This window comes from Serratia sp. LTN-2 (genome assembly GCF_059740205.1).
Genome location: NZ_JCAXDO010000002.1, coordinates 70,281 through 185,623, shown reverse-complemented (window position 1 = coordinate 185,623; position 115,343 = coordinate 70,281). Strand labels below are relative to the sequence as shown.

At 59.6% G+C, this 115,343-nt stretch carries 95 protein-coding genes and 1 pseudogene (1 of these 96 only partly in view); 49 read left to right on the top strand and 47 right to left on the bottom strand.

Features of this window, described 5'->3' with window-relative positions:
• The 3 genes from potI to rlmC form a co-directional block, all read left to right on the top strand.
• On the top strand, positions 1-263 hold the 3' end of the coding sequence (gene potI / locus AC6BYQ_RS04610) for a putrescine ABC transporter permease PotI (RefSeq protein ID WP_019454580.1). Its footprint begins 583 nt before the window's first position; the window shows 263 of its 846 coding nt (coding positions 584-846); the start codon falls outside the window, past its left edge; it ends in the stop codon at positions 261-263.
• Positions 264-367: 104 nt separating this feature from the next.
• A complete protein-coding gene (locus tag AC6BYQ_RS04605) occupies positions 368-847 on the top strand; it encodes a YbjO family protein (protein WP_025159686.1) in 480 nt (159 codons plus the stop codon).
• Between the two features lie 69 nt (positions 848-916).
• Entirely contained in the window at positions 917-2,044 is a 1,128-nt protein-coding gene (gene rlmC / locus AC6BYQ_RS04600) for a 23S rRNA (uracil(747)-C(5))-methyltransferase RlmC (RefSeq protein ID WP_074054624.1), read from the top strand.
• Between the two features lie 7 nt (positions 2,045-2,051).
• Here the strand turns inward: rlmC and AC6BYQ_RS04595 are convergent.
• From AC6BYQ_RS04595 to AC6BYQ_RS04560, 8 genes and pseudogenes are all read right to left on the bottom strand, one after another.
• Positions 2,052-2,324: pseudogene (locus AC6BYQ_RS04595) on the bottom strand (type II toxin-antitoxin system RelE family toxin); the annotation flags it as partial.
• Complete coding sequence (locus AC6BYQ_RS04590; protein ID WP_498056369.1) at positions 2,314-2,565, bottom strand: type II toxin-antitoxin system Phd/YefM family antitoxin; 252 nt, start codon at positions 2,563-2,565, stop codon at positions 2,314-2,316. The gene AC6BYQ_RS04590 and the pseudogene AC6BYQ_RS04595, both read right to left, overlap by 11 nt.
• Before the next feature lie 104 nt (positions 2,566-2,669).
• Positions 2,670-3,404, bottom strand: coding sequence for an arginine ABC transporter substrate-binding protein (gene artJ / locus AC6BYQ_RS04585; protein WP_015377297.1), 735 nt, complete (start codon positions 3,402-3,404; stop codon positions 2,670-2,672).
• A gap of 198 nt (positions 3,405-3,602) precedes the next feature.
• Positions 3,603-4,271, bottom strand: coding sequence for an arginine ABC transporter permease ArtM (gene artM / locus AC6BYQ_RS04580; RefSeq protein WP_019454577.1), 669 nt, complete (start codon positions 4,269-4,271; stop codon positions 3,603-3,605).
• A complete protein-coding gene (artQ, locus tag AC6BYQ_RS04575) occupies positions 4,271-4,987 on the bottom strand; it encodes an arginine ABC transporter permease ArtQ (RefSeq protein ID WP_025159684.1) in 717 nt (238 codons plus the stop codon). The genes artM and artQ overlap by 1 nt, the downstream gene beginning before the upstream one ends.
• Before the next feature lie 9 nt (positions 4,988-4,996).
• On the bottom strand, positions 4,997-5,728 hold the full coding sequence (artJ, locus tag AC6BYQ_RS04570; RefSeq protein ID WP_004928409.1) for an arginine ABC transporter substrate-binding protein: 732 nt from the start codon (positions 5,726-5,728) through the stop codon (positions 4,997-4,999).
• Between the two features lie 32 nt (positions 5,729-5,760).
• The gene (gene artP / locus AC6BYQ_RS04565; RefSeq protein WP_139285539.1) at positions 5,761-6,489 is read right to left on the bottom strand and encodes an arginine ABC transporter ATP-binding protein ArtP; all 729 of its coding nucleotides are present in this window, start codon (positions 6,487-6,489) and stop codon (positions 5,761-5,763) included.
• Positions 6,490-6,752: 263 nt separating this feature from the next.
• Positions 6,753-7,295 carry a lipoprotein gene (locus tag AC6BYQ_RS04560; protein ID WP_019454574.1) on the bottom strand — a complete coding sequence of 181 codons (543 nt, stop codon included), beginning with the start codon at positions 7,293-7,295 and terminating at the stop codon, positions 6,753-6,755.
• Between the two features lie 159 nt (positions 7,296-7,454).
• On the opposite strand from AC6BYQ_RS04560, the gene AC6BYQ_RS04555 reads away from it, so the two are divergent.
• A complete protein-coding gene (locus AC6BYQ_RS04555) occupies positions 7,455-7,778 on the top strand; it encodes a heavy metal-binding domain-containing protein (protein ID WP_004928400.1) in 324 nt (107 codons plus the stop codon).
• Positions 7,779-7,827: 49 nt separating this feature from the next.
• On the opposite strand, the gene AC6BYQ_RS04550 is transcribed toward AC6BYQ_RS04555, so the two are convergent.
• Entirely contained in the window at positions 7,828-9,354 is a 1,527-nt protein-coding gene (locus tag AC6BYQ_RS04550) for a DUF3300 domain-containing protein (protein ID WP_063919111.1), read from the bottom strand.
• 187 nt (positions 9,355-9,541) lie between these two features.
• Here AC6BYQ_RS04550 and AC6BYQ_RS04545 point away from each other — a divergent pair, with 187 nt between their 5' ends.
• The gene (locus tag AC6BYQ_RS04545) at positions 9,542-10,378 is read left to right on the top strand and encodes an N-acetylmuramoyl-L-alanine amidase (RefSeq protein ID WP_019454572.1); all 837 of its coding nucleotides are present in this window, start codon (positions 9,542-9,544) and stop codon (positions 10,376-10,378) included.
• On the opposite strand, the gene AC6BYQ_RS04540 is transcribed toward AC6BYQ_RS04545, so the two are convergent.
• Both AC6BYQ_RS04540 and AC6BYQ_RS04535 read right to left on the bottom strand, forming a co-directional pair.
• On the bottom strand, positions 10,379-11,389 hold the full coding sequence (locus AC6BYQ_RS04540) for a 3-beta-hydroxysteroid dehydrogenase (RefSeq protein WP_004928393.1): 1,011 nt from the start codon (positions 11,387-11,389) through the stop codon (positions 10,379-10,381).
• Between the two features lie 158 nt (positions 11,390-11,547).
• Complete coding sequence (locus AC6BYQ_RS04535) at positions 11,548-12,987, bottom strand: DUF2867 domain-containing protein (RefSeq protein WP_498056368.1); 1,440 nt, start codon at positions 12,985-12,987, stop codon at positions 11,548-11,550.
• 150 nt (positions 12,988-13,137) lie between these two features.
• Between AC6BYQ_RS04535 and AC6BYQ_RS04530 the strand changes: the two genes are divergently transcribed.
• Positions 13,138-13,485, top strand: a complete 348-nt coding sequence (locus tag AC6BYQ_RS04530; protein WP_498056367.1) for a DUF1294 domain-containing protein — start codon at positions 13,138-13,140, stop codon at positions 13,483-13,485.
• Between the two features lie 28 nt (positions 13,486-13,513).
• On the opposite strand, the gene ltaE is transcribed toward AC6BYQ_RS04530, so the two are convergent.
• From ltaE to AC6BYQ_RS04505, 5 genes are all read right to left on the bottom strand, one after another.
• The gene (ltaE, locus tag AC6BYQ_RS04525; RefSeq protein ID WP_498056366.1) at positions 13,514-14,530 is read right to left on the bottom strand and encodes a low-specificity L-threonine aldolase; all 1,017 of its coding nucleotides are present in this window, start codon (positions 14,528-14,530) and stop codon (positions 13,514-13,516) included.
• A 75-nt stretch (positions 14,531-14,605) separates the two neighbouring features.
• Positions 14,606-16,327: a ubiquinone-dependent pyruvate dehydrogenase gene (poxB, locus tag AC6BYQ_RS04520; RefSeq protein WP_198635483.1), complete on the bottom strand. Its 1,722-nt coding sequence runs from the start codon at positions 16,325-16,327 to the stop codon at positions 14,606-14,608.
• 199 nt (positions 16,328-16,526) lie between these two features.
• Positions 16,527-17,528 (bottom strand): NADH oxidoreductase, encoded by a 1,002-nt coding sequence (gene hcr, locus AC6BYQ_RS04515; protein ID WP_498056365.1) that lies wholly within the window; start codon positions 17,526-17,528, stop codon positions 16,527-16,529.
• A gap of 55 nt (positions 17,529-17,583) precedes the next feature.
• Positions 17,584-19,233, bottom strand: coding sequence for a hydroxylamine reductase (gene hcp, locus AC6BYQ_RS04510; protein WP_197667423.1), 1,650 nt, complete (start codon positions 19,231-19,233; stop codon positions 17,584-17,586).
• A gap of 180 nt (positions 19,234-19,413) precedes the next feature.
• Entirely contained in the window at positions 19,414-20,310 is an 897-nt protein-coding gene (locus AC6BYQ_RS04505) for a LysO family transporter (protein WP_498056364.1), read from the bottom strand.
• 187 nt (positions 20,311-20,497) lie between these two features.
• On the opposite strand from AC6BYQ_RS04505, the gene AC6BYQ_RS04500 reads away from it, so the two are divergent.
• A complete protein-coding gene (locus tag AC6BYQ_RS04500; protein ID WP_033642546.1) occupies positions 20,498-22,156 on the top strand; it encodes an ATP-dependent endonuclease in 1,659 nt (552 codons plus the stop codon).
• 13 nt (positions 22,157-22,169) lie between these two features.
• Here AC6BYQ_RS04500 and AC6BYQ_RS04495 read toward each other — a convergent pair whose 3' ends face one another.
• Positions 22,170-23,123, bottom strand: a complete 954-nt coding sequence (locus AC6BYQ_RS04495) for a VirK/YbjX family protein (RefSeq protein ID WP_498056363.1) — start codon at positions 23,121-23,123, stop codon at positions 22,170-22,172.
• A gap of 194 nt (positions 23,124-23,317) precedes the next feature.
• Between AC6BYQ_RS04495 and macA the strand changes: the two genes are divergently transcribed.
• Both macA and macB read left to right on the top strand, forming a co-directional pair.
• Positions 23,318-24,433, top strand: coding sequence for a macrolide transporter subunit MacA (macA, locus tag AC6BYQ_RS04490; protein ID WP_019454562.1), 1,116 nt, complete (start codon positions 23,318-23,320; stop codon positions 24,431-24,433).
• Positions 24,433-26,379, top strand: a complete 1,947-nt coding sequence (macB, locus tag AC6BYQ_RS04485) for a macrolide ABC transporter ATP-binding protein/permease MacB (RefSeq protein ID WP_063919118.1) — start codon at positions 24,433-24,435, stop codon at positions 26,377-26,379. Before macA ends, macB begins: the two co-directional genes overlap by 1 nt.
• Before the next feature lie 87 nt (positions 26,380-26,466).
• Here macB and cspD read toward each other — a convergent pair whose 3' ends face one another.
• Positions 26,467-26,688 carry a cold shock-like protein CspD gene (cspD, locus tag AC6BYQ_RS04480; RefSeq protein WP_004928349.1) on the bottom strand — a complete coding sequence of 74 codons (222 nt, stop codon included), beginning with the start codon at positions 26,686-26,688 and terminating at the stop codon, positions 26,467-26,469.
• A 355-nt stretch (positions 26,689-27,043) separates the two neighbouring features.
• Between cspD and clpS the strand changes: the two genes are divergently transcribed.
• Together clpS and clpA are read left to right on the top strand one after the other, a co-directional pair.
• Positions 27,044-27,364, top strand: a complete 321-nt coding sequence (gene clpS, locus AC6BYQ_RS04475) for an ATP-dependent Clp protease adapter ClpS (RefSeq protein WP_004928347.1) — start codon at positions 27,044-27,046, stop codon at positions 27,362-27,364.
• A gap of 27 nt (positions 27,365-27,391) precedes the next feature.
• A complete protein-coding gene (clpA, locus tag AC6BYQ_RS04470; protein WP_004928343.1) occupies positions 27,392-29,671 on the top strand; it encodes an ATP-dependent Clp protease ATP-binding subunit ClpA in 2,280 nt (759 codons plus the stop codon).
• 205 nt (positions 29,672-29,876) lie between these two features.
• Here clpA and infA read toward each other — a convergent pair whose 3' ends face one another.
• The 6 genes from infA to AC6BYQ_RS04440 all read right to left on the bottom strand — a co-directional run bounded on the left by infA (position 29,877) and on the right by AC6BYQ_RS04440 (position 36,107).
• Positions 29,877-30,095, bottom strand: a complete 219-nt coding sequence (gene infA, locus AC6BYQ_RS04465) for a translation initiation factor IF-1 (RefSeq protein WP_002211347.1) — start codon at positions 30,093-30,095, stop codon at positions 29,877-29,879.
• 105 nt (positions 30,096-30,200) lie between these two features.
• Positions 30,201-30,926 carry a leucyl/phenylalanyl-tRNA--protein transferase gene (aat, locus tag AC6BYQ_RS04460; protein WP_498056362.1) on the bottom strand — a complete coding sequence of 242 codons (726 nt, stop codon included), beginning with the start codon at positions 30,924-30,926 and terminating at the stop codon, positions 30,201-30,203.
• A gap of 29 nt (positions 30,927-30,955) precedes the next feature.
• Positions 30,956-32,695 (bottom strand): heme ABC transporter ATP-binding protein/permease CydC, encoded by a 1,740-nt coding sequence (gene cydC, locus AC6BYQ_RS04455; RefSeq protein WP_019454559.1) that lies wholly within the window; start codon positions 32,693-32,695, stop codon positions 30,956-30,958.
• 2 nt (positions 32,696-32,697) lie between these two features.
• Positions 32,698-34,464: a heme ABC transporter permease/ATP-binding protein CydD gene (cydD, locus tag AC6BYQ_RS04450; RefSeq protein ID WP_498056361.1), complete on the bottom strand. Its 1,767-nt coding sequence runs from the start codon at positions 34,462-34,464 to the stop codon at positions 32,698-32,700.
• A 240-nt stretch (positions 34,465-34,704) separates the two neighbouring features.
• Positions 34,705-35,676 carry a thioredoxin-disulfide reductase gene (trxB, locus tag AC6BYQ_RS04445; RefSeq protein ID WP_019454557.1) on the bottom strand — a complete coding sequence of 324 codons (972 nt, stop codon included), beginning with the start codon at positions 35,674-35,676 and terminating at the stop codon, positions 34,705-34,707.
• A 158-nt stretch (positions 35,677-35,834) separates the two neighbouring features.
• The gene (locus AC6BYQ_RS04440) at positions 35,835-36,107 is read right to left on the bottom strand and encodes a hypothetical protein (RefSeq protein WP_157783378.1); all 273 of its coding nucleotides are present in this window, start codon (positions 36,105-36,107) and stop codon (positions 35,835-35,837) included.
• A gap of 223 nt (positions 36,108-36,330) precedes the next feature.
• Here AC6BYQ_RS04440 and lrp point away from each other — a divergent pair, with 223 nt between their 5' ends.
• From lrp to serS, 5 genes are all read left to right on the top strand, one after another.
• Positions 36,331-36,825 carry a leucine-responsive transcriptional regulator Lrp gene (gene lrp, locus AC6BYQ_RS04435; RefSeq protein WP_004928318.1) on the top strand — a complete coding sequence of 165 codons (495 nt, stop codon included), beginning with the start codon at positions 36,331-36,333 and terminating at the stop codon, positions 36,823-36,825.
• Positions 36,826-36,945: 120 nt separating this feature from the next.
• The gene (locus tag AC6BYQ_RS04430; RefSeq protein WP_498056360.1) at positions 36,946-40,596 is read left to right on the top strand and encodes a DNA translocase FtsK 4TM domain-containing protein; all 3,651 of its coding nucleotides are present in this window, start codon (positions 36,946-36,948) and stop codon (positions 40,594-40,596) included.
• Positions 40,597-40,791: 195 nt separating this feature from the next.
• Positions 40,792-41,403 carry an outer membrane lipoprotein periplasmic chaperone LolA gene (gene lolA / locus AC6BYQ_RS04425; protein WP_019454555.1) on the top strand — a complete coding sequence of 204 codons (612 nt, stop codon included), beginning with the start codon at positions 40,792-40,794 and terminating at the stop codon, positions 41,401-41,403.
• Between the two features lie 67 nt (positions 41,404-41,470).
• A complete protein-coding gene (locus tag AC6BYQ_RS04420; protein WP_050439750.1) occupies positions 41,471-42,757 on the top strand; it encodes a replication-associated recombination protein A in 1,287 nt (428 codons plus the stop codon).
• Between the two features lie 109 nt (positions 42,758-42,866).
• The gene (gene serS, locus AC6BYQ_RS04415) at positions 42,867-44,159 is read left to right on the top strand and encodes a serine--tRNA ligase (protein ID WP_019454553.1); all 1,293 of its coding nucleotides are present in this window, start codon (positions 42,867-42,869) and stop codon (positions 44,157-44,159) included.
• 52 nt (positions 44,160-44,211) lie between these two features.
• On the opposite strand, the gene AC6BYQ_RS04410 is transcribed toward serS, so the two are convergent.
• Entirely contained in the window at positions 44,212-44,577 is a 366-nt protein-coding gene (locus AC6BYQ_RS04410; protein ID WP_154746865.1) for a DUF1801 domain-containing protein, read from the bottom strand.
• Positions 44,578-44,740: 163 nt separating this feature from the next.
• On the opposite strand from AC6BYQ_RS04410, the gene AC6BYQ_RS04405 reads away from it, so the two are divergent.
• The gene (locus AC6BYQ_RS04405; RefSeq protein WP_025159681.1) at positions 44,741-45,892 is read left to right on the top strand and encodes an MFS transporter; all 1,152 of its coding nucleotides are present in this window, start codon (positions 44,741-44,743) and stop codon (positions 45,890-45,892) included.
• 49 nt (positions 45,893-45,941) lie between these two features.
• Here the strand turns inward: AC6BYQ_RS04405 and pflA are convergent, their stop codons facing one another.
• From pflA to ycaO, 4 genes are all read right to left on the bottom strand, one after another.
• Positions 45,942-46,682 carry a pyruvate formate lyase 1-activating protein gene (gene pflA / locus AC6BYQ_RS04400; protein WP_015377324.1) on the bottom strand — a complete coding sequence of 247 codons (741 nt, stop codon included), beginning with the start codon at positions 46,680-46,682 and terminating at the stop codon, positions 45,942-45,944.
• 280 nt (positions 46,683-46,962) lie between these two features.
• The gene (gene pflB, locus AC6BYQ_RS04395; RefSeq protein WP_019454549.1) at positions 46,963-49,245 is read right to left on the bottom strand and encodes a formate C-acetyltransferase; all 2,283 of its coding nucleotides are present in this window, start codon (positions 49,243-49,245) and stop codon (positions 46,963-46,965) included.
• A 54-nt stretch (positions 49,246-49,299) separates the two neighbouring features.
• A complete protein-coding gene (gene focA / locus AC6BYQ_RS04390) occupies positions 49,300-50,160 on the bottom strand; it encodes a formate transporter FocA (RefSeq protein WP_019454548.1) in 861 nt (286 codons plus the stop codon).
• 457 nt (positions 50,161-50,617) lie between these two features.
• On the bottom strand, positions 50,618-52,381 hold the full coding sequence (gene ycaO, locus AC6BYQ_RS04385; protein ID WP_498056359.1) for a 30S ribosomal protein S12 methylthiotransferase accessory factor YcaO: 1,764 nt from the start codon (positions 52,379-52,381) through the stop codon (positions 50,618-50,620).
• 148 nt (positions 52,382-52,529) lie between these two features.
• On the opposite strand from ycaO, the gene ansB reads away from it, so the two are divergent.
• The 9 genes from ansB to lpxK all read left to right on the top strand — a co-directional run bounded on the left by ansB (position 52,530) and on the right by lpxK (position 64,836).
• Positions 52,530-53,576 (top strand): L-asparaginase 2, encoded by a 1,047-nt coding sequence (gene ansB / locus AC6BYQ_RS04380; RefSeq protein ID WP_498056358.1) that lies wholly within the window; start codon positions 52,530-52,532, stop codon positions 53,574-53,576.
• Between the two features lie 302 nt (positions 53,577-53,878).
• Positions 53,879-54,964 (top strand): 3-phosphoserine/phosphohydroxythreonine transaminase, encoded by a 1,086-nt coding sequence (serC, locus tag AC6BYQ_RS04375; protein WP_025159680.1) that lies wholly within the window; start codon positions 53,879-53,881, stop codon positions 54,962-54,964.
• 113 nt (positions 54,965-55,077) lie between these two features.
• Complete coding sequence (gene aroA, locus AC6BYQ_RS04370) at positions 55,078-56,364, top strand: 3-phosphoshikimate 1-carboxyvinyltransferase (protein ID WP_063919128.1); 1,287 nt, start codon at positions 55,078-55,080, stop codon at positions 56,362-56,364.
• Between the two features lie 266 nt (positions 56,365-56,630).
• Positions 56,631-57,320, top strand: coding sequence for a (d)CMP kinase (cmk, locus tag AC6BYQ_RS04365; RefSeq protein ID WP_025159679.1), 690 nt, complete (start codon positions 56,631-56,633; stop codon positions 57,318-57,320).
• A gap of 184 nt (positions 57,321-57,504) precedes the next feature.
• Positions 57,505-59,178, top strand: a complete 1,674-nt coding sequence (rpsA, locus tag AC6BYQ_RS04360) for a 30S ribosomal protein S1 (RefSeq protein WP_004928267.1) — start codon at positions 57,505-57,507, stop codon at positions 59,176-59,178.
• Between the two features lie 62 nt (positions 59,179-59,240).
• Positions 59,241-59,525: an integration host factor subunit beta gene (gene ihfB / locus AC6BYQ_RS04355; protein ID WP_004928264.1), complete on the top strand. Its 285-nt coding sequence runs from the start codon at positions 59,241-59,243 to the stop codon at positions 59,523-59,525.
• 270 nt (positions 59,526-59,795) lie between these two features.
• Positions 59,796-62,072 carry a ComEC family protein gene (locus AC6BYQ_RS04350; RefSeq protein WP_498056593.1) on the top strand — a complete coding sequence of 759 codons (2,277 nt, stop codon included), beginning with the start codon at positions 59,796-59,798 and terminating at the stop codon, positions 62,070-62,072.
• 35 nt (positions 62,073-62,107) lie between these two features.
• Positions 62,108-63,856 (top strand): lipid A ABC transporter ATP-binding protein/permease MsbA, encoded by a 1,749-nt coding sequence (msbA, locus tag AC6BYQ_RS04345; RefSeq protein ID WP_025159678.1) that lies wholly within the window; start codon positions 62,108-62,110, stop codon positions 63,854-63,856.
• A complete protein-coding gene (lpxK, locus tag AC6BYQ_RS04340; RefSeq protein WP_498056357.1) occupies positions 63,856-64,836 on the top strand; it encodes a tetraacyldisaccharide 4'-kinase in 981 nt (326 codons plus the stop codon). The genes msbA and lpxK overlap by 1 nt, the downstream gene beginning before the upstream one ends.
• Positions 64,837-64,838: 2 nt before the next feature.
• Here lpxK and hglS read toward each other — a convergent pair whose 3' ends face one another.
• Positions 64,839-66,245, bottom strand: coding sequence for a 2-oxoadipate dioxygenase/decarboxylase HglS (hglS, locus tag AC6BYQ_RS04335; RefSeq protein WP_019454538.1), 1,407 nt, complete (start codon positions 66,243-66,245; stop codon positions 64,839-64,841).
• A gap of 525 nt (positions 66,246-66,770) precedes the next feature.
• On the opposite strand from hglS, the gene cspE reads away from it, so the two are divergent.
• From cspE to AC6BYQ_RS04305, 6 genes are all read left to right on the top strand, one after another.
• Positions 66,771-66,980, top strand: a complete 210-nt coding sequence (cspE, locus tag AC6BYQ_RS04330) for a transcription antiterminator/RNA stability regulator CspE (protein WP_019454537.1) — start codon at positions 66,771-66,773, stop codon at positions 66,978-66,980.
• A gap of 222 nt (positions 66,981-67,202) precedes the next feature.
• Positions 67,203-67,424, top strand: coding sequence for a cold-shock protein (locus AC6BYQ_RS04325; protein WP_004928241.1), 222 nt, complete (start codon positions 67,203-67,205; stop codon positions 67,422-67,424).
• A 113-nt stretch (positions 67,425-67,537) separates the two neighbouring features.
• Positions 67,538-68,764 (top strand): winged helix-turn-helix domain-containing protein, encoded by a 1,227-nt coding sequence (locus AC6BYQ_RS04320; RefSeq protein WP_498056356.1) that lies wholly within the window; start codon positions 67,538-67,540, stop codon positions 68,762-68,764.
• A gap of 296 nt (positions 68,765-69,060) precedes the next feature.
• On the top strand, positions 69,061-69,243 hold the full coding sequence (locus AC6BYQ_RS04315; protein WP_004928237.1) for a Trm112 family protein: 183 nt from the start codon (positions 69,061-69,063) through the stop codon (positions 69,241-69,243).
• The gene (kdsB, locus tag AC6BYQ_RS04310; RefSeq protein ID WP_019454535.1) at positions 69,240-69,989 is read left to right on the top strand and encodes a 3-deoxy-manno-octulosonate cytidylyltransferase; all 750 of its coding nucleotides are present in this window, start codon (positions 69,240-69,242) and stop codon (positions 69,987-69,989) included. Before AC6BYQ_RS04315 ends, kdsB begins: the two co-directional genes overlap by 4 nt.
• 148 nt (positions 69,990-70,137) lie before the next feature.
• Positions 70,138-71,034, top strand: a complete 897-nt coding sequence (locus AC6BYQ_RS04305) for a YcbJ family phosphotransferase (protein WP_019454534.1) — start codon at positions 70,138-70,140, stop codon at positions 71,032-71,034.
• Positions 71,035-71,041: 7 nt separating this feature from the next.
• Here AC6BYQ_RS04305 and elyC read toward each other — a convergent pair whose 3' ends face one another.
• Positions 71,042-71,815, bottom strand: a complete 774-nt coding sequence (gene elyC / locus AC6BYQ_RS04300; RefSeq protein ID WP_019454533.1) for an envelope biogenesis factor ElyC — start codon at positions 71,813-71,815, stop codon at positions 71,042-71,044.
• 152 nt (positions 71,816-71,967) lie between these two features.
• Here elyC and cmoM point away from each other — a divergent pair, with 152 nt between their 5' ends.
• The 7 genes from cmoM (at position 71,968) to AC6BYQ_RS04265 (ending at position 82,696) form a co-directional block, all read left to right on the top strand.
• Positions 71,968-72,753, top strand: coding sequence for a tRNA uridine 5-oxyacetic acid(34) methyltransferase CmoM (cmoM, locus tag AC6BYQ_RS04295; protein WP_019454532.1), 786 nt, complete (start codon positions 71,968-71,970; stop codon positions 72,751-72,753).
• Complete coding sequence (gene mukF, locus AC6BYQ_RS04290; RefSeq protein WP_004928228.1) at positions 72,750-74,072, top strand: chromosome partition protein MukF; 1,323 nt, start codon at positions 72,750-72,752, stop codon at positions 74,070-74,072. Before cmoM ends, mukF begins: the two co-directional genes overlap by 4 nt.
• Positions 74,053-74,781 (top strand): chromosome partition protein MukE, encoded by a 729-nt coding sequence (gene mukE, locus AC6BYQ_RS04285; RefSeq protein WP_025159676.1) that lies wholly within the window; start codon positions 74,053-74,055, stop codon positions 74,779-74,781. Before mukF ends, mukE begins: the two co-directional genes overlap by 20 nt.
• On the top strand, positions 74,778-79,226 hold the full coding sequence (mukB, locus tag AC6BYQ_RS04280) for a chromosome partition protein MukB (protein WP_019454530.1): 4,449 nt from the start codon (positions 74,778-74,780) through the stop codon (positions 79,224-79,226). The genes mukE and mukB overlap by 4 nt, the downstream gene beginning before the upstream one ends.
• Before the next feature lie 220 nt (positions 79,227-79,446).
• On the top strand, positions 79,447-81,255 hold the full coding sequence (gene ldtD, locus AC6BYQ_RS04275; protein ID WP_498056355.1) for a L,D-transpeptidase: 1,809 nt from the start codon (positions 79,447-79,449) through the stop codon (positions 81,253-81,255).
• Between the two features lie 180 nt (positions 81,256-81,435).
• Entirely contained in the window at positions 81,436-81,984 is a 549-nt protein-coding gene (gene mepK / locus AC6BYQ_RS04270; protein WP_025159674.1) for a peptidoglycan L,D-endopeptidase MepK, read from the top strand.
• Between the two features lie 64 nt (positions 81,985-82,048).
• Positions 82,049-82,696 carry an MBL fold metallo-hydrolase gene (locus AC6BYQ_RS04265; RefSeq protein ID WP_019454527.1) on the top strand — a complete coding sequence of 216 codons (648 nt, stop codon included), beginning with the start codon at positions 82,049-82,051 and terminating at the stop codon, positions 82,694-82,696.
• A 79-nt stretch (positions 82,697-82,775) separates the two neighbouring features.
• Here AC6BYQ_RS04265 and AC6BYQ_RS04260 read toward each other — a convergent pair whose 3' ends face one another.
• The 5 genes from AC6BYQ_RS04260 to AC6BYQ_RS04240 form a co-directional block, all read right to left on the bottom strand.
• Positions 82,776-83,966 (bottom strand): amino acid aminotransferase, encoded by a 1,191-nt coding sequence (locus tag AC6BYQ_RS04260; protein WP_154746875.1) that lies wholly within the window; start codon positions 83,964-83,966, stop codon positions 82,776-82,778.
• Between the two features lie 244 nt (positions 83,967-84,210).
• On the bottom strand, positions 84,211-85,335 hold the full coding sequence (gene ompC / locus AC6BYQ_RS04255) for a porin OmpC (protein ID WP_060421783.1): 1,125 nt from the start codon (positions 85,333-85,335) through the stop codon (positions 84,211-84,213).
• A 301-nt stretch (positions 85,336-85,636) separates the two neighbouring features.
• Complete coding sequence (asnS, locus tag AC6BYQ_RS04250; RefSeq protein WP_033642576.1) at positions 85,637-87,037, bottom strand: asparagine--tRNA ligase; 1,401 nt, start codon at positions 87,035-87,037, stop codon at positions 85,637-85,639.
• A 212-nt stretch (positions 87,038-87,249) separates the two neighbouring features.
• The gene (gene pncB, locus AC6BYQ_RS04245) at positions 87,250-88,455 is read right to left on the bottom strand and encodes a nicotinate phosphoribosyltransferase (protein WP_025159673.1); all 1,206 of its coding nucleotides are present in this window, start codon (positions 88,453-88,455) and stop codon (positions 87,250-87,252) included.
• Positions 88,456-88,710: 255 nt separating this feature from the next.
• Positions 88,711-90,411, bottom strand: coding sequence for a GGDEF domain-containing protein (locus tag AC6BYQ_RS04240; protein WP_154746877.1), 1,701 nt, complete (start codon positions 90,409-90,411; stop codon positions 88,711-88,713).
• A 336-nt stretch (positions 90,412-90,747) separates the two neighbouring features.
• Between AC6BYQ_RS04240 and pepN the strand changes: the two genes are divergently transcribed.
• A complete protein-coding gene (gene pepN / locus AC6BYQ_RS04235; protein WP_019454522.1) occupies positions 90,748-93,366 on the top strand; it encodes an aminopeptidase N in 2,619 nt (872 codons plus the stop codon).
• A 55-nt stretch (positions 93,367-93,421) separates the two neighbouring features.
• Here pepN and ssuB read toward each other — a convergent pair whose 3' ends face one another.
• The 5 genes from ssuB to ssuE are packed head-to-tail and all read right to left on the bottom strand — an operon-like array spanning position 93,422 to position 97,738.
• Entirely contained in the window at positions 93,422-94,195 is a 774-nt protein-coding gene (ssuB, locus tag AC6BYQ_RS04230; RefSeq protein WP_019454521.1) for an aliphatic sulfonates ABC transporter ATP-binding protein, read from the bottom strand.
• The gene (gene ssuC, locus AC6BYQ_RS04225; RefSeq protein ID WP_019454520.1) at positions 94,192-94,986 is read right to left on the bottom strand and encodes an aliphatic sulfonate ABC transporter permease SsuC; all 795 of its coding nucleotides are present in this window, start codon (positions 94,984-94,986) and stop codon (positions 94,192-94,194) included. Before ssuC ends, ssuB begins: the two co-directional genes overlap by 4 nt.
• Before the next feature lie 11 nt (positions 94,987-94,997).
• On the bottom strand, positions 94,998-96,146 hold the full coding sequence (gene ssuD / locus AC6BYQ_RS04220) for an FMNH2-dependent alkanesulfonate monooxygenase (RefSeq protein ID WP_063919138.1): 1,149 nt from the start codon (positions 96,144-96,146) through the stop codon (positions 94,998-95,000).
• Positions 96,147-96,166: 20 nt separating this feature from the next.
• Positions 96,167-97,135, bottom strand: a complete 969-nt coding sequence (locus AC6BYQ_RS04215; protein ID WP_498056354.1) for a sulfonate ABC transporter substrate-binding protein — start codon at positions 97,133-97,135, stop codon at positions 96,167-96,169.
• A gap of 24 nt (positions 97,136-97,159) precedes the next feature.
• A complete protein-coding gene (gene ssuE / locus AC6BYQ_RS04210) occupies positions 97,160-97,738 on the bottom strand; it encodes an NADPH-dependent FMN reductase (protein ID WP_019454517.1) in 579 nt (192 codons plus the stop codon).
• 258 nt (positions 97,739-97,996) lie between these two features.
• Between ssuE and pyrD the strand changes: the two genes are divergently transcribed.
• Both pyrD and AC6BYQ_RS04200 read left to right on the top strand, forming a co-directional pair.
• The gene (gene pyrD, locus AC6BYQ_RS04205) at positions 97,997-99,007 is read left to right on the top strand and encodes a quinone-dependent dihydroorotate dehydrogenase (protein ID WP_019454516.1); all 1,011 of its coding nucleotides are present in this window, start codon (positions 97,997-97,999) and stop codon (positions 99,005-99,007) included.
• A gap of 176 nt (positions 99,008-99,183) precedes the next feature.
• Positions 99,184-99,732: a cell division protein ZapC gene (locus AC6BYQ_RS04200; RefSeq protein ID WP_004928171.1), complete on the top strand. Its 549-nt coding sequence runs from the start codon at positions 99,184-99,186 to the stop codon at positions 99,730-99,732.
• Positions 99,733-99,738: 6 nt separating this feature from the next.
• Here the strand turns inward: AC6BYQ_RS04200 and AC6BYQ_RS04195 are convergent, their stop codons facing one another.
• The gene (locus AC6BYQ_RS04195) at positions 99,739-100,842 is read right to left on the bottom strand and encodes a YcbX family protein (protein WP_025159671.1); all 1,104 of its coding nucleotides are present in this window, start codon (positions 100,840-100,842) and stop codon (positions 99,739-99,741) included.
• Positions 100,843-100,945: 103 nt separating this feature from the next.
• Here AC6BYQ_RS04195 and rlmKL point away from each other — a divergent pair, with 103 nt between their 5' ends.
• The 6 genes from rlmKL to rmf all read left to right on the top strand — a co-directional run bounded on the left by rlmKL (position 100,946) and on the right by rmf (position 109,003).
• The gene (gene rlmKL / locus AC6BYQ_RS04190) at positions 100,946-103,072 is read left to right on the top strand and encodes a bifunctional 23S rRNA (guanine(2069)-N(7))-methyltransferase RlmK/23S rRNA (guanine(2445)-N(2))-methyltransferase RlmL (protein ID WP_197667436.1); all 2,127 of its coding nucleotides are present in this window, start codon (positions 100,946-100,948) and stop codon (positions 103,070-103,072) included.
• A gap of 5 nt (positions 103,073-103,077) precedes the next feature.
• Positions 103,078-104,982 carry an ABC transporter ATP-binding protein gene (locus AC6BYQ_RS04185; protein ID WP_498056353.1) on the top strand — a complete coding sequence of 635 codons (1,905 nt, stop codon included), beginning with the start codon at positions 103,078-103,080 and terminating at the stop codon, positions 104,980-104,982.
• A 73-nt stretch (positions 104,983-105,055) separates the two neighbouring features.
• Positions 105,056-106,372 (top strand): membrane integrity-associated transporter subunit PqiA, encoded by a 1,317-nt coding sequence (gene pqiA, locus AC6BYQ_RS04180; protein ID WP_019454512.1) that lies wholly within the window; start codon positions 105,056-105,058, stop codon positions 106,370-106,372.
• The gene (pqiB, locus tag AC6BYQ_RS04175; protein ID WP_019454511.1) at positions 106,359-108,005 is read left to right on the top strand and encodes an intermembrane transport protein PqiB; all 1,647 of its coding nucleotides are present in this window, start codon (positions 106,359-106,361) and stop codon (positions 108,003-108,005) included. Before pqiA ends, pqiB begins: the two co-directional genes overlap by 14 nt.
• Positions 108,002-108,562, top strand: a complete 561-nt coding sequence (gene pqiC / locus AC6BYQ_RS04170; RefSeq protein ID WP_019454510.1) for a membrane integrity-associated transporter subunit PqiC — start codon at positions 108,002-108,004, stop codon at positions 108,560-108,562. Before pqiB ends, pqiC begins: the two co-directional genes overlap by 4 nt.
• 270 nt (positions 108,563-108,832) lie before the next feature.
• A complete protein-coding gene (gene rmf / locus AC6BYQ_RS04165) occupies positions 108,833-109,003 on the top strand; it encodes a ribosome modulation factor (RefSeq protein WP_004928150.1) in 171 nt (56 codons plus the stop codon).
• A 63-nt stretch (positions 109,004-109,066) separates the two neighbouring features.
• Here rmf and fabF read toward each other — a convergent pair whose 3' ends face one another.
• The 4 genes from fabF to AC6BYQ_RS04145 all read right to left on the bottom strand — a co-directional run bounded on the left by fabF (position 109,067) and on the right by AC6BYQ_RS04145 (position 113,489).
• Positions 109,067-110,344 (bottom strand): beta-ketoacyl-ACP synthase II, encoded by a 1,278-nt coding sequence (gene fabF, locus AC6BYQ_RS04160; protein WP_019454509.1) that lies wholly within the window; start codon positions 110,342-110,344, stop codon positions 109,067-109,069.
• Positions 110,341-110,868, bottom strand: a complete 528-nt coding sequence (locus AC6BYQ_RS04155) for a winged helix-turn-helix transcriptional regulator (protein ID WP_154746882.1) — start codon at positions 110,866-110,868, stop codon at positions 110,341-110,343. Before AC6BYQ_RS04155 ends, fabF begins: the two co-directional genes overlap by 4 nt.
• Before the next feature lie 285 nt (positions 110,869-111,153).
• On the bottom strand, positions 111,154-111,672 hold the full coding sequence (gene fabA, locus AC6BYQ_RS04150) for a bifunctional 3-hydroxydecanoyl-ACP dehydratase/trans-2-decenoyl-ACP isomerase (RefSeq protein WP_019454507.1): 519 nt from the start codon (positions 111,670-111,672) through the stop codon (positions 111,154-111,156).
• 68 nt (positions 111,673-111,740) lie between these two features.
• Positions 111,741-113,489 carry an AAA family ATPase gene (locus tag AC6BYQ_RS04145; protein ID WP_025159668.1) on the bottom strand — a complete coding sequence of 583 codons (1,749 nt, stop codon included), beginning with the start codon at positions 113,487-113,489 and terminating at the stop codon, positions 111,741-111,743.
• A 210-nt stretch (positions 113,490-113,699) separates the two neighbouring features.
• On the opposite strand from AC6BYQ_RS04145, the gene matP reads away from it, so the two are divergent.
• On the top strand, positions 113,700-114,158 hold the full coding sequence (gene matP / locus AC6BYQ_RS04140) for a macrodomain Ter protein MatP (protein ID WP_019454505.1): 459 nt from the start codon (positions 113,700-113,702) through the stop codon (positions 114,156-114,158).
• 106 nt (positions 114,159-114,264) lie between these two features.
• Here the strand turns inward: matP and ompA are convergent, their stop codons facing one another.
• A complete protein-coding gene (gene ompA / locus AC6BYQ_RS04135; RefSeq protein ID WP_498056592.1) occupies positions 114,265-115,329 on the bottom strand; it encodes a porin OmpA in 1,065 nt (354 codons plus the stop codon).
• Positions 115,330-115,343: the final 14 nt, after the last annotated feature.

The following is a 115,343-nucleotide window of genomic DNA, read 5'->3' as shown; positions in this document are numbered from 1 at the left end:
CGGCGCTGATCTCCGGCTGGATGCTGGCGTTCACCCTGTCGCTGGATGACCTGGTGATCGCCAGCTTCGTCTCCGGCCCGGGCGCCACCACGCTGCCGATGCTGGTGTTCTCCAGCGTGCGCATGGGGGTGAACCCGGAAATTAACGCGTTGGCCAGTTTGATCCTGCTGGTGGTGGGCATTATCGGCCTGATCGCCTGGTGGTTTATGGCGCGCTCGGAAAAACAACGATCGCGCGAATTGCAGCGGGCGGCCCGTAGCTGAATCGTAACAAACCTGCTATTTTTGCAATCAATAAGTATTGCAACTAACTACCTGACTTTACATGCGCCACCTGTATTGGTGGCGCGTCGTAGCGGAACACGGATATGTCAGACATGCTGAAAAGCGGGCAGGGAATGAGATCGACTGCAGATGCGCCGGTGCCGGTGATGGTGGCGGGTACCGCCATGGTCGCGATCAAGTGCATCAGCGTGGTGCTGTTGTTGGGCGAACTGGGTGTCGATGGCGCGCAGGAGTTCGTCAACACCAGCGCGCAGGCGTGGGATTCCACCTTTATCTTTCTGGCCGGCCTGATGCTGCTGTGCCTGCAAATCAGCTGCGGTTTTGCGGTGATGCGCGGTCGCAACTGGGGGCGCTGGGCTTATGTGGCCTGCCAGTGCATCGTGGTGCTTTACCTGTTGTTGGCCACCATCGGCAGCGTCTTCCCCGAGGTATTCACCGTGGAAGGGGAAACCAGCGGCCAAATCCTGCACGTTCTGATCCTGCAAAAAATCCCCGACGTGGTGATCCTGGCGCTGCTGTTCGTTCCTGCCGCCAGCCGCCGCTTCTTCGCCGCGCGCAAGTGAGATTTTAGGCGCGCGGAGTGGTAAACTCTGCGCCCTTAATTCGTCATCCTGAACTTCACGGTAACCTTCATGCATTGCGCTTTGTATACGGCGGGCACCTGCCGTTCCTGTCAGTGGCTGGAAAAGCCCTATCCGCAGCAACTGGCCGACAAACAGCATCACCTGCAATCGCTGCTGGCCGGGCGCGACGTCGCGCAGTGGCTGCAGCCGGCGGCGGGGGAGCTGAGCGCATTTCGCAATAAGGCCAAGATGGTGGTCAGCGGCAGCGTAGAGCGCCCGCTGCTCGGCATGCTGCACCGCGACGGCACGCCGGTCGATCTGAGCGACTGCCCGCTGTACCCCGCCGGCTTTGCGCCGATGTTTGCGGTACTGAAAAGCTTTATCGCCCGGGCGGGCCTGACGCCGTATAACGTGGCGCGTAAACGCGGCGAGCTGAAATACCTGTTGTTGACCGAAAGCACGTTAGACGGCGGCGTGATGCTGCGCTTCGTGTTGCGCTCGGAAACCAAACTGGCGCAGCTGCGCGCCGCGCTGCCGTGGCTGCAGCAGCAGTTGCCGCAGCTCAAGGTGATCTCCGCCAATATTCAGCCGGTGCATATGGCGATCATGGAAGGGGAGCGTGAGATTGCGCTGACCGAACAGCAGGCGCTGGAGGAACAGTTCAATCAAGTGCCGCTGTTCATCCGTCCGCAAAGTTTCTTCCAGACCAACCCGCAGGTGGCCGCCGAGCTCTATGCCACCGCCCGCGACTGGGTGCGCGCGCTGGGTATCGACAGCATGTGGGATCTGTTTTGCGGCGTCGGCGGTTTCGGCTTGCACTGCGCGCAGCCGCAAACGCGCCTGACCGGCATCGAAATCAGCGCGGAAGCGATCGCCTGCGCGCGCCAATCGGCGCAGCGGTTGGGGTTGCAGCACGTTGATTTTCAGGCCCTCGATTCCACCCGCTTCGCCACCGCCGAAGGTCAGGTGCCGCAGCTGGTGCTGGTCAACCCGCCGCGGCGCGGCATCGGCCAGGCACTGTGCGATTATTTGAGCCGGATGGCGCCGGAATATATTCTCTATTCCAGCTGCAACGCCGAGAGCATGGCGAAAGATATCGAGATGTTGCCGGGCTACCGCATCGAACGGGTGCAACTGTTCGACATGTTCCCGCATACCGCGCACTACGAAGTGCTGACGTTGCTGGTGCGGCGTTAAAGGCGCTTTTGGCAGAGGTGTAAGCCGCTGAACGTTCGCGTTTGCCTACAGAAAGGACCAGAACCACGATCTCCGTCTCTATGACGCGATAGACCAAACGAAAGCCTGAGGCTCTGAGTTTGATTTTGTAGCAATCGGGCAAACCGGCGAGTTTGTTGGCTGGGATGTGGGGATTAACCAGCACCGATGCCAGCTTTTTTTTGAACTGTTCCCGGATCACCGGGGACAGTTTTTTGAATTCCTTCAGTGCATGTTCTTCGAATTCAAGCTTATAAGTCATCCAAATTGACCTTAACGCGTTTGCCGTTCATCCGTGAACGAACGATTTCAGCGAGTTCGATATCTTCAAGGTATTCCGCGATCGCCTCCCAGGTTTCCGGTGAGACGTAATATCCCGAAATTTTACCGTTGGTCAGGACGGCGACCGGTTGTCCGTGCGCTTCTTTTAGGGCGGCATTGGGCGATTTTTTAAAATCGCTGATGCTGACCGCGGAATTGGCGAGAATAGGCTGAACCGTCATGATGTTATCCTTGATGCTAAATTTAGTGTCAAATTTAGCACTAACTGGATGGTGTAGCAATCAGAGGGAGCCGCCCGCCAAAGGAAGGCGGCTCCACGCGAGACTTACTGCGGGAACCACTTGTCGTTGATGGCCTTATAGGTGCCGTCGGCCTTGATGGCGTCCAGCGCGGCGTTCAGCTTGGCCAGCAGCGCCTGGTTGTCCGGGCGCACCGCGATGCCAAGACCGGTGCCGAAGTACTGCGCATCGGTGATGTGTTCGCCGACCGGCGCCAGCTGCGGATTGGTTTTCAGCCACTCGTTCACCACGGCGGTGTCGCCGAACACGCCGTCGATGCGGCCGTTTTTCAGCTCCAGAATGGCGTTCTGGTAGCTGTCGTAAGAGACGGTGTTAATCTCCGGGTGCTTGTCCTGCATGTATTTCTGGTGGGTGGTGCCGTTTTCCATGCCGAGCTTTTTGCCTTTCAGATCCGCCAGCGAGCTGAACTTGCCTTTTTGCGCGATCACGATCGCCGAGTTGGCGTAGTAAGGCTGGGTGAAGGCGACCTGTTTGCTGCGCTCTGGCGTGATATCCATGCCGGAAATCACCGCATCGTATTTCTTGAATTTCAGCGCGGCGATCAGGCTGTCGAACGCCTGGTTGGTGAAAGTGCACTGCGCCTGCATCTGCTTGCACAACGCGTTGGCCAGATCGATATCGAAACCGACGATCTGGTTGTTGGCGTCCAGCGATTCGAACGGCGGGTAGGTGGCGGAGGCGGCGAAGCGGATGGTTTCGGCTGCGGTGGCGTTAAAGGTCATCCCGGCCAACATCGTCGCGGCAAGCAGCAGTTTTTTCATGCGTAGAGCTCCTGTCTGGATCCTGAAAGTGATTATTCGCTATCGTTTGTTTTTACTGGTAATCGCCAGAGGTTTTTACGTGTGCGTCTGCTGATAACCCTGCCATTGAGTGAATTAAAATGCAATATAAATGATTAAATATTGCTATGGGGATAAAAAAAGCCCCGCTCAGTGGCGGGGCTTAGGAGGGAGGTGGCCTCAGTTACGGCGCTCAAACGCCAGCGCGCGGCGTTCCACCAGGCGCATCAGCAGCGTCAGCAGGCCGTTGACGCACAGGTACACCAGGCCGGCGGCGCCGAACACCATCACGTCGTAGGTGCGGCCGTACATCAGCTGACTGTAGCCCATCACTTCCATCAGCGTGATGGTGTAAGCCAGCGAGGTGCTTTTGAACACCAGCACCACTTCGTTGGAGTAAGACGACAGCGCGCGTTTGAAGGCGAACGGCAACAGAATGCGCAAGGTCTGCCGGCGCGACATGCCCAGCGCCTCGCACGACTGCCACTGCCCGGCGGGAATGGCGCGCACCGCGCCGTAGAACAGCTGCGTGGTATAGGCCGCGCTATTCAGCGCCAGCGCAATCATCGCGCACAGCCAGGGCTGCGACAGCAAGTTCCACAGCCACGGGTAGTCGCGGATCGCCGGAAACTGCCCGGGGCCGTAGTAGATCAGGAAGATCTGCACCAGCAGCGGCGTGCCGGTGAACAGCGTTACATAGGCTTTGACCAGCGGCGTCAGGATCGGCGTTTTCAGCGTCAGGATCACCGTCAGCAGCAGCGACAGCGCCAGCGCGACGATCAACGCGGCGACGGTCAGCGTCAGGCTGGTGTGCAACCCCTTGAGGATTTCCGGCAAGTATTCAAACATCAGACCGGCCCCCGCTCAAAGCGCGTGGCGCGCAGCTCAATGCGTTTGATGACGTATTGGCTGAACAGCGTCACCAGCAGGTAGATGGCCGCCGCGATCACATACCAGGTAAAAGGCTCCTGGGTGCGGGTGGCGATGCTCTTGGTTTGCAGCATCAGATCGTTCACGCTGATCAGTGACACCAGCGCGGTGTCTTTCAGCAGCACCAGCCACTGATTGCCGAGGCCGGGCAGGGCGTGGCGCCACATCTGCGGCATGATCAGGCGGAAGAAGATCGCCGCCTTGCCGAGCCCCAGCGCCTGGCCGGATTCCCATTGCCCCTGCGGTACCGCTTTGAGCGCGCCGCGCAGCGTCTGCGAGGCGTAGGCGGAATAGAGCAGGGCCAGAGCGATCACCCCGCACAGGAACGGGCTGACTTCGAAATTGTCGATCGCCAACTGAATCGGCAGCTGGAACAGACCGAGGTTGAGGGTAAAGCCGTCGGAGAGCATCAGCAGCAGCTGCGACGAGCCGAAATAGATAAACAGCACCACCAGGATTTCCGGCAGGCCGCGCAACACGGTCACCCAGGCGGTGCCGAGCCAGCTGACCGCTTTCCAGCGGGACGATTCCCATACGGCGAACAGCATCGCCAGAATCAGCCCGAGGATCAGGGCGCAAACGGCAAGGCCGACGGTCATGCCGGCGGCGCTTGCTAAAGGTTGTAATTCATTCATTTGGGCGTATTACTGCTGGAACCATTTTTTGTAGATGGTTTCATAGGTCCCATCCTGCTTGATCTTGTCCAGAGCGGCGTTGAACTTGCCCTGCAGATCGGTGTTCTTCTGGCGCACCGCGATGCCAAGGCCGGTGCCGAAGTAATCTTTGTCGGTCACTTTAGCGCCCACTGCCGCCAGCGCGTCATTCTGCTTCAGCCACTCGTTGACCACTGCCGTATCGCCGAACACCGCATCAACGCGGCCGTTCTTCAGATCCAAAATGGCGTTCTGATAGCTGTCGTAAGGCACGGTGGTGATTTCCGGGTGCTTGTCGGTCAGGTATTTCTGGTGGGTGGTGCCGTTTTGCACGCCCACTTTTTTGCCTTTCAGCGCCGCCACGTCGGCGATTTTGCCTTTCTGCGCGATGAACAGCGCCGAGTTATCGTAGTAAGGCTTGGTGAACAGCACCTGCTTCTCGCGCTCCGGCGTAATGTCCATACCGGCCATCACCGCATCGAAACGCTTGAACTTCAGGCTCGGGATCAGGCTGTCGAACGCCTGGTTGGTGAAGGTGCACTCGGCCTGCATTTCTTTGCACAGCGCGTTGGCCAGATCGACATCAAAACCCTGAATCTTGTTGCCGGCGTCAATAAATTCAAACGGAGGATAGGAGGCTTCGGTAGCGAAACGGATAGTTTCGGCTGCGGAGGCGGAAACGCTGATGCCAGCCAGAACGGCGGCGATTATTAGTTTTTTCATCGCAAACTCCCCAAATTACAGCAAGTTAATTGTTAGTGTGATAAGTAATTAGCAAACTCGGTGGTCCGCGGCTGCGTGAAGTGGCTGCTGTCGCCTTGCTCCACTACGTGGCCGTTTTCCATGTACACCACGCGGCTGGCGGTTTTGCGCGCCACTTCCACTTCGTGGGTGACGATCACCTGAGTGATGCCGGTGCCGGCCAGTTCGCGAATGATGCTGACGATCTGGGCGGTGATTTCCGGATCCAGCGCCGCGGTCGGTTCATCGAACAGCAGCACCTGCGGTTCCATCATCAGGGCGCGGGCGATCGCCACGCGCTGCTGCTGGCCGCCGGAAAGGTGCAGCGGGAAGCGATCGGCGAAGTCGGTCAGGCGCAGACGCTTGAGCAGCTTGTCGGCACGCTCCATCGCCTGAGCCTTGGTCAGCCCCAGCACGCGGCAAGGTGCTTCGATCAGGTTCTGCACCACGGTGAGGTGAGGCCACAGGTTGTATTGCTGGAACACCATGCCGACATTTTGACGCAGTTCGCGAATGGCTTTCTCGCCCGGCGCCTGCCTGAAGTCGAATTGGTTGCCGGCGATCTGCAATTGGCCCGAACGCGGCATTTCCAGCAGGTTCAGCACCCGCAGCAATGAACTTTTCCCGGCGCCGCTTGGGCCAAGCAGCACCAGGGTTTCCCCGGCTGGACAATCCAGCGTGATGTCAAACAGCGCCTGGTGAGCGCCGTAATAGCAATTGATACCGTTAAGTTGAATACTCATGCGCCAGAATTGAATAGACATTGATGCCGCAAATGTTAACTTCCACAGAATACTTATGCAATCTTTGTGCGTTAAAATTTATGAGTGTGCGGCGGGACAGTAAAAGATTAGCACAAGATACCGCGACTCAAGCCGAGGGAGGGGATTTGTGGCGCAGGCTGTGAGATCGGTAGCGAAATTTTTTCTCTTGGACGAAATTTGAGCGGAAGACAAGGGGGCCGGGTGACCGACGCGGCAAGCCCGCGTCGGCCGGGGAAGGCGGGTTACTGGTTTTCCAGCACCTGACGCACGCTGCCGTTGGTGGCGTGCGCTGGAACATTCAGGTAGCGAATATCATCAACCACCCAGCAGGTGCCTTCGCGCACCATCAGTACTTCGTCTTGCCAGTTCACGGTGCTGTTGGCGTCTTTCTGGTAGCTCAGGTCAACGCGCAGCGGGATGTTCTTCGCATCGGTGTTAGGAATGGTCGAGGCGCTGGCGACGGATGCGCTGCTCGGCCCCTGTGCATTGCCGGAGAATAGATCGCCGGTTATCTGATGTTTACCCGGATTCTGGCCGGCGCTGACCAAATCCTGATACAGCACTTTGCTCAGATAAGGTTGCAGCTGCGCCAGGCGGTTGCTGTCCGGCAGGCCGGTGCCCTGCTGGATGCGCAGGTCATAGAACTTTTGTGCGACCGTATCCGGGCCGCCTTCCACACAGCTGCCGCTGCGGGTGCCGATATCCTTGTATGCCGGTTCCACCGTGGTACAGGCACTCAGCAACAGCGCTAAGGGTAAAACAGCCGCAATCGTTTTTGTTTTCATCTTATTACCTTATGTGAAAGTCTCTACCATGAAGACCGATAGCTTACAGTATAAATGCGTTTTTTGGCCTTGCATTCGTACTGCGTGCCATTGATTAAGCGAACATAACGCCAATCTTCTGGTCATAGATACGTTGAATTAATCAAACAAGGAATTCTGATGCAGCTTTCAACTACCCCGACCCTGGAAGGGTTCACCATTACCGAATACTGCGGCGTCGTCACCGGTGAAGCGATTCTCGGCGCCAACATTTTCCGTGATTTTTTCGCCGGCGTGCGCGACATCGTCGGCGGCCGTTCGGGCGCGTATGAGAAAGAGCTGCGCAAGGCGCGCCTGATCGCGTTCGAAGAGCTGGAAGATCAGGCGAAAGAGCTGGGCGCCAACGCGGTGGTGGGTATTGATATCGATTATGAAACCGTTGGCAAAGACGGCAGCATGCTGATGGTGACCGTCAGCGGCACCGCGGTGAAAGTCAGCCGCTAACGCCATTCTCCGCGCCCCGGCCGTTGCGCCGGGGCGACATCCCGTTGGTTTATCCCTCTTTATGCGGCGGCTCGACGATCGGGCGGTGTTCCTGCGGCTTGACCGGTGCAGATTCCTGGCGATGCGGCATCTGTTGAACGGTCGGCTGATGAACCTGCGGCGCCGGTGCCGGATGCGGCATGACGCGCTCTTGCGGCACCGGCGCTGGGCGAACCACCGCCGGATGCAGCGTTGCGGCCGGCTCACGCACTACCGGCTGCACGACGTGCGGCGCCGCCTGAACCTGTGGCCGCACGGTGGATTGATGCACTGGCGCGGCGGTCTGCATCGGATGCGTCTGTACCGGCGCTGAATGCACGGCCATCGGTTGCTGCGCGTGAGGCGCTGCCGGCGCGGCATGCGTGAACGTCGGCATGCTCATCGGTTGCTGCACATGGGGCGCGTTGACCGGTTGTTGCACGTGTGGGGCGGCAGCCACCGGCTGAGTATGCGCAAAGTTCGGCATGGTCATCGGCGCGTGGGCCGCAGGCGCGACGCGCGGCTGTTGCGGCGCAGCGTTAGGCACCGGTTGGCTGAAACGCGGCGTCGGCGCGGCGGTGGTATTGTAGTTGTTCACCGTGCTGGTGGTGCTGCGATTCACATTGTTCACGTTGTTATATTGGTTGATGTTGGTGACGCGATTCACCACGGTGGTGGAATGCGACACGTAGGGCGCATTGCGGTAGACCACCGGCTGGCGCCGATCGTCCCAGCGCATATCCCAGTTGTGCCAGCCGCTATTGTGTTGGTTGAGCAAAGAGGCGACCGCGATGCCAACGCCGAAGCTGATCACGCCGGCTGCCAGCATATCGCCGCCGCTGTAACCTGAAGGCTGATATTGATAGCTTGGATAAGCTTGGATCGGCGTGCCGTAGGCCTCCCAGGGATCGTAATGCGGAACGTAAACCGTATCCGGTTGGCTGGGCTCGATGACGATGGTTTCGCCCGGCGCCGCCACCACGCTCTGGCGATAGGACTGCTGCTCAACGTAACGGGTCGTCGGCGCTACGACGATGCGCTGCTGTGGGGTGTTTTTCAACGTGCCCTGGCTGGCCGCTCGTTGACGCATTACCTGAATGGCGTTCATCACGTCCGTAGGATCGTTGAGGTAGGCGCTGCCCAGAGCGGTGGTCCAGGGGATGTTTTTCGCCATCTGATCGAGCACGTCGGGGAATTGCACCAGGCCGCGCACGCTGGGATCCCAGGGTTGAGCATCCGCCGCCGAGCTGAGCGCCGCCGGTTGCAGCCCGCGGTTTTGCGCAAGCCAGGCATCCGCAGCGCTGATTTGGTCAGGATAGCCCGCGCCGGCCAACACTTGCGCCAGCAGCTTGTCGGGGAACAGCGCCACCGGGCTGACCAACTGGTACAGCTGGTCTGCGGTCAGTGGCGTATAGGCCGGCGCACTGGCACTGGCGGCGGGAGCGGCAGGGGGCGGAGTGCCCCCACCCATCGCGCCGGCGACTTTTTGCTGATCGCAGCCGCTGAGCGGCAGCATGGCGGCACAGAGCAACCAGGACAGATAGCGTGGTGTGAACATGTTCGACTCCGCTCTTTCAGCGTAGATGATACTTTGAGACTATCATGGGCGTGAGAGCTCGCCAGTTGGGAGAAACACTCGCTTGCACATCGGCGCTTTCTGTCATTATTTCTCGATTAGCGTGATGATTGGATACAGGTTAATCGCGTCGCGTTACACCTTTCACGGACACAAATCAGGAGGATAAGTGAAAATTTGGCCAGGGATCATCGCCGCCGCGCTGTTGGCGGGGTGCCAAAATCCGCAGCAGGACACGCTCGTCGATCGCGGCGCTTACCAACTCGAGACGCTGCACCAGGCGCAGGGCGCCGATCAGCGCATTCGTTTTTTGGTGATGCACTACACGGCGGAAGACTTCCATTCATCGCTGAAAACGCTGACCGACGAACACGTCAGCGCGCACTACCTGTTGCCGGCGCATCCGCAGCGTGAACACGGCAAACCGACGGTGTATCGGCTGGTGCCGGAAGCGATGCGCGCCTGGCATGCCGGCGCCAGCGCCTGGCGCGGCCGCAGCAGCCTCAACGACACCTCGATCGGCATCGAAATCGTCAACAAGGGGTTCACCCGCAGCATGCTGTTCACCCATTGGCAGCCTTATACGGCGGAGCAGATCGCCGTGCTGATCCCGCTGAGCCGCGACATCATCCAACGCTATGGCATCCAGCCGCAGGACGTGGTGGGGCACAGCGACATCGCACCGCAGCGCAAACAGGATCCCGGCCCGCTGTTCCCTTGGCGACAGCTGGCGCAGGCCGGCATCGGCGCTTGGCCGGACGAACGAGACGTGCAGCGTTTGCTGGCGGGGCGCGATCGCCATGCGCCGGTGCCGATGGCGCCGCTGCTCGATAGGTTGGCGCGTTACGGCTACGCGGTTGATTCGTCATGGGATGCGCGGCAGCAGCGCAATGTGTTGGCGGCGTTTCAGATGCATTTCCGGCCCGACGATGTTCGCGGTGAGCCGGATGCAGAGAGTGAAGCGATTATCGATGCGCTGCTGTTGAAGTATGGCGCGTGGCGTTGATTACAGGCCGTGCAGTTTGCCGTGATCTTTCAGCCAGCGGGCGGTGCGCGCGATGCCCTCTTCCAGCGAGACGATCGGCTGATAGCCCAGCTCTTGTTGCGCACGGGTGGTATCGAGCGTGAGGTCGAAGTTGAGTTTGGCGACGCCGTAGTGGGTCAGCACCGGCTCCTTTTCGCTTTTGCTGCCCAGACGCTCCATGCCGCGCGCCATCATGTCGAGCATCGGATAGGGCACGGAGCGAATGCGGCATTTCATGCCAAGATCGTCGATCAGCTGCTGCACCACGGTGCGCAGCGGGCGCGGCTGCTGGTTGGTGATGTTGTAGGCGCGGCCGGACGGCGTATCTTCTTTTAACGTCGCCAGCCACATGGCGTGCACCGCATTCTCCAGATAGGTCATGTCCACCATCGCCGCGCCGCCGCGCGGCAGCAGCAGGTTGCCGTAGCGTTTGATCATCTGCAGCAGCCGCGGCAACATCACCTTGTCGTGCGGCCCGAACAACCCCTGCGGGCGCAGAATGGTGAAATGGGTCTGTGGATTGGACAGCGCCAGTTGCTGGATCACCTGCTCGCCGGCGGCCTTGCTGCGCGCGAACTCATTGGCGTAGCGCTGCGGGCGGAAATCTTCGGTCACGTTGCGGTGATGGTGGTAATCGAAATAGATCGCCGGGGAAGAGATGTGAATGAACTGCGCTACGCCGTAGGCTGCCGCCCATTCACCAAGGCGGCGAGTGGCGCGCACGTTGGCCAGTTCGAAGGCTTCTTCGGTGCCCCAGGGCGAGGTAAAGCTGGAGCAGTGCCACAGCACGTCGACGTCCGCCAGCATCGCCTTGGCCTGCGAAGAGATCAGGTTGGTGAGATCGGCATGAATGAACTCCGCGCCCATTTTTTCCAGCAGGCCGCCCATCGCCTGGTTGCGACCGGTGGCGCGCACTTTGATGCCCTGGCGGCGCAGATATTCAACGGCGTTACGGCCTAATCCACTGGTTGCACCGGTGACCAATACCTTCATAACGGACTCTATTCTCACCCAAAATCGGAAGACCGGCGGGCGCTTGCGGCGCTCCCAGCAAATAAGATGCCATTCTTCCGTGATTTCGTGCGCTATGCAATCGGAAAGCCCCGAAGCACAGCGGCAAACTGTGCGGTTGATCGACAAATGAGCGCCGTTTAGCGGCGTTGGCGGTCCAGGCCCTCGGCAAGCTCGGCGATGCGTTTCGCCATGCCGCGAAAAATAAACAGATGCGCGGGCATCATGGCGAACCAATACAGCAGCCCGCTGAAGCCGGCCGGGTGCCACCAGGCACGCACGTCCAGCGTGCGGCGATCGCCGTGATCGGTGATGGTGAAGCTTAGCCGCCCCAGGCCGGGCGCCTTCATGCCAAACAGCAGCGCCAGCTGCCGCAGCGGCTTCAGGGTAATCACTTTCCAGCCGTTGATTTCGTCGCCCAGCGCCAGGGCCGCGCGCGCCGGGCGGCCATAGACCACGCCGTTGCCGATCATGTCGTCCATGCGCGCGCGGATCCGCCACAGGATATTGGCGTAGAAATAGCCTTCTTCTCCTCCCAGCTGCTGCACCGTTTGCCACAGGGCCTGGCTGGAGGCGGCGGTATCCAGCGAGCAACCGGCCTGTTTGGGGTAGTAGCCGTAGCCGGGGCGCCAGCGCGCCTGCGCCGCTGGATCGTAGCCCCAGTCGGCGGAGTCGACCACTTCCAGCTCGCGCTGCAGCGTGGTGGTGACCGCCTGATCAAAGGTGTGCAGCCGTTGTGGGATCAGGGCCTGCAATGGCCGGCCATCGGCGGGCAGATCGTGCTTCAGTCCCTGGATCAGCGCGCGGGCGATCGGCGTCGGCACCGAGGTGATCAGGCTAATGAACCACACCGAAATCAGCCGCGTCGGCAAGGGGATCGGGATCAGCCAGCGCCGTTTGCCGCTGATGGCGATAAAGCGTTTGAACATGTCCTGATAGCTGAGGTATTCCGGCCCGGCGACGTCGAAGATGCGGTGTTCCTGCGCCGGATGCGCCAGCAGATCGGCCAGATAAACCAGCAGGTTCTCCAGCGCCACCGGCGACGATTTCGAACGCACCCAGCGCGGCGGCGTCAGCACCGGCAGGTTATAGACCATATCGCGCATCACTTCGAACGCCGCCGAGCCGGGGCCAACGATGATGCCGGCGCGCAGCTCGGTGACCGGTACGCCGCTTTGGCGCAGGATCTCGCCGGTCAGGCGGCGTGCCGCCAGGTGCGGCGAACTGTCGTCGTTCGGCTGCAGCGCGCCAAGGAAGATCACCTGCTTGACGCAGGCATTGCGCAGTGCGTCGCGCAGATTTTCCGCCGCCTGGCGTTCCTTTTCGATAAAGTCGTCGCCGTCGCCCATCGCGTGCACCAGATAGTACAGCGTATCTATCTCCCACAGCGCCGCGCTCAGGGTTTCCGGGCGGTACAGATCGGCATACAGGCAGTTGACCTGTGGCCAGTTCTGCTCCTGCAGCCACTCGATGCGCCGCGCGGCGGCGGTAATCTGGTGCCCTTGTTCGATAAGGTGCGGGATCAGGTTCTGGCCTATATAGCCACTGGCTCCAAGAACCAGTACGCGTTGGGGTGTCATCGTGCCGCCTTGTGCGGTGAAAGAGTCGCAGAACGACAGGATGCCAAATTCAGGGTTTAAATGCACTTTCTGTATGGGTATAAGCCGGTTGCATCCGCCGTAGCGCAGGTTCACACTACGCGCCCCTTATCGAATGAAAAACCGGATGCCATGAAACTCAATGTGATTTGTTACGCCCTGCTGGGCCTGGCGCTGATCGCCAGCCTGTTCTCGCCGCATCCGGTGTGGATGTGGCTGCTGTCGGCCAATCTGCTGACGTTTCTGATCTATGGCGGCGATAAGCTGGCGGCGCGCAAGGGGTGGCGGCGGGTGCCGGAGGCGACGCTGTTGCAGTTCGGCGCGCTGGGCGGGTGGTTGGGTGCACTGGCGGCGCAGCAGCTGTTTCGCCACAAGACCCAGAAACAGCCGTTTAAAACCTGGTTTATTCTCAGCGTGGCGCTCAACCTGGCGGCGGTGCTGGGGCTGTGGTACTGGGTTTACGGCCGCTGGATTTTCTGATGCGGGGCGCGCCGTGCGCCCCGAAGGATCAGGCGTGCTGCTGCAGGAACTCCCGCCACAGCTCGACCACCCGCTGCAGGTCCTGGCGGCTGACGTCGAGGTGGGTCAGAATGCGCGTCAGCGGGCCGCTGCTGATCAGCACGCCGCGTTCGCGCATCCACGGGCCGAATTTGGCCGCCAGCTCAGGGGATTGGCGCAGATACAGCACGTTGGTCTGCGCGCCGGGTTCGGCGATCTCCACGCCGATCTGCCGCAGCTGTTGCTCCAGCCAGGTCGCGTTGTCATGGTCTTCGCGCAGCCGCGCGACGTTATGCTCCAAAGCGTAAAGACCGGCCGCCGCCAGAATGCCGGCCTGACGCAGCCCGCCGCCGGTCATTTTGCGCCAGCGCAGCGCGCGCTGAATGAAGGCTTCGCTGCCGCACAGCAGCGATCCGACCGGCGCGCCTAATCCCTTCGACAGGCAAATGGTGAAGGTGTCGCAGTATTGCACGATCTCTTTCAGCGGCAGGTTCAGCGCCACGGCGGCGTTGAAGATGCGCGCGCCGTCGATATGCAGCGCCAGCTGGCGCTCGCGGGTAAACTGCCACGCCTGCTGCAGGTAGGCCTGCGGCAAGACTCTGCCGCTGATGGTGTTTTCCAGGCTCAGCAGCCGGGTGCGGGCGAAGTGGATGTCGTCGGGTTTAATGGCGGCGGCGAGCTTGTCCAGCGGCAGCGTGCCGTCCGCGTCGGCCTCGATCGGCTGCGGCTGGATGCTGCCCAGCACCGCCGCGCCGCCGGCTTCGTATTTATAGTTGTGCGCCTGTTGGCCGACCAGATACTCGTCGCCGCGCTGGCAGTGGCTCAGCAGCGCCACCAGGTTGGCCTGGGTGCCGCTGGGCAAAAACAGCGCCGCTTCTTTGCCCGACAGGCGCACCGCCTCGGCCTCCAGCGCGTTGACCGTCGGGTCATCGCCGTAGACGTCGTCGCCGACCTCTGCCTGAGCCATCGCCTGGCGCATGGCGGCGCTGGGGCGGGTAACGGTGTCGCTGCGTAGATCGATAAGCATAGGGTTCCTGGAATGTAAGGGAGAGGAAAAGGGTACATGGCATCATATACCCTTTATTTTACCGGGGCAGCTTGCTTAACGCAGCCAGTTGGTTTTCGCCAGCTCGACCACTTCATCGCCGCGGCCGTTGATGATGGCGCGCAGCATGTACAGGCTGAAGCCTTTCGCCTGTTCGAACTTGATCTGCGGCGGCATCGCCAACTCTTGCTTGGCGGTGACCACGTCCAGCAGCGCCGGGCCGGGATGCGCCAACATCTCCTGCAGCGCGCCATCCAGTTCCGAGGCTTTTTCCACGCGGATGCCCTTGATGCCGGCGGCGTTGGCGATTGCCGCAAAGTCCGGGTTATGCAGATCGGTGCCATCGGTCAGGTAGCCGCCGGCCTTCATCTCCATCGCCACGAACCCCAGCACGCTGTTGTTGAACACCACGATCTTCACCGGCAGCTTGAGCTGCGCCAGCGACAGGAAGTCCCCCATCAGCATGGTGAAACCGCCGTCGCCGCACATGGCGATCACCTGCTTATCCGGTGCGGTGGCCTGGGCGCCGATCGCCTGCGGCATGGCGTTGGCCATCGAACCGTGGTTGAACGAACCGAGCAGGCGACGCTTGCCGTTCATTTTCACGTAGCGCGCGGCCCATACCGTCGGTGTGCCGACGTCGCAGGTGAAGATGGCGTCCTCGCTGGCGTAGTGGCTGAGCTGCTGCGCCAGATACTGCGGGTGGATCGGTTGGTCGTCGTTGGCGGTCGCCAGCCCGTCGAGATCCTGGCGCGCGTTGCGGTAATGCTCCAGCGCCTTGTCGAGGAACGCCCGGTCGCGCTTCGGCTCCAGCTGCGGCAGCAGGGCGGTGAGCGTGGTGTGGATGTCGCCCACCAGCGCCATATTGACCGGGCAGTGCGCGCCGATGCTGCCGGGATTGATGTCGATCTGAATGATGTTGGCGTTGGTGGGGTAGAACGCGCGATAGGGGAACTGGGTGCCGAGCAGCACCAGCGTGTCGGCGTTCATCATGGCGTGGTAGCCGGAGGAAAAGCCGATCAGCCCGGTCATGCCGACGCTGTAGGGGTTATCCCATTCGATATGTTCTTTGCCGCGCAGCGCATGCACTACCGGCGCCTGCAGCAGTTCGGCCAGCTTAACCACTTCATCGTGCGCACCGGCACAGCCGCTGCCGCACATCAGGGTGATGTTCTTCGCCTTATTCAGCGTTTCCGCCAGCTTGTTCAGCTCGCTCATCGGCGGCTGCACCAGCGGCAGCGCCGGGGTATGCCAGGTCAGGGTCGCGTCTTCCGGCGCCATGCGCAGCGCCACGTCGCCCGGCAAGACCACCACCGAGACGCCGCGGTTGAGGATCGCCTTGCGCATGGCGATCTCCAGCACGCGCGGCAGCTGTTCCGGGTTGGAAACCAGTTCGCAATAGTGGCTGCATTCGCGGAACAGCTCCTGCGGATGCGTTTCCTGGAAGTAGCCGCTGCCGATTTCGCTGGAAGGGATATGCGCGGCGATAGCCAGCACCGGCACATGGTTGCGGTGGCAGTCGAACAGGCCGTTGATCAGGTGCAGGTTGCCGGGGCCGCAGGAACCGGCGCACACCGCCAACTGGCCGGTGAGCTGGGCTTCGGCGCCGGCGGCGAAGGCGGCCACCTCTTCATGGCGGGTGCCCAGCCATTCGATGGTGCCCATGCGATGCAGGCTGTCGCTAAGGCCGTTGAGCGAATCGCCGGTCACGCCCCAAATGCGTTTTACGCCGGCTTGGTCCAGCGTTTTGGCGATCAGTGTGGCTACGGTTTGCTTCATGGTTCCCCCAAACATGGTTTGAAAAACAATGTGTACTCGATCCGGTGAGTGTCAGCAGAACAACTGCAAGCATAGCTTACCGGCGTTGGACGAGATGCGGTCAGGAAGGGTAAAGAGCGTAGGACGGAGGAAAGTGTAACCGGGCGGGGATGGGGGAACTTGCCGATAAATGCCCCATCGCGGCGATGGGGCCAGGGGATCACGCCAGCATGACGTCGCCCTGCAGCTGGCAACTGCAGGCCAGCACGTAGCCCTGCGCTACCTCTTCCGCGCTCAGCGTCATGGTGCTGGTGGTGGTGTAGTCGCCCTCGAGGATACGGGTTTTGCACGAGCCGCACACCCCGGCGCGGCAGGCGGCGTTGACCGGCAGGGCGTTGGCCTCCATCGCCGCCAGCAGCGTGCTGCCGACCGGCACGCGGAACTCGCGCAGCGGGCGGGCGGCGCGCAGCGTCAGCCCTTCAGCCGCGTCGCTCTGCGCCGCCGGCGTGTGGAACTGCTCTTTATGGAAGCGCTCGGCCGGCACGCCGAGCTGACGGCACAGCTGCTCCACCTGGTCCATATAGGGCGCGGGGCCGCAGGTCATCACCGTGCGTTCGGCGATATCCGGCGCCGCCTGCCGCAGCGCCTGTTCATTGATGCGGCCGCTGAGGTAGCCGGGTTGCAGATCCTGCTCGGCCATCAGCGTCAGGCGCAGCTGCGGATGGGCGGCGCACAGCGCGCGCCATTGATCGGCGAAGATCGTGTCGGCGGGAGTGCGCACGTTAAAGATCACGGCGATATCGCAGGCCGGGCGGTTAGCGGTCAGCCAGCGGCACATCGAGACGATCGGCGTCACGCCGCAGCCGGCGGCCAGCATCAGGTAACGATCGGCCGGGTGGCGTTCGCAGCTGAATTCGCCCTGCGCGTCGGACAGCCACAGGGTGTTGCCGGGCTTGACCTCTTGCGTCAGCCAGCGCGATCCGACGCCGTCCGGCAGGCAGCGCACGCTGATACTGAGAAAGCGGCTCTGGCCGGGCGAGGAGGAGAGCGTATAAGCGCGCAGCGTCTCCTCGCTGTTACGGATGCTGACCAGCGCAAACTGGCCGGCCTGGTAAGGGTAGAAAACGTCGCAGATCAGGTTCAGCGTCCAGACGTCGGCGGTTTCACGCTGGATGGAATGCACCTGCATGCGGTTCGGGCAAAGCGGAGTGGGTTGAGTCATCGGGCACCTCAAAAAGCAAAGGGGCCGGCGCAAGCGGCCCCATAACGTAACGGCATCAGGCGAGCAGCGCGGCGATATCCTGCTCGACGGTGGTGATCGGACGCAGGCCGAATTTCTCGTTGAGGATCGCCATCAGGTTATCGGTCAGGAAGCCCGGCGCGGTCGGGCCGGTGACGATGTTTTTCACCCCCAGCGACAGCAGCGTCAGCAGAATGACGATCGCCTTCTGTTCAAACCACGACAGCACCAGGCTGAGCGGCAGCTCGTTGACGCTGCAGCCGAGGGTGTCGGCCAGCTTGACCGCTAGCATGATGGCGGAGTAAGCGTCGTTGCACTGGCCGACGTCCAGCAGGCGCGGCAACCCCTCCAGCGTGCCGAAGTCCAGCTTGTTGAAGCGGTACTTGCCGCAGGCCAGTGTCATGATCAGGCAGTCTTGCGGCACGCTGCGGGCGAAGTCGGTGAAGTAGCTGCGTTCGTCGCGGCTGCCGTCGCAGCCGCCGACCAGGAAGACGTGGCGCAGTTTCTTTTGCGACACCAGGTCAATTACCGTGTCGGCGGCGTTAAGCAGTGTCTGGCGACCGAAGCCGACGGTGATCAGATGCTCAATCTCGGTATAAGGGAAGCCGTTCATGCCTTGCGCCTGGCGGATCACGGCGCCGAAGTCATCGCCTTCCAGATGGTTGACGCCCGGCCAGCCGACGATGCTGCGGGTCCAGATGCGGTCGCCGTAATTGCCGACGTTAGGATCGATGATGCAGTTGGAGGTCATCACGATCGGGCCGGGGAATTTGGCGAACTCGGTCTGCTGGTTCTGCCAGCCGCTGCCGTAGTTGCCCACCAGGTGCTTGAATTTTTTCAGTTCCGGATAGCCGTGCGCCGGCAGCATTTCACCGTGGGTGTAGACGTTGACGTTTTGCCCTTCAGTTTGCTCGAGCAGCATGCGCAGATCTTTCAGATCGTGGCCGGAAATCAGAATGGCTTTCCCGGCTACCGGGCGCACGTTGACCGCGCTAGGCTGCGGATCGCCGTAGGCCTGGGTTTCACCGCGATCGAGGATCGCCATCACGTTGAAGTTCATCTTGCCGATGCCCATGGCGTTGTTCAGCAGGGTGTCGACGTCGCGCGGCCGGGTGCCGAGCCAGGCCATAAAGGCGTGGTAGTCGGCATAGAGTTGCTCGTCGAACTGGCCAAGCACGTGCGCGTGTTCCATATAGGCCGCTGCGCCTTTCAGGCCATACAGGCAAAGCATGCGCAAGCCGTGTACGTCGTCGCCCACCTCGGCTTTGTCGTCGTTGAGGGCAAACTGCGCCGCCTGTTGCAGCAGCGCAGGCATATCGTCACCGGCCAGCTGCAGCGCCGCCATCGGATGCTCGACGCGCACGCCGGCGTCCAGCAGCCGGCAACGGGCGGCCAGCGAGTCGCGCAGCAGCAGGGTTTCCCGCGCGTAGCCGATGATGCGCTGGGAGTCGAAGTTGACGTTGGTCAGAGTGGAGAAGAAGGCGCGCGGGGCGAAGCTGTCGATCTCGTGGTCGACGATGCCCAGAGAACGCGCCTGCAGCGCCCAGGCGGAGAGACCCTGCAGCGCCGCCACCAGCAGATCCTGCAGATCGGAGGTTTCCGCCGTTTTGCCGCACATGCCCTGAGCATACGAGCAGCCGTTGCCTGCCGGGGTACGGATGGTTTGTTCACATTGCACACAGAACATAGTCGCTTCCTTTTATTTTTAAAGTTGCATTTATAATGCTTGTTTAAAAGCATAGATCGGCGATTGGGGTTGCAAAAGGCTTTTGTGCGACTAGTGCGGGCAAGTTTGATTTAGCGCAATTTTGCCGTGCGGATGGGAATTATTACCTATTGGGGGCCGGTCGGCCCCCCGGGGAAAGGATCAGGAGAACAGAGCGATCAGCACCGGCGCCAGCAGGCTCAGCAGGAAGCCGTGCACGATGGCGGGCGGCACCATGTCCAGCCCGCCGCTGCGCTGCAGCACCGGCAGGGTGAAGTCCATCGAGGTGGCGCCGCACAGGCCGAGGGCGGTGGAGCGGCTGCGGCGCACCAGCGTCGGGATCAGCATGATCGCCACCAGCTCGCGCGCCAGATCGTTGAAGAACGCGGCGCTGCCCATCACCGGGCCGTAGGCGTCTGTGATCAGAATGCCGGACAGCGAGTACCAGCCGAAGCCGGAGGCCATCGCCAGCCCGGCCTTCACCGGTAACCCCAGCAGCTGAGCCGCCAGTGCGCCGCCGGCCAGCGACGCAACGGCCACCACCAGCGCCACCAGCGTGCCGCGGCGGTTGAGTATGATCTGGCGCAGCGTCATGCCGCTGTTGCGCAGCTGGATGCCAACCAATAGAAGCAGGAAGATCAGCGCATATTCGCTGCCTTTATGGGCGAACTGCAGCCATGGCCACTGCGTCAGGCCGAGCAGGAAGCCGCCGAGCACCACGCCGCACAGCTTGAGCGACTCCAGCGCCATGTGCACGCGCGAAGGCAGTTTTTCCTGTTTATGGCTACTGCGCCACGGCATGCGCCGCTCCAGCAGCGCCAGCAGCAGCAGGTTGGCGCAGAGAATGCAGAAGAAGAACACCGCGCTGTACTGGAAGATCAACACCAGGTTGCTACTGAGGTTTTCCATAAACGCCAGGCTGATGCCCATGAAAAACAGGATCACGTACACCATCCAGCTCAGCAGCCGGTTGATCAGCACCAGCAGCGGACGATGGCGCAAAGGTATGAGGTAACCGACAATCAGCGGTAACAGAATAATCAGCAGTCCTGAGTACATGGTGCAGCTTGTGTCCTTGAGTATTGAAGCGCGCCGAATGGCGGCGAGGAGCACACGCTAACCAAAAGCCCGGCCGGAGTAAAGCGGCAGATTTGACGTTGGTCGCTTGACCTGCAAGGGGTTTTTTGACCATGCTCTGTGAAAGTCACCTCATTGAAGAGCTGGCGACACGCACGGGAGGCGGCGGATGTTCTTGGAGCGTATCGAAATTGTAGGTTTTCGTGGCATTAATCGGCTGTCGCTGATGCTGGACGACAACACGCTGTTGCTTGGCGAAAACGCCTGGGGTAAATCCAGCCTGCTGGATGCGCTGACGCTGTTGCTGGCGCCGGAGCAGAAACTGTATCGTTTTGAAGCGCACGACTTCCATTTCCCGCCGGGTGAAGAGGCGGCCAAAGAGCGCCATCTGCAGGTGGTGTTCACCTTTTGCGAGAAAGACATCGGCCATGCGCACCTGCCGCGCTATCGCCATCTGACGCCGCTGTGGGTCAAGGGCGAAGATGGCCTGAGCCGTATTCATTACCGCTGCGAGGGCGAGCTGGCCGACGACGGCACGGTGTGCACCTGGCGCGGTTTTCTCGACGCCGACGGCAACGCCTTTCAACTGCACCATATTGAACAGCTGGCCCACGCCATCATCCGCATCCACCCGGTACTGCGCCTGCGCGACGCGCGTTTTATTCGCCGCTTGCGCCCCAGCAGCCTCGGCGATGAACGCAAACCCGATACGCAGGCGCTGGCGCAGCAGCTGGATCAGCTGACGCGCGAGCTGGTGCGTAATCCGCAGAAGCTGACCAACGGCGAGCTGCGTCAGGGGCTGGCGGCCATGCAGCAGCTGCTGGAGCACTATTTCGCCGAGCAGAGTTCGCAGGTGGCGCGGCCGCGCCGTCGCGGCGGCGAACCGGAGCAGGACGCCTGGCGCGCGCTGGACGGCATCAACCGTATGGTGGCCGAACCGAACAGCCGCAGCATGCGCCTGATCCTGCTGGGGATGTTTTCCACCCTGCTGCAGGCCAAGGGCGACGTCAAGCTGGACCCGCACGCCCGGCCGCTGCTGCTGGTGGAGGACCCGGAAACTCGTCTGCATCCGATTATGCTGTCGGTGGCCTGGGGGCTGCTCAATCAGCTGCCGTTGCAGCGCATCACCACCACCAACTCCAGCGAACTGGTGTCGCTGGTGCCGGTGGAACACGTATGCCGGCTGGTGCGCGAGTCGGGGCGGGTCGCGACCTATCGTCTCGGGCCGCGCGGGCTCAGCGCCGAAGACGGGCGGCGCATCGCGTTTCACATCCGTTTCAATCGGCCGTCGTCGCTGTTCGCCCGCTGCTGGCTGCTGGTGGAGGGCGAGACCGAAGTGTGGCTGCTGAACGAGCTGGCGCGCCAGTGCGGCTACCATTTCGAGGCGGAAGGGGTGAGGGTCATCGAATTCGCCCAGTGCGGCCTGAAGCCGCTGCTGCGCTTCGCCCGCCGCATGGGCATCGAATGGCATGCGCTGGTGGACGGCGACGAGGCGGGTAAAAAGTACGCCAACACCGTGCGCAGCCTGCTGGACAATCATGAAGACAACGAGCGCGATCGGCTGACCGCGCTGCCGGCGCCGGACATGGAGCACTTTATGTTCCGCGAAGGGTTCGGCCCGGTCTATCACCGGATGGCGTCGGTGCCGCTCAACGCGCAGATGCCGGTGCGCAAGGTGATCCTGAAAGCGGTCCATCACTCCTCGAAGCCGGATCTGGCGATCGAGGTTGCGATGCAGGCCGGCGAATGGGGCACCGATTCGGTGCCGCCGCTGCTGAAGAAAATGTTCTCACGGGTGATCTGGCTGGCGCGCGGCCGGGCGGACTAACGGCCGCCGGGCGTTATCGGGCGCAGAAATGCGCCGCCAATCCCTGTTCCAGCTCGTCCAGCAACTGATAGCGGCGGCGATATTCGGCGCGTTTTTTGCTGGCAATCTCTTCGACCGGTTTGCGGGCAATGCGCTCGGGCAGCAGGAAATAGCCGCTATCGAGCGGTTTGGCACCCATCGATAGCCAAAACTGATCGTAATCGGCGTGCAGTTTGTCTTTCTTCTTACTTTGGTAACGCCAGTTTTGATAGATATGGGTGGCGTTGCCGACCGCCACGATCTGGCGGATGCCGAGGTGCCGCGCCAGCGTGCAGATGCCTTCCAGCACCAGCCGTTTGGGGAACAGGCCATGGCACTCTTTGGTGGTGTGCTGGATCTCGGCGTGAGGCACGTCATGGTTCGCGCCCTGCAGGCCGCCGATGAACAGCGTCGGCTGCTGCTGATAATGCATCAGCGCGAAGGTGATCTCCGCCAGCATCACGCCGTTGGCGTTGCGCAGCAGCAGCGTGGCTTCCCCTTCCTTATTCAGCTTGTCGATCGCCGCCAGCTCCAGCGTGATCGGCACTTCGTTCTTGCCCATCGCGCTGGCCAGCACGAAAGGCTGTAGGCTGAGGTGGCCGAGACGCATCTTCAGCGGCATGCGCTGTACGATGAGATCGTAGTGATCGCGCAGGGCGAACAGACATTCGATCTTGCTCATGTTGGCCGCCAGGTACGGGCGATGCAGTTTGCACGGCAGGTTCGGCTGCGCGCTCAGGATCTCTTCCAGCAGCGGGTTGCTGGCCAGAGTGCTGAGCAGGCCGCTGGTGGTGCGCCAGTTGAGCAGCGAACGGCCGAGAAACTTCAGGCGAAACGAGGTTTTTTTCCAGGCATTGCTCGGCGCCTTCTCGCCATTGATCAGCGCCGTCATCAGTTGCCAGCCGTTAAGCGGCTGGGCGGAGGCGAGTGGGTAGCTGAGCTGTGACATGATGAAATCCTTGGCTGTGTTGAATGGCGCTATTTCATCAAGGCTTCACTAAACGGGAGTTCAATGCCGAACTGTAACCAAGCGTGTCTCCACATTGTGTTGAGCTAAGGTTTAGTTATTCCCTGCGGCGCATGCTAATTTAGCTCCGCCGCCGCAGTGGGCGGTCGATATTCACAAGCACAGGCAGGTCAATTTTGACAGGGTTTAAAGGACATAAACGCCGCTGGATACTTGCTCTGGCGGCGATCGCGGCGATTGCCGCGGCGGCCGTTTGGCACTTCCGCCATCCGGCGCCAATCGATTTCAAAACGGTGAAAGCCACTCAGCGCGATCTACAGCAGAATGTGTTGGCGACCGGTCAACTGGACGCGGTGCGCAAGGTTGATGTCGGCGCGCAGGTTAGCGGCCAGTTGGAAAAGCTGTATGTCGAGATCGGCGACAAGGTGAAGAAAGGCCAGTTGCTGGGGGTCATCGATCCGCAACAGGCGCAGAACAGCATTCGCGAAGGGGAAGCGACGCTGCGCGAACTGCATGCCCAACTGTTGCAGGCGCAGGCCGAGCAGCAGCTGGCGGCGGTCACGCTGCAACGCAACCAGGCGCTGGCCAAGCTGCAGGCGGTATCGCGCCAGGATCTGGATCAGGCGGCGACGCAGCTGGCGGTGAAGAAAGCGCAGGTGGGCACCATCAATGCGCAGATCGCCCGCAACCAGGCCAGCCTGGATACCGCCAAGATCAACCTCGCCTACACCCGCATCGAAGCGCCGATGGATGGCGACGTGGTGCAGATCACCACGCTGCAGGGCCAGACGGTGATCGCGGCGCAGCAGGCGCCGAATATTCTGACGCTGGCGGATCTCGGCACCATGCTGGTGAAAGCGCAGGTATCGGAGGCCGACGTCATTAACCTCAAGCCGGGCCAGCAGGCCTGGTTCACGGTGCTTGGCGATCCGACCCGGCGCTTCGACGGCGTGCTGAAAGACATTCAGCCGACGCCGGAAAAGGTCAACAACGCCATCTTCTATTATGCGCGTTTCGAAGTGCCCAACCCTGAGAGGCTGTTGCGCTTGCAAATGACGGCGCAGGTGCATATTCAACTGGCCGGCGTCAAACAGGCGTTGGTGATCCCACTGGCTGCGCTGGGCGATCAGATCGCCGACAATCGCTACCACGTCTCGGTGCTGAAACAGGGCAAGGAAGAGAAGCGCGAAGTGGCCATCGGCCTGCGCAACAATATCGACGTGCAGATCCTCAGCGGGCTCGAGGCGGGTGATGAGGTGATCGTCAGCCGTGGCGGCGTGGAGGCCGGCTGATGGCGGCGCTGTTGCAGCTGAACGGCATTCGCCGTAGCTACCGTTCCGGCGAGCAGACGGTGGAGGTGCTGAAGGGGATCAGCCTGAGCATCGACGCCGGTGAAATGGTGGCGATCATGGGGGCCTCCGGCTCCGGAAAATCGACGCTGATGAACATTCTCGGCTGTCTGGACAAGCCGAGCGCCGGCGTGTATCGGGTAGCCGGGCAGGATGTGGCGACGCTGAGCGACGATGCGCTGGCGCAGCTGCGGCGCGAGCATTTCGGCTTTATCTTTCAGCGCTATCATCTGCTGCCGCACCTGAGCGCGGCGCACAACGTCGAAGTGCCGGCGGTGTACGCCGGGCTGGGCAAAGCGGCGCGGCGCGAAAGGGCGGTAGCGCTGTTGCGGCGTCTGGGGCTGGGGGAGCGCGTCAACTATCGGCCGAGCCAGCTTTCCGGCGGCCAGCAGCAGCGCGTCAGCATCGCCCGCGCGCTGATGAACGGCGGGCAGGTGATCCTGGCGGATGAGCCGACCGGCGCGCTCGACAGCCATTCCGGCGAAGAGGTGATGGCGATCCTCAAGCAGCTGTGCGCCCAGGGCCACACGGTGATCCTGGTGACTCACGATCCGGCGGTGGCGCGCCAGGCTGAACGGATCATCGAAATCCGTGACGGCGAGATCATTGCCGATTCGCGGCCGGCACCGCAGGAGAATGCGCAGGCCAAGCCGCTGGCGCTGGCCGCCGCGGCGCCTTCCTGGCGGCAGATGGGCGGCCGCTTCCGCGAAGCGCTGGTCATGGCCTGGCGCGCGATGGCGGCCAACAAGATGCGCACCGCGCTGACCATGCTCGGCATCATTATCGGTATCGCCTCGGTGGTCTCAATCCTGGTCATCGGCGACGCCGCCAAGCAGATGGTGCTGGCGGACATCAAATCGATCGGCACCAACACCGTCGACATATACCCCGGCAAGGATTTCGGCGACGACGATCCGACCTACCGGCAATCGTTGAAATACGGCGATCTCGATGCGCTGCGCGAGCAGCCTTACATCAGCGCGCTGTCGCCGAGCATCAGCAGCAGCATGCGGCTGCGGCTGGGCAACGTCGACGCGGCGGCCAACGTCAACGGCGTCAGCGAGCAGTTCTTCCGCGTGTACGGCATGAGTTTTACCCAGGGCGTCGGCATCGATCCGATGCAGGTGCAATCGCAGGCGCAGACGGTGGTGATCGACGCCAATACCCAACGGCGGCTGTTCCCGCACCAGAAGAACGTGGTGGGTGAGGTGATCCTGGTCGGCAACATGCCGGCGACGGTGGTCGGCGTGGCGAAGGAGAAGCAGTCGATGTTCGGCAGCAGCAAAACGCTGAACGTATGGGTGCCTTACAGCACCATGGCCAACCGGCTGATGGGCAACAGCTATTTCGATTCGATCACCGTGCGCATCCGCGACGGTTACGACAGCAAGGAAGCGGAGCAACAGCTGTCGCGTCTGTTGACGCTGCGCCACGGAAAGAAGGATTTCTTTACCTATAACATGGACAGCCTGGTGCAAACCGCAGAGAAAACCACCCGCACGCTGCAGCTGTTCCTGACGCTGGTGGCGGTGATTTCGCTGGTGGTCGGTGGCATCGGCGTGATGAACATCATGCTGGTGTCGGTGACCGAGCGCACGCGCGAGATCGGCATCCGCATGGCGGTGGGCGCCCGTTCCGGCGACGTGCTGCAGCAGTTCCTGATCGAGGCGGTCTTGGTCTGCCTGGTGGGGGGCGCGTTGGGGATTACGCTGTCGTTCGCCATCGGTCTGGCGGTGCAGTTGGTGCTGCCGGGTTGGCAGATCAGCTTCCCGCCGGCGGCGTTGCTGAGCGCCTTCCTCTGCTCCACCGGCATCGGCGTGGTGTTCGGTTATCTGCCGGCGCGCAACGCCGCGCGGCTGAATCCTATCGATGCGCTGGCGCGCGAATAAGTAAAGGGCATAAAAAATGCCAGTCACACGGCGGCTGGCATTTTTATCGCAGTCACGGTCAGTGCAGCGCGACGCTGCAGGAAGCGTTTAGGACAGCGCCTCGCTTTCCACCGGCACAATAAGACTGGCATGGTTGCCTTTGGGCCCTTGATGCACGTCGAAGCTGACCTGCTGGCCCGCCTTCAACGTTCTGTAACCATCCATCTTGATTGTGGAATAATGCGCGAAAATATCTTCGCCACCGCCGGCTGGGCAGATGAAGCCAAAACCTTTGGCGTTGTTAAACCATTTAACAGTACCCGTCTCCATGCTTTTACATCCCTCGCAACGCTATTTTAAGTGAGATGAATAACTGATTTCGCACTCGCCATGGGCGAGTAGCAGCGTGGACAAGGGGTGGTTAAAAGACCACCAGCCACGAATTTACACTCTAGAGCAAATGATCGGGGCGTCAAGCGATCGGCTTTTGTCGGCGGGGAGCAGTTCACCAAAGTTTGAAGCAGGTAACGCTATTGCCACGATTCAGTCACAATTGGCCCGTTTTTTTGCGCACGTTACAGTGCGGCGGGACGATGCCGAAGATGATAAAATAGTAACTATCCCCACTTTGAATAACCGAAACCTGTCCCCATATCAGAGGACAGAGCAGAGAAGATGAGCAGCGATGGGCAATAACAACGATTGGCTAAATTTTGAACATTTGGCCGAAGAAAAACAAATCGATGCGGTAAAACCGCCGTCTATGTATAAAGTTATACTTAACAACGACGATTACACACCGATGGAATTTGTGATTGACGTTCTGCAAAAGTTCTTTTCTTATGATATTGAACGCGCAACGCAACTGATGCTCACGGTCCACTATCAAGGCAAGGCGATCTGTGGTGTTTTTACCGCCGAGGTGGCGGAAACCAAAGTCGTCCATGTGAACCGGTACGCAAGGGAGAACGAGCATCCGTTGCTTTGTACGCTGGAAAAAGCCTGAATAAGGCAATCTATTGGGGAGGTGCTTATGCTCAATCAAGAACTGGAACTCAGTCTCAACATGGCTTTCGCCAGGGCGCGTGAGCACAGACACGAGTTTATGACCGTGGAGCACCTGTTGCTGGCGTTGCTGAGCAACCCTGCCGCGCGAGAAGCGCTTGAGGCATGTACGGTGGATCTGGCCGCGTTGCGCCAGGAGCTGGAAGCCTTCATCGAACAAACCACACCGACGCTGCCCGCCGGCGAAGAGGAGCGCGACACTCAGCCGACGCTCAGCTTCCAGCGCGTGCTGCAGCGCGCGGTCTTCCATGTGCAATCTTCCGGCCGCAGCGAAGTCTCCGGCGCCAACGTGTTGGTGGCCATCTTCAGCGAGCAGGAGTCGCAGGCGGCTTATCTGCTGCGCAAGCACGACGTCAGCCGTCTCGACGTGGTGAACTTCATTTCACATGGCACGCGTAAAGACGAGCCGGGCCAAGCGCCGAATGCGGAAAACCCGGTGAACGAAGAGCAGTCCGGAGGGGAAGACCGTATGGAAAACTTCACCACCAACCTCAATCAGTTGGCCCGTGTGGGTGGCATCGATCCGTTGATCGGCCGCGATCGTGAGCTGGAGCGCGCGATTCAGGTGCTGTGCCGCCGTCGTAAAAACAACCCGCTGCTGGTCGGCGAATCCGGCGTCGGCAAGACCGCCATCGCCGAAGGCCTGGCCTGGCGCATCGTGCAGGGCGACGTGCCGGAAGTGATGGCGGACTGCACGCTGTATTCGCTGGATATCGGTTCACTGCTGGCCGGCACCAAATATCGCGGCGACTTCGAGAAGCGCTTCAAGGCGCTGCTCAAGCAGCTGGAGCAGGATCAGAACAGCATCCTGTTCATCGATGAAATTCACACCATCATCGGCGCCGGTGCGGCTTCCGGTGGGCAGGTGGATGCCGCCAACCTGATCAAACCGCTGCTGTCGAGCGGCAAGATCCGGGTGATCGGCTCGACGACCTACCAGGAGTTCAGCAACATCTTCGAAAAGGATCGCGCTCTGGCGCGCCGCTTCCAGAAGATCGACATCACCGAGCCGACGGCGGAAGAGACCGTTCAGATCATCAACGGCCTGAAGGCCAAGTATGAAGCGCACCATGACGTGCGTTATACCGCCAAGGCGATCCGCGCCGCGGTGGAGCTGTCGGTGAAATACATCAACGATCGTCATCTGCCGGACAAGGCGATCGACGTGATCGACGAGGCGGGCGCCCGCAGCCGGTTGATGCCGGCCAGCAAGCGCAAGAAAACCGTCAACGTGGCCGATATCGAATCCGTGGTGGCGCGCATCGCCCGCATCCCGGAGAAAACCGTGTCGGCCAGCGATCGCGACGTGCTGAGAAACCTGGGCGATCGCTTGAAGATGCTGGTATTCGGTCAGGATCAGGCGATCGAAGCGCTGACCGAAGCGATCAAGATGAGCCGCGCCGGTCTGGGCCACGAGCGCAAGCCGGTCGGTTCCTTCCTGTTCGCCGGGCCGACCGGGGTCGGGAAAACCGAGGTCACCGTGCAGCTGGCCAAGGCGATGGATATCGAGCTGCTGCGTTTCGACATGTCCGAGTACATGGAGCGGCATACCGTCAGCCGTCTGATCGGCGCGCCTCCGGGCTACGTCGGTTACGATCAGGGCGGGCTGCTGACCGATGCGGTGATCAAGCATCCGCATGCGGTGGTGCTGCTCGATGAGATCGAGAAGGCGCACCCGGACGTGTTCAACCTGCTGCTGCAGGTGATGGACAACGGTACGCTGACCGATAACAACGGCCGCAAGGCGGACTTCCGCAACGTGATCCTGGTGATGACCACCAACGCCGGGGTGCGGGAAACCGAACGCAAGTCGATCGGTCTGGTGCAGCAGGACAACAGCACCGACGCGATGGAAGAGATCAAGAAGGTGTTTACGCCAGAGTTCCGCAACCGTCTGGACAACATCATCTGGTTCAACCATCTGTCTACCGAGGTGATCCAGCAGGTGGTCGACAAGTTTATCGTCGAACTGCAGGCGCAGCTGGATGCGAAGGGCGTCTCGCTGGAAGTGAGCGACGAAGCGCGCGATTGGCTGTCGGTGAAGGGTTACGACCGTGCGATGGGCGCTCGTCCGATGGCGCGCGTCATGCAGGAAAACCTGAAGAAACCGTTGGCCAACGAGTTGCTGTTCGGTTCGCTGGTGGACGGCGGTTCCGTGAAGGTCGAGCTGGACAAGGACAAGAAACAGCTGACCTACCACTTCCTCAGCGCCGCCAAGCGCAAGGCGGACGAGGGGGCGGTGCACTAAGGCCGCCTTCAGGCAAAGAAAAAGCGATGCTTTGGCATCGCTTTTTTTATGGGTGAGATTCACCGTACAACAGAAACGAGTGAGCCCTCTCAGTTTACCTGCGCACCTGCAACCCGTTGTTTAACGTCGCTGCGGGGGTAAACGGAAAGGGCTCCCGAGGGATTACATCCTCGATGCCGCCAGCGTGTGGCGCGCGGTGAGCCGATTAACGGCTACGGAAGACAATGCGGCCTTTGCTCAGGTCGTACGGGGTCAGCTCTACAGTGACTTTGTCGCCCGTCAGGATGCGGATATAGTTTTTACGCATTTTACCGGAGATGTGTGCGGTTACCACGTGCCCGTTTTCCAATTCAACGCGGAACATGGTGTTCGGCAGCGTATCAAGAACGGTGCCCTGCATTTCAATATTGTCTTCTTTGGCCATCGAATCCTCTAGGTTTAACTACCTTAGTTTTTAACCGGCAAGATAATGCCGAAAAACCCCCATTATGTAAAGATGTGTCGGTGAACATTGCACCGTTTCCACCAATTAGTTTGCTGGGGAGGGCGGTTCAACCGGCTGTGGGGATATGACTTGCGCCTCCCAGCACGCCGGCGCCAGGGGCCGCCGTTGAAGGGTGCTGAGCTGCTGCAAAAATTGACGGCGCGGAATTTCACGCGCGCCAAGGCGGGCAGTGTGAGCGTTCAGCACCTGGCAGTCAATCAATTCCCCGCCATAAGCGGCAAAATGGCGGCAAAAGGCCATTAATGCGCATTTGGAGGCGTTAGTGACGCGGCTGAACATCGATTCGCCGCAGAACAACGCGCCCTGCGCCACGCCGTACATGCCGCCAACCAATTGATCATCCTGCCATACCTCCACCGAGTGGGCGTAGCCGAGACGATGCAGGTGCAGATAGGCGCGCTGCACCTCCGGGCCGATCCAGGTGCCTTCGTCCGGGCGATGGGCGCAGGCGGCGATCACTGCGGCGAAGTCGTGATTGAGCGTGATGCGAAACGGGTCGTGGCGCAGAAAGCGTTTCAGGCTGCGGTTGAGATGAAACTCGGCCGGGAACAGCACCGCGCGCGGATCGGGCGACCACCACAATATCGCTTCCCCCGGCGAGTACCAGGGGAAGATGCCGCGCTCGTAGGCCGCCAGCAGCCGCGGCGCCGTGAGGTCGCCGCCGATCGCCAGCAGGCCGTTAGGATCGCGTAGGGCGACCTCAGGCGAGGGAAACGCCAGCGACTGCGGGGAGAGCTTAACGATGCGCATACAGGGCCTCTGCGTCCTCTACGGGCCGATTACGGCGCCAGGTTGCTGATACGGTTGCGAAAGCGGGCATAGCGGCCCTGCTGGCTCATCAGGGTGGCGTGATCGCCCTGTTCGACAATCTGGCCGTCGTCCATCACGCAAATGCGATCGAGATGCTCCAGACCATACAGGCGGTGCGTCACCAGAATCAGCGTCTTGCCCTGACAATGCTGGCGCAGCAGCGCCAGAATCTGCTGCTCGGTCTCGGCGTCCAACCCTTCGGTGGGTTCGTCAAGCAGTAGCAGCGGGGCTGGGTGCAGCAGCGCGCGGGCGATGCCCAAACGGCGCTGTTCACCGCCGGACAACTGGCGGCCGCCTTCGCCCAGCCAGGCGTTCAGCCCGCCGTCACTGTCCAGCAGTTTGCCCAGCCCCACCTGCTGCAACACCTCGCTCAGGCGAGCGTCGTCGGCATCCGGTGCGGCTAGCCGCAGGTTTTCCCGCAGCGTATCGCTGAAGATGTGCACCCGCTGGCTGACGACCGTGGTCATCCGGCGCAGCGTGGTTTCATCATAATCCTCCAGCGGTTCGCCGTTGAGCAGAATTTTTCCGCCGTCGGTGCGCCATGCGCGGGTCAGCAACTGCAGCAGGGTGGACTTGCCGCAGCCGGTGCGGCCGAGTAAGGCGATGTGTTCGCCGGCTGCGACTTCGAGCGTAACGTCGCGCAGCACCGGCTGCGGCTGATCGGGGTAGGTGAAGCTCAACTGCTGCAGGCTGAGCTGCGCCCGATCGGCGGCGGCCGGACCGGCGGCCGGGAAGGTCACTTCCGGCTGGCGATCGATAATCTGTTTGACCCGCGTGGCGGAGGCGATCACCTGGCCGAGGTGCTGGAAGGCGCCGGCGACCGGCATCAGCGCTTCGAACGACGCCAGCGCGGCGAAGACAAACAGCGCGATCAGCGCGCCGGGCTCGGCATCGCCGCCGATGCCGGCGGCGGTCAGCCACAGCAGCAGCGTCACCGTCAGCCCGCTGGCGAGGATCATCAGCGCCTGCGCCTTGCCGCTCAGCGAGGCCTGCTGCCACTGGCGGCGTTGCCACAGCTGCTCGGTGGCGTTCAGCGTCTGGCGGAAGTCGTTGACGGCGCCGAACACCACCAGCTCCGCCTGCCCCTGTAGCCAGGCGGTCAGATCGGTGCGGTATTGGCCGCGCAGGGCGGTGAGTTGGCCACCGATCGGTTTGCCGGCGCGATAGAATACCGGCGGCACCAGCAGCAACAGCAGCAACAGAATGCCGCCCAGCGTCAGGGCGAGCGCGGGATCCAGCCAGCTCAGGCCGTAGGTGACCACCAGGATCACCGCCGCCGCACCTACCAGCGGTGAAATCACCCGCAGATAAAGGTGATCCAGCGTGTCCACGTCCGCCACCAGGCGGTTGAGCAGGTCGGCCTGGCGGAAGCGGGCGATGCCGCCCGGCGTCAGCGGCAGGATCTTGCTGAAGGTGAACACCCGCAGATGCGACAGCACGCGGAAGGTGGCGTCGTGGCTGACCACGCGCTCGGCGTAGCGCCCGGCGGTGCGGAAGATCGCCGCGCCGCGCACGCCGGCGGCCGGCAGCATGTAGTTGAAGGTCAGCAGACCCGCCAATCCGGCCAGCGAAGACGCGGCCAGGAACCAGCCGGAGAGCGCCAGCAGGCCGATGCTGGCCAGCAGGGTGACGATCGCTAAAAGGATGCCCAGGCTAATCAGCAGGCTATGGCGGCGATACAACGCCAAAAACGGCAGCAAAACGCGCATGATTAAAGCTCCCCGCGGCGATGGGCGATCAGACTGGCGAACAGGCCCGGTTGGGCGCTGAGGGTGGCGTAATCGCCCTGTTGCGCGATACGCCCATTATCCATCACCCAAATCTGGTCGTAGTCTTCGGTATCTTCCAACTGATGCGTCACCAGCAGGGTGGTTTGCTGATGCGAAGCGGCGTTCAGCGCCTGCATTACCCGCTGTTCGCTATGGGCATCGAGGCTGGCGGCCGGTTCATCCAGCAGCAGCAGGCGGCGCGGGCCGATCAGCGCCCGGGCGACCGCCACGCGCTGCGCCTGGCCGACCGACAGGCGGGCGGCGTTGTCGCCCACTTCGGTGTCGAGCCCCTGCGGCAGATAGGGCAGCAGTTCGCTGACGTAGGCGTGTTCCACCGCCTGCTGCAGCTGCGCTTCGTCGGCCTGTGGGCAGCCCAACAGGATATTGGCGCGCAGGGTTTGCGCCGGCAAATACGGGTTTTGCCCGACCCAACTGAGCTGTTGACGCCAGTTTTCTGCGGACAGCTCACGCAGCTCGACGCCGTTGACGGTCAACGACCCACGGTAGGGCAGGAAGCCGAGCAGCAGGTTGAGCAGCGAGCTTTTACCGGCGCCGCTCAGCCCGACCAATGCTACGCGCTGTCGCGGCTGCAGAGTGAAATTGAGCGGCCCGGCCAGTAGCACGCCGTTCGGCGACAGGATTTCCAACTCGTTCGCCTGCAGCGTCAGCGGCTGATCGGCTGGCAGCTGCCGCGTGCCGTTCCCCATCTGCTCGCCTTCGGCGCTGAGGAAGGTTTCCAGCGCTTCCGCCGCGCCGACCGCCTGCGCCTTGGCATGGTAAAAGGCACCGAGATCGCGCAGCGGCTGGAAGAACTCCGGCGCCAGAATCAGCACCAGAAAACCGGAAAATAGCGTTACGCCGAGGCCGTAGCTGCCGAAGTTGAGTTCGCCGAGGTAGGAAAAACCGAAATACACCGCCACTACGGCGATGGAAATCGAGGCGAAGAACTCCAGCACGCCGGAAGAGAGGAAGGCCATGCGCAGCACTTCCATGGTGCGGCTGCGGAAGTCTTCGGAGGATTTGGCGATCTGCGCGGTTTCGGCCTGTGCGCGATCGAACAGCCGCAGGGTGTCCAGGCCGCGCAGGCGGTCGAGGAAGTTGCCGCTCAATCGCGCCAGCGCCACGAAGTTGCGGCGGTTGGCGTCGGCGGCCCCCATGCCGACCAGCGCCATGAACAGCGGAATGAGCGGCGCGGTCGCCAGCAGAATGATGCCTGCGGCCCAGTTGATCGGGAAGACGGCGATCAGGATAAGCAATGGGATGAACACCGCCAGATACATTTGCGGCAGATAGCGCGAGTAATAGTCCTGCATATCCTCGATCTGCTCGACGATGATGCTGGCCCAGCTGCCTGCCGGTTTGCCTTGGATCCACGCGGGGCCGAGCTGCTGGAGTTTATCCAGCACCTGCTGACGCATGCGCTGACGGATCACCTGACCACATAGGAAACCGACCCGCTCCCGCAGCCAGCTCAACAGCGCCCGCAGCGCAAACGCGACGATCAGCCAGATAAACGAAGGGATCAGCTGTTCGCGCGGGGTGTGCTCGATGATCAGGGCGTGCAGCAGGCTGGCCAGCAGCCAGGCCTGCGCCACGATCAGCAGGCCGCTGAATAGCCCCAACAGCATGGAAAGGCGCAGCCAACGCTGCGCTAACGAACTCTGGGTTTTAAGCCAACGGGTTAACTGTTGCTGTCTGGTTTTTTTCATCAGATATGCGTCTGCGTCGCCGGCGCCCGTTTGTTACGGGCTGGGTTAACGTACTGTTAAATAATAGTGTTTGGCGCAATCGGCGACAAACAAGCGAGGGCTCATGTTACCTCGTCACCCGGCAGACTGAAAAGAATAAAGCGGGCGAAAGTGGCTATAACAGATGGGAGAGGGCGATTGCAGAACGCAGAAACAAAAAAAGCGGCTCGAGAGCCGCTTTTTGCTGATGACGAGAACGTCTTAGCAGACTTCGGCGCCGGCGATGCCGTCCAGGTAACGCTCTGCATCCAGCGCCGCCATGCAGCCGGTGCCGGCTGAGGTGATCGCCTGGCGATAGATGTGATCCATCACGTCGCCTGCAGCGAAGACGCCGGGGATAGTGGTTTGGGTCGCATTGCCGTGAATGCCGGACTGCACCTTGATGTAGCCGTTTTCCAGCTCCAGCTGGCCACCGAAGATGCCGGTGTTCGGGCTGTGGCCGATGGCGATGAACACGCCGGCCAGCTCCAGTTCACGGGTTTCGTTTTCCGCTTTGGTGCTGCGGATGCGCACGCCGGTCACGCCCATTTCATCGCCCAGCACTTCGTCCAGCGTGTGGTCGGTGTGCAGCACGATATTGCCGCTTTTCACTTTTTCCATCAGCCGGTCGATCAGGATTTTCTCCGAGCGGAAGCTGTCACGGCGGTGGATCAGATGAACCTCGGCGGCGATGTTGGACAGGTACAACGCTTCTTCAACGGCGGTGTTGCCGCCGCCGACCACCGCGACTTTCTGGTTGCGGTAGAAGAAACCGTCGCAGGTCGCACAGGCGGAAACGCCTTTGCCCTTGAACGCGTCTTCGGAAGGCAGACCAAGATAGCGGGCGGAAGCGCCGGTCGCGATGATCAGCGCGTCGCAGCTGTATTCGCCGCTGTCGCCGAACAGGCGGAACGGACGCTGCTGCAGATCGACGCTGTTGATGTGGTCGAAGACGATTTCCGTCTGGAACTTCTCTGCGTGCTCGCGCATGCGTTCCATCAACGCCGGGCCGGTCAGGCCTTCGGCATCGCCCGGCCAGTTTTCCACTTCGGTGGTGGTGGTCAGCTGGCCGCCCTGTTCCAGACCGGTAATCAGCACCGGGTTCAGGTTGGCGCGCGCCGCGTAGACGGCGGCGGTGTAACCGGCCGGGCCGGAGCCCAGAATCAGTAATTTGCTATGTTTAGCCGTGCCCATGAATAACCTCTTTATTCCACAATGGCGGACAATGAAGCCGATTGTAGGGAAAATGACGCAGTAAAAAAAGCGCCGGGCGACGTTGTTAACGATTTGTATGATAGTTGTCGCCTATTAATGCGTCCATTGTCGGCAAATCGTACGCCGAACGCAGAAATTTAACTTATCAAAGCCGCCGTCCGCCAGCGAATCATCCACCGCGCAAAAACGGCGCATTCTGCGAGTTCAGCCGCTTCCGCCCGGGGTTTATCTGCCAGCGATTCATAACCAAAAATGGGATGCAGACTTTTCATGACGGTACGTTGTTCTGATTTTGCTTCTTTTACTTTGACAATCCGCTGCGCATTTGCGAAAACATCATAGGAAGAAGAAATTATCCCCGTAACACCAGCAAATCGTACGTATTTACGCCGTAAGGCGGCAATACGCACCAGGTGTGCGGAGCAGGGCGCGCAAGCGTTTGCTGATTTTTTCTCGACCGAAACGTCGTTACCGGCGCTGCGCGGGGTTGGACAGACAGGCTGCGCGGCGTGGAATGATGGTAGTGAAGAAGCATATGACAGGCATCGGGTCTTCGCTTGGAACGAACCCTTACACATTGACGTTGGCTAGGGTGTGGCAAGTGCACGGAAGAAAATAAGAGAGACAATAATAATGGCAGACAACAAGAAACGCCCGGGTAAAGATCTTGACCGTATCGACCGCAACATCCTGAATGAGCTGCAGAAGGATGGGCGTATTTCGAACGTCGAGCTTTCGAAGCGCGTGGGGTTATCCCCGACACCATGTTTAGAACGCGTGCGCCGTCTCGAGCGTCAGGGTTTCATTCATGGCTATACCGCATTGCTCAACCCGCATTATCTGGATGCGTCCCTGCTGGTTTTCGTGGAGATCACGCTGAACCGCGGCGCGCCGGATGTGTTTGAGCAATTCAACTCGGCAGTGCAGAAGCTTGAAGAGATTCAGGAGTGTCATCTGGTTTCCGGCGATTTCGACTACCTGTTGAAAACCCGCGTACCGGACATGTCGGCTTACCGCAAACTGCTGGGCGAAACCTTGCTGCGTTTGCCGGGGGTTAACGACACCCGTACCTACGTAGTGATGGAAGAAGTGAAACAGAGTAACCGTCTGGTTATCAAAACACGGTAAGGTGCAGGTGCAAAACCTGATTAAATTGGTTACACTCCTGTTTATTCATACAGTTTCGGCGCCGGGGAAGCTTCTCGGCGCTGTTGCTATGTCAGCTAACAGGAACCTGGAGAGCCTTTCTTGAGCCAGGAATATACAGAAGATAAAGAAGTTACCCTGAAAAGACTCAGCAGTGGCCGGCGTTTGCTGGAAGCTGTGTTGATCGTGGTAGCGATTTTTGCCGTTTACCTCATGGCCGCGTTGGTCAGCTTCAATCCGTCTGACCCAAGCTGGTCGCAGACCGCGTGGCATGAGCCGATTCACAATCTGGGCGGCGGTGTTGGGGCCTGGTTGGCCGACACGCTGTTCTTCACCTTCGGGGTGCTCGCCTACGCGATACCGCCGATCATGCTGGTTCTGTGCTGGGCGGCCTACCGCCAACGCGGCAACCGAGACTACGTGGACTATTTCGCGCTCTCACTGCGCCTTATCGGCACTCTGGCGCTGGTGCTCACCTCCTGTGGGCTGGCGGCGCTGAACGTTGACGATCTTTATTACTTCGCTTCCGGCGGCGTGATCGGCAGCCTGCTGAGCAACGCCATGTTGCCGTGGTTCAACGGCATCGGCGCCACGCTGGCGCTGCTGTGCGTGTGGGCCGCAGGCCTGACGTTGTTTACCGGCTGGTCCTGGCTGGTGATCGCCGAGAAGATCGGCGGTGCGGTGCTGGGCGTCGCGACGGTGATGACCAATCGCTCACGCCGCGAAGAACGCTATTTCGAGGATGACGAGCGTTACGTTGACGACGAGCCTGAGCAGGCAGGGAAGGGCGCCGCCGCAGCGGTTGCCGCGACCGCCGCCGGAGCCGCGGCCGCCGATGACGACGTGCTGTTCTCCGCGCCTTCGGTCACCGAAAGCGCCAAAGCGGCGGCGGAAGACGCTGCCGATCCGTTGCTCAGCGGCCTGCGCGCCGACGATGACGAAGTCGACGCTGAAGCGGCGCCAATCGCGCCGGCGGCTCCGCCTGCACCGGCGGTAACGGCGGCGGTCCACGAGCCCGTTGCTGCACCGGTTGGCGTTCAGGCGCCGTCGGTGACGGTGGCACCGGCCGCCCCGGCCTCGGTCAACCAGCACCCGGTAAGCGCCCCGCCACAAGACGCTACGCCGCCGCTATATTCCTTCGAGATCCCGGAAGAAACGCCGGCGCCGAAGGCGACGCGTCCGGTCGATCCTTATCAGGATGACGATGAGCCGCGCCTTGGCAACTGGCAAGAGCCGGCTGCGCCGCAACCGCAGGCGCATTCTCCCTTTGATTTTAGCGCTGCGCAGCGCGACAGCGTCGACCTCGGCGGTTCGGGCGGTTTCAGCGCCACCGGCGCCAGGCCGCAGCTGGACACGGCGGCGGCCACTGCCGCGGCGGGTGCAGCAGCAGCCACCTTCATGCCTGCTTTCACGGCGACCAGCGACGGCAATCCGCAGGTTAAACAGGGTATCGGCCCTGAGTTGCCGCGGCCGAATCCGGTGCGTATCCCGACCCGTCGTGAGCTGGCTTCTTACGGCATCAAGCTGCCTTCGCAGCGTGCGGCCGAACAGGAGCTGCGCCAGGCCGAGGCGGAGCCTCAACAACCGGCGGCGGTGAACCCGCAGGAAGAAGAGGCGCTGCAAGAAGCCGCGCTGCGTCAGGCGTTTGCCGAACAGCAAAGCCAGCGCTACGGCGAAAGCTACGCGCCGGAGCAAGATGACGAGAGTGCATTGCAGGAAGCCGAGCTGAGCAAGGCGTTTGCCGAACAGCAGAGCCAACGTTACGGCGAAGAGTATCAACAGGACGACGAAGAGGCGCGGCAAGAAGCGGTGCTGCGTCAGGCGTTCGCCGAGCAGCAGCAGGCGCGCTACGGCCAGCAGGAGTCTGCCCCGCAGGCACCGGCCGCCAGTGCGGTCGATACCCGCAATGCTTTCAGCTTCTCGCCGATGGCGGATTTGGTGGACGATGGCCCTAGCGAGCCGATGTTCACGCTGTCGCCGCAGCTTGAAGAGCGCATTGAACTGCAGAGCGAGCAAGAGGACGATGTGCCGTTCGGCCAGTTTGAGCCTGCGGAGCCGGCTGCCCAGCCTCAGCAACCGTACCAGCAGCCTCAACAGTACCAACAGCAGCAGCAGCAGCCGTATCAACCGTCGCCGCAGCAGCAATATCAGCAGCCGCAGCAGGCACCGCAACAGTCTCAGCAACCGCAGGCCGAGCAGCATCCGGCGATGGACAGCTTGATTCACCCGTTCCTGATGCGCAACGATCAGCCGCTGCAGAAGCCGACCACGCCGCTGCCGACGCTGGATCTGCTGACCGAAGCGCCGAAAGAGGTGGAGCCGGTCGATTCCTTCGCGCTGGAACAGAAGGCACGCCTGGTAGAGGCCAGCCTGGCCGATTACCGCGTGAAAGCCGACGTGGTAGACATCCTGCCGGGGCCGGTGATCACCCGCTTCGAGTTGGATCTGGCGCCGGGGGTTAAAGCGGCGCGCATTTCCAACCTGTCGCGCGATCTGGCGCGCTCGCTGTCGACTTCGGCGGTGCGCGTGGTGGAAGTGATCCCTGGTAAGCCTTACGTCGGTCTGGAGCTGCCGAACACCAAACGTCAGACGGTGTATCTGCGCGAAGTGCTGGATTGCCCGGCTTTCCGCGACAACCCGTCGCCGCTGTCCATCGTGTTGGGTAAGGACATCTCCGGCGAACCGGTGGTGGCGGATCTGGGTAAGATGCCGCACTTGCTGGTTGCCGGTACCACCGGTTCCGGTAAATCGGTCGGGGTCAACGCCATGATCCTGAGCATTTTGTATAAGGCCACGCCGAAAGAAGTGCGCTTTATCATGATCGACCCGAAAATGCTGGAGCTGTCGGTTTACGAAGGCATCCCGCATCTGTTGACCGACGTGGTCACCGACATGAAAGACGCGGCCAACGCGCTGCGCTGGTGCGTGGGCGAAATGGAACGCCGCTACAAGCTGATGTCAGCCCTGGGTGTACGTAACCTGGCCGGATACAACGAGCGTGTCGATCAGGCCGAAGCGATGGGGCGTCCGATCCCGGATCCGTTCTGGAAGCCGACCGACAGCATGGACATCACGCCGCCGGTGCTGGAGAAAGAGCCGTACATCGTGGTGATGGTCGACGAATTCGCCGACCTGATCATGACGGTGGGCAAGAAGGTTGAAGAGCTGATTGCTCGCCTGGCGCAGAAAGCACGTGCGGCGGGCATCCACCTGGTGCTGGCGACCCAGCGTCCGTCGGTGGATGTGATCACCGGCCTGATCAAGGCCAACATTCCGACGCGTATCGCCTTTACCGTGTCGAGCAAGATCGACTCCCGCACCATCCTCGATCAGGGCGGCGCCGAGTCCTTGCTGGGGATGGGCGACATGCTCTATCTGGCGCCGAACTCCTCGATTCCGGTGCGTGTACATGGCGCATTCGTGCGCGATCAGGAAGTGCACGCGGTGGTCAAGGATTGGAAAGCGCGCGAGCGGCCCCAATATAAAGAGGGCATTCTCAGCGGCGGCGAAGACGGCGAGGGCGGAGCCGGCGGTGGGATGGACGGTGACGAAGAGCTGGATCCGCTGTTTGACCAGGCGGTGGATTTCGTGGTGGATAAACGCCGCGCCTCCATCTCTGGCGTACAGCGCCAGTTCCGCATCGGCTATAACCGCGCCGCGCGCATCATCGAACAGATGGAAGCGCAAGGCATCGTCAGTGAGCAGGGGCACAACGGCAACCGCGAGGTGCTGGCGCCGCCGCGGCATGACTGATGCTTTAGCCATTGCAATTCAATAAGAAAGGGCCGCTTAAGCGGCCCTTGTGCAAAGAAGCGTAAACCCGTTTCTTCTCGGAACATTGGCCTACCGACCGGCCGCCGGCTTCGGGTAAAGTAACGGGGTAAAGGGTTGATTTGACCCGCACGGCGTCGCCCTGCGGTTAACGCATTTCATAAGGTATCTGGAATAATGAAAAAACTGTTAGTTGCCTGCTGTCTGCTTTCGGGATTCGCTTCTACCTCCGTGCTGGCCGACGCCGCACAGGATCTGCAAAGTCGCCTGGCGAAGGTGAACAGTTTCCACGCCAGCTTCTCGCAAACCGTAACCAGCGCCGACGGCGCCGCGGTGCAGCAGGGGGAAGGCGAGCTGTGGGTGAAGCGGCCGAACCTGTTCAACTGGCACATGACGTCGCCTGATGAGAGCGTGCTGGTCTCCGATGGCCAGACCCTTTGGTTCTACAACCCGTTCGTTGAGCAGGTGACGGCGACCTGGCTGAAAAACGCCACCGGCAATACGCCGTTCATGCTGATCACCCGTAATAATGCCAGCGACTGGAAACAGTACAACGTGAAGCAAAAGGGCGATGACTTCGAACTGACGCCGAAATCCGCCAGCGGCAATCTGAAGCAGTTCGCCATCAGCGTGACCAACAGCGGTACCATCCGTAGCTTCGCCGCGGTGGAGCAGGACGGTCAGCGCAGTTCCTACACGCTGAAAAGCCAGCAGAACGTCGCCGCCGATCCGGCCAAATTCAAATTTACCCCACCGAAGGGGGTGACGCTGGACGACCAGCGCCAGTGAGGTGCAAGTGAGTAATAATCTGTCGCTCGACTTTTCCCAGAACGAGTTCCAGCCGTTGGCCGCGCGCATGCGGCCGACCACGCTGGCGCAATACATCGGCCAGCAGCATCTGCTGGCCGCCGGCAAACCGCTGCCGCGCGCCATTGAGGCCGGGCAGCTGCACTCGATGATTTTATGGGGGCCGCCGGGCACCGGGAAGACGACGCTGGCAGAGCTGATCGGCCGCTACGGTCAGGCGGATGTCGAACGAATTTCTGCCGTGACCTCCGGCATCAAGGAGATCCGCGAGGCGATCGAACGGGCGCGGCAAAACCGCGACGCCGGCCGCCGTACCATCCTGTTCGTCGACGAGGTGCACCGCTTCAACAAAAGCCAGCAGGACGCTTTCCTGCCGCACATTGAAGACGGCACCATCACCTTTATCGGTGCCACCACCGAGAATCCGTCGTTCGAGCTGAACTCGGCGCTGCTGTCCCGCGCCCGAGTCTATCTGTTGAAGGCGCTGACCGCCGAAGATATCGGCCAGGTGCTGGATCAGGCCATGAATGACAAGACGCGCGGCTTTGGCGGCCAGAATGTCGAGCTGCCGGCGGAAACGCGTCGCCTGCTGTCGGAGTTGGTGGGCGGCGATGCGCGCCGGGCGCTGAACAGCCTGGAAATGATGGCGGACATGGCGGAGTTAGACGCCAAGGGCGTGCGGGTGCTGACGCCGGAACTGCTGAAAGAGGTGTCGGGCGAGCGCAGCGCGCGCTTCGACAATAAGGGCGACCGTTATTACGATCTGATTTCCGCGCTGCATAAATCGGTGCGCGGTTCGGCGCCGGACGCCGCGCTGTATTGGTATGCGCGCATTATTACCGCTGGCGGCGACCCGCTTTACGTGGCGCGCCGTCTGTTGGCGATCGCCTCTGAAGACGTGGGCAACGCCGATCCGCGCGGCATGCAGGTGGCGATCGCCGCCTGGGATTGTTTTACCCGCGTGGGGCCGGCGGAGGGCGAGCGCGCCATCGCGCAGGCGATCGTCTATCTGGCCTGCGCACCGAAGAGCAACGCGGTTTACACCGCGTTCAAAGCCGCCATGCGCGATGCCAAAGAGCAGGCCGATTATGACGTGCCGGAACACCTGCGCAACGCGCCGACCAAGCTGATGAAGGAGATGGGGCTGGGGGCGGAATACCGTTACGCCCACGACGAACCCAACGCCTACGCCGCCGGCGAGAACTATTTCCCGCCTGAAATGGCCAAGACGCGCTACTATCAACCGACCTCGCGCGGGCTGGAAGGGAAAATCGGCGAAAAGTTGGCATGGCTGGCTGAGCAGGATCAAAATAGCCCGACAAAACGCTACCGCTAGCCTGGCCGTTGCGGTAAGGTTAGCGGGTATCACTCTTCTTTTATGCGGCTATAAATCAGCCGCATAGAACAACAACACTTCTTTCAATAACAACAAGCACAGGATTAGCATGCTCGATCCCAATCTGCTGCGTAATGAGCTAGACGCAGTCGCCGTCAAACTGGCTCGCCGAGGCTTTAAACTCGATCTGGATCTGCTGCGTTCGCAGGAAGAACGCCGCAAAGTTCTGCAGGTAGAAACTGAAACGCTGCAAGCGGAACGCAACTCCCGATCGAAATCCATCGGCGCGGCCAAAGCGCGTGGGGAAGACATCGAGCCGCTGCGTCGCGAAGTGAACGAGCTGGGTGACAAGCTGGATGCCGCCAAGGCGGAGCTGGATGCACTGCAAAGCGAGATCCGCGATTACGCCCTGACGTTGCCTAACCTGCCGGACGACGCCGTGCCGGATGGTAAAGACGACAGCGAAAACCTGGAGGTCACCCGCTGGGGTGAACCGCGCCAGTACGACTTCGCGGTGCGCGATCACGTCGACCTGGGCGAAATGGCCGGCGGGCTGGATTTTGCCGCCGCGGTCAAGCTCACCGGTTCGCGCTTCGTGGTGATGAAGGGGCAAATCGCCCGCATGCACCGTGCGCTGTCCCAGTTCATGCTGGATCTGCACACCGAGCAGCACGGCTACCTGGAGGCCTACGTGCCTTACCTGGTTAACCACGCCACGCTGTACGGCACCGGCCAGCTGCCGAAGTTCGGCGAAGATCTGTTCCATACCCGTCCGCTGGAAGAAGAGGCTGACAGCAGCAACTACGCGCTGATCCCAACGGCGGAAGTGCCGCTGACCAACCTGGTGCGCGACGAGATCGTGGAAGAGGAGTCTCTGCCGCTGAAGATGACCGCGCACACGCCATGCTTCCGTGCAGAAGCCGGTTCTTACGGCCGCGACACCCGCGGTTTGATCCGCATGCACCAGTTCGACAAGGTCGAGATGGTGCAGATCGTTCGTCCGGAAGATTCGATGGACGCCCTGGAAGAGCTGACCGGCCACGCGGAAAAAGTGCTGCAACTGCTGAACCTGCCTTATCGTAAGGTACTGCTGTGCACCGGCGACATGGGCTTCGGCGCGTGCAAGACCTACGATCTGGAAGTGTGGCTGCCGGCGCAGGATACCTACCGCGAGATCTCGTCCTGCTCCAACATGTGGGACTTCCAGGCGCGTCGCATGCAGGCGCGCTGCCGCAGCAAAGCCGACAAGAAACCGCGTCTGGTCCACACGCTGAACGGTTCCGGCCTGGCGGTTGGCCGTACCCTGGTGGCGGTGCTGGAGAACTACCAGCAGGCCGACGGCCGTATTCAGGTGCCTGAAGTGCTGCGCCCTTATATGGGTGGCCTGGAATATATCGGCTGAACAGCCAATCACTAGAAAAAGCGCCTGCGGGCGCTTTTTTTATGTCGAGAATTCAGTCTGCCGCCAGCGCGTAAGCCTGTTTAATGTAGTCGGCCAGATGTTTGCTTTTCACCTCGGCGGGTGAGTGGAGCTTGATGTGCCGCCGATACTGACCGCTGCCTTCAAGTTGGTGATGGCGATCTGTCAATCGGTAGCCGTGGCCGAATTCCACCGTAACGTGGTTGCGATAGGCGAAAACGCCGCAGAAAAATTGGCGATGCGAGAACATGATGCCACCGTATTTGACCGATTCGGTGACGCCATCGCCGCTCGCGGCAGCGGCCCGGCGAACCTGTTGCACTATCTCCAGCAGCTCGCCGTGCGTGCTGCCGATGTCCGCCAGCAGGGCTGCAACCGCCGCATCATTTGCCTGACTCATCCTGTTTCCTTATCGTCAAATACGCACTGCGCTGAGCATAGCGCTTTTTCAGTCGGTTAGCCGGAAACAAATCGTGCGGTGGAATGATAAGAGGCGATTGACTTTTTTATCGCCAGTGGCATGATGCGCGCACTCTCATTGCGCGTTCGGTCACAATTTCACTATGTCCGCATACTCCCGCCCGGTGCTGTTATTGCTCTGCGGCCTCTTGCTGCTCACGGTATCCATTGCCGTTTTGAATACGCTCGTGCCCCTTTGGTTAACCCATGCTCAGCTGTCGACCTGGCAAGTGGGAATGGTCAGCTCTTCTTATTTCAGCGGCAACCTGTTGGGCACGCTGGTGGCGGGCAAACTGATCCAACGCGTCGGCTTCACCCGCAGCTATCACCTTTCTTGTCTGGTATTCGCCGCCGCGACCGCCGGTATGGTGCTGTCGATCGATTTCTGGAGTTGGCTGGGTTGGCGCTTCTTCGCCGGCGTCGGCTGCGCCTGGATTTGGGTGATCGTAGAGAGCGCGCTGTTGCGCAGCGGCAACCTAAGCAACCGCGGCCAGCTGCTGGCGGCCTATATGATCGTCTATTACCTCGGGACGGTGACCGGCCAATTGCTGTTGAGCATGACCTCGACCGAATTGCTGCACGTGGTGCCGTGGGTAACCGCCATTGTGATCAGCGCCATGCTGCCGATGCTGTTCGCGCGGGTCAACCGTCATGAAGATGAGCCGCAGCAGGCGGCGGTGTGGTCGATGCTGAGACGCCGCAGCGCGCGCCTTGGCATCAACGGCTGCATCATCTCCGGCATTGTGCTCGGTTCGCTGTACGGCCTGATGCCGCTGTACCTCTCTCATCAGGGCATGAGCGACGCCAACGTCGGCTACTGGATGGCGCTGCTGGTCAGCTCCGGCATCGTCGGCCAATGGCCGGTTGGACGCCTGGCCGATCGTTACGGGCGTCTGCTGGTGCTGCGCATTCAGGTGTTCGTGGTGATCCTCGCCAGCGTGGCGATGCTCGGCAACTATGCCATGGCGCCTTCGCTGTTCATCCTCGGTTGCGCCGGCTTTACCCTGTATCCGGTAGCGATGTCCTGGGCCTGTGAGAAGGCGATGCCACACGAGCTGGTGGCGATGAACCAGGCGCTGTTGATGAGCTACACCATCGGCAGCCTGCTGGGCCCATCGATGACGGCGCTGCTGATGCAAAACTACTCCGACCGCGTGCTGTTTGTGATGATTGCCGCCGTGGCGCTGGTTTATCTGCTGATGCTGCTGAAAAAGCAGAAACCGGATCACCACCACACGCCGTTCGCCGCCGCCTGAGCATAAAAAAACCGGCCATGAGCCGGTTTTTTCTTGTGGTGCGCGCCAATCAGTAGATCACTTTGTGGCCGTAGCTTTCCAGGATGCCTTTGACGCGATCCATGGTCTCGGCTTTCGGCGGATGCACGCCGTCCAGCTTATACTCTTCCCCCATCGCCACCCATTTGTGCTTGCCCAGCTCGTGGTAGGGCAGCAGCTCGATTTTCTCGATGTTGGTCATGTCCTTGGTGAACTCGCCCAGCAGATGCGCCGACTTATCGTCGTCTGACCAACCCGGCACCACCACGTAGCGGATCCAGGTGCGCTGGTTGCGTTTCGCCAGGTAGCGGGCGAATTCCAGCGTGCGGTGATTGGAGACGCCAACCAGGTTCTGGTGGATCTCGTCGTTCATCTGTTTCAGGTCCAGCATCACCAGATCGGTGGTATCCAGCAGCTCGTCGATCACCGGATCGTAGCGGCGCACGAAACCGTTGGTATCCAGGCAGGTATTGATGCCTTCGGCATGGCAGGCGCGGAACCAGTCGCGCACGAATTCAGCCTGCAGAATCGCTTCGCCGCCGGATGCGGTCACGCCGCCGCCGGAGGCATTCATGAAGTGGCGATAGGCCACCGCGTCTTTCATCAGCTCTTCGACGGTCACTTCTTTGCCGCCGTGGGTATCCCAGGTATCGCGGTTATGGCAATAGAGGCAGCGCATCAGGCAGCCCTGGAAGAAGACGATAAAGCGGATCCCGGGCCCATCGACGGTGCCGCAGGATTCGAAGGAGTGGATGCGACCAGTTACTGACATTGCGGGGTTTTCTCCAATATTGACTGTCAAACGCAGTCTAAAAATAGGCGCGTGGCCGCCGGCCAGGTATCTGCGATGCAGCGGCGGGATGAGCCCGCCACCGGGGGTAATGATGCCTGTCGGCCGGTCAGTTGCCGGATAACTGTTTTGCCGGCTATCCATTCAGTATAGATGTCCGGCAAAACAGACTCGCACAGAGTCAGGGGAGAGCGGTGGGAGAAAAGGGCCGGAAGAACCGGCCCGACGTTGCTACCGGGCGGTTTCCCGCCCGGCTGGCGCATTACATCGTTTGAGTGAAGGTACGAGTAATGACGTCCTGCTGTTGCTCTTTGGTCAGCGAGTTGAAGCGCACGGCGTAACCGGAGACGCGGATGGTCAGCTGAGGGTATTTCTCAGGGTTTTCCATCGCATCCAGCAGCATTTCGCGGTTCATCACGTTGACGTTCAGGTGCTGGCCGCCTTCGATGGAGGCTTCATGGTGGAAGTAACCATCCATCAGGCCAGCCAGGTTGGCTTTACGCACGTCGTCGTCTTTACCCAGCGCGTTAGGCACGATGGAGAAGGTGTAGGAGATCCCGTCTTTCGCGTAGGCAAACGGCAGTTTGGCTACCGAGGTCAGGGAGGCTACTGCGCCTTTCTGGTCGCGGCCGTGCATCGGGTTGGCACCTGGGCCGAATGGTGCGCCAGCGCGGCGGCCATCCGGGGTGTTACCGGTTTTCTTACCGTATACCACGTTGGAGGTGATGGTCAGTACGGACTGAGTTGGTACCGCGTGGCGGTAGGTGCGCAGTTTCTGAATTTTCTTCATGAAACGCTCAACCAGGTCGCAGGCGATGTCATCGACGCGGGCGTCGTTGTTACCGAACTGCGGATACTCGCCTTCCACTTTGAAGTCGATAGCCAGGCCGTCTTCGTCGCGAATGGTGGTGACTTTCGCGTACTTGATGGCGGACAGGGAGTCGGCCGCAACGGACAGACCGGCGATGCCGCAAGCCATGGTGCGATAAACGTCACGGTCATGCAGCGCCATCAGCGCAGCTTCGTAGCTGTACTTGTCGTGCATGTAGTGAATGATGTTCAGCGCGGTCACATACTGCTTGGCCAGCCAATCCATAAAGTGGTCCATGCGGGCCATGACTTTGTCATAGTCCAGCACTTCGTCCATCATTGGCGCTTCTTTCGGGCCGACCTGCATTTTCAGTTTTTCGTCAACGCCGCCGTTGATGGCGTACAGCATGGTTTTCGCCAGGTTGGCGCGGGCGCCGAAGAACTGCATTTGTTTGCCGACGATCATCGGGCTGACGCAGCAAGCGATGGCGTAGTCATCGTTGTTGAAGTCAGGGCGCATCAGGTCGTCGTTTTCGTACTGTACGGAAGAGGTGTCGATGGACACTTTCGCCGCGAATTTCTTGAAGTTCAGCGGCAGCTTCTCAGACCACAGGATGGTCATGTTCGGTTCCGGAGACGGCCCCATGGTGTACAGGGTGTTCAGGAAACGGAAGCTGTTTTTGGTGACCAGGGTACGGCCGTCGACGCCCATACCGGCCAGGGACTCAGTCGCCCAGATTGGGTCGCCGGAGAACAGCTCATCGTACTCAGGGGTACGCAGGAAGCGCACCATACGCAGTTTCATCACCAGGTGGTCGATCAGTTCCTGCGCTTGTTCTTCGGTCAGTTTGCCCGCCTTGATGTCGCGCTCGATGAACACGTCGAGGAAGGTGGACACGCGGCCGAAGGACATGGCAGCGCCGTTCTGGGATTTCACTGCGGCCAGGTAGCCGAAGTAGGTCCACTGCACCGCTTCTTGCGCGCTGGTGGCCGGGCCGGAGATGTCGTAACCGTATTTGGCGGCCATCTCTTTGATTTGAGCCAGAGCGCGATGCTGTTCAGCGATCTCTTCGCGCAGCTGGATGGTCATTTCCAGGTCTTCGCCGTTTTCCAGTTTTTCCTGCAGCGATTTGAACTGGTTCAGCTTGTCGGCCATCAGGAAGTCGATACCGTACAGCGCCACGCGGCGGTAGTCGCCGATGATGCGGCCGCGGCCGTAGGCATCTGGCAGACCGGTCAGCACGCCGGATTTACGGCAGTTCAGGATGTCTTTGGTGTAAACGTCGAATACGCCCTGGTTGTGGGTTTTGCGGTATTCGGTGAACACTTTTTTCAGCTGCGGATCCAGTTCGCGGCCGTACACTTTGCACGAACCTTCGACCATTTTGATACCGCCGAACGGGATCAGCGCGCGTTTCAGAGGGGCGTCGGTCTGCAGACCCACGATGGTTTCCAGCTCTTTGGCGATGTAACCCGCGTCGTGAGAAACGATGGTTGAAGCAACGTTGGTGTCGAAATCAACCGGCGCGTGAGTGCGGTTTTCCAGTTTGATCCCTTCCATAACCTTGTCCCACAAGGTGGTGGTGGCTTGAGTAGCGCCAGCCAGGAAGGATTCGTCACCCTCATAAGGCGTGTAGTTTTTCTGGATGAAGTCACGAACGTTGACTTCATTCTGCCAGTCACCCTTGCTGAAACCTTCCCAAGCGTTGGCTAATTTCTCGTTAAGTTCGGTCATTGTACACCTACCTTTGATTGTGGATTTCTAACTCTGCGCGCGGTAACTCACAGCTTAGTGCTGCTCGCGGCCCCCGCGCAGATAAATTACCCAGTAAGTCAACCCAACCAGCAGACCGCCGCCGATGATGTTACCAATGGTGACCGGAATCAGGTTGTCGATGATGAAGTTGCTTACTGTCAGATGAGCGAATTGCTCAGGTACCGCCCCTACGGCTTGCCAGAATTCCGGCGTGGCGAAGTGTTTGACCACGATGCCCATAGGGATCATAAACATGTTGGCGATGCTGTGTTCGAAGCCGCTGGCGACAAACATACCGACCGGCAGCACCATGGCGAGCATCTTGTCGGTCAGGGTGCGGCCGGAGTAGCTCATCCAGACCGCCAGGCAGACCATCAGGTTGGCCAGAATGCCGAGGCACACGGCTTCGATGAAGGTGTGATGCAGCTTATGGTCTGCGGTTTGCAGGACATTCAGGCCCCACTGGCCGTTGGCGACCATATACTCGCCGGAGAACCAAATCAGCGCCACGAAGAACAGCGCGCCGACCAGGTTGCCGAGATAAACGTTCAGCCAGTTGGCGCCAAGCTGGCCCCAGCTGATGCGGCCGCTGGCCTTGGCGATGACGATAAGTACGGTAGAGGTGAACAGGTCGGCGCCCGACACCACCACCAGCATTAACCCGAGAGAGAAGCAGATGCCGCCGACCAGTTTCGCCAGGCCGAAAGGCACGCCGGCGGTGCCGGTAGTCGCCGTGATGTAGAAGACGAAGGCGATGGAAATAAAGACACCAGCGGTGATCGCCAAATAAAACGTTTTCAGCGGATGTTTGGTGGCTTTATACACGCCGGCATCCTCAGCGATTTTCGCCGTTGCCGCAGGTAAAATCAGATCGAAGGGGCTGTCAGTTTTCAAACTAACTCTCGCTCTTAAGGGTTAAAACAACGCAATGAGATACTAGCAAAGCAGTATAGGGGAAAATTTGATTTGGATCATAAGGCGGGGAAGTAGAGCGGCAAAATGACGTGTTTTTTGTGTGGTTTTTGTGGTTAATTAATTGATTTTTAAGAAAAAACAATTTTTTAATGTTTGCAAATTTTTTTGAATAAGCAGGGTGGGCCGCAGGCGCTAAAGTTAAATTTTTAGACGTTTTGTCGCTGTTCGTCGCTGAAAGTTTAATTATCGGTTAATTATTATTTCACCGTCCGGCAACAATCGCCGGTTTATTTCTTTTTATGGTCGTTTAACCGCCTGCTTTCCAGCTGGAAAATAAGTCAGAATACGTTGAAATAACGCGCAAAAATAAAAACGCCGCAACGGAGTGCGGCGTTCAGCAACAGGGGTACTCCCAAAGTGGCAGCCCCCGATGGCGTTAGGCCTTGGCCCAGTGGCGACGTTTGGCCGCTTGCAGCTTATCGTAGGCCGCCAGCAGCGCCTGGTGGGCCGGCAACGCTTTCAGATCGGCATCGACGGCGAACAGCCCGTTGAAGCGCTCTTCACCGCTGATGGCGGCGGAGGCTGCGTCAACCGCTTCCTGGCCGTACATCTTCACGAACGCGGTATAGTACTGCGCCGCTTCGCGCTCAGGCTCCTGCGCCAGCAGCAGCAGCGTTTGCAGGCAGCGGTAGTAGTTGCTGCGCGCCGGGCTCAGCACCGAGGCGTTGAAGTCCTGCGTCCATTCGGTCCAGATCAGCGCCTGATCCAGATCGCCGCCCGCCAGCGCCAGCATCGACTTCAGCTCGCCGACGCGCAGGGTATGCCAGGCGTTGTCTTTGCCGCTGGCAATGCCCAGCAGTTCGCGCACGCGGGTGAAATCGTCCAACCCTTCGTCGTCCAGCTGTTCGATCAGCGCCAGGTATTCTTCCGGCTCCCACTCGCTGCCCGGCAACGCCAGCAGGGTGTCGCGCAGGTGCGCGCCCATGCTGTTGTTGGCCAGCAGCAGGTCTTCCGCCGGATAAATGTCGGACATGCCCGGCACGATGATGCGGCAAGCGTAGACGCCCAGATGCTCGTAGTCGGCGATGTACACTTCCGCGTCTTCTTTGTCGAAGATGCTCATCAGGGTGGCGAACTCTTCCTGCGTGCTGCCGCTGAAGCTCCAGTCAACGAACGGGTAATCCGCGTCCTGCTTGAACAGATCCCAGGAGATCAGGCCGCTGGAATCGATGAAGTGCGTTTCCAGGTTGGTGTGTTCCGCCACTTCTTCGTCATCGAAGGTTGGCGCGGTGAACACGTCGAGATCTTTCAGGCTGCGGCCCTGCAGCAGTTCGGTCACCGTGCGCTCCAGCGCTACGCCGAAGTCCGGGTGCGCGCCGAACGAGGCGAAGCAGGTGCCGTTGGTCGGGTTGAACAGCACCACGCAGATCACCGGGTAGTTGCCGCCCAGCGACGCGTCGTAGGAGAGGATCGGGAAACCTTCCTCTTCCAGCTTGGCGATGGCTTCCACCACGCCCGGGTAGCGGTTCAACACCTCGTCCGGGATCGCCGGCAGGCTGATGGATTCGGCGATGATGCGGTTTTTCACATAGCGCTCGAACACTTCCGACAGACCCTGCACGCGCGCTTCATTAGCGGTGTTGCCGGCGGACATGCCGTTGGACACATACAGGTTGCCGATGATGTTCATCGGGATATACACGGTTTGCTGGTCAGACTGACGGGTAAACGGCAGCGCACACACGCCGCGATCGGCATTGCCGGATTGCAGATCGACAAGATCGCTGGCGCTCAGCTCTTGCTGCGGATCGTAGAAGGCGTGCAGACGCTCGTCGAGCAGGCCGGCCGGCAGCGTATCGTCCGCCGGGATCGGGAACCATTTCTCATTCGGATAGTGCACGAAGTCGCCTTCGGCGATCTGCCGGCCCAGGTAGAAATCGGCGAAGAAGTAGTTGGTGGACAGGCGCTCGAAATATTCACCCAGCGCCGAGGCCAGCGCGGCTTTTTTGCTGGCGCCTTTGCCGTTGGTGAAGCACAGCGGGCAATCGCGATCGCGAATGTGCACCGACCATACGTGCGGCACCGGGTTCAGCCAGGAGGCTTCTTCGATGTTGAAACCGAGATCGCTCAGTTTCTGCTGGAAACGGGCGATGGAGTCTTCCAGGGCGGCGTCTTTACCGGGGATAAAAGTTTGCGTCATTGTCTTCACTTTTTGCGCGTACTAAAAACGCGCAATGATACGGGGTTTTACGCCGGAGCTCCACGTATTCCTAAAGCGGCGGCAAAGTCACAGTTTTTTTAAGGATAAAGGCCATAATTCAGCGAGTTATCTGTCAAGGAGAAATCTAATGAAATCAGTGAAACTCAGCGTGTTAACCCTCTTGTTGACCGGCGTCAGCGCCTCGGCGCTGGCGCTGCCCAACATCACCCTGCTGGCGACCGGTGGCACCATCGCCGGCGGCGGCGACTCGGCGACCAAGTCCAACTATACTTCGGGCAAATTGGGCGTCGAGGCACTGGTCGATGCGGTCCCGGCGCTGAAGGACATCGCCAACGTGCAGGGGGAGCAGGTGGTGAACATCGGCTCGCAGGACATGAACGATCAGGTCTGGCTGACGCTGGCGAAGAAGATCGACGCCGACTGCGGCAAAACCGATGGCTTCGTCATCACCCACGGCACCGATACGCTGGAAGAGACGGCCTATTTTCTCGACCTGACGGTGAAGTGCGACAAGCCGGTGGTGCTGGTCGGGGCGATGCGGCCGGCGACGGCGATGAGCGCCGACGGTCCATTCAACCTGTATAACGCGGTGGTGACGGCGGCGGATCCGCAATCGGCCAATCGCGGGGTGCTGGTGGCGATGAACGACAGCGTGCTGGACGCACGCGACGTCACCAAAACCAACACCACCGCGGTGCAGACCTTCCAGTCGCCGAACTTCGGCCCGCTGGGATATATCCACAACGGCAAGGTCGATTACCAGCGCTCGCCGCAGCGCAAACACACCCGTGATACGCCGTTCGACGTCAGCAAGCTGAACGAACTGCCGAAGGTCGGCATCATCTACAACTACGCCAACGCTTCCGATGTGCCGGCCAAGGCGCTGATCGCCGAAGGCTACCAGGGCATCGTCAGCGCGGGGGTCGGCAACGGCAACCTGTATAAAACGGTGTTCGACACCCTGGCGACGGCGGCGCACAACGGCGTGGCGGTGGTGCGTTCTTCGCGTGTGCCGACCGGCGCCACCACCGAGGACGCGGAAGTGGACGACGCCAAGTACGGCTTCGTCGCAGCCGGCACGCTGAATCCGCAAAAAGCGCGCATTCTGCTGCAGCTGGCGTTGACGCAAACCAAAGACGCGAAGCAGATCCAGCAAATGTTCAATCAGTACTGATCGTTTTCTCTCCTGCGGGCGCCGGCCGGGCTCCCGCAGCCATCTCGGCTGAATACAGCATAAAACACCGCGTTAACCCGCTGAATTTCCCCATGTCGCAGGGTTTTATCGTCCAAACAATCGCGACGGCCGCAGAGCCTGTCATCACCCGGTGCGGCCGTTTGCCGCCGACGGGTGAATAAGCGTTGCAGCCATGGGGCGTGAGTGATAAAACCGAAGGGTTGGTTAACGCGAGCGTTAACTTCGGGCGTCTTTTCGACAGGTCGCTTTTCTGCGGCGAACAGTGAATGTGGTGAGGGGAAATGACTCAGGTTTATAATTTTAGCTCTGGCCCGGCGATGCTGCCGGTGGAAGTGTTGCGTCGTGCGGAACAGGAACTGTGCAACTGGCACGGTCTGGGAACGTCAGTGATGGAGATCAGTCACCGCAGCAAAGAATTCATCGCCGTTGCCGAGCAGGCGGAACAGGATCTGCGCGATCTGCTGAAAATCCCCTCCAACTATAAAGTGCTGTTTTGCCACGGCGGCGCCCGCGGTCAATTCGCCGCGCTGCCGCTGAACCTGCTGGGCGACAAGACCACCGCCGACTATATCGACGGCGGCTATTGGGCGCATAGCGCCATCAAGGAAGCGGAAAAGTATTGCGCCCCGAACGTCATCGACGTGAAAACCCGCATCGATGGCCTGAGCGGCATCAAGCCGATGAAAGAGTGGCAGCTCAGCGCCGACGCCGCCTATGTGCACTATTGCCCGAATGAGACCATCGACGGCGTGGCCATCGATGAAACGCCGGACTTCGGCGACAAAGTGGTGATTGGCGATTACTCCTCGACCATCCTGTCCCGCCCGCTCGACGTCAGCCGTTTCGGCGTGATTTACGCCGGCGCGCAGAAAAATATCGGCCCTGCCGGCCTGACGCTGGTAATCGTGCGCGACGATCTGCTGGGCAAGGCGCGCAAAGAAGTGCCGTCAATCCTCGATTACACCGTGTTGGCCGAGAACGATTCGATGTTCAACACGCCGCCGACCTTCGCCTGGTATCTATCCGGGCTGGTGTTCAAATGGTTGAAAGAGCAGGGCGGCCTGGTGGAGATGCAGAAACGCAATCAGGCCAAGGCCGAGCTGCTGTACGCGACCATCGATAAATCCGACTTCTACCGCAGCCAGGTGGCTATCGCCAACCGTTCGTGGATGAACGTGCCGTTCCAGCTGGCCGATGCTGCGCTGGACAAAGTGTTCCTCAGCGAAGCCGAAGCCATCGGCCTGCAGGCGCTGAAAGGCCATCGGGTAGTTGGCGGCATGCGCGCTTCTATTTACAATGCCATGCCGCTGGCCGGCGTGCAGGCGCTGACCGATTTCATGGCCGACTTCGAACGTCGTCACGGTTGATCCCGGCAGCTCGCCAGGTGCGGGCTGCTCAGGCTGTTGTCCTTTTGCATTAAAGCGGCTCCGGCATTATCCCGGAGCCGTTTCGTTTATCAGAATTGGAGAGTTTTGTTCACATGGTGGATTCCCTGACGTTACAACCGGTTGCCCTGGTCAATGGCACCGTCAACTTACCCGGCTCCAAGAGCGTTTCTAACCGCGCTCTGCTGCTGGCTGCGCTGGCGAAAGGAACGACCCGGCTGACCAACCTGCTGGACAGCGACGACGTGCGTCATATGCTGAACGCGCTGCAGGCGTTGGGCGTGAGCTATCAGCTTTCCGCTGACCGCACCGTGTGCGAAGTGACCGGCGTGGCCGGCCCGTTGGTGGCCGAACGGCCGCTGGAACTGTTCCTCGGCAATGCCGGCACCGCGATGCGCCCGTTGGCGGCGGCGCTGTGCCTCGGCGAAGGCGACGTGGTGTTGACCGGTGAACCGCGCATGAAAGAGCGCCCGATCGGCCATCTGGTGGACGCGTTGCGCCAGGGCGGGGCGCAGATTGATTACCTCGAGCAGACCGATTACCCGCCGATTCGCCTGCGCGGCGGCTTCCAGGGCGGCGACGTCACCGTCGACGGCAGCGTCTCCAGCCAGTTCCTGACCGCGTTGCTGATGACCGCGCCGTTGGCGCCGCAGGATACGCAGATCCACATCAAGGGAGAGCTGGTCTCCAAGCCGTACATCGACATCACGCTGCATCTGATGCGCACCTTCGGCGTAGCGGTCAGCCACGACAACTATCGGGTGTTCCATATCCAGGGGCGCCAGACGTATATCGCGCCGGGCGATTACCTGGTTGAGGGCGACGCCTCTTCCGCCTCTTACTTCCTGGCGGCGGCGGCGATCAAGGGCGGCACCGTGCGCGTGACCGGCATCGGTCGCAAAAGCGTGCAGGGCGACACCAAGTTCGCCGACGTGCTGGAGAAAATGGGCGCGCGCATCACCTGGGGCGACGATTTCATCGAGTGCAGCCGCGGTGAACTGCGCGGCATCGACATGGACATGAACCACATTCCGGACGCGGCGATGACCATCGCTACCGCGGCGCTGTTCGCCGAGGGGCCGACCACCATCCGCAATATCTACAACTGGCGGGTGAAGGAGACCGATCGCCTGGCGGCGATGGCTACCGAGCTGCGCAAGGTCGGGGCGGAAGTGGATGAAGGCGAAGACTACATTCACGTGGTGCCGCCGGCCAAGCTGCAGTTCGCCGAGATAGGCACCTACAACGATCACCGCATGGCGATGTGTTTCTCGCTGGTGGCACTGTCGGATACCCCGGTCACCATTCTCGATCCGAAATGCACCGCGAAAACCTTCCCTGACTATTTCGAACAGCTGGCGCGCATCAGCCAGCCGGCGTAACCCGTCAAATCGTTTATTTTAAGGCCCCTTTGCGGGCCTTTATCATTTTTAACCTTTGGCGACCGGCGTTTCTTCTATACTTTTTCGCGGTTGTGCGCTTATTTTCAACAACCGGACAGTTCCAGGGTAACAGATCGCCGTAGGGCAGCGTATAATACGCCACCGTATTTGCCCCTGATTGGGCAGGTGACAGAGAGTGCGGCGCGCGGGCCTTGAGCCGAAGCACGCCGTGTCTCTGTGAGGTTTTCTACCTGAAGGAGAGAGAAATGACGGCTACAGCCCCGGTGATAACCGTTGATGGACCAAGTGGCGCAGGCAAAGGCACGCTGTGTAAAGCGTTGGCCGAGTCCCTTGGTTGGCGTTTGCTGGACTCCGGCGCGATCTATCGCGTGCTGGCGCTGGCGGCGTTGCATCATCAGGTGGATATCACTTCTGAGGAAGCGCTGGTTCCGCTGGCCGCACATCTCGATGTTCGCTTCGTTGCCCAGGACGGCAAGCTGCAGGTGATTTTGGAAGGTGAGGACGTCAGCAACGAGATCCGCACCGAAACCGTCGGCAACACCGCGTCGCAAGCGGCGGCGTTTCCGCGCGTGCGCGAGGCGTTGCTGCGCCGCCAGCGTGCATTCCGCGAGGCGCCCGGCCTGATTGCCGATGGCCGCGACATGGGCACGGTGGTGTTCCCGGACGCGCCGGTCAAGATTTTCCTCGACGCCAGCTCGGAGGAGCGCGCGCACCGCCGCATGCTGCAGTTGCAGGAGAAGGGCTTTAATGTTAACTTTGAACGTCTTTTAGCCGAGATAAAGGAACGGGACGACCGTGACCGTAATCGGCCTATCGCGCCTCTGGTGCCCGCTTCAGACGCCCTCGTGCTGGATTCTACCAGCATGTCGATCGAAGAAGTAATCCGGCAGGCGTTGACGTATGCACAGAAAGTGTTGGCGTTGCCGCAGCGATAAGCGCGGCGGCGCTATTGGCTTTTTGTCATATTTGTCATAGCGGTATCGCAATATATCGGGTAAAATTTTACCCCTGTAACCTTAAACCCTGTCGGCATGGAGCCAATGGCGGGGTATGTGAAACAACCCCATTCGGCGGGATGCTAAATGGACGTTAAACTAAAGAACCCTGAAGATTAACAACATGACTGAATCTTTCGCTCAACTCTTTGAAGAATCCTTAAAAGAAATCGAAACCCGCCCGGGTTCCATCGTTCGTGGCGTCGTTGTTGCTATCGACAAAGATATCGTACTGGTTGACGCTGGTCTGAAATCTGAGTCTGCCATCCCGGCTGAGCAATTCAAAAACGCCCAGGGCGAGCTGGAAATCCAGGTTGGTGACGAAGTTGACGTTGCTCTGGATGCTGTTGAAGACGGCTTCGGTGAAACCCTGCTGTCCCGTGAGAAAGCTAAGCGTCACGAAGCTTGGATCACGCTGGAAAAAGCCTACGAAGAAGCTGAGACTGTAACCGGTGTTATCAACGGCAAAGTGAAGGGTGGCTTCACCGTCGAGCTGAACGGCATCCGCGCGTTCCTGCCAGGTTCCCTGGTTGACGTGCGTCCGGTACGTGACACTCTGCACCTGGAAGGCAAAGAGCTTGAGTTCAAAGTCATCAAGCTGGATCAGAAGCGCAACAACGTTGTCGTTTCTCGCCGTGCGGTTATCGAATCCGAGAACAGCGCTGAGCGCGATCAACTGCTGGAAAACCTGCAGGAAGGCATGGAAGTTAAAGGTATCGTTAAGAACCTCACTGACTACGGTGCATTCGTTGATCTGGGCGGCGTAGACGGCCTGCTGCACATCACTGACATGGCTTGGAAACGCGTTAAGCACCCAAGCGAAATCGTCAACGTTGGCGATGAAATCACTGTTAAAGTGCTGAAGTTCGACCGCGAGCGTACTCGTGTATCCCTGGGCCTGAAACAGCTGGGCGAAGATCCATGGGTTGCTATCGCGAAACGTTACCCAGAAGGCACCAAGCTGACTGGTCGTGTAACCAACCTGACTGATTACGGCTGCTTCGTAGAAATCGAAGAAGGCGTTGAAGGTCTGGTACACGTTTCTGAAATGGATTGGACCAACAAAAACATCCATCCGTCCAAAGTTGTTAACGTGGGCGACGTAGTGGAAGTGATGGTTCTGGACATCGATGAAGAACGTCGTCGTATCTCCCTGGGCCTGAAGCAGTGCAAATCCAACCCATGGCAGCAGTTCGCAGAAACCCACAACAAGGGCGACCGCGTTGAAGGTAAAATCAAGTCTATCACTGACTTCGGTATCTTCATCGGCCTGGACGGCGGCATCGACGGCCTGGTTCACCTGTCTGACATCTCCTGGAACGTTGCAGGCGAAGAAGCAGTACGTGAATACAAGAAAGGCGACGAAATCGCTGCGGTTGTTCTGCAAGTTGACGCAGAGCGCGAGCGTATCTCCCTGGGCGTGAAGCAACTGGCTGAAGACCCGTTCAATAACTACCTGTCTATGAACAAGAAAGGTGCTATTGTTACTGGTAAAGTCACTGCAGTTGACGCCAAAGGTGCTACAGTTGAATTGGCAGGCGGCGTAGAAGGTTACCTGCGTGCATCTGAAGCCTCTCGCGACCGCATTGAAGATGCAACTCTGGTTCTGAACGTAGGTGACGAAGTTGAAGCTAAATTCACCGGCGTTGACCGTAAGAACCGCGTTGTAAGCCTGTCCGTACGTGCTAAGGACGAAGCTGACGAGAAAGACGCCATCGCAACTGTTAACAACAAACAGGAAGAAGGCAACTTCTCTAACGCAATGGCTGAAGCTTTCAAAGCGGCTAAAGGCGAGTAATGACGGGGGGCGGTCTCTGGCCGCCCCGATACGGTAGTTTAGCTGCAAAGCTTGGAGGTACTATGACCAAGTCTGAACTTATTGAAAGACTTGCTGGCCAGCAATCTCATATTCCGGCGAAGGCCGTTGAGGATGCAGTGAAAGAGATGCTTGAGCACATGGCCGCTACGCTGGCCGAGGGCGAACGCATTGAGATCCGCGGATTCGGCAGTTTTTCTCTTCACTACCGTGCCCCGCGTGTAGGTCGTAACCCGAAAACCGGTGACAAAGTCGAGCTGGACGGCAAGTACGTTCCTCACTTCAAACCAGGCAAAGAGTTGCGTGACCGCGCCAATATCTATGGTTAGTCACTGACTGCTCATAGCGTTGTTGCTTGTAAAGAATATAAAACGGTGCCTTTAAGGCGCCGTTTTTTTTCGCCTGTGGTTCTCAGCGCTCCGCTCGTGAATTGCGTACCGCGCCGCATGTGCAGTGTGGTTGCTGCATAAACTTCTCTTATCCTGCCAGGTTCACCGCATCTTCGCTAAAGCCCGCTGGCGGCGGCATATCGCCTGAATAATCCTGTTTGCCTGCCGCGACGCGCTTTTGCTGATGGCGGGTAGGATGGGAGAAGAGCGATCAAACTTTCGCTGGATCTGGCGATTTTCGCCGTTATCGGCGGCATTCTGCCGCTGCTGGTTTTACCGCGGTTGCCTGAGCCATGGCTGCTGTGGCCGATATTGCTTGCCGCCGGTTTACTGCTGCGCATGCGCTGGTCGTTCTGTCGCTATTTGGCCTGTCTGGGGTTGGGATTCACATGGGCGGTTTTTAACGCCGGAACCCTGATCGGGCAAATGGAACGCTTAAGCCACGGGCCGGAGGTGACGGCGGTGGCGCAGGTAAGCAGCATCGCGCTGAAGTCCGCCGACAGCAAGCAGACATTGATGCGTATCGAGCGGATCGATGGCCATTGGCTGGTGCCTGCGCTGGCGTTTACCACCGCATGGGTTCCGCAACAGCGGCGGTTGTGCGCCGGGCAGCGTTGGCAATTGAAACTGCGTTTACGCCCGGTGCATGGCAAGCTCAATGAAGGGGGTTTCGACAGCCAGCGTTGGGCTATCGCACAGCGCCAGCCGCTGACCGGCCAGGTCAGGCAGGCTTATTTATTGGAAGGCGGTTGCAGCCTGCGCCAGCACATCATCAGCCATGCGGAAACCAATATCGGTGAGCTGCGTTACAAGGCCGTGTTGCTGGCGCTGGCGTTTGGGGAACGAACCGCGCTGGAACAGGCTTTACGCACGCTGATGCTGAAAACCGGCATTGCACATTTAATGGCCATTTCAGGGCTGCATGTAGCGATGGTCGCCATCTTGCTCTGGGCCGTGCTGCGCGGGCTGCAGTTTTTTCTTTCTGCCCACCTGATTGGCTATCGTTTTCCACTGATCGTGGGCTGGGTGGCGACGCTGATCTATGTCTGGTTGGTGGGCGCCCAGCCGCCGGCGGTGCGCTCCCTCCTGGCAATGACATTGTGGATGTCGCTGCGTCTGCGTGGGGTGCTTTGCTCTTCCTGGCAAGTGTGGCTGTGGTGTGTCGGGCTGATTTTGCTGTGCGATCCGCTGGCGGTATTGTCAGACAGCTTCTGGCTGTCGGTGTTGGCGGTAGGTTGCCTGATTTTTTGGTTTGAATGGGCGCCGCTCGGTGAACGATTTCGCTCAGCCTGGTACTGGGCGCCGGTGCGCTGGTTACATATTCAACTTGGCATGACGCTGCTGCTGGTGCCGATGCAGGCCGCGTTGTTTCTGGGCCTGACGCTGACCTCATTGCCGGCTAATTTGTGGGCGGTGCCCATCGTTTCATTGATGACGGTGCCGTTGATCTTGCTGGCGGTGATCTTTGGCTTCGCTCCTTCATTAAGCTACGGGTTATGGTGGCTGGCGGACGTCACGTTGCACTGGGTGTTTGTGCCGCTGAATCATCTGCAGCATGGCTGGGTGGATTTGGGGGCCGCTTCGCTGGTGGCCAGCGCAGCGGGATGGCTTATCGTTATCTGTTGGCGATTTCATTGGTGGTGGCGCTATGCGCCGGGGCTGGCGGCGGTGGCGATATGCTGCGTGTTGTGGCGTGGCAAAGCGCCGGACTATCGTTGGCGTGTCGATATGCTTGATGTCGGGCACGGGTTGGCGGTGGTTATCGAGCAAAACGGCAAGGGGATACTGTACGATACCGGCGATCGTTGGCCCGCGGGCAGCGCTGCCGAGCGACATATCTTACCGATGCTGAACTGGCGGGATATTGAGCTGGAGCAGATCATTATCAGCCATATTCACCTCGATCATATCGGCGGGTTGCCGGCGGTGCGGCGGGCGTTTCCGCAGGCTACGGTGCGCAGCCCGATACGCGGGGAAGGGCACTTGCCCTGCGTCGCCGGTGAGCGTTGGCGCTGGCAATCGCTGCAATTCGAGGTGCTGTGGCCGCCGAAAACGCTCAAAAGGCCGGTCAATGACGACTCCTGCGTGATCCGTATCGACGATGGAAAATACAGCCTGCTGCTCACCGGCGATGCGGAAAAGAAGGCGGAGGCGCAGTTGTTACGGTTGCGGCGCGATCGTTTGGCCGCCACGGTGTTGCAGGTGGGACACCACGGCAGCAGGACGTCCTCGACGCCGCCGTTTCTGCGCGCGGTCAATCCCGAAGCGGCGCTGGCGTCCGCATCTCGTTACAACAAATGGCGATTACCGGCGCGGAAAGTGGTCGCCAGATACCGGGCAAATGGCATCCAATGGCGTGATACGACGCGCTCCGGTCAGTTATCGGTACTTTTTTTCGACAACGATTGGCAAATTAAAGGCTTTCGCGAACAATTAATGCCCCGTTGGTATCATCAGCGGTTTGGCGTAGAGGGTGATAATGAGTAAAATAGGCCGCTATTTCTTCCGATGCTGGTATTTGCATGATGAATGATAAAGATCTCTCGACCTGGCAGACGTTCCGTCGACTCTGGCCGATGATCACTCCTTTTAAGACCGGGCTGATTGTGGCCGCCATTGCGTTGATTATGAACGCAGCGGGGGACACGCTGATGCTGTCTCTGCTTAAACCGCTATTGGACGATGGGTTTGGAAAAACCGACAGCAGCGTGCTGGTATGGATGCCGTTGGCGGTCATTGCGCTGATGTTGATGCGCGGCGTGACCAGCTTTGTTTCAAGCTACTGCATTTCCTGGGTTTCCGGCATGGTGGTGATGCAGATGCGTCGCCGCCTGTTTGGCCACATGATGAGAATGCCGGTGGCCTTCTTCGATCAGCAGTCCACCGGGACTCTGCTGTCGCGCATCACCTATGATTCCGAGCAGGTGGCTTCCTCCTCCTCCAGCGCGCTGGTGACCGTGGTGCGAGAAGGGGCCTCGATCATTGGCCTGTTCATCATGATGTTCTACTACAGCTGGCAGCTGTCGGTGATCCTGATCGTGCTGGCGCCGATCGTTTCCATCGCCATTCGCCTGGTGTCCAAGCGTTTCCGCAACATCAGCAAGAACATGCAGAACACCATGGGGCAGGTCACCACCAGCGCCGAACAGATGCTGAAAGGCCATAAAGAAGTGCTGATCTTCGGTGGCCAGCAGGTGGAAACCGAGCGCTTTAACTCGGTGAGCAACCGCATGCGCCAACAGGGCATGAAACTGGTGTCCGCGTCTTCGATCTCCGATCCGATCATTCAGTTGATCGCTTCGCTGGCGCTGGCGTTCGTGCTGTTTGCCGCCAGCTTCCCAAGCGTGATGGAAACCCTGACCGCCGGTACCATTACCGTGGTGTTCTCGTCGATGATCGCGCTGATGCGTCCTCTGAAATCGCTGACCAACGTCAATGCCCAGTTCCAGCGTGGGATGGCGGCCTGCCAGACGCTGTTCTCCATTTTGGATATGGAACAGGAAAAAGACACCGGCACCCGTGAAGTGAAGCGTGCGAAAGGCGATATCGAATTCCGCAATGTCACCTTCTACTACCCGGCCAAAGAAACGCCGGCGCTGCGTGACATCAACCTGAAAATCGCTGAAGGCAAGACCGTGGCGCTGGTAGGGCGTTCGGGGTCAGGTAAATCCACCATCGCCAACCTGCTGACGCGTTTCTACGATATCCAGGAAGGCGAAATCCTGATGGATGGCCACGATCTGCGGGAATACACGCTGGCTTCGCTGCGCAATCAGGTGGCGCTGGTCTCGCAAAACGTGCACCTGTTCAACGACACCATCGCCAACAACATCGCCTATGCGCGCGAAAGCGAATACAGCCGCGAGCAGATTGAGAAAGCGGCCGAAATGGCGTACGCGATGGACTTCATCAACAAGATGGAAAACGGCCTGGACACGGTGATCGGTGAAAATGGCGTGATGCTGTCCGGCGGCCAACGTCAGCGTATCGCCATCGCGCGTGCGCTGCTGCGCGACTGCCCGATCCTGATCCTGGATGAGGCCACTTCTGCGCTGGATACGGAATCCGAACGCGCCATTCAGGCTGCGCTGGACGAACTGCAGAAAGACCGCACTTCGCTGGTGATCGCGCACCGTTTGTCGACCATTGAGAAGGCGGACGAGATCCTGGTGGTGGAAGATGGGCGCATCGTCGAACGCGGCGAGCACGCTGAGTTGCTTGAACAGCACGGCGCCTATTCGCAGCTGCACCGCATGCAGTTTGGCCAATAATGATCGAGCGCATTTGGTCCGGCGGATCGCTGCTTTATCTGGCGCTGCTGCCGCTCTCCTGGCTGTATGGCCTGTTCAGTTGGCTGATTCGCCTCAGCTATCGCTGCGGCCTGCGCAAAAGCTGGCGCGCGCCGGTGCCGGTGGTAGTGGTGGGCAACCTCACCGCCGGCGGCAACGGCAAAACCCCGATGGTGATCTGGCTGGTGGAACACCTGCAGCAGCGGGGCTACCGCGTTGGCGTGGTGTCGCGCGGCTACGGCGGCAAGTCGGCAGTCTATCCCCTGGTGCTCAGTCGGAATACTTCAACCCGTGAGGCGGGGGATGAGCCGGTGCTGATTTATCAGCGCACCGGGGCGCCTGTGGCGATCGCGCCCAAGCGGGCTGAGGCGGTGCAGGCATTGCTGCAGCAACAACCGTTGGATGTGATCATCACCGATGACGGCTTGCAGCACTATGCTTTGCAGCGCGATTTCGAGCTGGTGGTTATCGACGGCGTGCGCCGTTTCGGCAACGGTTGGTGGTTGCCGGCCGGGCCAATGCGCGAGCGCGCCGCGCGGCTTGCCAGCGTCGATGCGCGCGTCGCCAACGGCGGCGTGGCGCAGGCTGGGGAAATCGCCATGCGCTTGCAGGCGCGTGACGCGGTTAATCTGCTGAGCGGAGAACGCCGCACGGCGGCCGAGCTGCCGCGCGTGGTGGCGATGGCAGGCATCGGCCATCCGCCGCGTTTCTTCGCGACGCTGGAAAAGTTGAACGTCGACGTTGTGCAGGAAGTGGCGTTCGCCGATCATCAGGAATATCAGCAGGCGCAGTTGGCGGCACTGGTCTGTGCAGACCAAACGCTGCTGATGACGGAGAAAGACGCGGTGAAGTGTCGCGCCTTTGCCCAGCCCAATTGGTGGTATTTACCGGTTGATGCGGTGCTGCCGTCCGCTCAGGCTGAGCAACTGCTGCAGGATATCGAATCCCTGCTGACTAAATAACCTCAGGATGCCAGCGTGGCAAGCCCCAGGGCTTGTGCGCAGGCCTCCAGCGAACGCTGCTGGGTCTGCTGATACAGCGCCAGTTCATCGATCACCTCACTGCCCAACGCTTGTTCAAATGCCGCCCGGCTGGAAACCGCGTTGTACTGCGCGTGGCGGCTGTCCCCCAGATTCGACTGGAAAATCCCCGCAGCGCTGACCGGTAGAAAATCTTCATACACCAGCGGTTGGAAGCGAACGTGTTCTTTCGCGATCAGCTGCTCCAGCGTGCTGTGTTTATCCAGCGATTCTTTGGCCGCCAGGCCGCATTCGGTCGGGAAGTAGCGGAACCAGGCCAGCTGCTGCTCGCGCAGCGTGGCGTAATCATCCGGAAACGCCCGGAAGTTTTCTTCCAGCAGTTGATAGTAGCGTTCCGCATTTTTCTCGCTCGGCGGCGCCTGCAGCGCATCGTTGGTCGCTTGCAGCAGGCGATCGTAGAGTTCACGGCCTTTAGGTGTCAGCGCCACGCCGCGCTGTTCGATTTCGCCGAAGCGTGCGGTATGGTGACCGGCGACGGCGTGGCCATCTCGCTCAACGAAATCGACGCTTTCCTCCAATGCTTTGAAGCTGGTTTGGCGCAGCAGGATTGCACGGCGGCGGCGCGGCGGGCCCTCGATAACCGCCTTGGGCGTAATGCCGCGGCCGGGCATCGCCTGCTGAACGCGATCGATATCCAGCGTGCGCGGCGTCAGGTGGTTGATATGCGGCCCTTTAAACGCCACCACGTCGGCGATCAGGCGATGTTGATCGTGCAACTGTCGGTATTCTTCGGCGCTGACCGTCGCCTGATTGTGCCAGCGGAAGGTTTCCAGCGCTTGCTCGACAAACTCTTGCGCCTGCGCTTCGTTCAATCCGCCTTGCGTTTCTTGCAGCGCGATCAGTTCCAGCGCGCGTTCGGTAAAGATGCGGCGGCGCGCCAGCAAGCGCTCGGCCAGCTCACGCAGCGCGAGATCTTCAATCAGTTCCAGGCGCAGCAGTGAGGTGAATACGCGGAATGGGCTGACCTGCAGCGCGTCTTCGTGTACGGCGCGAAAGGCGGTGGAGTGCACCGGAACGCCCGCTACCGACAGATCATAGTAGCCGACCGGCGCCATGCCCATCACCCGGAACAGGCGGCGCAGGGTGGCCAACTCGTCCGCGGTGCCGACGCGGATTGCGCCGTGGCGCTCCATCGCCAGGCGCTCGATCTCGCCGGTAATTTGCAGTTGATGGGCCAGTGCGGCATCTTCGCGCAGAACCTGTCGGTTGGTTTCCGCCACCAGTTCCAGCAGATCGCCGTACAGCGGTACCTCTTTTTGGTACATGTCCGACATGGCGTGAGAGAATCTGGCGCGGATTTCATTAGGTGAAACGAACTGCTGGGCGGTCATGCGCATAGCTCCTTGATTCAGCATAATCTGAAAAATCGTGTTTTTAGCGGCAAAAGTGCTGGCGAAAAAGCCGTCTGCCTTGTTTTCCCCTCAAGTTTAGCCATCTGATTTGGGATTTGTTATAGACGCGCCAAGCATATTAGAGTTTTATGCGTTAGCTCTCATTTGCAGCGTACGGACGGGCAAAGGATGCCCTGGCGAGGGGGCGGATGCGGCGGATGGGCTGCGGCGAACGATAAATTAATTCATGTATATTCAGCAGGATAAAAATAAATTCGGCGTAATGGCGAATTTAATGCAATAAACCTCTTGTGCATTCACCATTTTTATGAGTAAATGCAAGTCGGCCTGTAATCCAGACCTATTTATGTTCGAGTTTAGAGTTAAGCAGTTCCTCCAAAAACGTTATCATCCGATTCCGCTTCAAAGACGAACCTTCTAAGTACCTCCCATAAGTAATGTTTCTGAAATGGCCTCAATTGCCTCTTATGGCAGGTTTTGTAAATATATTTAAAGGTAAATGTAATGTCTAAGAAGACTGGTCAGGTTAAGTGGTTCAACGAAAGCAAAGGTTTTGGTTTCATTGAGCAGAACGACGGCGGCAAAGATGTATTCGTACACTTCTCCGCAATCATGACCGACGGTTTCAAGACCCTGGCTGAAGGCCAGCGTGTCGAGTACACCATCCAGGACAGCCCGCGCGGGCCGGCTGCCGCCAACGTTGTTGCTCTGTAAGAATACAGGGAACGCGTATAAGAGATCTTAATACAACCATGGTGACGCCTCAGCGCAGAGTCATGCGGAAGATATTAAGTTCAACAAGCCCGCCTTAGTGCGGGTTTTTTATTTTTTTGCTCACGAGAGGTTTGTTACGAAAAACTTTAGGATGGGCTGGTAGCGTCCAGACAATATAAAAAATGACGTTGTCAAGGATGCTCAAGTAAAAGGATATCAGTTATGTTTAAAAATACCGTGTTAAAAATGGGCCGTGTGAAATGGTTTAATCAGGCCGAAGGCTATGGTTTTATTTCACCGGTAGATGGCAGCGACGAAATCTATGTCAATCGCAACGCTATCGCCAACACCAAAAATAAGTCGTTGAACGAAGGTCAGAACGTTGAGTTCTCGATCTATCGCAGCTCGCATGGGCTGTCCGCGGCAGACGTTATCGCGTTCTGATCGCACCCTCCTTCCTCGCCAGTGCCGGTGTCGCCACCCGCATGCACTGGCGAAGATAAATCCCTCGATATCCACTATTATCAGGCCATTGCCTACTCGTCACGGATATCAGGATGACCACCCCGATGATTTCCCTTACCGCCGCTCGCGCGCTGCACCTTGCCGCCCAGGGGTTGCTTTCTCCGCTTAAACGCCAGGCTCGGCCCGATGACGTCGTGAGCGCGATCCGGCGCATGGGGCTGTTACAAATCGATACCATTAGCGTTGTCGCCCGCAGCCCGTATCTGGTGTTGTTCAGCCGCCTGGGGGCCTATCAGCCGGAATGGCTGGAGCAGGCGCTCGCCGGCCGCCAGCTGTTCGAATATTGGGCGCACGAGGCCTGCTTCCTGCCGATCGAGGATTTTGGTCTGTTGCGACATCGCATGTTGGCGCCCCATGACATGGGTTGGAAATACTCCGCCGACTGGGTGCGGCAGCATCAAGCGGCGATGGAAAGTCTGTTGCGGCACATCGAACGACAGGGGCCGGTGCGTTCCGCGGATTTCAGCGCCGAGAAGAAGGGCAACAGCGGGTGGTGGGACTGGAAGCCGGAGAAACGGCACCTGGAGATCCTGTTTACCGCCGGCAAACTGATGGTGGCCGAACGCCGCAACTTCCACCGGGTTTACGATCTGACCGAAAGGCTGCTTCCGGCCTGGGACGATGCGCGCCATACGCTGCCTGTAGAGCAGGCGCGCCGACAGATGCTGCACCGTACCTGCCGCTATCTGGGCATTTTTCGCGCCGAATGGTTGGCGGATTATTATCGCTTGAAGCGCGTGGCGCCAAAAGCCTTGCTGGCCGAGTTGCAGGAGCAGGGAGAGATTACGCCGGTGCGGGTAGCGGGGCTGGAAGGGCAGTTCTATGTGCATGAATCACTGGCGGAACTGCTGCCGCTGGCGGAGCAGGGCAAACTCAAATCGACGGTCACCAGCCTGCTGTCGCCTTTTGATCCGGTGGTTTGGGATCGCCGCCGTGCGCTGGAGCTGTTCGGCTTTGACTATCGTCTGGAGTGTTACACGCCGAAAGAAAAACGCCGCTACGGTTACTTCACGTTGCCGGTGCTGCATCGCGGTGAGCTGGTGGGGCGAATTGACGCCAAGGCACACCGCCGCCAGGGCGTATTCGAGATCATCAGTTTCCATGCCGAGCCGCAGGTGCGCTTCGGCAAACAGCGGGCGCAGGATATCCGGCAAGCCATCGCACGCACGGCCAAATGGCACGGTGCTCAACGCGTAGCGCTGGGCGACATTCCGGCGGCGCTGGCCGCTGAATGGGGAGCTGGCTGGGAAGTGGGATAACGAGCGACGCCGTCGGTGGGGTAAAACGAAGTACCGCGTCGCTCGTTACAAAGGGGCTCAGTGGCTGTAGTTAGCGAACAGAGCGATGATCTTATGCAGACGTTTGATCACGTATCACTGCCTTTTTGTGATTTGTATCACAAAATTCTACGCCGGGATGCGCCGCAGTTCAAGCCGTTGCGCCGGCGTCGTGAGGAAATATCGGCGGGTGGACGCCGCCGGTGATTAACCTGAGGCCGGACGTTATGCTATCCTCATCCCCTTTCCCAGATGACCTATCCCCTTGCGGAGGATGCATGGACCACCGTTTACTCGAAATCGTTGCCTGCCCGGTATGCAACGGCAAACTCTATTTCAATAAAGAAAACCAGGAACTGGTGTGCAAAGCGGACGGGCTGGCTTACCCGCTGCGCGACGGCATTCCGGTGCTGTTGGAAAATGAAGCGCGTGCGCTGTCGCTGGACGAGAAGCACGCATGAGTTTTATCGCTATTATCCCTGCTCGCTACGCCTCGACCCGTTTGCCGGGCAAACCGCTGGCCGATATTCACGGCAAACCGATGGTGGTGCACGTGATGGAGCGCGCCCGTGAGTCCGGCGCCAGCCGCGTCATCGTGGCGACCGATCACCCTGAAGTCGCCAAAGCGGTGGAAGCCGCCGGCGGTGAAGTGTGCATGACCAGTCCGGATCATCATTCCGGCACCGAGCGTTTGGCGGAAGTGATCGCGCATTACGGCTTTGCCGACGACCAGATCATTGTCAACGTGCAGGGCGATGAGCCGCTGATCCCGCCGGTGATCGTGCGGCAGGTGGCGGAGAACCTGGCGGGCAGCCAGGCCGGCATGGCGACGCTGGCGGTGCCGATCGACAGCGCCGAAGAAGCTTTCAATCCTAATGCGGTGAAGGTCGTGATGGATGCGCAGGGTTATGCGCTCTACTTTTCGCGCGCCACCATTCCGTGGGATCGCGAGCGTTTCGCCGCGTCGAAAGAGAGCATCGGTGACAGCCTGTTGCGTCACATCGGTATCTACGCTTACCGCGCCGGCTTCGTGCGCCGCTATGTCAGCTGGGCGCCAAGTCAGCTGGAACAGATCGAGCTGTTGGAACAGCTGCGCGTACTGTGGTACGGTGAAAAAATCCACGTGGCGGTCGCGAAAGCGATCCCGAGCGTGGGGGTCGATACGCCGGAAGATCTCCAGCGCGTGCGCGACAGCATTCAACCCTGAGCCTGAGTTCGTCGGCGCGCTGCGCAACGCGCCGACGATGCAATACCCCCTATCTGATCCCCGTTTTGTTGATCTGCGTTGAAGTATTTTTCCGCTCACCGTTCGATGATGTTACGCATCCCCCTTATTAGCCTGAGGTGAATGCTTTATGGAGCAGTTACGCGCCGAACTGAGCATTGTGCTGGGTGAGTCCATCAGCCGGCTGGAACGGGTGAGCGAGCAGCCTTACGCACATATGTATTCCTTGTACGATCGGCAGGGCAACGCCATGCCGCTGATGGCGAAAAGCTTTATCTGTCAGGGCATCGCCCAGCAAGAGGCGTACAAGCTGTCGATGCTGGCGCGCGACGGGGATATTCGTCTGCCCACGGTGTACGGCGTGGTATGCACCCACCAGGCGCCGTATAAGGAAATTTTGCTGATCGAGCGCCTGCGCGGCGTATCGGTCGAAGCGCCGACACGTTCGCCGGATCGCTGGAACATGCTGATGGAGCAGATCGTCGATGGGATGTTGGCTTGGCACCGCATCGACAGCCACGGCAGCGTAGGCAGCGTCGATAGTACGCAGGAGAACGACTGGTTTTGCTGGTATCAGCAGCGGGTCGAAGTGCTGTGGGCGACGGTGGTCAATCTCAATACGCCGCAGTTGACCATGGCGGATCGGCGTTTGCTGTACCGCACGCGCGAAGCGCTGACCCATTTCTTCGTCGGTTTCGACGATCCCTGCGTGCTGGTGCACGGCAACCTGTCGCTGCGCAGCATGCTGAAAGATCCCAAAACCGATCAGCTGCTGGCGATGCTGAATCCCGGCGTGGTGCTGTGGGCACCGCGCGAATACGATCTTTTCCGCCTTTGCGAGGCGGGCATGCCCAGCCAACTGCTGTTCAGCTATCTGCAGCGGGCGCCGGTCGCCGATTCATTCCTGGCGCGACGCTGGCTGTACGTGGTGTGGGAAGCTGTAGGGCGTTTGATCCATACCGGCCAGCTGGAGCGGCGGCCGTTCGACTCTGCGTCGCAACAGCTGCTGCCCTGGCTGGCCGGTTGAACGGAACTTACTCGGCGCCGGCGTGATCCGCGCCTTTCAGCCATTGCCACAGGCTGCCCAGCGTTTCATACCAGGCGCGCTCGGTATGGCCGAGGAACATCGACGACGGCGTGGCGCGATCCCAGATATTCAGCGGCGAGTCGATCGCCAACTGGTTGGCCGGCGCCGGGATCGGGTGCAGGCCTTTCGCCTCGAAGAAGCGCATGGCGCGCGGCAGATGGTTGGCGGAGGTCACCAGAATGAACGGTTGATCGCCGACCAACTTGGCGACCTGAGCGGCTTCTTCCTCGGTATCGCGCGGTTCCCTCAGGATCACCATATCGCTGCGCGGCACGCCCAGGCTTTCGGCCACCAGCGCCGCCGTGGCGGCGTTGCTTTGCATGCTTCCGGCGGATGCGCCGGTAAACACCATCCTGGCGCCGGGATGCGCAAGGTAAAGCCGCACGCCTTCCGTCACGCGCGGCAGACTGTTGCCGAGCAAATTCGAGCTGGGCGCCCAATCGGGATTGTAGGTATAGCCCCCGCCCAACACCACGATGTAGCTGACCGGATCGTTGCCGCGATAAGTCTGGTATTGGGCTTCGATCGGCCGCAGCAGCCGGTCGGCCACCGGCTGCAGGCTGAAAAGCAGTAAAAACAGCCAGCTCAGCGTAAAAATCGTCTTACCGCTTTTTTGCCAGCGGGTGAACCACAGCAGCAGCAGCGCCAGCCCCATCAGCAACATCAACAGCGGCAGCGGCATCAGCATGGCGCCAAAGAACTTTTTCAGGTTGAACAGCATCGAAAATCAGATCCTTTTGGGTGAAAAAGCGGCATCCAGGCATAAACAGGCCGCAAGAAGATACATTCTAAGCCAGTCTGTGCCAAAATAGCAGGTTTGAATGGGCGTGCGCTTTGCCGCCGACAAGAATGAGATCAGCGGAGCCGTTGTCCATGCAGGATCGCAATTTTGACGATATTGCTGAAAAATTTGCGCGTAATATTTACGGCACCACCAAAGGAAAAATCCGCCAGGCGGTGGTTTGGCAGGATCTGACCGGGTTGCTGGCGCAGTTGCCGCAGCGGCCGCTGCGTATCCTCGACGCCGGGGGCGGTGAAGGCCATATGGCCTGCCAACTGGCAGAATTAGGACATCAGGTGTTGTTGTGCGATCTTTCTGGTGAGATGATCCAGCGCGCTGCGCAGCTGGCGGAGCAGAAAGGTGTGAGCCAGAACATGCAATTCGTACAAAGTTCTGCGCAGGATATTGCTCAACATTTGGAACAGCCGGTTGATCTGATATTGTTTCATGCAGTGCTTGAATGGATCGCCGAACCCGAAGCGGCGCTGGAGGCGTTGTATGACTGCCTGACGCCGGGGGGCGCGCTGTCGCTGATGTTCTTCAACGCCAACGGCCTCTTGATGCGCAACGTGGTGTTGGGTAACTTTCAACTGGTGGATCCCGAGGTCAGGCGGCGCCGCAAGCGTTCGCTGTCGCCGCAATATCCGCACGATCCGCTATTGGTCTACGGCTGGCTGGAACAGCTGGGCATGCGCATCAGCGGCAAAACCGGCGTGCGGGTGTTCCACGACTATCTGCAGAGCAGACAGCTGCAAACACAAAAATTTGAAGAGTTACTGGCGCTTGAACAGCACTATTGCCGGCAGGAGCCGTACGTGAGTTTGGGGCGCTATATTCACGTCATGGCGCATAAACCAAACCTGAAGGACGAACTATGAGTGAATTTTCCCAGACAGTACCCGAACTGGTCGCCTGGGCACGGAAAAATGATTTCTCTATTTCGCTCCCTACGGAGCGTCTCGCATTTCTGCTCGCCATCGCTACCCTGAATGGCGAACGGCTGGACGGCGAGATGAGCGAAGGTGAGCTGGTTGATGCATTTCGCCATGTCAGCAAAGGTTTTGAACAGACGCATGAAACGGTGGCGATGCGCGCCAACAATGCGATCAACGACATGGTGCGCCAGCGCCTGTTGAACCGCTTTACCAGCGAACTGGCAGACGGTAATGCGATTTACCGCCTGACGCCGTTGGGTATCGGCATTACCGATTACTATATTCGCCAACGCGAATTCTCCACGCTGCGCCTGTCGATGCAGCTGTCGATCGTGGCGCAGGAACTGAAGCGCGCCGCCGACGCCGCCGACGAAGGCGGCGACGATTTCCATTGGCACCGCAACGTGTTCGCGCCGTTGAAATATTCGGTGGCGGAAATCTTCGACAGCATCGACATGACGCAACGCGTGATGGATGAACAGCAGCAGAGTGTGAAAAACGACATCGCGGCGCTGCTGAGCAAAGACTGGCGGGCGGCGATCTCCAGCTGTGAAATGCTGTTGTCGGAAACCTCAGGCACCCTGCGCGAGCTGCAGGATACGCTGGATGCGGCGGGCGATAAGCTGCAGGCCAACCTGCTGCGCATCCAGGACGCAACCCTCGGCAACGTGGAGCTGGGCTTCGTCGACAAGCTGGTGTTCGATCTGCAGAGCAAGCTGGATCGCATCATCAGCTGGGGCCAGCAGGCGATCGACCTGTGGATCGGCTACGATCGTCACGTGCACAAATTTATCCGTACCGCTATCGATATGGATAAAAACCGAGTGTTCGCCCAACGCCTGCGCCAGTCGGTGCAAACCTATTTCGACCACCCGTGGGCGCTGACCCATGCCAATGCCGATCGTCTGCTGGACATGCGCGACGAAGAACTGGCGCTGCGCAGCGAGGAAGTGACCGGGGAACTGCCGCCGGATCTGGAGTTCGAAGAGTTCAGCGAAATTCGCGAACAGCTGGCGGCGATGATCGAAGAAGCGCTGAAGGTGTACCAGGAACAGCAGATGCCGCTCAACCTTGCAGCGGTGATGCGCGATTATCTGGCGCAATATCCGCGTGCGCGTCATTTCGACGTGGCACGTTTAGTGGTCGACCAGGCAGTGCGCCTCGGTGTGGCTGAAGCAGATTTCTCAGGGTTGCCGGCGGAATGGCAGGCAATCAATGATTACGGAGCCAAGGTCCAGGCCCATGTCATCGACAAATATTGAACAAGTAATGCCAGTCAAACTGGCCAAGGCGCTGTCCAACTCGCTGTTCCCGGCGCTGGACAGCCAACTGCGCGCGGGTCGTCACATCGGTATCGATGAGCTGGACAACCACGCCTTTTTAATGGATTTCCAGGATGAGCTGGAAGAGTTTTACAACCGTTACAGCGTCGAGCTGATTCGGGCGCCGGAAGGCTTCTTCTATTTGCGCCCGCGCTCCACCACGCTGATCCCGCGTTCGGTGCTGTCCGAGCTGGATATGATGGTCGGCAAGATCTTGTGCTACCTGTATCTCAGCCCCGAGCGCCTGGCGCATGAAGGTATCTTCAGCCATCAGGAGCTGTACGACGAGCTGCTGAGCCTGGCCGATGAGAACAAACTGTTGAAGTTCGTCAACCAGCGTTCCACCGGTTCGGATCTCGATCGGCAGAAGCTGCACGAAAAGGTGCGCACCTCGCTGAACCGCCTGCGCCGTCTCGGCATGGTCTATTTCATGGGCAATGACAGCAGCAAGTTCCGCATTACCGAGGCGGTGTTCCGCTTTGGCGCCGACGTGCGCAGCGGCGACGATCCACGTGAAGCGCAGCTGCGCATGATTCGCGACGGCGAGGCGATGCCGGTTGAAACCAGCCTGTTGCTGAACGATGAGAATGACGCTGAGGATCAGCAGGTTGATAACGCTCCTGACGGTGCAGAGGATGAACAGGAATGATTGAACGCGGTAAATTTCGCTCGCTGACGCTGGTTAACTGGAACGGCTTCTTCGCCCGCACCTTTGATCTCGATGAGTTGGTGACCACGCTGTCCGGCGGTAACGGGGCGGGGAAATCCACCACCATGGCGGCTTTCGTCACCGCATTGATTCCCGATCTGACGTTGCTGCACTTCCGTAACACCACCGAAGCGGGCGCCACCAGCGGTTCGCGTGACAAAGGCCTGCACGGCAAGCTGCGCGCCGGCGTGTGTTACTCCACCCTCGATGTCGTCAACTCGCGCCACCAGCGCGTGGTGGTTGGCGTGCGTCTGCAGCAGGTGGCGGGGCGCGATCGCAAGGTCGATATCAAGCCTTTCACCATCCAGGGCCTGCCGACTGCAGTACAGCCGACCGAGCTGCTGACCCAGACGGTGGGTGAACGCCAGGCGCGCGTGCTGTCGCTGCAAGAATTGAAAGAGCGCGTGGAAGAGATGGAGGGCGTGCAGTTCAAGCAGTTCAACTCCATCACCGATTACCACTCGCTGATGTTCGATCTGGGCGTGATCCCGAAACGCCTGCGTTCGTCCGCCGATCGCAGCAAGTTCTACCGACTGATCGAAGCGTCGCTGTATGGCGGTATCTCCAGCGCCATCACCCGCTCGCTGCGCGATTACCTGCTGCCGGAAAACAGCGGCGTGCGCAAGGCGTTCCAGGACATGGAAGCGGCGTTGCGTGAGAACCGCATGACGCTGGAGGCGATCCGCGTCACCCAGTCGGATCGCGACCTGTTCAAACATTTGATCTCCGAGGCCACCTCTTATGTGGCGGCGGACTATATGCGCCACGCCAACGAACGCCGCATCCATCTGGACGGCGCACTGGCGCTGCGCAGCGATCTGTTGGGCAGCCGCAAGCAGCTGGCCGCCGAACAGTATCGCCATGTGGAAATGGCGCGCGAGCTGAGCGAGCAGAGCGGTGCCGAATCCGATTTGGAAACCGATTACCAGGCCGCCAGCGACCACCTGAATCTGGTGCAGACGGCGATGCGTCAGCAGGAGAAGATCGAACGCTATGAAGCCGATCTGGAAGAGCTGACCTACCGTCTGGAAGAGCAGAACGAAGTGGTGGCCGAGGCGAGCGAACAGCAGGCCGAAAACGAAGCGCGTGCCGAAGCGGCCGAGCTGGAAGTGGATGAGCTGAAGAGCCAGCTGGCCGACTACCAGCAGGCGCTCGACGTGCAGCAGACCCGCGCCATTCAGTATCAGCAGGCGCTGCAGGCGTTGGAGCGCGCGCGCGCGCTGTGCCAACTGCCGGATCTGACCGCCGACAACGCCGAGCAGTGGCTGGATACCTTCCAGGCCCGCGAGCAGGAAGCGACCGAAGCGCTGCTGATGCTGGAACAGAAGTTGAGCGTGGCCGACGCCGCGCACGGTCAGTTCGAACAGGCCTATCAGCTGGTGGGTAAAATCGCCGGCCAGGTCAGCCGCAGTGAAGCCTGGCAGTGCGCGCGCGAATTGCTGCGCGACTGGCCTTCGCAGCAACACCTCGCCGAGCGCGTTCAGCCGCTGCGTCTGCGCCTGAGCGAACTGGAACAGCGCCTGCGCTCGCAGCAGGACGCCGAGCGCCTGCTGCAAGAGTTTTGCAAGCGCCATGGCCAAGAATACCAGCCTGACGATCTCGACATGCTGCAGCAGGAGCTGGAAGAGCGCCTGGAAGCGCTGTCGCAGAACGTCAGCGAAGCCGGCGAACGCCGCATGGAGATGCGCCAGGAGCTGGAGCAGATCCAGCAGCGCATCCGTGAGCTGACGGCGCGCGCCCCGGTATGGCTGGCGGCGCAGGACGCCCTGGGCCAGCTCAGCGATCAGAGCGGAGAGCCGCTGGAAAACAGCCAGCAGGTGACCGAATACATGCAGCAGCTGCTGGAGCGCGAGCGCGAAACCACCGTCGAGCGCGACGAAGTGGCGGCCCGCAAGCGTGAAGTGGAAGCGCAGATCGAACGTCTCAGCCAGCCGGGCGGCGCGGAAGATCAGCGCCTGGTCACGTTGGCCGAGCGTTTCGGCGGCGTGCTGCTGTCGGAAATTTACGATGACGTTACCATCGACGACGCGCCTTACTTCTCGGCGCTGTACGGCCCTTCGCGCCACGCCATCGTGGTGCCGGATCTGTCGTTGGTGCGCGAGATGCTGGAAGGGCTGGAAGATTGCCCGGAAGATCTCTACCTGATCGAAGGGGATCCGCAGTCGTTCGATGACAGCGTGTTCGCCGTCGAAGAGCAGGACAAAGCGGTGGTGGTGAAAATCGCCGATCGCCAGTGGCGTTATTCCCGCTATCCGGAAGTGCCGCTGTTCGGCCGTGCGGCGCGCGAAAACCGCCTGGAAGTGCTGCATGCCGAGCGTGAAACGCTGGCGGAACGCTACGCCACGCTGTCGTTCGACGTGCAGAAAACCCAGCGTTCGCACCAGGCTTTCAGCCGCTTTATCGGTACCCATCTGGCGGTGGCGTTCGACGCCGACCCGGAAGCGGAGATCCGCGGCCTGAACGGCCGTCGCGGTGAGATCGAGCGCGCGCTGAACAACCACGAAGCGCAGAACCAGCAGCAGCGTCAGCAGTACGATCAGGCCAAAGAGGGCATTTCCGCGCTCAACCGCCTGATGCCGCTGGTATCGTTGCTGAACGACGAAACGCTGCAGGACCGCGTCGACGAAATCCGCGAAGAGCTGGAAGAAGCACAGGACGCCGCGCGTCATATTCAACAGCATGGCGTATCGCTGACCAAGCTGGAGCCGCTGCTGTCGGTGCTGCAAAGCGATCCGCAGCAGCATGAACAGCTGCAACAGGACTACGCGCAGGCGCAAAGCGTGCAGCGTCAGGCTAAACAGCAGGCGTTCGCGTTGACTGAAGTGGTGCAGCGTCGTGCGCACTTCAGCTATACCGACTCCGCCGGTATGCAGAATGCCAACAACGATCTCAACGACAAGCTGCGTCAGCGTCTGGAGCAGGCGGAAGCCGAACGCGCCCGCGCCCGCGAGCAGCTGCGTCAGTATCAAACCCAGTTCACTCAGTACAGCCAGGTGCTGGCCTCGCTGAAAAGCTCGTACGAAGCCAAGCGCGACATGCTGAAAGAGCTGAGCCAGGAACTGGTGGACATCGGCGTGCAGGCCGACGCCAACGCCGAAGCGCGCGCGCGCCAGCGTCGCGACGAACTGCATGCGGCGCTGAGCAACAACCGCGCTCGTCGCAATCAGCTGGAGAAACAGCTAACCTTCTGCGAAGCCGAAATGGATGGCCTGCAGAAGAAACTGCGCAAGCTGGAACGAGACTATCATCAGCTGCGCGAGCAGGTGGTGACCGCCAAGGCGGGCTGGTGCGCGGTGATGCGCCTGGTGAAAGACAACGGCGTGGAGCGCCGCCTGCATCGCCGCGAGTTGGCGTATATGGATGGCGACGAACTGCGTTCGATGTCGGATAAGGCGCTCGGTGCGCTGCGTCTGGCGGTAGCGGACAACGAACACCTGCGCGACGTGCTGCGCCTGTCGGAAGATCCGAAGCGGCCGGAGCGTAAAATTCAGTTCTATATTGCGGTCTACCAGCACCTGCGCGAGCGTATCCGTCAGGATATCATCCGTACCGACGATCCGGTCGAGGCCATCGAGCAGATGGAGATCGAGCTGGGCCGTCTGACCGAAGAGCTGACCGCGCGCGAGCAGAAGCTGGCGATCAGTTCGAAAAGCGTGGCCAACATCATCCGCAAAACCATTCAGCGCGAACAGAACCGCATTCGCATGCTGAACCAGGGGCTGCAGGCCGTTGCCTTCGGCCAGGTGAAGAGCGTGCGCCTGAACGTCAACGTGCGAGAAGCACACGCCACCCTGTTGGACGTGCTCTCCGAACAGCAGGAACAGCATCAGGATCTGTTCAACAGCAACCGCCTGACCTTCTCCGAAGCGTTGGCCAAGCTGTACCAGCGCCTGAATCCGCAGATCGACATGGGGCAGCGCACGCCGCAGACCATCGGCGAGGAGTTGCTCGATTACCGCAACTACCTGGAGATGGAGGTGGAGGTATATCGCGGTTCCGACGGCTGGCTGCGTGCGGAAAGTGGCGCGCTGTCTACCGGTGAAGCTATCGGTACCGGGATGTCAATCCTGGTGATGGTGGTGCAGAGCTGGGAAGAAGAATCCCGTCGTCTGCGCGGTAAAGACATCTCGCCGTGCCGCCTGCTGTTCCTCGATGAAGCGGCGCGTCTGGATGCCAAATCGATCGCCACGCTGTTCGAACTGTGCGACCGTCTGGAGATGCAGCTTATCATCGCGGCGCCGGAAAACATCAGTCCGGAGAAGGGCACCACCTATAAACTGGTGCGTAAGGTGTTCCAGAACCACGAGCATGTACACGTGGTGGGGCTGCGCGGTTTCGCCAGCGAGCCGCCGGCGTTGGGCACTGCGCCGGTCGAAACGCCGTAACGCAAAAAAACGCCCTAAAAATCTGAAAATAGCCGCCGCAGGGTGGCTATTTTTTTGTGCGCGTGGATGATAGTCCTGCTTTTTTATCCGTTGAAAAGCGGTTAGTTTAATCACATAAACAGTTATTCGACGCCCGCAGGGCGAAACGGCCTTTCTGTTTGTATACTGAAACTATATGCAGTTTTTGACGTTTTTTTTGTGAGCATACAGGGGGCAAGGGATGGTGCTTAAAAAGGGAAACTCTCTACGACGTTTGGCGCTGAGTGGCGCTATCGCCTGTAGTCTTGTGTCGTCGTTTTCCGCATCGGCCACCGTGACGGCGTTACCGGTGGCATCAGCAGGCATGTCCGTTGCGCAGAGCCGTTCTGAACTGTTGGCCGCGCTGCCGCGCGGCATGGAACTGCATTACCTTTCCACGCTGGCACCGCTGTATGCGGCGAATCATATGCAGCCGATGTGGCAGGATCGCGAGGCCGTTCAGCAGTTTCAACAGCAACTGGCAGAGCTGGCGATGTCCGGCGTGCAGCCGCAGTTCACCCAATGGGTGAAAATGTTGACCAATCCGGCGCTCAATGACGTAGGCCGCGATGTGGTGCTGTCCGATGCGATGCTGGGCTACCTGCAGTTCGTGTCCGCTATCGGCGCCAACGGCAACAACTGGCTGTACAGCAATATTCCCTACAAGCTTGGTTTGCCGCCTAATGCGGTGATCAACCAATGGCAGCTGGCGGTGCGCCAGGCGCGCACCCTGAGCTACGTGAACTCGCTCGCGCCACAGCATCCGCAATACGCCAAAATGCATCAGGCGCTGCGCGACATGCTGGCGGATAATCGCCCCTGGCCGCAGGTGGGCAACGGCCCGAGCCTGCGCCCTGGGCAAATGAGCAATGATATTCCGGCGCTGCGGGAAATCCTGACCCGCACCGGCATGCTGGCCGCCTCGGCGCCTGAAGCGGAGCCGGAGCCGGCGGTGGTTTCGGCGAAGAGCAATGAGCCGGACGACGGCGGGCTGACGGTAGACGAAGAAAAAAGCCGCGTGACGGTCAGCCCATCGGCGGCGCCGGTGACGGAACTGACGGCGGAACAGACACCGCCGCAGGTCGGCAGCGTGGTGAGCGACAACCTCTACACCAACGAGCTGGTGGAGGGCGTCAAGCGCTTCCAAAAATGGCAGGGGCTGACGGCGGACGGCGTGATTGGCGTGCGCACCCGCGAGTGGCTCAACGTGTCGCCAAAGACTCGCGCCGCGCTGCTGGCGCTGAATATCCAGCGCCTGCGAATTTTACCGGGGCATGTCAGCACCGGCATTATGGTGAATATTCCCAACTATTCGCTGACCTACTACCAGAACGGCAACGAGGTGCTCTCTTCCCGCGTTATCGTCGGGCGCCCAAGCCGCAAGACGCCGCTGATGAGCAGCGCCTTGAACAACGTGGTGGTCAACCCGCCGTGGAACGTGCCGACCACTCTGGTGCGCGAGGATATTGTGCCGAAGGCGATGCGCGACGGTAATTATTTCCAGAAACACGGCTATACCGTGCTGTCGGGCTGGAGCAACGACGCGGAAGTGATCAATCCGGCGATGATCGACTGGAGCATGGTCTCTGCACGCAATTTCCCCTATCGCGTGCGCCAGGCACCGGGCGCCACCAACTCACTGGGGCGCTTCAAGTTCAACATGCCGAGTTCAGACGCTATCTACCTGCACGATACCCCGAACCACAGCCTGTTCCAGAAAGACATTCGCGCGCTCAGCTCCGGCTGCGTGCGGGTGAACAAAGCGTCCGATTTGGCGAATATGCTGCTGCAGGATGCCGGCTGGAACAACAGCCGCGTTTCTTCCACGCTGAAAGAGGGGAATACCACTTATGTGAATATTCGCCAGCGTATTCCCGTAAAACTGTATTATCTGACCGCCTGGGTTTCGGATGACGGCCAACCGCAATTCCGCACAGATATTTACAATTATGATAATACGGTGCGATCGGGCGCACAAATTTTGGCTCAGGCCAAAAAATTAATGCAGTAAATGCAGTAATTATAAATAAATAACGGTCAGAATGTTTGGCTATACCGCAGGCCCCCACAGGCGGGGGCCTGTAAACCTAGGCGTATCGCGGGTTGACTCAGCATACGCAGGCGGTTATGGTTCGGACAGTGCGCTGCTTTGTGCATTTATTTTGACATTCTTGCCGGGTTTAACAGAGTCATGGACAAAATTGATCATCACCGCCGTAAATGGCTGGCGCTAGGTGGCGCTGCTATGGGCATAGCGCTGCTCCCAGGGCAGGCGTTTGCCAGTCTTTCCACCGCTCGACCGCGTATTTTAGTGCTGAATAACCTGAATACCGGTGAATCTATTAAAGCCGAGTTCTTTGACGGCAAAGGTTACAATAAAGAAGAGTTGGTTCGGCTAAATCATCTGTTCCGCGATTATCGCGCCAACAAGGTCAAATCGATCGATCCCAGCTTGTTTGATCACCTCTACCGCCTGCAGGGGCTGCTGGGTACCAGCAAGCCGGTGCAGCTGATCTCCGGTTACCGTTCCGTAGATACCAACAATGAACTGCGCGCACACAGCCGCGGCGTGGCCAAGCACAGCTACCACACCAAGGGCCAAGCGATGGATTTCCATATCGAAGGTATCCAATTGAGTAATATCCGTAAAGCGGCGTTAAAAATGCGCGCCGGTGGTGTAGGATATTACCCACGTAGCAACTTCGTGCACATCGATACCGGCCCGGTTCGGAACTGGTAACCGCTGTGCCCTCAGTGAATAACGCCGCTCCTTGCGGAGGCGGCGTTATTGTCGTTGGAGCCTTATGAAATACCATCTTATTCCCGTTACCGCCTTCAGCCAGAACTGCAGTCTGATCTGGTGTGAAAACACGCAACAGGCGGCGTTGGTCGATCCCGGCGGCGAAGCGGAAAAAATTAAAGCGGAAGTGGCGCAGCAGGGCGTGACAATTACGCAGATTTTGTTGACGCACGGCCATTTGGATCACGTCGGCGCGGCGGCGGAGCTGGCGGATCATTATCAGGTGCCGATTTACGGCCCGGATAAAGAGGACGCTTTTTGGCTGGACGGTTTGCCGGCGCAGAGCCGGATGTTCGGGCTGGAAGAGTGTGCGCCGCTGACGCCGACTCGCTGGCTGTCGGAAGGCGATGAGATGCGGGTGGGCGAGATGACGCTCAAGGTGCTGCATTGCCCAGGGCATACGCCGGGCCACATCGTCTTTATTAATGAACAGGCGCGTTTGGCGCTGGTGGGGGACGTGCTGTTTAACGGCGGCGTGGGGCGCAGCGACTTCCCGCGCGGTGACCATCAGGCGCTGATCGCCTCTATTCGCACCAAGCTGCTGCCGCTGGGTGACGACATGCGCTTTATTCCCGGCCACGGCCCGATGTCGACCTTCGGCCACGAACGCCAGACCAACCCGTTCCTGCGTGAAGAGCCGGCGGTGTGGTAACGATTATTTTCCGGCAGAAATAATCAAGGGGCGCTTAGAGCGCCCCTTTTTTATGTCCTGATGGCCTGCGCCGACGCGCTTAGAGCACGGCGACGATGGCTTCGCACAGCGGCGCCATGTTGTCCGGCGTCATGCCGGCAACGTTAACCCGGCCCGAGTTCACGGCGTAGACGCCAAACTCTTCGCGCAGACGCAGCACCTGTTCTTTGGTCAGGCCGCTGAACGAGAACATGCCGTTCTGCTGGATGATGAAGCTGAAGTCCTGCTGTGCGCCTTTCTCCTGCAGAGTGTTCACGAACAGCTGACGCATGCGGTGAATGCGCTGACGCATATCGGTCAGCTCCTGCTCCCACATCGCACGCAGCGCGTCATTGCCCAGAATGGTGGCGACAACGGCCGCGCCGTGTGACGGCGGGTTGGAGTAGTTGGCGCGGATAGCCGCTTTCACCTGGCTAAAGGCGCGATCGGCGGTCTCGGCATCGGCAGCAACAATGGTGCAAGCGCCGACGCGCTCATTGTACAGACCGAAGTTTTTCGAGTAGGAGCTGGCGACGATCAACTCTTTATGTTTGGCGGCGAAAATACGCAGACCTTGCGCGTCTTCTTCCAGCCCGTTGGCGAAGCCCTGATAAGCGAAGTCGAACAGCGGCAGCCAGCCGTTGACGACGGAAAGCTCAGCCAACTGAGCCCACTGCTCCGCCGTCGGATCGATACCGGTCGGGTTATGGCAGCAGCCGTGGAACAGCACCACATCACCGGCCTGCGCCTGTTTCAGGCTGTTCAGCAGGCCGTCAAAGTCCAGCGCGTGGTTGGCGGCGTCGTAATAGGCGTATTCCAGCACTTCCAGGCCCACGGCGCTAAAGACGTTTTTGTGGTTCGGCCAGCTTGGGTTGCTGATCCAGATGCGTTTGGCGCTGGTCTGGTTAGCGATAAAGTCTGCCGCCACGCGCAGGCCGCCGGTGCCGCCTGGCGTCTGTGCGGTGCGCGCGCGACGATCGGCGACGATCGGGCTCTCTTTACCGAACAGCAGCTCTTGCGTGCAGCTGGCGAACGCCGGGATGCCCTCAATGCCGAGATAGTTTTTAGTGGTCTCATTTTCCAGCAGATACTGTTCAGCTTTTTTTACGCTGGTCAGCACCGGGGTTTTACCGGTTTCGTCTTTATAAACGCCAATCCCTAAATTGATTTTATTCGGGCGGGCGTCGGCGCGGAAAATGTCGGTCAGGCCCAGGATCGGGTCGGCGGGTGCGGCGGTGATTTTTTCAAACATGTCAGGTGCTTCCAAATCTCGGAGTTAAGCAGACAGAAGCATCAGGGTAACGCCAGTTACCGGCTTTGCCAACCGTTTGCGACAAAAACACCGCGATCTTGCGAAGGGGGAGTATTAGGCAGAAAAAATGATGGGGAAGGAGAAATTGGCAGGATAAAAAGTTACCGGCTGACACAAACAAAAACAGGGCCGAAGCCCTGTTTTTTAGCTTAGCTGACGGTAAACCGCCGTTAAGCGAGACAACTTAGAACTGGTACACCAGACCAACAGCTACGATATCGTCAGTAGCGGTGCCGGTTGCTTTGGTGAACGCGTTGTCATCCAGCAGGTTGATTTTGTAATCAACGTAGGTGGACATGTTTTTGTTGAAGTAGTAAGTGGTACCAACAGAAACATATTTAACCAGATCCTGGTCAGAACCTGCGCCTGGGACGTTCAGGTTTTTACCTTTAGACTGCAGGTAAGACACTTCTGGACGCAGACCGAAGTCGAACTGGTACTGAGCAGTCACTTCGAAGTTCTGAGTTTTGCTGGCGAAACCGCCGCATTTTTCAGAAGCAGCACAGGTGTTAGTGAAGTCACCGCCGCCGAATGGAGTCATGTTACGAGTTTCTGCGTACATGGCCGCCAGGTAAACGTTGTTGGCGTCGTATTTCGCGCCCACGGTCCATGCGTCAGCCTTGTCGCCACGCTCGTTGGAACGCAGTTTCTGATCGTCGGTACGGTTGGAAGAAGCGTATGCAGCGCCGAAGCTTACGCCTTCGCCGATGTCATAAGTAGAGGAGATACCCCAGCCGTCGCCGTTCTGTTTCTTAACGTCACGACCGTCGTTCTGGTTCTTGCCCTGGTATTGCAGAGCGAAGTTCAGACCGTCAACCAGACCGAAGAAGTTGTTGTTACGATAGGTCGCAACGCCGTTGGTACGGCCGGTCATGAAGTTGTCGGTGTAGGTGTAGGTATCGCCACCGAACTCTGGCAGCATATCGGTCCAGCCTTCCACGTCGTACAGTACGCCGTAGTTACGGCCGTAGTCGAAGGAGCCGTAGTCAGCGAATTTCAGACCGGCGAAGCCCAGACGGGTTTTGGTGCCTTCGGTGCCCTGAGACTCGGAGTGGTTGGACTGAACGTTGTATTCCCACTGGCCGTAACCGGTCAGTTGGTCAGTAATTTGGGTTTCACCTTTGAAGCCAAAACGAACATAGGTCTGATCGCCGTCATTACCTTTGTCTTTGGAGAAGTAGTGCAGACCGTCAACTTTGCCGTACAGATCCAGCTTGTTGCCGTCTTTGTTGTAGATTTCAGCTGCGTTTGCTGCACCAGCAGCCAACAGAGCCGGGATAACCACTGCAAGAATGTTGCGCTTCATCATTATTACCCTCATTGGTGTTATTCGGACACCTTTGCCACTGCCGCCAATAATTCTTTGGGAACTATTGTTGATAGATTGGTGTCGTCCTGTGTCTGAACGCAGTGTTCCATTCACAGGCGGGTTAATCTAGGACGAAAATGATACCAATGTCCCAATCAGGTTGCAAAAAGAAAGTATGTGTAACTAAATGTAATTTTTAGGGAACTTTGTGACGTGCGTCAATATTAAAAAATGCGAAAGGCCAGCGATGCTGGCCTTTGTTTTGTAACGAAATCGTTTAAAAAACGTTTGATCGTATAAATTAGAAGCTTGCGTTACGTGGTGTGCGTGGGAATGGGATCACATCGCGCACGTTTTGCACGCCGGTGACATAGGCGATTAAACGTTCAAAGCCCAGGCCGAAACCAGAGTGCGGCACGGTGCCGTAGCGGCGCAGATCGCGGTACCACCAGTAGTCTTCTTTATTCAGACCCATCTCTTCCAGACGCTGATCGAGCACGTCGAGGCGTTCTTCACGCTGCGAGCCACCGATGATTTCACCGATGCCCGGTGCCAACACGTCCATGGCCGCGACGGTTTTGCCGTCTTCGTTCATACGCATATAGAAGGCTTTGATGTCTTTCGGGTAGTTTTTCACCACCACCGGCGCCTGGAAGTGTTTCTCTGCCAGGTAACGCTCATGTTCGGAAGAGAGATCGATGCCCCAGGAAACCGGGTTTTCGAAGGTTTGGCCCGAGGCCAGCAGGATTTCGATGGCGTCGGTGTAGTCCACTTGGGCGAAATCGGAAGAAACGAAGCGCTCCAGACGGGCGATAGCGTCTTTATCTACGCGCTCGGCGAAGAATTTCAGGTCATCGGCGCGCTCATCCAGCACCGCCTGGAACACATACTTCAGCATGCTTTCGGCCAGGCCGGCAACGTCGTCCAGCGTAGCGAAGGCCACTTCCGGCTCGATCATCCAGAATTCCGCCAGGTGACGGCTGGTGTTGGAGTTTTCAGCGCGGAAGGTTGGGCCGAAGGTGTAAACCTTGGACAGCGCGCAGGCGTAGGTTTCGCCGTTCAGCTGGCCGGAAACGGTGAGGAAGGCTTCCTTACCGAAGAAGTCTTCGCTGAAGTCGACGGTGCCCTTGTCGGTGCGCGGCAGGTTTTCCAGATCCAGCGTGGATACGCGGAACATCTCGCCGGCGCCTTCGGTGTCGGAGGCGGTGATCAGCGGGGTGGACACCCAGAAATAGCCATTTTCATGGAAGAAGCGGTGGATCGCCTGCGCCAGGGTATGACGCACGCGCGCCACGGCGCCGATCAGGTTGGTGCGCGGGCGCAGGTGGGCCACTTCGCGCAGGTATTCAATGCTGTGACGTTTGGCCGCCATCGGGTAGGTGTCCGGATCGTCGACCCAGCCGACCACTTTGATCGCGGTGGCTTGCAGTTCGAAGCTCTGGCCTTCGCCCGGTGAGGCGACAACCTTGCCGGTGACTTCAACCGAACAACCGGTCGTCAGATGCAGCACTTCATCCTGATAATTCGGCAGAGAATTATTAACGACGGCCTGTAACGGATCAAAGCAGGAACCGTCATAGACGGCCAGGAAGGAGATACCAGCTTTTGAATCTCTCCGGGTACGTACCCAGCCGCGTACGGTGACTTCACTGTCAACCGCAGCACGACCTTGCAGTACGTCGACTACAGGCACTACGCTCATAGATTTCTCTCTTTAATAATTTGGTTTAGAAATAGCTTACAACCCAAGAATATGGGGGTAATGGCTATGTTACTTGCCGCGGTGCAGAGCACAAGCAGAAATCATCGGATTGGCGCAACATTTATCGCGGCTGGCTGAAAAGAGGGCGTTCGGAAATAAAAACAAAAAAGCCGGCGCGGAAACCGGGCCGGCTTTCTTTATATAAAGAAGGATCAGCTGGCCTTCTTCACCAGCGGCAGATCGAAGGCTTTGCGCAGGGCTCTGACGAACGCCTGATCCTGGCAGATGGTCTTGCCGGGGCTGTCGGAGAGCTTAGCCACCGGCTTGCCTTTGCACTCGACCAGTTTGATCACGATATTCAACGGCTTGACGCCCGGAATATCGCAGGTCAGGCGCGTGCCGATACCGAAGCCGAGATTGATGCGTTGATAGAAGTGGCGATAGAGCGCCAGCGCTTTTTCCAGATCCAGGTTGTCCGAGAACACCAGCGTTTTGCTCATCGGATCGATGCCCAGCTTCTGGTAGTGGGCAATGGCTTTTTCACCCCACTCGACGGGATCGCCCGAATCGTGGCGCAGCCCCTGATAACGCTCGGCGAACTGCGGGCCGAAGTCGCGCAGGAAGGCGTCCATGGTGATGCAGTCGGTGAGCGCGATGCCCAGCTGGTCCGGGTATTCATCCAACCAGGCTTGCAATGCGGCGCGCTGGCTGTTGGCCAGTACCGGGCTTATCTGCTGATGTGCCTGGAACCACTCGTGCGCCTGGGTACCGACCGGCGCCAGACCGAGTTGGTGCGCCAAATCGTAATTGCTGGTGCCCGACAGATAGGGGAACTCGGCCTGCAAGGTGCTGACGATGGCCTGCTGCACGCCCTGAGAGAAACGGCGACGGGTGCCGAAGTCCATCAGCTTGAAACGCGAGAGATCCAGGTCGCCCGCCAGCGTTTTGAACTGCGCCAGTTTGGTTTGCAGGTGCGCCACCGCCTGTTCCGGCGTCGCCAGCGGAGAGCGCCGACGGTGCACCACTTCGCTGATCACCGCCAGCAGCGGCACTTCCCACATGATCACTTCGCGCCATGGCCCGGCGATGCGGATTTGCAGCCTGCCGTCGCGGTTGTCGATAGACACCTGCTGCGGATCATAGCGGAAGGTGCGCAGCCAGTTCAGGTAATCCTGGCGGAAAAAGGGCAGGCCCGAGAGGTAAGCGAATTCGGCATCGGTCAGCGCCAACTGACTCATCAGCGCCACCTGCGCGCGGATCTCGTCGGCATATTCGCCCAGCAGTTCGTCGCCGCGGCAGCGGAATTCCGCCGCCACGCTGATCGCGGGATAGCGATGGAACACTGCTTGCTGCATATGAAGCTTGTAAGCATCGGTATCAAGCAGTGATGTCAAAATCGGGGAAGCGTATTGAGTCATAGCGCGTTACAGCATCCTCGTCAGGCGCGTGTCCAAATCCGGATAATCATAAAAGTGGGGGTGGAGTATACCCGGATTATCCTGTTATTGAAGCTGCATCACACCATAAATCACCAAAGCGGGTCGAGGATTAAACGTGCCTTTATGGCGGCCTGGCGGCGGCGGGGCGACAAAAAAGTCAGATATGCCTGTAAGGTGAATGACTTAGCCTAATTAGTCATAAAAATTATAATGTTAATTATTTTAAACAACAAATCAGATAAACCCGGCCAGGGTATGCACGCTGACCCGATCCTTGCCGTTCTTTTTGCAAAAATAGAGCGCTTCGTCTGCCTGTTTGATCGCCGCCTGCAGCGCGCTGAACGCGCTGACCGGCGCAATGCCGCAACTGGTGGTGAAACGCACCTGCCGTCCGTCGGCCAGATTTAACGTCAGTCCATGGGTGCGCGCGCGCAACTGTTCCATGATGTCCCGCGCATTGTCCAACGAACAGCTGCCCAGCAGCACCGCGAACTCTTCACCGCCGTAGCGGCAGAAAATGTCGCTGGCGCGGAACGCGCGCTGCAACAAGTGGCCGAACTCCACCAGCACCCGATCCCCGACGTCGTGGCCATAGCAGTCGTTGAGCTGTTTGAAATTGTCGATATCGATCAGGCAAAAGGCCTGCGGATAGCTGCCGGCACCCAATAGCTGACATTCGAGGAAGAATTTACGGCGGTTATAAATGTTAGTGAGCGGATCGAGGAAGGAAGAGGCCTCGAGCTCTTTAATCAGCAGCTGTTTCTCGCTCTCCAGCGAGACCTTGTCCAGCTGATATTGTCTGAGTTGCTGAATGGCGTCGCTGATGGCGATCAGCTCCCGGCTGTAGAAAGCCTCATTGCGATCGATATTCATCTCGCCGCGCGACAATCGCACGATATTGTTGTGGGTCTTGGTCAACCAGCGGTTGATGCTGGTGCAAAATACCAGCGCCGGCAAGATAAACAGCAGCACCACCAGACCGGCCAGCGCGATCATGCCGTAAATGGTGGTCTGGCTGTCATAAATTTTGTGACGCGAAGCGACGGTTTCCAGCTCGAAACTGCGTTGATACAGCGCCTGCGAAAGCCCGCTCAGCTCGTCGACATAATGCGAAATAAGCGCCGCGGGATAGGGTTTTTGGGTATTGATGGCGGTATACAGTCCATCGGTAATCTGCTTGAGGCGCTCGGCGGACACCTCGGTGAGCAATTGGTTGACGAGGTCGGTGGTTTGCACGTCGTCGTAGTTGATCTTCATGAAGATCAATCGGGTGCTCAGCGCGTTCAGTACGCCGGTCAGCTGGATGGACTTCAGGTAGGCGTCTTTGCGATCGAGCGGGCTGACATTGACGTCGATAATCTGATCGCTTAACTCCGTCAGTGACATATTCAGCCGATTGTTGAGGCGGATGGCCTCGAGAAACATAAAGGAATCGGTATCCACCATCCGGGTATCGTAGGTGTAGCGATAATAGCTCTTGCTGGTTTGCGAGATGTAATAGGCGCTGTTGATGTTGAACAGATTGGCGTTGGCGTTGTTGACCTGCGAAAGCTGCAGATTGTCGTTATCCAGCAGCTGTTCCAGCAGGCCGATCATCGACAGCGCGGCGATTTTTTGCCGCACCCCGAGCTGTTTGGCGACCGCATCGTTCAGGTGTTCGCGGATCCGGGCGATTTTCTCGCGCGCTGCCCGATCGGCGGCCAGACATTGCGCGCGGGTGATTTGCGGATCGATCAGGCTCAATCGCTTGAGGCGGTGGGCCTGCAGAGATGCCTGAAAGGCCTCGGAGATTTCTTTGGCGCGATCGATCTTATACAGGTTGAGCTGGTTATCACGGTATTCGGTATGGGCTTCGAGCAGCTCCTCGACAATGAACAGCGAGAAGGAAGTCATCAGGCACAGGGTGAAAAAATAGATTGCGTATTTAATCTTCATAATGCGAGCCATCCCTGAACCTGATTCAGCAATTATACCATCATGCCGCCGGCACCGCCTTAACTATGCCGGGGCGCACCGATGGCCTCTTTTTAGCATTTAATGCTGAATTTTATTTAGCCACTGGTCACCCACTCCTGCGCCCGGTGGGCGATTTATGACTTGCTTCTGATTTCTCTATCGCGAACGCCCGGCGACTCTGGGCTTTTCAGCCAGCTGTGATACAGTTTATTCACAATCAGGTCCGCCGGGCGCCGCAGGTGAATATACCGGCTGCGGCGCGGTTGAGAAGAGCGGCTTGGCTCCTATAACTCACTGAGACGTTTAAGGGTTTTTATGACACAACAGCCACAGGCAAAATATCGCCACGATTATCGCGCGCCCGATTACACCACGACCGATATCGACTTGGACTTCAGTCTGGACGCGGAAAACACGCGCGTGACCGCCGTCAGCAAAATCAAACGTCAGGGCGCGGCCGGCGCACCGTTGGTGCTGGATGGCGAGGATCTGACGCTGGTGAGCATTGAGGTCGACGGCCAACCGTGGGGCGCCTATCGTCAGCAGGATAACCAGCTGATCATCGAGGATTTGCCGGCACAATTCACTCTTACCATCGTCAACGATATTCATCCGGCGAAAAACACCGCGCTGGAAGGGCTGTACCTGTCCGGCGATGCGCTGTGCACGCAGTGCGAAGCCGAAGGCTTCCACCATATTACCTACTATCAGGATCGCCCGGACGTGCTGGCGCGTTTTACCACCCGCATCGTGGCCGACAAGGCGCGCTATCCGTTCCTGCTGTCCAACGGCAACCGCATCGGCCAGGGCGAATTGGCCGATGGCCGCCACTGGGTGCAATGGCAGGATCCGTTCCCGAAACCTTGTTACCTGTTTGCGCTGGTGGCGGGGGATTTCGACGTACTGCGCGACAGCTTCACCACCCGTTCCGGCCGTAAGGTGGCGCTGGAGCTGTTCGTCGATCGCGGCAACCTGGATCGCGCCGACTGGGCGATGACCTCGCTGAAGAACTCGATGAAGTGGGACGAGACCCGCTTCGGCCTGGAATACGATCTCGACATCTATATGATCGTGGCGGTCGACTTCTTCAATATGGGCGCGATGGAGAACAAAGGGTTAAATATCTTTAACTCCAAGTATGTGCTGGCCAAGGCGGAAACCGCCACCGACAAGGATTATCTGAACATCGAAGCGGTGATCGGCCATGAATACTTCCACAACTGGACTGGCAACCGCGTCACCTGCCGCGACTGGTTCCAGCTCAGCCTGAAAGAGGGGCTGACGGTGTTCCGCGATCAGGAGTTCAGTTCCGATCTGGGATCGCGCTCGGTCAACCGCATCGACAACGTGCGCGTGATGCGCGGCGCGCAGTTCGCCGAAGACGCGAGCCCGATGGCGCACGCCATTCGTCCGGACAAAGTGATCGAAATGAACAACTTCTACACCCTGACGGTGTATGAAAAGGGTTCCGAAGTGATCCGCATGATGCACACCCTGTTGGGAGAAGCGAATTTCCAGAAAGGGATGCAGCTCTATTTTGAGCGCCACGACGGCAGCGCCGCCACCTGCGACGACTTCGTGCAGGCGATGGAGGATGCATCCAACGTCGATCTGTCGCGCTTCCGCCGTTGGTATAGCCAGTCCGGTACGCCGCTGTTGACGGTGCGCGACGAGTACGACGCACAAACCCAACAATATCGCCTGCATGTCAGCCAGAAAACCGCACCGACCGCCGATCAGCCGGAGAAGCTGCCGCTGCACATCCCGCTGGATATCGAATTGTACGACAGCGAAGGCAACGTCATTGCGCTGCAGAAGGGCGGTCTGCCGGTCAACAACGTGCTGAACGTCACCGAAGCGGAGCAGACTTTCGTGTTCGACGGCGTGGCGCACAAGCCGGTGCCGTCGCTGCTGCGCGAATTCTCCGCGCCGGTGAAGCTGGACTATCCGTACAGCGATCAGCAGCTGACCTTCCTGATGCAGCACGCGCGCAATGAATTTGCGCGTTGGGATGCGGCGCAGAGCCTGCTCGCGACCTATATCAAGCTGAACGTGGCGCGGCACCAGCAGAAACAGCCGTTGTCGCTGCCGCTGCATGTGGCCGACGCGTTCCGTGCGGTGTTGCTGGACGAGAAGTTGGATCCGGCGCTGGCGGCGCAGATCCTGACGCTGCCGTCGGAGAACGAGATCGCCGAGCTGTTCGCCACCATCGATCCGGAAGCGATCGCTGCAGTGCACGAAGCGATCGTTCGCTGCCTGGCGCGGGAACTGGCCGATGAGTGGCTGGCGGTGTACCACGCCAACAAGACCGACGGCTACCGCGTGGAGCACGCCGAGATCGCCAAGCGCGCCTTGCGCAATGTTTGTCTGGGCTATCTGGCGTTTGGCGAAGATGCGGCGCTGGCGGATCAACTGGTGAGCGAACAGTATCGTCAGGCGGATAACATGACCGACTCGCTGGCGGCGCTGTCCGCCGCGGTCGCGGCCCAGTTGCCGTGCCGCGATGCGCTGTTGGCGGCGTTCGACGAACGCTGGCATCAGGATGGTCTGGTGATGGACAAATGGTTCGTGCTGCAGGGCGGCAGCCCGTCGGCGGACGTGCTGAGCAAGGTGCGTGCGCTGCTGCAACACCGCTCGTTCAGCCTGAGCAACCCGAACCGCACTCGTTCATTGATCGGCGGTTTCGCTTCCGGCAACCCGGCGGCGTTCCACGCTGCGGACGGCAGCGGCTATCAGTTCCTGGCGGAGATCCTGAGCGATCTCAACCAGCGCAACCCGCAGATCGCCGCGCGTCTGATCGAACCGCTGATTCGCTTGAAGCGTTACGATGCCGGCCGCCAGGCGCTGATGCGTAAGGCGCTGGAACAGCTGAAAGGGTTGGAAAACCTGTCCGGCGATCTGTACGAGAAGATCAGCAAGGCGCTCGACGCCTGATTTTTTCGCGCTAGAGACATCAAGGGACGGCCTGGGCCGTCCCTTTTTCATTCATTCAATTCGCCGCCCGGCGCGCGGCGTCCGTCGCGGCAGGCGGCGATAGTACCCGTTCCAGCACTTCGGCCTCCAGTTCTGCCAGCCTGGCAGAGCCCTTGCGCCGCGGCCGCGGCAGATCGATGGCGAGATCCAGCCCGATATGCCCCTCTTCGATCAGGATGACCCGATCCGCCAGCGCGATGGCTTCGCTGACGTCGTGCGTGACCAGCAGTACGGTAAAACCGTGCTGTTGCCACAGTGTCTCTATCAGACCTTGCATCTCGATGCGCGTCAGGGCATCCAGCGCTCCGAGCGGTTCATCCAGCAGCAGCAGGCGGGGGCGGTGGATCAGCGCGCGCGCCAGGGCGACCCGCTGCTTTTGTCCGCCGGATAGCGCCGCCGGCCAGTCGCCGGCGCGATCCGCCAAACCGACCGCGGCCAGCGCCTCCAGCGCCGCGTCGCGCCAGTGGCCGCGCAGCCCCAGCCCTACGTTGTCGATCACCGTTTTCCATGGCAGCAGGCGCGCATCCTGAAACATCAGCCGGGTATCCTCTTTGGCGGCGGCGAGCGGCGCGTTGCCGCTGAGCAAAGCGCCGCTGCTGGCCTGTTCCAGGCCGGCCAACAGGCGCAGCAACGTGCTCTTGCCGCAGCCGCTGCGGCCGACCACCGCCACGAACTGCCCGGCGGAAATGCGCAGCTGAATATTGTCCAGCACCGTGCGGTTGCCGTAACGTTTGCCGATGGACTCCAGCGTCACCGGCGTGCCTTGCGCAAGGCGAGCGGGAAGGGTCATAGCGCTTCTCCCTGTTTCAGTTGATAGGCCGGATGCCAGCGTAGCCAAACGCGTTCCAGCAGTTGCGCACCCACGTCCGCCAGCTTGCCGAGCAGGGCGTACAGCACGATCGCCACCACCACCACGTCGGTTTGCAGGAATTCGCGGGCGTTCATCGCCAGATAACCGATGCCTGAGTTGGCCGAGATGGTTTCGGCGACGATCAGCGTCAGCCACATGAAGCCGAGGGCGAAACGCACGCCGACCATGATCGACGGCAGTGCGCCCGGCAGCACCACCTGTGTGAACAAGCGGAAGCCGCTCAGGCCATAGCTGCGCGCCATCTCCAGCAGGCCGCGATCGATGTTTTTGATGCCGTGATAGGTATTGAGATAGATAGGAAACAGCGTGCCGAGCGCCACCAGAAAGATCTTGGCGGATTCATCGATGCCGAACCACAGGATCACCAGCGGGATCAGCGCCAGATGCGGCACGTTGCGGATCATTTGCACCGAGCTGTCCAGCAGGCGTTCACCCCAGCGCGACAGGCCGGTAATAAAACCGAGGGTAAGCCCGATGCCGCCGCCGATGGCAAAGCCTAACAACGCGCGCTGGCTGCTGATGCTCAGATGCTGCCACAGTTCGCCGCTTTTGCTCAGGCTCCAGAAGGCGGTCAGTACTGCGCTCGGCGCCGGCAAAATGCGGTTGGACAGCCAGCCGGTTTCGACGGCGATTTGCCAGATGATCACCAGCGCCAGCGGCAGCGCCCAAGGGGCCAGCCGGTACAGGATGCGTTGTGCGTTATTTGCCATCGGGGCGCTCCTCAACTCTGCGACACTTTTTGCGGAACATAAATGTTGGCTACCACTTCGCCCTGTGGACGCACCGGCTGAAGACGCGCGGGCGTTTCCTCCTGCGCCAGATCGAGGTGTGGGAACAGCAGTTCGCCGACGCGGTAGGCCTCTTCCAGATGCGGATAGCCGGAGAGAATGAAGGTGTCGATGCCCAGATCGGCATATTCCTGCATGCGCGCCGCGACCGTCGGGCCGTCGCCCACCAGCGCGGTGCCAGCGCCGCCGCGTACCAGGCCGATGCCGGCCCACAGGTTCGGGCTGATCTCCAGGTTATCTTTCTTGCCGCCGTGCAGCGCCGCCATGCGCCGTTGGCCGACGGAGTCGAAGCGCGCAAAAGCCTGCTGTGCATTGGCGATGGTTTCTTCATCAAGGTGAGCGATTAGCCGATCGGCCGCGCGCCAGGCCTCTTCGGTGGTTTCCCGCACGATGACATGCAGGCGGATGCCAAAGCGTACCTGGCGGCCTTTCGCCGCCGCCTTGGCGCGAACTTCTTCGATCTTCTCTTTGACCTGCGCCGGCGGCTCTCCCCAGGTGAGGTACAGTTCCACCTGTTCGGCGGCCAGATCCTGCGCGGCGGCGGAAGATCCGCCAAAATAGAGCGGTGGGCGCGGTTGCTGCACCGGTGGGAACAGCAGTTTGGCGCCTTTCACCTGAATATGCTTGCCGTGGAAATCGACGGTTTCGCCTTCCAGCACCCGGCGCCAGATATGGGTGAACTCGGTCGAGGCTTCGTAGCGTTCTTCATGGCTGAGGTGCAATCCCTCTGCCGCCAGCTCTTCCGGATCGCCGCCGGTAACCAGATTGAACAGCGCGCGCCCGTTGGACAGGCGATCCAGCGTTGCCGCCTGGCGCGCCGCCAGCGTAGGGGAGATGATGCCCGGCCGCAGCGCGACCAAAAACTTCAGCCGCTGAGTGACCGGGATCAGCGAGGCGGCCACCAGCCAGGAGTCTTCGCACGAGCGGCCGGTAGGGATCAACACCCCACCGAATCCCAGCCGATCCGCCGCTTGGGCGATCTGCTGCAAATAGCCGTGATCGACGCTGCGTGCGCCCTGTGCGCTGCCGAGGTAGTGGCCGTCGCCGTGGGTGGGTAAAAACCAGAAAACGTTCAGGCTCATCGTCAATGTTCTCCCATTATTTATTGTGCGCTTGGGCGCCAGATGCGTTGCGAGATATCGACCTTCACCGGCACCAGTCGGTTTGCGTAAAACAGGTCGGCGGTTTGTTGCTGTGCGGCGATGGTATGCGCATCGAGCGGTGTGATGGCGGTCGGTGGGCGGTGATCCAGATAGCTGGCGATCACCGGCTCCGGCAGCCCCATGGCGTTGGCCAGCAGGGTCACGCTTTGCGCCCGGTCGCTGCGGGTCAGCGCATCGGCCTGGGTCAGCACCGTCAAGACCTGGCTGATAAAGGCGCCATTAGCTTCGACATACGGCCGCGCCGCCAAATAGAAGGAACCGGTCTGATTCAGATCGGTGCCGTCGCCGAGCACCCGGACGCCGCCCTGCAGCAGCGCGGCGGAATAATAAGGATCCCAAATGGCCCAGGCATCGACATTGCCCTGTTGGAAGGCGGCACGCGCATCGGCGGGCGTCAGGTAAGCGGGCTGGATGTCGGTAAATTTCAGGCCGGCCTTTTGCAGCGATCGCAGCAGCAGGTTGTGCGAGCTGGATCCTTTCTGGAAGGCGACCTTATGGCCTTTCAGATCGGCGACGGTTTTGATCGGGCTGTTTTCCGGCACCAGGATCACTTCCGCTTTGGGTTTAGGTGGCTCAACGCCGACATACAGCAGATCCGCCCCGGCGGCCTGCGCGAAGATCGGCGGAATATCGCCGGTGCTGCCCAGATCGATGCTGCCGACGTTCAGGGCTTCCAGCATCTGTGGGCCGGCGGGAAATTCGATCCAGCTGATGCGGGTGGCGGGGAAACGCTCCTCCAGCAGCCGGTGGCTTTTCGCCAGCACCAGGCTGACCGATCCTTTCTGGTAACCGATGCGGAATTGCGCCGGATCCTGCGCGGCGGCGGCGGCGTTGGCCCAGACCAGCGACAGTAGGCCGGTGAAGGCGGCGGCGTTCAGCCAACGGCGCAAAGCGATGCGTTGTTTCATTCAGGCTCTCCTTTTCCAGGCGTTTCAGGCCGTCTGGCGCGTCGCCAGCGGTGAGGCGACGCGCAGCGCAGGTGGTTTGCGGCGGCCAAGCGCCAGGTAGAAGCTGGCCAGCGCCTCTTCCAGCCGGGCGGCGACGGCGTCGGTGAGCGTGGCGCTTTCACCGGTCAGTTGGATCTGGCTGTCGTCGGCGAACACGCCGTGCAACACCTCTTGCGCTTTCAGCGCCGCCAGCACCGGCTTCAGCGCATAGTCCACCGCCAACATGTGGCCGATCGAACCGCCGGTCGCCAGCGGCAGCACCACCTTATGATCCAGTGCGCGCTCCGGCAGCAGATCCAGCAGGGTTTTCAGCGCGCCGGAGAACGACGCCTTATAAACCGGCGTGGAGATCAGCAGGCCGTCGGCCTGCGCCAACTGGTCGGCAAAGGCCTTGATCGCCGGGCTGTTGAAGTTGGCGTACAGCAGATCTTCGGCATCGAAGTCGTGCAGGGTATAAGCCGTCACCTCCACGCCTTGCTGCCGCAGCCAGTTCTGACTCAGCGAGAGCAGTGCGGCGGAACGTGATGGGATGCGTGGGCTACCGGCCAGTGATATAACGCGCATTGCCACTCCTTATAACTAAAAGTTAGGTTTAATTAGAAAATCAATAGGAAGTGTTTTAAACCTACCAGCAACTGGGCGCGTTTTTTAAATCTCATTTTTTGATTTGGATATGCGCAAAAGCGGATTGGCGCCGATTTGGCGGCGAAGAGAGAAAACGATTGCGTAAAAACGGCTTTTTTTGCCTTTAATCAATTCCAATTGGGCGGGGGATACCGGATAATACGCCCCCGGTTTGCAACCGGGAAATCAGGAGAGTCCATGTACTACCCCCTCATCAGGAAAGCGTTGTTCCAGCTCGATCCGGAGCGCGCGCACGAAGTGACCTTTCGTCAGCTCAGCCGTATTACCGGCACCCCATTAGCGTTTCTTGTCCGCCAGTCCGTGCCGACCAAACCGGTCAGCTGCATGGGGCTGTCGTTTAAAAATCCGTTGGGATTGGCCGCCGGTCTGGATAAAAACGGCGAATGCATCGATGCGTTCGGCGCGATGGGCTTCGGCCATGTGGAAGTCGGCACCGTGACGCCGCGTCCGCAGCCGGGCAACGACAAGCCGCGCTTGTTCCGCGTAGTTGAGGCGGAAGGCCTGATCAACCGCATGGGGTTCAATAACCATGGCGTGGACAATCTGGTTGAAAACGTTAAGAAATCCCATTTTGGCGGCATTCTTGGGATCAATATCGGCAAGAATAAAGACACTCCGGTCGAGCAGGGTAAAGACGATTATTTGATCTGCATGGATAAAGTTTATCCGTATGCCGGTTATATCGCGATCAACATCTCTTCACCGAATACGCCGGGGTTACGGTCCTTACAGTATGGCGAAGCGCTGGACGATCTTTTGGCGGCGATTAAAAATAAGCAGCAGGAATTACATGCGCGCCATCACAAATATGTGCCGGTGGCGGTAAAGATCGCGCCGGATCTTTCAGAAGAAGAATTGATCCAAATTGCCGATAGCCTGGTGCGGCATAATATCGATGGCGTGATCGCCACCAATACCACCTTGGATCGAAAATTGATCCAGGGATTGAATTACTGCGAGCAAGCGGGCGGGTTAAGCGGGCGTCCGTTGCAATCACGCAGCACCGAGGTGATTCGTCGTCTCTCCACCGAACTGCAAGGGCGCCTGCCGATTATCGGCGTGGGCGGCATCGATTCGCTGACGGCGGCGCGCGAAAAAATGGAGGCCGGCGCGAGTCTGCTGCAAATTTATTCCGGATTTATCTATCACGGCCCGCGTTTGATTAAAGATATCGTTACCCATATCTAATATTTTTCCTCTCATTTTATTCCGGGGGTTTATTTCTGCCCCCGGCTCGTCTATATTTTGTTCGTTAGCATAAATATCGTTCGCGGAATTATCCGATGTTTAAGCTATTTTATCGATGATAAAATCGCCTTTTAGGGTGAGTGCGGCGTTGGCGTAGGCAGCGAGAAGGATACGAAATGAAGATAAAACCTGACGATAATTGGCGTTGGTATTTTGATGCCGAACACGATCGGCTAATGTTGGATTTAGCTAATGGTATGATCTTTCGTTCACGTTTCCCGGCCAAAATGTTAACGCCGGACGCCTTCGATGAATGCGCTTTTTGCGTGGATGACGCCGCCCTTTATTTCACCTATGAAGAACAGTGCAAACAGGTCAAGCTCAGCCACGAGCAGCGCGCCGAGCTGGTGCTGAATGCGCTGGTCGCCTACCGTTTCCTGAAACCGCTGATGCCGAAAAGCTGGCATTTCTCGCAGCAGCACTATCCGTTGCAGCCGAAAAACGGCGAACTGGCGGCGGTGAAAGTGATGGAAAGCGGCGCGGAAGCGCGCCTGCTGGTGGTGGAGGCCGGGGATAACGCCAGCCTGTGCCTGCTGGCGCAAAATCAGCTGACGGTGGCCGGTCGCACCATGGTTTTGGGCGACGCCATCAAGGTGATGCACGATCGGCTGAAACCCTGCGCGCAGGATGAAAGCGCCGCCCCGGCTTACGACAGGGCGGTGTAAGGCGGATTACGCCAGGGTTAAATCGCTTTTCGGGATGCAGCTGCAGCACAGGATGGTGCCGTTGTCGCCCAACGCGCTTTTCTTCAGGGGCGCGACCTCACCGCTCACCAACGTAATGCGGCAGCTGCCGCAAATCCCGGCGCGACAGGAGTAAGGCACGCGAATGCCTTGCTGCTCCAGCTGTTCGAGCAGGATCTGCTGATTGTTGCCGGTAAATACCTTTCCTTCATAGTCGATAGTGACGCTGTGCGCGCTGTCTTGCGGCGCCTGCACGCTCTCCACCACTTTGCCGGCGCCATACGGGCGCGGCGGTTTGGTCGACAATACTTCCACCGTATCGCCCACGCGAATGATGCCGCTGTTGCGCGCGATCATATTCTGGCCGAAATCGATATCGCCGTTGTCGGCGGTGCGGAATTTTTGCAGCGTGCTCAGCGGTTCGCCGCTCGGATGCTTGCGGCCGCGTTCGGTACTGACGGTAGTCAGCACGCAGCGGCTGCAGGGTTTCACCAGATCGAACATCACGTCGCCGACGCGGATCACCTGCCAGCCGTCTTCGGCCCAGGCGGTTGCGCCGCTCACCACCAGGTTGGGGCGAAACTGCTCCAGCTTGATGCTGCCGGGGCAGCGCTGCTGCAGATCGTTGAACGAGGCCTGGTTAATCAGCAGATAAGGGTAGCCATCGGCAAACGTCAGCGGAATCTCAGGGTGCTTCTTCACCCGGCGGGTCAACTCCGGCCCCAGCCAGCGCAGCTGCACGTCGCGCTGGAAATAGCCGCTCAGCCAGCGGTTGATCTCATCCGGCGCGATCAGCGCGGTGAAATGGTTGCCCCACACCTCGGTCGGCTGCGGCGCGGCGGCGAAGTCGCTGAAGCGAATGGCGGCGCTTTCGCCGTCCGGCGCGGTCAGGAACAGTCCGTCCGGCAACAGCGCCGGCGTGAACAACACCATCTGCGGGTATTGGCGCGCGGTAATAAAGGTGCCGTCCGGCTCGGTGATCATAAAGTTGCGGTCGAAAGCCAGGCCGCTGCTGCCGACCTGGGCGTAAGAAAGCTGCAGACCGCGCAATGATTTAACCGGATGGACGTAGAGTCTGGAAAGCGTAATCACCCTTATCTCCGTGCGATGATTAAATAGAAGGGAGCAACTTTATGACAAGCGGTGCGGATTAGCTATAATGCGCAACAATTTTCTTTTTGGTGATAAGCACGATATGAACTCTCTGTTTGCCAGCACGGCGCGTGGATTGGAAGAACTGTTAAAAAGCGAGCTGGAAGCGCTTGGCGCTCACGACTGCAAAGTGGTGCAGGGTGGGGTACATTTTCAGGGTGACGATCGTCTTCTGTACCAAAGCCTGCTCTGGAGCCGCCTGGCTTCGCGCATTCTGTTGCCGCTGAACGAATTCCGCGTGCACAGCGACCTGGATCTGTACCTCGGGGTGCAGGCGATCGACTGGCCGAGCATTTTTGGCGTGGATAAAACCTTTGCCGTGCATTTCAGCGGCGTGAACGAAGAGATCCGCAACAGCCAGTATGGCGCGCTGAAGGTGAAAGACGCCATCGTCGACAGCTTCACCCGTAAACTGGACCAACGCCCGACGGTCGCCAAGCAGCAGCCGGATATTCGGGTTAACGTCTTCCTGCAACGCGATATGGCCAGCGTGGCCCTCGATCTGAGCGGCGAAGGCCTGCACCAGCGCGGCTATCGCGATCTTACCGGCCAGGCGCCGCTGAAGGAAAACCTGGCGGCCGCCATCGTGCTGCGTTCCGGTTGGCAGCCGGGCACGCCGATGCTCGATCCGATGTGCGGCTCCGGCACGCTGTTGATCGAAGCGGCAATGATCGCCGCCGATCGTGCGCCGGGCCTGCACCGCCAACACTGGGGCTTCAGCGCCTGGAACGGTCACGACGCCGACCTGTGGCGTGAAGTCACCACCGAAGCGCAGGTGCGCGCGCGCCGTGGCCTGCAGGAAACCACTTCTCGCTTCTTCGGCTCCGATATCGATCGTCGGGTGATTGAAATGGCGCGCGGCAACGCCCGCCGCGCCGGCGTCGCCGAGCTGATCACCTTCAACGTCGGTGACGTGGCGCGCTTGACCAATCCGCTGCCGGAAGGCCCGCACGGCACCGTGATCAGCAACCCGCCGTACGGCGAACGTCTGGAAAGCGAACCGGCATTGATCGCGCTGCACAACATGCTGGGTCGCGTGATGAAAAGCGCCTTTGGCGGCTGGCAGCTGTCATTGTTCAGCGCTTCGCCGGAGCTGTTGAGCTGCCTGCAGCTGCGCGCCGAGCGCCAGTTCAAAGCGAAGAACGGCCCGCTGGAGTGCGTGCAGAAAAACTATCAGCTGGCGGCAAACCCGGCCGGCGCCGCTACCGGCGGCGTGCAGGTGGCGGAAGATTTCGCCAACCGTCTGCGCAAGAACTTGAAGAAGCTCGACAAGTGGGCGAAGCAGCAAGGCATTGAATGCTACCGCTTGTACGACGCCGATCTGCCAGAATACAACGTTGCGGTGGATCGCTACGGCAGCAAGGTGGTCGTGCAGGAGTATGCGCCGCCGAAAACCGTCGATGCGCAAAAAGCGCGTCAGCGCCTGTTCGATGTGATCAACGCGACGTTGGCGGTGCTGGAACTGCCGTCGAATCAACTGATCCTGAAAACCCGCGAGCGGCAGAAGGGTAAAAACCAGTACGAGAAACTGGCGCAAAAGGGCGAGTTCCTGTTGGTGGAAGAGTATAACGCCAAGCTGTGGGTCAACCTGACCGACTATCTCGATACCGGCCTGTTCCTCGATCACCGCATCGCGCGCCGCATGCTGGGCGAGATGAGCAACGGCAAAGACTTCCTCAACCTGTTTGCCTATACCGGCACCGCCAGCGTGCACGCCGGGCTGGGCGGCGCGCGCAGCACCACCACGGTGGACATGTCGCGCACCTATCTGGAATGGGCGGAGAAGAACCTGCGCGCCAACGGCCTGACCGGCCGCCAGCATCGGCTGATCCAGGCCGACTGCCTGTCTTGGCTGAGCAACGCCGACGAACAGTTCGACGTGATCTTCATCGATCCGCCGACGTTCTCTAACTCCAAGCGGATGGAGAACACCTTTGACGTGCAGCGCGATCATCTGGCGCTGATGAAAGATTTGAAACGGTTGCTGCGCCGCAACGGGACCATCATGTTCTCGAACAACAAGCGCGGTTTCCAAATGGATATGGCAGGGCTGAGCGCGTTGGGTCTGGAGGCGAAAGAGATCACCGCCAAGACGCTGTCGCAGGATTTTGCCCGTAACCGTCAGATCCACAACTGCTGGCTGGTGACTCACGCCGGCGAAGGAAAATAATTACTATGTCGTTAATCAGCATGTCCGGCGCCTGGCTCTCTTTCAGCGATGCGCCGCTTTTAGACAACACCGAAATTCATATCGAAGACAACGAGCGCGTGTGTCTGGTCGGGCGTAACGGCGCCGGTAAATCCACGCTGCTGAAGATCCTCGGCAAAGAGATCCCGCTGGACGATGGCCGGGTGATCTACGAACAGGATCTGATCGTGGCGCGCTTGCAACAGGATCCGCCGCGCAATATCGGCGGCAGCGTGTTCGATTTCGTGGCGGAAGGCGTCGCGGAGCAGGCGGAACACCTGAAGGCGTATCACGCGATCTCGCACCTGGTGGAAAGCGACCCGAGCGAGAAAAACCTGGCGCGCATGGCGCAAATCATGGAGATCCTCGATCACCAGGGGCTGTGGCAGCTCGACAGCCGCATCAGCGAAGTGCTGCTGCAGCTGGGGCTGAACGGCGACGCCGAACTGTCTTCGCTGTCCGGCGGCTGGCTGCGTAAAGCGGCGCTGGGCCGCGCGCTGGTGAGCTCACCGCGCGTGCTGCTGCTCGACGAACCGACCAACCACCTGGATATCGAAACCATCGACTGGCTGGAAGGCTTCCTGAAAGAGTTTGACGGTAGCATCGTCTTCATCTCGCACGACCGTTCGTTTATCCGCAACATGGCGACGCGCATCGTCGATCTGGATCGCGGCAAGCTGGTCTCCTGGCCGGGCAACTACGATCTGTATCTGCAGAGCAAAGAAGAAGCGCTGCGGGTGGAAGAGCTGCAAAACGCCGAGTTCGACCGCAAGCTGGCGCAGGAAGAGGTCTGGATCCGTCAGGGTATCAAGGCGCGCCGTACCCGCAACGAAGGCCGCGTGCGCGCGCTGAAGGCGCTGCGCGTCGAGCGTTCAGAGCGTCGTGAAGTGATGGGCACCGCCAAGATGCAGGTGGAAGAGGCGACTCGCTCCGGCAAAATCGTGTTCGAGCTGGAAGACGTCAATTATCAGGTCGGCGAGAAAGTGCTGGTGCGCGGTTTCTCCGCTCAGGTGCAACGCGGCGACAAGATTGCGCTGGTGGGGCCTAACGGCTGCGGTAAAACCACGCTGCTGAAACTGATGCTCGGTCAGCTGAAAGCCGACAGCGGCCGCGTGCACTGCGGCACCAAGCTGGAAGTGGCTTATTTCGACCAGCACCGCGCCGATCTCGATCCGGAGCGCACGGTGATGGACAACCTGGCGGAAGGCAAGCAGGAAGTGATGGTCAACGGCCGCCCTCGTCACGTCTTGGGTTATCTGCAGGACTTCCTGTTCCACCCGAAACGCGCGATGACGCCGGTGAAGGCGTTGTCGGGCGGTGAGCGTAACCGTCTGCTGTTGGCTAAGCTGTTTCTGAAACCGAGCAATCTGCTGATCCTCGATGAACCAACCAACGATCTCGACGTCGAAACGCTGGAGCTGCTGGAAGAGCTGATCGACGGCTATCAGGGCACCGTGTTGCTGGTCAGTCACGATCGTCAATTCGTCGACAACTCGGTGACCGAGTGTTGGATCTTCGAAGGCAATGGCGTGATCAACGCCTTCGTCGGCGGCTACTACGATGCGCATCACCAGCGCGCCACGGCGAAACCGATTCGCCAGGCGGCGCCGAGCGCGAGCAAACCGGCGGCGGAGAAGAAGGCCGAACAGCCGAAGAAGGCGGCGGCCAAACTGAGCTACAACCTGCTGCGCGAACTGGAACAGCTGCCGCAGCGGCTCGAACAGCTGGAGGCGGAAATCGAAGCGCTGCAGGCGCAGATGAGCGACGCCGACTTCTTCACGCGGCCGCACAGCGAAACGCAAGAGGTGCTGACTGCGCTGGCTAACGCCGAGCAGGCGCTGGAGCAGGCCTTCGTCCGCTGGGAAGAGCTGGAAGCGATGAAAAACGGCTGACCGTTGCGATACCGCCCGCGCGCTGCTGCGGGCGGTATCGACGTGCCGGTGAGCAACGTTATTGAGGAGGAATATGGTGTGTTCCCACAACAATCATCAGCAGCATAGTCATTCCGCACCGGCGGCGCAGCAGCAGGATAACCTGATACTGTGCCCGCAATGCGACATGCTGGTGGCGCTGCCGCCGCTGGCCTATGGCAGCAAAGCGGTATGCCCGCGCTGCAAAACCACGCTCAGCGCCCGCTGGGACGAGCCGCGCAAGCGGCCGATCGGTTACGCGCTCAGCGCGTTGTTCATGTTGGTGTTGGCCAACATCTTCCCGTTTATCAACATGCGCGTCGCCGGCCTCGGCAACGAGATCCGGCTGATTCAAATTCCGGAAGTCATGGTGGCGGAAGACTACGCCAGCATGGCCACGCTGTTTATGGTGTTCGTGCAGCTGATCCCGGCGTTCTGCATGGTGGCGATCATCCTGCTGTGCGCCAAAGTGCGACTGCCGCTGGGGCTTAAAGAGTGGATGGCCAGGGTGCTGTTCCAGTTCAAGACCTGGTGCATGGTGGAGATTTTCCTCGCCGGGGTGCTGGTCAGCTTCGTCAAGCTGATGGCCTACGGCGATATCGGCATCGGCAGCAGCTTCGTGCCGTATTGCCTGTTCTGTCTGCTGCAGGTTCGCGCCTTCCAGTGCGTGGATCGGCGCTGGCTGTGGCAGGACATCGAGCCGGCGCCGCGTCTCGATCGCCCGCTGACGGTGGGGCGCACCGGCATGCGCCAGGGCGTGCGCTCCTGCGCCTGCTGCACGGCGATCCTGCCGGCCAGTCAGGTGCGCTGCCCGCGCTGCCACACCAAGGGCTACGTGCGTCGCCGCCACAGCCTGCAATGGACGCTGGCGCTGCTCGTAACCTCCATCATGCTGTATATTCCGGCCAACCTGATGCCGATCATGGTGACCGAGGCGCTGGGCAACAAGATGAACTCCACCATCATGGCGGGGGTGATCCTGCTGTGGGGAGACGGTTCTTACCCGGTGGCGATGGTGATTTTCATCGCCAGTATCATGGTGCCGTCGCTGAAAATGCTGGCGATCGGCTGGCTGTGCTGGGACGCCAACGGCAGGAAGAAGCCGCGCGCCGACAGCGAGCGCATGCATCTGATTTATGAAGTGGTCGAATTCGTTGGCCGCTGGTCAATGATCGACGTGTTTGTGATCGCCGTATTGTCGGCGCTGGTGCGAATGGGGCAGTTGATGAGCATTTATCCCGCGACGGGCGCCGTGCTGTTCGCGTTGGTGGTGATCCTCACCATGTTCGCCGCCATGACATTTGATCCCCGGCTGACCTGGGATCGCGCAAGTGAAACAATCAACAAGGAGCCGCAAGGTGACGGAAAATAATCATAGCGTCGCGGACGTTGAGAAGATCAAACGCTGGTCGCCGGTGTGGATCATTCCCATCGTGACCGCGCTGATCGGCGCCTGGATCCTGTTTTACCACTTCAGCCATCAGGGGCCGGTGGTGACGCTGGTCACTACGACGGCGGAAGGGCTGGAAGCGGGTAAAACCAAAATCAAAAGCCGCAGCGTTGACGTCGGCGTGGTGGAAACCGTCACGCTGAGCGATGACCTGAGCAAAGTGATGGTGCAGGCGCGCCTTAATTCCGGCATGGAGAAATTGCTGCGCCAGGACTCCGCCTTTTGGGTGGTGAAGCCGCAGATTGGCCGTGAAGGCGTCTCCGGCTTGGGTACGCTGCTCTCCGGCGCCTATATCGAACTGCAGCCGGGCAGCAAGGGTAAAGACGGCAAAGACAACTATCAGCTGCTCGACGCGCCGCCGCTGGCATCTCCGGACGCCAAAGGGCTGCGCATCGTGCTGGACAGCGAAAAATCGGGCCAGCTTAACGCCGGCGATCCGGTGCTGTTCCGCGGTTATCGCGTCGGGTCGGTGGAGACCAGTTACTTCGATCCTAAAGAGCGCGCCATGCGCTATCAGCTGTTCATCACCGCGCCTTATGACCAACTGGTCACCACCAACGTGCGCTTCTGGAAAGACAGCGGCGTGGCGTTCGACATGTCGGCGCAGGGTATGCGGGTGGAGATGGGGTCGTTGACCACGCTGTTCAGCGGCGGCGTCAGCTTCGATGTGCCGGACGGCTGGGATCGCGGTGAGCAGGCGAAAGAGAAGGCGGAATATCAGCTGTTCGACAACCAGCGCAGCACGCAGGATTCGCTGTATACCGTGCATAAAGACTACCTGCTGTTCTTCTCCGATTCGGTACGCGGCCTGCAGCCGGGTGCGCCGGTCGAGTTCCGTGGCATCCGTTTGGGCACGGTGGCGCAGGTGCCGTTCTATAAAGAGGGCATGGCGCAGCGTCTGGATAACGATTACCGCATTCCGGTGCTGATCCGTATCGAGCCGGATCGTTTCCAGAAACAGCTGGGCGGTAACTTCGATATCGAAGGCCACTTGAAAGACGCCGAGTCCCGCGGCATGCGCGCTTCGATGAAGTCCGCCAACCTGCTGACCGGTTCGCTGTATATCGATCTCGACTTCTATCCGCAGGAGAAGGCGTGGAAAGGGCCGCGTGAGGTCTTCGGTTATCCGCTGATGCCGACCACCAGCGGCGGTCTGGCGCAGATCCAGCAGAAGCTGATGCAGACACTGGACAAGATCAACGCGATGCCGATCAATCCGATGATCAACGAAGCGACCAAAACGCTGGCGGAAAGCCAGAAAACCATGAAGTCGACGCAGCAGACCATGAAGTCGCTGAACGACATCATCGCCAGCAAAGAGATGCAGGCGCTGCCGCAGGATATGCAGAAAACGCTGCTGGAGCTGAACCGCAGCATGAAAGGGTTCCAGCCTGGCTCACCGGCTTACAACAAGATGGTGGGCGACATGCAGCGCCTCGACCAAGTGTTGCGTGAGCTGCAGCCGGTGCTGCGCACCCTGAATGAGAAGAGCAACGCGCTGGTGTTTGAAGCCGCCGGCAGCAATGACCCTCAGCCGAAGAAGGCCACTAAATGATGAAATGGATCCCGGTAGCCCTGGCGCTGTTGCTCAGCGCCTGCAGCAGTTCACCACAGAAGACCTACTATCAGTTGCCGGCGCTGGGCGCGCCGGCGGCGGTCAGCAGCAGCGGCGCCTCCACGCGTCAGCTGTGGCTGGAGCACGTGAGCGTGGCGGATTATCTGGCGCAGAGCGGCGTGGTGTATCAGACCAACGACGTCCAGTATGTGATAGCCCAAAATAACCTGTGGGCCAGCCCGCTCGACCAGCAGCTGCAGCAAACGCTGGTCACCAACCTGAGCAGCGCGCTGCCGGGTTGGGTGGTCTCTTCGCAGCCGATGAGCAGCGATCAGGATGTGCTGAACGTGACCATCAGCGGTTTCCACGGCCGCTTTGACGGTAAAGCGATCATTCGCGGCGAGTGGGTGCTGAACCGCCAGGGGCGTTTGATCAAACGGCCGTTCAGCCTGGAGCTGAAACAGGGTGAGGACGGTTATGACGCCCTGGTGCGCACCCTGGCGCAGGGCTGGCAGCAGGAGGCTCAGGCTATCGCAACACAGATGGGCGGCATTTAGTCATAATTTGGTCTAAAATCATCTAATCCCTGTCGGCGTGAAAAGTCTTTTTTTCTCATCGGCAGGGATTTTTATTTCATTTCAAACAGTTAAATCCTTTCCCTGCAGATCAGCCACTTAGCCTTTTCCGCGTGTGTAGCTCACAAATATGACATTGGCGTGAATTTTGCGCATTGATCTTCTGCTCTTTTAGCGCTATTGATTACTCGTGGCTGCGCAAAAAGCAGCCATTGTTTTCTTTCCACCAGACCAAAATGAGGGAAACGAGGCATGAAGAGACAGAAACGCGATCGTCTGGAAAGGGCGCATTCGAGAGGGTATCAGGCAGGTATTTTAGGGCGTTCCAGGGAACATTGTCCCTACCAATCATCAGTGGACGCCCGGTCTCAATGGCTGGGAGGTTGGCGAGAAGCCATGGAAGACAGGGCTGTGACCGCTTAAGCGGCTCCCTGTCAAATAAAAGGAATAACCTCCGCCCTTTGGCGGAGGTTTTTGTTTCAGCGTTTATTCATCCCGCCAGCGTTTCAGCAAAATACTCGCATTCACGCCGCCAAATCCGAAGCCGTTTGATAAGGCGTAGGTCATGTTCATCGACTCCGCCTGTTTCGCGACCAGGTGCAGGCCTGCCGCCGCCGGATCGGGGTTATCCAGATTCAGCGTCGCGGGGGCTATCTGATCGCGCAGGGCCAGGGCGGTAAAGATGGTTTCCAGCCCGCCAGCGGCGCCAAGCAGGTGCCCGGTCGCTGATTTTGTCGAGGTCACGGCGACAGTCCCGGCGCTGCCAAACAAATGCTTGATGGCGTTGATTTCGCCCAAATCGCCGACGGGGGTCGAGGTTGCGTGCGCGTTTAAGTGCTGAACTTCCTCGGGAGCGACGTTCGCTTGCTTCAACGCGATTTTCATCGCCCGATAGGCGCCGTTGCCGTCTTCAGCGCCGGAGGTCATGTGGTAGGCATCGGCGCTGGTGCCATAACCGACGATTTCCGCGAGCGGCGTGGCGCCGCGCGCCAGCGCGTGTTCCAGCGTTTCAATCACCAGCATGCCGGCGCCTTCCCCCATGACAAACCCGTCCCGGGCGCTGTCGAAGGGCCGGGAGGCCTGGCGCGCCAATTCGGCCGGTGCAGTGGACATGGCGCGCGCGGCGGCGAAGCCGCCCAGACTGACGGTATCTATCGCGGCCTCGGTACCGCCGCATAGCGCAATATCGGCCTCATCATTGCGGATCAGACGCACCGCATCGCCAATGGCCTGCACGCCGGCCGCGCAGGCGGTGACCGGGGCGCCAATCGGGCCTTTGAAGCGGTGCTTGATTGACACATGCCCGGCCGCCAGGTTGACGAGGAAAGAGGGGATGGTGAACGGCGACAGGCGCTTGGCGCCTCGGCTGTCCGTGGTGCGTACCGCTTGGGCAATCGCCGGGAAACCGCCAATGCCCGAGGCAATGACGGTGGCGGTGCGCTCCTGTTTTTCCTCCGTATCGGCTATCCAGCCGGCCTGACGAATGGCTTCGTCGGCCGCCGCGATGGCAAACAGGATAAAGCGATCCATTTTCTTTTGGTCCTTGGGGGCGACGGCAGCGTCGGCGTTGAATCCCGCCTCGGCATCTTGCGCCAGCTCGGGAACCTGTCCTCCCACCTTGACCGGCAGCTCTGCCACGATCTCTTCAGGTAGAGGACGAATACCGGATTCTCCGTTTAACAAACGTTGCCAGATGGTCTCTACGCCGCACCCTAGCGGTGAAACGGCGCCCATGCCGGTAATGACGATACGACGATGGTTCATGATGTCTCCTTGGTCAATTCTGGGAAATTTTCGAGGCGCCGGCGCCGCATCAACTCGGCGCGCTGATGTATGCCGTCGCTGGCCGCCGGCCCTGGCGCCAACGTAATAAACCGTTGCGGCACCGGTTGCTGAGTGTCGTGATTGATCAACTGTACCTCGATCGGTTGATCGGAACGGCTGTCGATCAATTGGGCGCTGATGTCACCGTCGGTCAGATGGCGATTACCCCATTGCGAGAGGGCAGCCAGCACGGGGAGAAAATCGTTGCCGCGCTCGGTGAGCAGATACTGATAGCGCGCCGGCCGCGTTTGATAGAGTTCCTTATGCAGAATGCCGTGGGCGACCAAATCCTTCAGCCGTCGGGCCAGCAGAGTTGGCGACATCCCCAGGCTCTGCTGGAATTCGTCGAATCGGGAGAGCCCTTGAAAGGCGTCGCGCAGAATCAGGATGCTCCACCATTCTCCGACGAGATCCAATGAGCGCGCAACCGGGCAAGGCGCATCGCTAAAACGGGTTTTTTGCATTTGATTCCTTTGCAAGTACATTTATTGTAGTTACTAGGTAGACATATTAGGCGATCTTGAAAGGCAAGCAAACAGCAGGAGGAAAAAAACCGTCAGGGCGATGATAAGGGGCGCGTTTGAGCCGCTGTTGATTTGGCCGCATCAGATAGGAATAGGGCAGAGATAGCGGAGTCAGGGGGTAAAGCAGGCCGTGAGAATTGGGATACTCAGACACTGAAGGCGAAAGTGATAATCCGCCGATTGGCTTGAAAAGAGAAGGCGGTGGCCGCCTTCTCTTCAGCGCGATTAGAACGCTGCGGTATCCTTGAACAGGCCCACTTTCAGATCGGTGGCGGTGTAGATTACTTCACCGTCAACCAGCACTTCACCATCGGCGACGCCCATGATTAACTTGCGGGTGATGACGCGCTTGAAATTAATGCGATAGGTCACTTTCTTCGCGGTTGGCAGCACCTGGCCGGTGAATTTGACTTCACCGACGCCCAGCGCGCGGCCTTTGCCTTCGCCGCCCAGCCAACCGAGGTAGAAGCCGACCAACTGCCACATCGCGTCCAGGCCCAGGCAGCCTGGCATGACCGGATCGCCGATAAAGTGGCAACCGAAGAACCATAGGTCCGGATTAATATCCAGTTCCGCTTCCACATAACCTTTGTTGTGAGTGCCGCCGTCTTCGGTCATCTTGACCACGCGGTCCATCATCAACATGTTACCTGCCGGCAACGGTGGGCCACCGGCGCCAAACAGCTCGCCACGGCCGGATGCTTCGAGGTCTTCTTTCGTATAGGAATCGCGTTTATCTACCATGTTCTCAGTAAGCCTTATTTTAATGAAGGACGCAGGTTAGCTAACACGTGTACGCTGAACAAGTCCGATCAGCCGTGGTTGAACCAGTTGAGCCAGCGCAGCGGCCACGGACGGCGGCGTTCCTGCAGGCTGACCTGCGCAATCCGTTCCTGAATGGCCGCCAACAGATTCGGCTGTTGTTCGTCAGAGTAGAGGCAACCCGTGAGCAAAGGCAAGGCTTCCGCCGCACTTTCGACTGCCCACAGATGGAACTGCCCCTCGCGCACCGCATCGACGATATCTTGACGCAGACACAGGTGGCGCACGTTGGTCACGGGCAATACGACGCCCTGTTTGCCCGTCAGACCGCGACGCAAACAAACCTCGAAGAAACCTTCGACCTTTTCGTTAACGCCGCCTATCGGCTGTACGTTGCCGAATTGGTCGACGGAGCCGGTGACGGCGATCTGTTGAGTGATCGGCTGCTGAGACAGGGCGCTGACCAATGCGCACAGCTCAGCCAGCGAGGCGCTGTCGCCGTCCACTTCACCGTAAGATTGTTCAAAGACGATCGAGGCGGAGAAGGGCAGTTGCTGATCCAGATCCAGCTCGGCGATCAGGAACGCCTGCATGATCATCATGCCTTTCGCGTGCAGGTTGCCGCCCAGTTCGGCTTTGCGCTCGACGTCAGTAAACTCGCCGTCGCCGAGGTGTACAACGCAGCTGATGCGCGACGGTTCGCCGAAGCTGCGCGGATGACCGGGATAATCCAGAACTGACAGCCCGTTGATCTGTCCGACGACTTCACCCTCGGTCTCAATCAGGATCTGGCCCAGTTCGATCTCATCCTGCATACGCTCGGCCAGATAGCTTTCACGCCATTCGCGGGCATTCAACGCCGCTTCAAACGCTTTGGCGGTAATGCGATCCTCTTCGGCATACAGAGCGGCTTCGGACAGCTGCTGACCAAGCCAAACCGGCGAGAGCGGCAGGATGCCCTGGTCGCCACTGTAACGCACCGCCTGGACGATCAGCGGCGACCAGGCGTCGGCCGCCAGCATCGGCAATTGCCGCTCGGCGATCACGCCGTTGACGTAGCCGCACCACTGCGCCATATCATCAACTTCGGTCAGCTGCAGGTCGTCTTCATATTCACCGTAGACCGCTTGTTCACTCAGCTCCGGCTCGATATCGTGGAAATCGGCCAGGCCGTGGCGGTCGCCGACGACGATCAGACGCAGATCCAGCGGCATTGGCGGAATGGCTACCGGCAGCGGGCGGGTTTCGTCGGGTGAAACCCAATGGAACTGGCGCTGGCCGATCATTTGCTTCAGTCGCAGCCATAGCAACGGCTGGGCCAGCAGCGCCCGGGCCGACAGGATCAGAATGCCGCCGTTGGCCTGGTGCACCAGGCCTGGCTGCAGGGTGATGTCACCATTGTGGATCCGCACGCAGCCAAACAGCTGCTCGGGTTCAATCCAATCCTGGAACACGCAAGCGCCGCCGGCGGCGAAAGGTTCATCGCCACGGCTGGCCGGTGCTACGCTGACCTGGCCATCCTGAATGACATAGTGGCTGCCGCGGAATGCGGTATTTTTCGTCAGCAGCGGCTTGACGGCGTTAGCGATCAGCTCCAGGTACTCGCGCGTTTCTTGCGCTTTCAACAGCATAAAGCGCGGCGGCGATTGGGGGTGGCAAAATAGCGTCAGGGCATTTTCCAGCCGAGGCTGAATGGCGGAAAAGGGCACGGGTGCCAACTGAGCGGCGGTATCAAATATCGCCTGATAAGGCGTTACGTCCGGCAATAAAGATTGCCATTCAAGTCGGTTATTGGTCAAAGTGTTAGATGCAATCGTTAAAAAGGGAAAGGGCGATTATACAAGAATAACGGCGGCTTGATACATGCGGAGTGCCAGTTGGCGTCAGGGAGTTTGACATCGCGCGATGACTGTGCAAAAAACAGTCTAAAAGACGGCTTAATTGCCGGGGAAATTCGGCGCAAAGCTGTTATGCTTAGTTGAAGTTACGCGGTCACTGAAGAGCTCAAGATGAAATATCAGCAACTGGAAAATCTGGAGAGCGGTTGGAAATGGAAGTACCTGGTGAAGAAGCACCGGGAAGGGGAACTCATTACCCGCTACATTGAAAACAGCGCTGCTCAGGAAGCGGTTAACGAGCTGCTGAAGCTGGAAAATGAGCCGGTAAAGGTACTTGCATGGATTGCCGCCCATATGAATCCGGAACTGGATAACCGGATGAAGCAAACGATCCGCGCCCGCCGCAAACGTCATTTTAACGCAGAACACCAGCATACGCGTAAAAAATCTATCGATTTGGAGTTTTTGGTTTGGCAACGCCTGGCTGCTTTAGCACGCCGCCGCGGCGTTACGCTGTCGGAAACCGTGGTGCAGCTTATCGAGGATGCTGAACGCAAAGAGAAGTATGCGAACCAGATGTCGTCGTTGAAAGAAGACCTGAAGGCGATTCTCGGCAAAGAGCCCAAGTAAACGGGGCTGAGGGAGGGCCTTCGGTTGCGTCTGGCTTTGAATGCTCGGATAAATTCAAGACGAAAAAAAACCCCGCAATGCGGGGTTTTTTACTAAGCGAGTAAACTTAGCCCTGAGGCTGAGTTACAACGTCTTTGATACCTTTAACTTCGATCTCTACGCGACGATCTGGTGCCAGGCAGTCGATCTGAGCTTTGGTAGCGCGGCCAGCTTTGTAGCCACAGGTGTTGCCTGTAACTGGATCAGCTTTGCCCATGCCACGTGCAGAGATTTTGTCTGACGGGATGCCTTTGGAGACCAGGTAGTCAACAACGCTTTGTGCGCGTTTTTCAGACAGTTTCTGGTTGTACTGAGCAGAACCAACGGCGTCGGTGTAACCCAGAACAACTACGGAACCGTCTTTAGGATCCATGGAGCTCAGCTGGGTGTACAGCTGATCCAGAGCCTGCTGACCTTGTGGCTTCAGAGTTGCTTTGTTGAAGTTGAACAGCACGTCAGACTTCAGAGTGAAACGCTTGGTTTCAACAACTGGAGCCGGAGCTGGAGCTGGAGCAACTGGAGCAACTACGTCATCCTGACCGAAGCGGTAAGAAACGCCCAGGCTCAGCATGGTGTTGTCTGGACGTGCGCCAACGGTACCTGCGTCACCGATGTTGCTTACGAACTGGTAGTCCAGGCGGGTAGCCCAGTTTTTGGTCAGTGCGTATTCAACACCAACAGCAGCCAGCGGAGAAACGCCGGTGTCGTGGTCGCTCAGGCGAGTGCCGTTGCCGTAGTTAGCTTTGGAGTCTGCGCGCCATACCATACCACCCAGACGAGTGTAGATGTCCAGATCGTCAGCAATTGGGTAGCTCAGTTTAGCGGCCAGTTGAACGCCCTGCGCTTTGAAAGCACCGTTGTTCACGCTGCCTTTGTAAGGCATGCGGCCGAGCCAGTCATAGCCCAGTTCGAAGCCCAGGTATTGGTTTGCCTGGTAGCCCAGGAACGCGCCTGCACCCAGCTGATCTTTGTGGGTTGGGCCGTTGCCGATACCGTTCTGGTAACCGTTACCGTAGAAACCAGTGTCGTGGTACTGGGACCAGCCCAGTTTAGCACCGGTGTACCAGGTGTTATCTTTTGGAGCGGCTTGCGCTACGGTAGCGAAACCTGCCAGTGCCACTGCTAATGCGATAGCTGTCTTTTTCA

Bases quoted from the DNA above. Each gene is read 5' to 3' on its own strand.
- AC6BYQ_RS04605 (WP_025159686.1), top strand. From the start codon at position 368: ATGTCAGACATGCTGAAAAGCGGGCAGGGAATGAGATCGACTGCAGAT.
- rlmC (WP_074054624.1), top strand. From the start codon at position 917: ATGCATTGCGCTTTGTATACGGCGGGCACCTGCCGTTCCTGTCAGTGG.
- AC6BYQ_RS04590 (WP_498056369.1), bottom strand. From the start codon at position 2,565: ATGACGGTTCAGCCTATTCTCGCCAATTCCGCGGTCAGCATCAGCGAT.
- artJ (WP_015377297.1), bottom strand. From the start codon at position 3,404: ATGAAAAAACTGCTGCTTGCCGCGACGATGTTGGCCGGGATGACCTTT.
- artM (WP_019454577.1), bottom strand. From the start codon at position 4,271: ATGTTTGAATACTTGCCGGAAATCCTCAAGGGGTTGCACACCAGCCTG.
- artQ (WP_025159684.1), bottom strand. From the start codon at position 4,987: ATGAATGAATTACAACCTTTAGCAAGCGCCGCCGGCATGACCGTCGGC.
- artJ (WP_004928409.1), bottom strand. From the start codon at position 5,728: ATGAAAAAACTAATAATCGCCGCCGTTCTGGCTGGCATCAGCGTTTCC.
- artP (WP_139285539.1), bottom strand. From the start codon at position 6,489: ATGAGTATTCAACTTAACGGTATCAATTGCTATTACGGCGCTCACCAG.
- AC6BYQ_RS04560 (WP_019454574.1), bottom strand. From the start codon at position 7,295: ATGAAAACAAAAACGATTGCGGCTGTTTTACCCTTAGCGCTGTTGCTG.
- AC6BYQ_RS04555 (WP_004928400.1), top strand. From the start codon at position 7,455: ATGCAGCTTTCAACTACCCCGACCCTGGAAGGGTTCACCATTACCGAA.
- AC6BYQ_RS04550 (WP_063919111.1), bottom strand. From the start codon at position 9,354: ATGTTCACACCACGCTATCTGTCCTGGTTGCTCTGTGCCGCCATGCTG.
- AC6BYQ_RS04540 (WP_004928393.1), bottom strand. From the start codon at position 11,389: ATGAAGGTATTGGTCACCGGTGCAACCAGTGGATTAGGCCGTAACGCC.
- AC6BYQ_RS04535 (WP_498056368.1), bottom strand. From the start codon at position 12,987: ATGACACCCCAACGCGTACTGGTTCTTGGAGCCAGTGGCTATATAGGC.
- AC6BYQ_RS04530 (WP_498056367.1), top strand. From the start codon at position 13,138: ATGAAACTCAATGTGATTTGTTACGCCCTGCTGGGCCTGGCGCTGATC.
- ltaE (WP_498056366.1), bottom strand. From the start codon at position 14,530: ATGCTTATCGATCTACGCAGCGACACCGTTACCCGCCCCAGCGCCGCC.
- poxB (WP_198635483.1), bottom strand. From the start codon at position 16,327: ATGAAGCAAACCGTAGCCACACTGATCGCCAAAACGCTGGACCAAGCC.
- hcr (WP_498056365.1), bottom strand. From the start codon at position 17,528: ATGACTCAACCCACTCCGCTTTGCCCGAACCGCATGCAGGTGCATTCC.
- hcp (WP_197667423.1), bottom strand. From the start codon at position 19,233: ATGTTCTGTGTGCAATGTGAACAAACCATCCGTACCCCGGCAGGCAAC.
- AC6BYQ_RS04505 (WP_498056364.1), bottom strand. From the start codon at position 20,310: ATGTACTCAGGACTGCTGATTATTCTGTTACCGCTGATTGTCGGTTAC.
- AC6BYQ_RS04500 (WP_033642546.1), top strand. From the start codon at position 20,498: ATGTTCTTGGAGCGTATCGAAATTGTAGGTTTTCGTGGCATTAATCGG.
- AC6BYQ_RS04495 (WP_498056363.1), bottom strand. From the start codon at position 23,123: ATGTCACAGCTCAGCTACCCACTCGCCTCCGCCCAGCCGCTTAACGGC.
- macB (WP_063919118.1), top strand. From the start codon at position 24,433: ATGGCGGCGCTGTTGCAGCTGAACGGCATTCGCCGTAGCTACCGTTCC.
- cspD (WP_004928349.1), bottom strand. From the start codon at position 26,688: ATGGAGACGGGTACTGTTAAATGGTTTAACAACGCCAAAGGTTTTGGC.
- clpS (WP_004928347.1), top strand. From the start codon at position 27,044: ATGGGCAATAACAACGATTGGCTAAATTTTGAACATTTGGCCGAAGAA.
- clpA (WP_004928343.1), top strand. From the start codon at position 27,392: ATGCTCAATCAAGAACTGGAACTCAGTCTCAACATGGCTTTCGCCAGG.
- infA (WP_002211347.1), bottom strand. From the start codon at position 30,095: ATGGCCAAAGAAGACAATATTGAAATGCAGGGCACCGTTCTTGATACG.
- aat (WP_498056362.1), bottom strand. From the start codon at position 30,926: ATGCGCATCGTTAAGCTCTCCCCGCAGTCGCTGGCGTTTCCCTCGCCT.
- cydC (WP_019454559.1), bottom strand. From the start codon at position 32,695: ATGCGCGTTTTGCTGCCGTTTTTGGCGTTGTATCGCCGCCATAGCCTG.
- cydD (WP_498056361.1), bottom strand. From the start codon at position 34,464: ATGAAAAAAACCAGACAGCAACAGTTAACCCGTTGGCTTAAAACCCAG.
- trxB (WP_019454557.1), bottom strand. From the start codon at position 35,676: ATGGGCACGGCTAAACATAGCAAATTACTGATTCTGGGCTCCGGCCCG.
- lrp (WP_004928318.1), top strand. From the start codon at position 36,331: ATGGCAGACAACAAGAAACGCCCGGGTAAAGATCTTGACCGTATCGAC.
- lolA (WP_019454555.1), top strand. From the start codon at position 40,792: ATGAAAAAACTGTTAGTTGCCTGCTGTCTGCTTTCGGGATTCGCTTCT.
- AC6BYQ_RS04420 (WP_050439750.1), top strand. From the start codon at position 41,471: ATGCGGCCGACCACGCTGGCGCAATACATCGGCCAGCAGCATCTGCTG.
- serS (WP_019454553.1), top strand. From the start codon at position 42,867: ATGCTCGATCCCAATCTGCTGCGTAATGAGCTAGACGCAGTCGCCGTC.
- AC6BYQ_RS04410 (WP_154746865.1), bottom strand. From the start codon at position 44,577: ATGAGTCAGGCAAATGATGCGGCGGTTGCAGCCCTGCTGGCGGACATC.
- AC6BYQ_RS04405 (WP_025159681.1), top strand. From the start codon at position 44,741: ATGTCCGCATACTCCCGCCCGGTGCTGTTATTGCTCTGCGGCCTCTTG.
- pflA (WP_015377324.1), bottom strand. From the start codon at position 46,682: ATGTCAGTAACTGGTCGCATCCACTCCTTCGAATCCTGCGGCACCGTC.
- pflB (WP_019454549.1), bottom strand. From the start codon at position 49,245: ATGACCGAACTTAACGAGAAATTAGCCAACGCTTGGGAAGGTTTCAGC.
- ycaO (WP_498056359.1), bottom strand. From the start codon at position 52,381: ATGACGCAAACTTTTATCCCCGGTAAAGACGCCGCCCTGGAAGACTCC.
- ansB (WP_498056358.1), top strand. From the start codon at position 52,530: ATGAAATCAGTGAAACTCAGCGTGTTAACCCTCTTGTTGACCGGCGTC.
- serC (WP_025159680.1), top strand. From the start codon at position 53,879: ATGACTCAGGTTTATAATTTTAGCTCTGGCCCGGCGATGCTGCCGGTG.
- aroA (WP_063919128.1), top strand. From the start codon at position 55,078: ATGGTGGATTCCCTGACGTTACAACCGGTTGCCCTGGTCAATGGCACC.
- cmk (WP_025159679.1), top strand. From the start codon at position 56,631: ATGACGGCTACAGCCCCGGTGATAACCGTTGATGGACCAAGTGGCGCA.
- rpsA (WP_004928267.1), top strand. From the start codon at position 57,505: ATGACTGAATCTTTCGCTCAACTCTTTGAAGAATCCTTAAAAGAAATC.
- ihfB (WP_004928264.1), top strand. From the start codon at position 59,241: ATGACCAAGTCTGAACTTATTGAAAGACTTGCTGGCCAGCAATCTCAT.
- msbA (WP_025159678.1), top strand. From the start codon at position 62,108: ATGATGAATGATAAAGATCTCTCGACCTGGCAGACGTTCCGTCGACTC.
- lpxK (WP_498056357.1), top strand. From the start codon at position 63,856: ATGATCGAGCGCATTTGGTCCGGCGGATCGCTGCTTTATCTGGCGCTG.
- hglS (WP_019454538.1), bottom strand. From the start codon at position 66,245: ATGACCGCCCAGCAGTTCGTTTCACCTAATGAAATCCGCGCCAGATTC.
- cspE (WP_019454537.1), top strand. From the start codon at position 66,771: ATGTCTAAGAAGACTGGTCAGGTTAAGTGGTTCAACGAAAGCAAAGGT.
- AC6BYQ_RS04325 (WP_004928241.1), top strand. From the start codon at position 67,203: ATGTTTAAAAATACCGTGTTAAAAATGGGCCGTGTGAAATGGTTTAAT.
- AC6BYQ_RS04320 (WP_498056356.1), top strand. From the start codon at position 67,538: ATGACCACCCCGATGATTTCCCTTACCGCCGCTCGCGCGCTGCACCTT.
- AC6BYQ_RS04315 (WP_004928237.1), top strand. From the start codon at position 69,061: ATGGACCACCGTTTACTCGAAATCGTTGCCTGCCCGGTATGCAACGGC.
- kdsB (WP_019454535.1), top strand. From the start codon at position 69,240: ATGAGTTTTATCGCTATTATCCCTGCTCGCTACGCCTCGACCCGTTTG.
- AC6BYQ_RS04305 (WP_019454534.1), top strand. From the start codon at position 70,138: ATGGAGCAGTTACGCGCCGAACTGAGCATTGTGCTGGGTGAGTCCATC.
- elyC (WP_019454533.1), bottom strand. From the start codon at position 71,815: ATGCTGTTCAACCTGAAAAAGTTCTTTGGCGCCATGCTGATGCCGCTG.
- cmoM (WP_019454532.1), top strand. From the start codon at position 71,968: ATGCAGGATCGCAATTTTGACGATATTGCTGAAAAATTTGCGCGTAAT.
- mukF (WP_004928228.1), top strand. From the start codon at position 72,750: ATGAGTGAATTTTCCCAGACAGTACCCGAACTGGTCGCCTGGGCACGG.
- mukE (WP_025159676.1), top strand. From the start codon at position 74,053: ATGTCATCGACAAATATTGAACAAGTAATGCCAGTCAAACTGGCCAAG.
- mukB (WP_019454530.1), top strand. From the start codon at position 74,778: ATGATTGAACGCGGTAAATTTCGCTCGCTGACGCTGGTTAACTGGAAC.
- ldtD (WP_498056355.1), top strand. From the start codon at position 79,447: ATGGTGCTTAAAAAGGGAAACTCTCTACGACGTTTGGCGCTGAGTGGC.
- mepK (WP_025159674.1), top strand. From the start codon at position 81,436: ATGGACAAAATTGATCATCACCGCCGTAAATGGCTGGCGCTAGGTGGC.
- AC6BYQ_RS04265 (WP_019454527.1), top strand. From the start codon at position 82,049: ATGAAATACCATCTTATTCCCGTTACCGCCTTCAGCCAGAACTGCAGT.
- AC6BYQ_RS04260 (WP_154746875.1), bottom strand. From the start codon at position 83,966: ATGTTTGAAAAAATCACCGCCGCACCCGCCGACCCGATCCTGGGCCTG.
- ompC (WP_060421783.1), bottom strand. From the start codon at position 85,335: ATGATGAAGCGCAACATTCTTGCAGTGGTTATCCCGGCTCTGTTGGCT.
- asnS (WP_033642576.1), bottom strand. From the start codon at position 87,037: ATGAGCGTAGTGCCTGTAGTCGACGTACTGCAAGGTCGTGCTGCGGTT.
- pncB (WP_025159673.1), bottom strand. From the start codon at position 88,455: ATGACTCAATACGCTTCCCCGATTTTGACATCACTGCTTGATACCGAT.
- AC6BYQ_RS04240 (WP_154746877.1), bottom strand. From the start codon at position 90,411: ATGAAGATTAAATACGCAATCTATTTTTTCACCCTGTGCCTGATGACT.
- pepN (WP_019454522.1), top strand. From the start codon at position 90,748: ATGACACAACAGCCACAGGCAAAATATCGCCACGATTATCGCGCGCCC.
- ssuB (WP_019454521.1), bottom strand. From the start codon at position 94,195: ATGACCCTTCCCGCTCGCCTTGCGCAAGGCACGCCGGTGACGCTGGAG.
- ssuC (WP_019454520.1), bottom strand. From the start codon at position 94,986: ATGGCAAATAACGCACAACGCATCCTGTACCGGCTGGCCCCTTGGGCG.
- ssuD (WP_063919138.1), bottom strand. From the start codon at position 96,146: ATGAGCCTGAACGTTTTCTGGTTTTTACCCACCCACGGCGACGGCCAC.
- AC6BYQ_RS04215 (WP_498056354.1), bottom strand. From the start codon at position 97,135: ATGAAACAACGCATCGCTTTGCGCCGTTGGCTGAACGCCGCCGCCTTC.
- ssuE (WP_019454517.1), bottom strand. From the start codon at position 97,738: ATGCGCGTTATATCACTGGCCGGTAGCCCACGCATCCCATCACGTTCC.
- pyrD (WP_019454516.1), top strand. From the start codon at position 97,997: ATGTACTACCCCCTCATCAGGAAAGCGTTGTTCCAGCTCGATCCGGAG.
- AC6BYQ_RS04200 (WP_004928171.1), top strand. From the start codon at position 99,184: ATGAAGATAAAACCTGACGATAATTGGCGTTGGTATTTTGATGCCGAA.
- rlmKL (WP_197667436.1), top strand. From the start codon at position 100,946: ATGAACTCTCTGTTTGCCAGCACGGCGCGTGGATTGGAAGAACTGTTA.
- AC6BYQ_RS04185 (WP_498056353.1), top strand. From the start codon at position 103,078: ATGTCGTTAATCAGCATGTCCGGCGCCTGGCTCTCTTTCAGCGATGCG.
- pqiA (WP_019454512.1), top strand. From the start codon at position 105,056: ATGGTGTGTTCCCACAACAATCATCAGCAGCATAGTCATTCCGCACCG.
- pqiC (WP_019454510.1), top strand. From the start codon at position 108,002: ATGATGAAATGGATCCCGGTAGCCCTGGCGCTGTTGCTCAGCGCCTGC.
- rmf (WP_004928150.1), top strand. From the start codon at position 108,833: ATGAAGAGACAGAAACGCGATCGTCTGGAAAGGGCGCATTCGAGAGGG.
- fabF (WP_019454509.1), bottom strand. From the start codon at position 110,344: ATGAACCATCGTCGTATCGTCATTACCGGCATGGGCGCCGTTTCACCG.
- AC6BYQ_RS04155 (WP_154746882.1), bottom strand. From the start codon at position 110,868: ATGCAAAAAACCCGTTTTAGCGATGCGCCTTGCCCGGTTGCGCGCTCA.
- fabA (WP_019454507.1), bottom strand. From the start codon at position 111,672: ATGGTAGATAAACGCGATTCCTATACGAAAGAAGACCTCGAAGCATCC.
- matP (WP_019454505.1), top strand. From the start codon at position 113,700: ATGAAATATCAGCAACTGGAAAATCTGGAGAGCGGTTGGAAATGGAAG.